Genomic DNA, 115,343 nt, shown 5'->3' on the forward strand with positions numbered 1-115,343 from the left:
TGCCGAGGAATTTTTAGAGAAATCTGATGAGAAAGCTTTCGATTTACCGCATCGTAAAACCATAAATTTTAATATTGGAAAGTATAATACGGCTGTTGAACGTGGCTTATCAAAGTTCGAAAACCTCGAAGCATCTAAGAAAAAAGCACATGTGGTCAAATGGCGGGTAATGGAAAATCTTGATAAGTTCTTGCCAGAATTTGAATCAAATTTTCAGCGTCGTGGCGGCAAGGTGATTTGGGCTAATGATGCAGAAGAAGCACAAAGAGAAATCTTAAACATCATAAAGAGAAATAATGGCAAAACGGTCATCAAATCCAAATCGATGACTACCGAAGAAATCCATTTAAATGACTTTTTGGAAAGCAACCAAATCGAATCTTTAGAAAGCGATTTAGGCGAATATATTGTTCAGTTGCTTGGTCAGGCACCCTACCACATTGTTACGCCTGCCATGCACTTAAGTGCCACAGATATTGCCCAACTATTTCACGATAAATTTGGCACGCCAATAGATGCCACGCCTCCTCAACTTGTGCAGAAAGCCCGAGAATTGCTCCGGGATAAATATCTGAATGCGGACATTGGCATTAGTGGAGGAAATTTCCTGATTGCTGATACGGGCAGTATTGCCATCACTGAAAATGAAGGAAATGCCCGGTTAAGCACCACTTTCCCTAAAATCCATATCGCCATCGTAGGCATTGAAAAAATCATTCCATCGATGGCAGATCTTGATTTGTTTTGGCCTTTATTGGCTTCTCATGGAACTGGCCAGAATTTAACGGTTTACAATACCATACTTAGCGGACCGCGCCAGCCAAATGAAACGGATGGTCCCGAAGAAATGTATGTAATCCTTTTAGATAACGGCCGAACCAATTTACTGGCACAGAAAGATCAGCGCCAGGGTTTATATTGCATCCGTTGCGGCGCATGTTTAAATGCATGCCCTGTTTACAAAAATATAGGTGGGCATACTTACAACACCACCTACAGCGGACCAATTGGCTCCGTAATTACCCCACATTTAAAAGGTATGGAAGAGTTTAAGCACTTAAGCTATGCCTCCAGTCTTTGTGGAAAATGTTCTGAAGTTTGCCCGGTTAAAATTGATATTCACAAAATGTTATTGCTCAATCGCAGGGATGCCGCAGCTACGCATGAAAATGGAAAAGTAGAAGAAATGGGCTGGGGAATGTTTAACCGAATGATGCAAAAACGTAAGTGGATGGATTTTTTTGGCGGGAAGTTTAAAAACTTTATGCTGAAAAAGTTCTTTAAGAAAAGCTGGGGGAAATACCGTGAAATGCCAAAAGTAGCCGATAAATCTTTCGCCAAACAGTGGGAAGAACTGAAAAAAGGTAAAGAGGGTTAGGTTTAGAATTTTAGCTTTAAATTGTCCGCAGACTGAAAAGCAGTTTTAATCAGCCTGTAAATTTTGTATATTTGATATACAGACTAAAATATAGAAATATGGATACGGTTTTGTTAGAGATCACAAATGAAAAAGCTTATAAACTTATACAAGATTTAGAAGCTTTAGATATTGTTAAAATTTTAGAGAAAAACACAAAGCCAAAAGAAAGCCTCTCGGAAAAATTCGCGGGTTCTTTACACCTCACAGATCAACAGTATCAAGAATTCCAGCAACACGTTGCTAATAGCAGGAACGAATGGGAAAGGGATATTTAATCGATACTAACGTTATTATCGGGTATTTAGATGGGAAAATTGAAAATAAGGGAATGTCCTTTTTGCACCCGATTATCGATAGAATACCTAATATCTCAGTAATAAACAAAATTGAAATTCTGAGATTTAACTCACCAGATAATGATTATAAAACTTTGGTTGAGTTTATTAATTCCAGTTATGTTTTTAGTTTAAACGAAAATATCATTGAGAAAACAATTTCAATATGTAGGGCAAATAAAATTAAACTACCTGACGCCATAATAGCCGCTACAGCATTAGTCAATAACTTTACACTAATCACAAGAAATACTTCTGATTTTAAAAAAATTGCTGATCTCGATTTTCTCAACCCATGGGAAATTTCTTAAGATATTATTCAAAAGTTTACTATGCAATTCAATCGCGGAGATAAAGACGACAAATTCTTATTGAATTTATACAAAAGATTGCTTTATCCACGAATGGTTGAAGATAAGATGCTTAAACTATTACGCCAGGGGAGAATTGGAAAATGGTTTTCCGGCATCGGGCAAGAAGCTATTGCAGTGGGTTCCACTATGGCTATGCAACCCGATGAATACATTTTACCCATGCATCGCAATTTGGGTGTTTTTACCTCCCGGGATATTTCCTTGAAAAAATTAATGGCGCAGTGGCAGGGCAAAGCTACAGGCTTTACAAAAGGCCGCGACCGCTCCTTCCATTTCGGCACACAAGATTATAAAATCATTGGGATGATCTCTCATCTCGGTCCGCAAATGGCTTTAGCAGATGGAATTGCCTTGGCTGATATACTGGCTCAAAAACAAAGAGCCACGCTGGTTTATACTGGTGAAGGTGCGACAAGCGAAGGGGATTTTCATGAAGCGGTTAATGTTGCAGCAGTCTGGAATTTACCTGTCATCTTTTTAATTGAAAATAATGGCTATGGTCTTTCTACTCCCAAATCTGAGCAATTCAGGTGTAAAAAACTGGTTGATAAGGCCATTGGTTATGGCATAGAAGGCATTCAGATAGATGGAAATAATGTACTCGAAGTTTATGACACGATCAATCAATTGGCCAAAGAGATCCGAAAAGATCCACGTCCGGTGCTCGTAGAATGTCTTACCTTCAGGATGCGAGGACATGAAGAAGCATCAGGAACAAAATACGTTCCACAAGAACTATTGACCGAATGGGAACAAAAAGATCCGATAAGCAATTACGAATGCTATTTAATTGAAGAAGGCATACTTACAACTGATTCTGTTATTGATATCAAAATTCGGTTCAAGAAAGAGATTGAACGGGATGTGGAAGAAGCGTTTGACGAGCCAGAACCGATAGTTAACGCAGCAATAGAGGAAAGTGAGATGTATTTCCCTCATGAACAAAAAGTAGCTGCACCTGGAAAGTCGACATCAGAAAAGCGATACCTGGATGCCATCACAGATGCTTTAGATTTAGCTATGCAAAAATACCCAAATCTCGTTTTAATGGGTCAGGATATTGCCGAATATGGTGGTGCTTTCAAAATTACCGATGGATTTACCGCAAAGTATGGCAAAGGCAGGGTTAGAAATACCCCCATTTGCGAATCTGCAATTGTAGGAGCCGGACTGGGGCTATCCATCAATGGATATAAGGCATTAGTTGAAATGCAGTTTGCCGATTTCGTAACAGTTGGGTTTAACCAAATAGTAAATAATCTGGCTAAAACACATTACCGATGGGGAGAAAAGGCTGATGTTGTCGTTCGGATGCCAACAGGTGCCGGAACGGGCGCAGGTCCTTTCCACTCCCAAAGCAATGAAGCCTGGTTCACTAAAACGCCCGGATTAAAAATTGTATATCCGGCTTTTCCGGAAGATGCAAAAGGCTTACTGCTGGCTGCGATAGAAGACCCAAACCCAGTATTGTATTTTGAGCACAAGTATTTGTATAGAAGTTTAAGCGCTCCCGTTCCTGACGGTTACTACACTACAGAAATTGGCAAAGCCACTACTTTAAAGAAGGGTAGTAAGTTCTCTATTATAACATATGGCTTAGGTGTTCACTGGGCTTTAGATTACCTGAAAAATAATCCTGAAAGCGATTCTACTTTAATTGATTTAAGAACACTGCAACCCTGGGATAAGGATGCCGTAGCACAAGCCGTAAAATCTACCGGAAGAGTTTTAGTTTTACATGAAGATACCTTAAGCAATGGTTTCGGTGCAGAAATCTCCGCATGGATTGGGGAGCATTGCTTTAAAGATTTAGATGCTCCGGTAATGCGATGTGCCAGTTTGGATACGGCAATTCCAATGAATAAAGATTTGGAAGATAATTTTCTGGCCAAAGCCAGATTAGCAGAAACGATAGATAAATTATTAAAATATTAAATAATTTTGCCCCCGGAGAGACAGCAATAACATAGAATATTAGTTCCGTTATTTTGTTTTTCCGTGGCTAATTTACAAACACCAATGAGCAATTTTAAAGTTGAAGGAAATATAGTTGATATCACCAAGCGGAACATTTTTTTTGGTGAAGTGGAAGTGGAGGCGGGAAAAATAAAGGCTGTTAGAAAAATTGCAGCGGCTAAAGATGAAACTTATTTTATCTTACCTGGATTTATAGATAGTCATGTTCATATTGAAAGCAGCATGCTTATCCCGAGCGAGTTTGCTCGCTTAGCTGTAACACATGGAACTGTTGCCACTATCAGCGACCCACATGAAATTGCTAATGTTTGCGGAATGGCAGGTGTAGAATTTATGATCGAGAACGGAAATACCGTTCCTTTTAAATTCAATTTTGGGGCACCAAGTTGCGTACCCGCCACAGTTTTTGAAACCGCCGGCGCTGAACTAAATCATGATGATGTTAGAACGCTATTGGAACGCCCGGAGATCAAATACCTGAGTGAAATGATGAATTTCCCAGGTGTGCTTCATCAGGATGAAGAGGTGCTAAAAAAAATTGCCTCTGCACATGAGTTGGGGAAAACAGTAGATGGACATGCCCCGGGATTACGTGGCGAGGCCGTTCAACAATACATCAATGCAGGGATTTCTACCGATCATGAATGTTTTACAGCGGATGAAGCACTGGATAAATTGCAAAGAGGAATGAAAATCCTGATCCGAGAAGGGAGTGCTGCTAAAAACTTCGAGGCCCTAATTGATTTATTGCAAGACTGGCCAGATATGATGATGTTTTGCAGTGATGATAAACATCCGGATAGTTTAGTAGAAAGCCACATCAATGCCTTATGCGCAAGAGCGATTGCCAAAGGAATTGACTTATTTAATGTACTGCAGGCCGCTTGTATCAATCCCATCACCCATTATAAATTGGATGTCGGCGCATTGAAAATCGGCGATTCGGCAGATTTTATTTTAGCGGAAGATTTAATAAATTTCAAGGTACATCAAACCTATATTGATGGCATTCTGATTGCAGAAGATGGAAAAGTTCAGGGAGATTGGGTAAGACATGTAGATGATCGGGAAGCTGTTAATCAGTTTGATTGTAGTGCTAAAACGGAAAGTGATTTTGTTTTTCCTTTTACAGGTCAAAAAGAGATTTTAGTTATCGAGGCATTAGATGGCCAGTTGATTACCAATAGGCTTTCCGCGAAACCTAAGGTTTTAAATAAAAATCTCATCAGTGATCTGGAAAATGATGTGTTGAAAATGGTGGTGGTTAACCGCTATCATGATGCACCGATTGCAGTATCGTTCGTTAAAAATTTCGGTCTAAAAGAAGGTGCTATTGCTTCAAGCGTAGCGCATGATAGCCATAACATTATTGCTGTTGGTACCGATGATCAAAGCATATGCGAAGCGGTGAACCTGATTATCAAAGAAAAAGGTGGCATAGTTGCTTTAGGAAATGGCACAGAAGAGGTTTTGCCCCTACCCGTTGCAGGCTTAATGAGTAACCGAAACGGCTACGAGGTGGCAAATTGTTATACGTCTATTGATCAGTTTGCAAAAGACTTAGGCTCTACGCTTCAGGCACCCTTTATGACGCTTTCTTTTATGGCTTTATTGGTTATTCCGAGGTTAAAGCTGAGTGATAAGGGTTTATTCGATGGTGATGAGTTTAGGTTGTTAGTTAGTTAGTTTGTAGTAGTTTAGTAATTCGGGCAGGCAGATTTTAATTTATAAGTCTCCGAACAAATAAAAACCAAACACCTAAATACTATAATACAAAAACCTCTGCTAAAGGATTAAATAGGTAAATGCGTTTATCATCTAAACAGACGCATCGGTACCGCTTCCTGATTCGTTCTCCTTTTGTAAATCTTCTGCCGTCTTTGATTTTGAATGGAGTGTTTACAGCCAGCTGTTCAAGATGTAAGGTGTCCATTTTATTGGTATCATATTTTTTTAAAGCGCGGGCAAGATGGAGATCCGAACAGCTGGACGCTGCGGGGTTTGACATATAGTTAGTGATCGCCTTGTGGATGTCTTCAGGAAAAACCTTCATTTCAAAGAAAGGCACCATCATCCGCTGAAAGTTTTTTTTCCATTCAGAACCATGCGGCTTTACTTTATTTTTAAAATCGTTCCAGGTGAGTAAATGTGCAAACTCGTGTACTGTGGTAACCAGAAAAGCATAATGGTTGAGATTGAAATTTACCGAAATGCGATGGCCTTTACTCTGATAAGGATGGCGGTAATCGCCGAGTTTCGTTGAACGGGTTTTGGCGATCTTAAATTCACATTGAAAATAATCTATCCATTTTGCAATTAGCGGTGCCGCTGGTTCGGGCATGTATTGCGCTAAAATGTTGACTTTCTCCATTTAACCGCAAAGTTCGCAAAGTTTTTCGCAAAGACGGAAAGAAATGTTAGATTACTTAACCTTTTTAATCATCCTTTCGTGTATCTTACTGCAAAGTTCGCAAAGACGGAAAAAAAGTTAGATTCCATAAATGTTGGTTACAGACCATTAACAACTCGTTTCAGTCCATCTTTTAAACGATTAACATTAAAATTCATTAATAAACCTAGCTTGTACTTACCAAGTTTCATATAAGTTAAAGTTTGAGCCAAATGAACGTCATTCAAAGCCTCAACACTCTTCAGTTCTAAAACTAATTTTTTCTCTACCAAAAGGTCAATTCTATAACCACAATCCAATTTAACTTCTTCAAAAAATAACGGCATTATTTTTTCCTTTTCTACGAATAATCCTGATTTATTAATTTTATAGAATAAGCATTCCTTGTAAGCACTTTCTAATAAGCCTGGGCCTAAAGCATTATGTACTTCGATTGCCAAACCGATTACAATTCTTGATATTTCATTCTCCCCCATATTTTTGATATTAGCTTAGCGTTCCTTGCGCCCTTTCTCTTCGCGTTTTTTGCGGTTAAACACATCTATTCCTCCGATGGAAAAAGCGAAGCCAGCACCATCTTAATCTCCCCGAAAGAATAATCCTTCCCTAAAAACTCGCGAATCGTTGCCATAGATTTCGTTTTCTGGCTTTCTACAGCATCTGCTATGTTTTTGATTTTATTAGATTTAACCAATTTAGAAACATCCAATTGTTGCGTAGAAACATAATAAGCCAGATGACCTTCAATTGTACCCACCGAAAAGCCACGCTCCTTTGCTATTTCTGCTAATGTTTTCCCTTGTTCATAAAGTTCAAAACTCACTAATTTCGTATCAATCTTTGGCTCTTTCTTTTTCTTTTCTACAGCAGATTTTACTTTTAGCGTTTCGCCTTTCAGTTGAATGGCCTTTTGCAATTGTTGGTTACGTGCAGAAACATTTAATAATGCATCCATATCTGCTTTGCTAAATTCTTTCCCATCAATGATAGCTTGTAAAAGAGCCTTACTTTTATGCATCTTCTTCAACTGCTCATAAACCAAAATCTCTAATTCCAGTAGTTCAGTTAAGTAAGTCTTAACTTGTTTTTCTTGCTTTATAGTCTCAATATGATTCAACAGACGATCTGAAACTCCTTTAATCAACGGGCTAAAGTACTTTAATGCAGCCCCCACCCTTTTTGATACATTAAATAGTGTATGTGTTGTTTGCTCACCAAACAAGCCCTTTAACTGATTAATAAATGTATCTCCCGTAGCGGCAATTTTCTGGAAATCTCGATAAAGTTCCATTGTCCAATCATCATAATGTTGCTTGGTTGATTTTTCCCCTTTATCAAAGGTCTGAACATGCTCTTTTATGTAATAGCGAACGAGATTTAAATCAAAGGCCCCTAATAAATAGGTCTTGATAAAATCGTAGCTCTCAAAACTGATTTGCTCGTTGAGTACCTCATTAGTTTGCTTGGTTTTAGAGAAATAATGGATATTCTGATCCTGTTGCAAACCTGTTTCCCTTAAATGAGAAGTTAAAACCAAACCGTTTAGCGAGCGCAAACGTGAAAGTGCAACATAAGCCTGCCCCGGTGCAAAAGCATCGCCAATATCAATAATAGCCTTATCAAATGTTAAACCCTGACTTTTGTGAACCGTAATAGCCCAGGCTAGTTTAATTGGATATTGTATAAATGAACCTGCAACCGTTTCAGCAATTTCGTTGGTTGCTTCATTCAGTTTATATTTAACATTTTCCCAGGTATACGGCGAAACAGTAATTACGGTTTTTTCCTCTGGAAGTTCAATCTCAATTACATCTTTTTCAATGTGATGTACTACACCAATTTTACCATTGTAATATCGTTTTTCGGCTGTCATGTCATTTTTGATAAACATAATTTGTGCGCCAACTTTCAGCTCCAGGCTTTTATCATTAGGATAAGCGTATTCGTTAAAGTCGCCGGTAACTTTAGCCTCAAAGAAATAAGATTTGGTTTTTAATTGCGTTAACCTTTCCCTGTTAATGGTATCAGCCTTATTATTATGGGTGGTTAGCGTAATGTAATTATCATCTGCCTGTGGTTTGAAATCCTGTTTATAATGTTGCCTTAACAAAGCCGTATCTTCAGCAGTAATCTGATTATTCCGAAGGTTATTCAGTAGGTTGATGAAAACCGAATCATCCTGGCGATAAATTTTATCTAACTCAATATACACTGGCGGATTCTCCCTTAAGGCTAATGCATCGAAAAAATAAATGCTTTTATAAAAACCAGCCATTACCCGCCATTCGTCGTTTTTAACCACTGGTGGCAACTGGTGTAAATCGCCAATAAAAAGTAGCTGAACACCTCCAAAAGGAACGTTCCGATTTCTACGGATGTATCTCAAGGTAAAATCAATGGCATCCAGCATATCTGCCCTAAGCATACTCACCTCATCAATCACCAGCAATTCCAATTCCTGAATCATGCGCCTTTTATTGCCTTGCATATTTAAATGCTTCACAATCGTTCTGGGTGTATTGAAATTAAAAGTGATATTCTGGTTTATGATATTGGCTGCCGCATCTGGAAAAAATGCACCGAAAGGCAACTGAAAAAGAGAGTGAATAGTAACCCCCGAAGCATTGATAGCAGCAATACCAGTAGGTGCACAAATCAACGCTTTCTTATGCGTAAGCTGAATTAACTTTCGCAAAAAAGTAGTTTTACCCGTACCTGCCTTTCCTGTTAAGAAAACATGTTTCGAGGTGTAATTCACAAATTTTGCAGCAATTTCTGCTGGCATAGAGGTTTCTTCTAGAGTGGGCATCGGCAGTAAAATTTTAGTTTAGCATAACGGAGGGATAAATAAAGCTAAACATTTTAGCACAAAATTAAACAATGATAAGCTAGAAATTTTAATTTTGAGTGGATAATTTTTTCAGTTAGCCACTGAACCAAGGCATAATTTAATCAATCAGATACAATCTAAAACTAAAATTTGTATCCCCTAAGCTCACACCACTGATGTTTAACTTAAAGATTGCAGTTAACATTTAAAACAGAAGTAAACAACCTAAGAACTGCCGATATGCATGATTTAAACCTCACAGAAACAGTAGCCTACGATTTTTCTATTGGCGCTAAGGTGTATGCCAGGACAATACAAACAAAAGAACTACTACGACTGGTTTACAAATTATAAAAACTATTCAATGTCAATTTAACCCGCTATAAAACAATACAACAACCTAACAATTAATCATAAAGCTTTTCTTATCTTTGCAGCCTGATGAAACAAAATTATTCAAATCTTATCGCAGTTAAATTCCTTTAACCTGGTTTCATCGCCTTTTTACCCAAAATTTTATTATGCTTCATCCTGAAATAGAAAAACGTAAAACCTTTGCCATTATTAGTCACCCCGATGCGGGCAAAACCACATTGACAGAAAAATTCCTGCTTTTTGGTGGAGCAATTAACACGGCTGGTGCGGTAAAACGTAACAAGGCAAATCAGAGCAATACTTCCGATTTTATGGAGATTGAAAAACAACGTGGTATCTCCGTTGCCACATCTGTAATGGGTTTCGAATACAGTGGTAAAAGAATCAATATTCTGGATACCCCTGGCCACAAGGATTTTGCGGAAGATACTTACAGAACTTTATCTGCCGTAGATAGCGTTATTCTTGTTGTAGATTGTGTGAAAGGTGTTGAGGAGCAAACGGAAAAATTAATGTCGGTTTGTAGAATGCGCAATACCCCGGTAATTATTTTCATCAATAAAATGGATAGAGAAGGTAAAGAAGCTTATGATTTACTGGATGAAATTGAGGAAAAGCTGAACATTAGTTTATGTCCGCTTTCATGGCCTATTGGGCAGGGGCATACTTTTAAAGGGGTTTACAGCATTTATAATAAACATTTAAATTTATTCAATTCGGATAAAACTAAAGTAACGGATTCAGTAGTAGCGGCAAATGATTTGAATGATCCATCGTTATTAAATTACCTTAAAGAAAACGAAATCAACAATCTAAAAGACGATGTTGAGTTGGTTGACGGTATTTATGGTAAAATTGATAAGGATTTATATACCGAAGGTTTGGTTGCACCTGTATTTTTTGGAAGTGCCATTAACAACTTCGGAATTAAAGAGCTTTTAGATACCTTCATTGATATTGCGCCTAGTCCGAGGCATCGTGAGGCTGAAGAGCGCGATGTATTAGTAGAAGAGAAAAATTTTAGTGGATTTGTATTTAAAATTCACGCCAATCTGGATCCAAAACACCGCGACAGGATTGCCTTTTTAAGGATTTGTTCTGGCAAGTTCGAGCGAAATAAATTTTATTACCATACCCGTCAGGATAAGAAATTAAAGTTTTCTAACCCGATGGATTTTATGGCCAATGAAAAAAGTATTGTAGAGGAAGCCTGGCCAGGTGATGTTGTAGGTTTATACGATAGCGGAAACTTTAAAATCGGAGATACGCTTACCGAAGGTGAAAAACTACAATTTAAAGGCATCCCAAGTTTCTCTCCATCTATCTTTAAAGAGGTAGAAAATATGGATCCTATGCGTACCAAACAACTTGAAAAAGGGATTGAGCAATTAACTGATGAAGGTGTTGCGCAATTATTTGTGATGCAGCCTGGAAACAGAAAAGTGATCGGTGCGGTTGGGGAACTTCAGTTTGAGGTAATCAATTTCCGTTTAGAGCATGAATACGGTGCGAAATGTCGCTTCAGAACATTAAGTTACACACGCTCGAGCTGGGTTACTTCATCCGACAGGAAAAAACTAGAGGAGTTTGTGAAACGTAAACAACAACATATCGGTTTCGATAAGGAAGCCAATCCGGTTTATTTAGCGGATAGTGAATACATGATCAACTTAACAAAACAAGATTACCCTGATATCGAATTCCACAAAACAAGTGAGTTTAAAAGTTAGGTCTGAATGAGAGCGTGATCAAATGATAGAATAATTGAATGAGAGAATGAGAGAATGAGAGAATTTAGAGCGTGCTAGCATAGCTGTCCATATTCTCTCATTCATTAAAACATTTATTCAATAGTTTTAATATCCTCTTGGGTTTCATATTGTTGATAAGTTTGCGCTAATCGTCGTTTTAATTTAGAAATCAATAACCGAGGCGAAAGCACCTTAACGCATTCGCCAAAACCCAAAATTTCGCGCTCCAGTTCATAATTTAACACCACATCTATTCTAAAGGTGGTTGTTTTTTCGTTTTGACTTAATACTATCTGAGATTGATGCAAAGGTTTTGTCATCACATAGGGGGCATGATCGTTGGTAAATTCAAGGACAACTTTCTGTGCCCTATCCCGTTCGCTTTTTGTTACACCAATTAAATCTGAATAATAACGATCAAAATCAATTCCATCATAGGCCAAGAAGACTTCATTTGGCAATTCCTGAAATTCAACGATCCTATCTAATGCCAAATTTAAGATCCCAGGCCGTTTTTTCGCTTTACAGATCAAAAACCATCTGTTCCGATATTCCTTTAATAGATAAGGGTAATAGATGCCTTGCTGCGCTTGATGCGCCTTAAAAGATTTATATTCAATCAGTATCGATTTCTTATTTAATACGGCCTGATATAAAGGTGGAATACACTCCAAGCCCTTTACCAATTTATTGCTTTCCAACTGAATGTGGTTGCCACTTTGTTTAGTTGACTTGTTAAGATTATTCTCCAAACGGGCAATCATATCACTCATTTCATCGAAATAATTGAAGGCATTAAACTGTTTTAATACACCAACAATCTCTTTCATCTTATCTACATCAGCGTTATTGATCGGCGCTTTGGTAATACTGAAACCAGCATCTTCGTATGCATAGAAGCGTTTATCCTTCACTACAATCGGTGCATTGTAGCCCAACTTATCACTTCGCATCAGTTGAATATCCGCCTGGATCGTACGCTTGCTTACTCCTGAGGTAATGCCTTCGAGTTCGTAGAGGGTTGTGGACACCTTTTCTATAAGGTCCTCCAATGTCCATTTACGAAAACGGTTTTTCAAACAATCGTCGATGGTTTTATACCGGATAAGCGCTAATTTATTTACAGCCATTTTAAATGAATTTCGTTTTTGGCTAAAAATGTGATGATTTAGCTTATCTAAATATAGAAAAGTCTTACGCAACTACGCAATACAATTGCGCAATTGAAGTGTAAAACGATAAATTTTAATATATTTATAATTTTATTCCCCTAACAATCAATTGATTAAATATTAATACAAGGATCATCTTTTATTGCGCAAATCCGTCGCGTAGTGCTGGTAGCATCTTTGTAATGTCGCCAGTCGATAAAGTTCTTTGAGAAATATTAATCATTATATATAAGATATCCCGAAAGGGATGGCAGCCTAAATAATCACTATCCATAGTTGCGGGTTTCGAAACGGCCCCAAAGTATTCACGCCGTTGCGCAGAATATTCTGATAGAAATTATGATAGATTGTCTAGTCACGTTGTGAGTCGTGGGTTCGAATCCCACTTCCGGGCAATCGGAATAGCTCAGGGGTTAGAGTAACAACCAAATCATGCAGGTTCGAATCCTGCTTCCAAATACCACTTGGAATAGCTAATTGGTAAGCGTTTAGGGCTCAAAATCCAAAACAAAAAGAAGGGCAACTTTTCAAATTACCCAAAAAACCAGCGTTGCGCAACCGCATTTGGCTTTAGGATTTTTCGAAATCCAAAAGCAAATCTGCATTTGCTCAGTAAGTATCAGCGCAGCAAGAAGAGATTTAAAAATCAAAAAGGTTAAATCTAAATGGCAAAATGTTCTCAGGAGCGCTAACCCGATTAGAGAAACTGGTTTCATTTTTAAACAAGCTTGATAAACTTTTACTTCCGCAGAAAACAGGTAAATGTTCTTCCGCAACGCTTTTAAAAGAATAAATTTTATAAAAATAAATTTTAACTCCAGAAAACATGAGAAGAGTAACCATTAACACCAATTATGTTGGATTGGTGTTTAAAAAAGGAAAATTAAAAAACGTTTTAACCGCAGGAACTTACTGGTTAGGCTTTGGCGAAAGCATGACATTGTATGATATGGCTAAAGAGTACTATTACTCGGTCGCTGAATTGGATATTTTGCTGGAAAATGCAGATTTTGTGAATTTGATTCACCTGGTGAGCGTCGCCGACAACGAATTAGCCTTGGTTTATCAAAATAAAAACTTCAAATCCGTTTTAACCGCTGGCAGACATGCCATTTGGAAAGGTTTATCAGAATACAATTTTGTTAAAGTAAACACCAGTAATATCAATATTGACGAAACCATTGATAAAAATTTATTGGAAAAAGCGCCATTATTAAATTGTATCAGGGCTTATAAAGTAGAATCTTTCGAAAAAGCTTTATTGTTTATTGATGGTAAATTTGAAAACGTATTGGAAGCCGGAAACTATGTTTACTGGAAAAACAGTACTACCATTCAAGTTTTAAAAACCGATATGAGACAATTAAACATGGAGATTATCGGACAAGAAATCTTAACAAAGGATAAAGCACAATTGAGGGTAAATTTCAGCATTCAATACAAAGTTGATGACATCATCAAAGCCTTATTGGAGAACAAAGAATTTGAAAAACAATTGTATATCACCATGCAATTGGCGCTAAGAGAATGTATTGGCTTAATGACTTTTGACGAATTGATGGAAAGCAAAGAAAAAATTGCCGAAATGGTAATGGCCATCACCTTGGATAACGTTGAAAACTTAGGTGTAAAATTAACGAACTGTGGTGTTAAAGATATTGTTTTACCTGGTGATGTTAAGGAGATTATGAACCAGGTTTTAGTTGCCGAAAAAAGGGCACAAGCCAATATCATTACCCGAAGAGAGGAAACGGCCTCGACCAGAAGTTTGTTAAACACCGCCAAATTAATGGAAGACAACAACATGTTATATAAGTTGAAAGAGATGGAATACGTGGAGAAAATCGCAGAGAAAATCAACAACATCAGCTTATCGGGCAGTGGACAAATTGTAGATCAATTGAAACAAATCTTCGTGAAATAAACTAAATTTAGAAACCCCTCGGTCAGGTGAATGTTGCCTGCCGGGGATTGATTAAGAAATAAGATGAACAACAACATAACAGGTAATAACCTGATCGAAATAGGTTATACCGAAGGAAAGATATTAGGCTTAGCTTTAGACATTCTGAAAGAAAATTTCACAGATATCGAAGAAGAAGAATTATTGGCCTTATTTAAAAAAGTAAAAGATTATCCGGAAAGTTTTTTGGATGATGAAGTATTAAACCCACTTGCAACTGCTGTGATTGAAGAAGCTAATGCACCAAAAGATGAAACTATCGAACTGGTAAACCATGTGAAACCCTACGCGGTATTTGGGCCTGATTACATTGAGGAAGGCGCAAGAAACCAAATGGATATCGCCATGAAATTACCGGTTACGGTAGCAGGTGCATTAATGCCCGATGCCCACCAAGGTTATGGTTTGCCGATTGGTGGTGTTTTGGCGACCAGAAATGCGATTATTCCGTATGGCGTAGGTGTAGATATCGGTTGCCGTATGGCTTTGAGCATTTTCGACATTCCAGAGAAGCATTATTTTGGTAAAGATGCCATGTACAAACGCGAATTAATTGCTTTTACCAAATTTGGTGCAGGACAAAATTTTAAAGGAGATGAAAGAGCAGATCATGAGGTCTTAGAAAGCAACGCTTTCAATTCCTCTCCTTTTCTTAAAAACTTACACGGAAAAGCCTGGGCACAACTAGGAACTTCGGGTGGTGGAAACCACTTTGTAGAATGGGGAATTATCGATTTTGCCGAACGTGATGAGGTTTTAAATATAGATAAAGGCCGTTACGTAGCATTGTTGACCCATTCAGGTTCCCGTGGATTTGGTGCGACTGTTGCAGGACACTATACCAAACTGGCAAAAGATATCTGTAAACTACCTAAAGAGGCTGCAAACCTGGCTTATTTGGATTTAAATTCTGCAGAAGGACAAGAGTATTGGATTGCCATGAACTTAGCTGGTGATTATGCTTCTGCCTGCCATGAGGTGATCCATAAGAGGTTGACTAAAGCCATTGGCGCAAAAGTTCTGGCCAAAGTAGAAAATCACCATAATTTTGCCTGGAAAGAAATGTTTGATGGCGAAGAAGTGATTGTTCACCGTAAAGGAGCTACACCAGCTGGTAAAGGCGTAATGGGAATTATCCCGGGAAGTATGACCGCTCCAGGATTTTTGGTTAGAGGTAAAGGCGAAGAAACTGCGATTAATTCTGCCTCTCACGGTGCAGGTAGACAAATGAGCCGAACAAAAGCGATTCAATCGATTACGAAATCGGATATGAAGGCCATTTTGAAAGACCACAACGTAACCTTGATCGGCGCTGGATTAGACGAAGCGCCAATGGCTTACAAGGATATTCACAAAGTGATGGCGGCACAAACCGAGCTGGTTGATGTAGTGGCCAAATTTGAACCTAAAATGGTGAGAATGGCTGATGATGGAAGCAGGGAGGATTAGTCTTTAGTCTTTAGTCTTTAGTCTTTAGTCAAAATTCTAAATTAACCTCGTTGGTTTTAAAACCTGCGGGGTTTTTATGTTATTTCAAATAAAAAAATTAGAAAAACATTGGTTCTTGCCTATTGTCCCAAAAGAAAAGAACTTCAATTCTATCGGGTTTAATCTCATAAAATACAGAGGAAAGCTTTAATTAATCCTTGTCGGATATTAGGATCAAATTCAGTCTCTTTATAGATGAATGGCGAATTGCCAATTAACTCCAATGTTTTAAGGGTATTCTTTTTAAAATCACTTAATACTTTTGCCCCTAGTCTTTCATTTATCTGAGCACAGATTGACTCAAAAGTTTTTAATGCTGTTTCTGATATGACTACAGGCAGAGGCGCCATTAGATTGTAGAGATTTTCTCTTTAAATTCTGCTAAAGAAAAGCTTTTTCCTGCTTTGATATCATCTTGTCCTTGCCTTATTCCCAACTTAACATGATCGGGCAAGGCATCGTTCTTTTTTATTTCATAAGGAACATCAAAAGCTTTAAGAAATGCCTTTAAAGCCTTTTCTTGTATTTTATCCGGGTGTACAAGGTAAGTTTCCATATCAACGTGATTTCAAACTAATATACAAATTTAAAGATTATTAAATAAATGTATCGAAATTAAATAGTGGCTGTCAGAGGATTCAAAATAAATTAGGCTGTCTCAAAGTCATTTTTGATAAAAAAGCCTGAAAATTTAATTCTGTTTGAGAATTATGGTTTTGACCTGAAATAGCTCGTTTAAATATTCGCATTCTGCAGCGGATAATATTTAACTACACTTTTCACTTTTTTATCTTTTGGTTTACCCGTTAGGTTGGTCACGTTTATGATATTGATATACTTTGTTGGATCTCCAGTTGATTCGAAAACAATTACCTCGGCATAATTCGTTTCATTATGCAAAGAAGGATGATCATTCAAGACCGTAAAATCTCTTTTAGCAAGCTCATTTAAAATCTCTTCTTTATTTACAACTACAGGAATACGATTATGGATTTTACGTCTTTTCATCCACTGGTCATTTATTTCCGAGTATGGCATGCTTGCCTGACCATTCAGAACGGTAAAAATGGCGCCCCCAAGAATAACGACAAACTCTCCCGCCCAAATAATCCATAACAATACGCCACTAATGGTACCTGTACTTTCGATGCGAAATGTACCTATTTTATTCAGATTAATAATTTCCTGGATCAAAATATTAGGGTGGGTAAAAAGGAAAAAGAAATCAGAAGCCAAAACCTTTAAATCTGCACTATCCAGGTTAAAGGTAAAACCCTTATTACTGTAAGCTAAAGTATCAAAGAATACCCATTGAATATAAAAGGCGAATAGCGCACAGAAGATTGCAATGATGGTAACGATCTTTTTATTCCTGAGTTTTCCGATTCTGACACCAATATCAATGCTAAAACCTAATCCAATTCCCAAAAGCAAAGCGATAATAGCGATGAACCAAATATTGGGAATCAGCCTGCCGAGAATAATGTAAAAAAGAGGCAGAATAAAAGATGCCAAAATACCGATGGCAAGTGAAGTAAGAATAGCTGGTGGAGAAGCGTATCCTTGAGGCGTGTATTTGGGTTCCATAAAGCGTAAAATGAGATTCTATTTGAACACCCATCTCCCATAATTGTTTGAATGGGTGTCCAATTTTATCTATTTTAACTTACTCAAAGCCGTTTTAATCCGCGGCAACATGTCTTTAATATCTTGTAAAGTACAAGCACCTACTGATGCCCTGAACCAAGGCATACTGTCTTCATTTCCGAAGGCAGAAAATGGCACCAATGCGGCTCCAGCTTCTTTAATCAGGTAGAAATTTACGTCAGCGCTATCCTTTAATAACTGACCATCTGCTGTAGTTTTTCCAATGTAATCGATTTTGATGGTTAAATAAATTGCGCCCATTGGCTCAACCGCTTCTACATTAAAACCTTCACTTTTTAATTCGTTAAAACCATGATAAAGTGCATTTAAGCTATCTTGAATCTGCCCTTTAAAACTGGTTAAGAAAGTATCAACTTGTGCTTTATCGTTAAAGTAATTAGACATGGCCACTTGCTCGGCTTTAGGTGCCCAGGCACCCATATGTCCAACCAAAGCCTTCATTCTGTTCAGAATATCTTCCGGACCAAAGCCCCATCCTACACGCACACCTGTTGCTGCCAAACATTTTGAGCTTCCATCTACAAAGATTGTAAATTCACGCATAGCAGGACGTAAAGAAACCGGATTAACATGTTCTTTCCCAAATGTCAGCAATGAATAAATCTGATCGTACATTAAATAAAGTGGTTTTTCATCCGCTCCGCGGGATGCATTCTCTGCTAAAACCACATCACAAATTTCTGCCAAAGAATCGGCATCAAACATTGTCCCTGTTGGGTTTAATGGAGAACAAAGTGCTAATAATGTTGCACCTTTTAAATGAGGTTTCAACTGTGCAGCGGTTGGCATAAAGTTATGCGCTGCATCTGTTTCTACGGCAATTGCTTTTGCCGAAGTAAGGTGGCAATAGTGATTGTTATTCCAAGACGGTGCAGGGAACACCACCGTATCTCCAGGATCAACTAGCGCTAGATAGGTTGCGTAAATTAACGGACGTGAGCCACCTGAAACCAAAATACTGTTTGTGTTATATGCTAATCCGAATCTATCTTTCAATAATTCAGAAACGGTTTCCCTTAGTGATAAAACACCATCAGCTGGTGGGTAATTTGTTTGATTGGCATTGTAGGCGTCTACAATTCCAGCCTTTAACTCCGTTGGGATCGGGTAGATATTTGCATCAAAATCGCCGATGGTTAGGTTAGCGATAGAGGCACCTTTCCGCTTCATCTCATTAACCTCGTTGCCAATTTTTATAATCTCTGAGCCAATTAATGCGCTGGCTAATACTGAAACTTTCATATTTGTAAATTCAATGCTGATGTCAGCAATTTTATAATGCGTTAATTATCTTCTGTCCTCAACCAGAGAAGAGCACTGCTTTTTATAGATTTTAGCTTTTTTAATAAAGACAGCAGAATAGACAATGCTATTTGCCATTAAATATCTATTAAGCCTAAGGGTTCGCGCTTGCCTTGTTGCATCTCTTTAATTTCTTTTAGTGCCTGTGCAATTTCTGATTTGATATGGCTCCTTGGTTCTACCTTAATTTTTGCGCCGATATTGCTCAGGAACTCTTTACAAATCCTGCATCCTTATCATTAATTTCTATAGTTAAAGTTGTCATAACTATAAAATTAGCAAAATTTATTTAACCAAATCTTCAATTGCTTTATTCACCTTTGCAAAGCCAAATTGAGACAAAACATCCTGCATTGCTGCAGTAATCTGCTCATTACAAAGGTTGCCGATGCTTCCTTCGTGGGTATGATGTATCTGGCCAGATGGAGCAAAAGTACCATTTTCGATTTGTTCACCAACAATTTTATAAGCCTCTCTAAATGGAACACCTTGCAAGGCCAGATCATTAACTACTTCAACACTAAACAGATAGTCATATTTTTTATCTTTCAAAATATCATCCTTGATGGTGATGTTCTGGAACATAAAAGTGGCAATTTCCAAACATTCATTTAAAGAAGTAATCGCGGGGAACAAATTTTCTTTTAACAATTGTAAATCGCGGTGATAACCAGATGGTAAATTGGTAATCATCATGGCTATTTCGTTTGGCAAAGCCTGAATTTTATTACAACGCGAACGAATCAGTTCGAAAACATCAGGATTTTTTTTGTGCGGCATAATGCTGGATCCGGTTGTTAATTCAGCCGGAAAGCTGATGAATCCGAAATTCTGATTGATAAATAAACAAACATCCATAGCCATTTTTGCCAATGTTGCAGCCACAGCACTCATGGCCTGCGCCAAAATCCTTTCGGTTTTACCACGGCCCATCTGCGCATAAACTACGTTATAATTTAAGCTTTCAAAACCTAATAATTCAGTTGTTAATGTTCTGTTTAAAGGGAATGAAGAACCATAGCCTGCGGCAGAACCTAAGGGGTTTTTATTAGTGATTTTCCAGGCGGCAAGCATCAACTCCAAATCATCGGCAAGGCTTTCGGCATAAGCACCAAACCATAAACCAAAAGATGAGGGCATCGCAATTTGCAAATGCGTGTAACCTGGTACTAATTTGTCTTTATGTGTATTGCTCAGTTCTATCAATTGATTGAACAAAGTTGATGTTTGGTTGACCATATCTTCAATACAAGCCCTGAAGAATAATTTTAAATCAACCAGAACCTGATCATTACGCGAGCGGCCACTGTGAATTTTTTTACCTGCCTCGCCAATGCGTTGAGTCAGCAGCCATTCTACCTGCGAGTGTACATCTTCTACACTATCTTCGATGGTAAAATTTCCGTCTTCAATTTCAGCGTAAATGTTTTTCAGCTCTTGTTGAACGGTTTTCAATTCCTCAACAGTTAGCAAATTTATGGTTTCTAGCATTTGGGTATGTGCCAAAGAGCCCAAAACATCAAATTTTGCCATTTGCAAATCCAGTTGACGGTCTTTTCCAACCGTAAAATGCTCTACAAACTGATTCACATCTATATTTTTCTGCCAGATTTTCATGCTAATACTGAGATTTTGATTGCGCTTCTACAAGCGATTTAAATAGCCGCAAAAATACAATAAATTGATTAGAAACAGGGGAATCCATTTGGTTTTCCGTAACAATTAAACTGATATCTAAATCAATTCCATTTGCGTATCCCATACTATAAACTTAAAACATTATTTTAGCCTACCTTAAACTATTACATGAAATCTTTCAAAATTCTCTCCTCTGTATTGCTGCTATTTACGCTACAAAATGCGCAGGCACAAGAAAAGCCAGCATTGAGCTGGAAAGACGTTTCCAAATGGAACTTCAACAGGCCCGCAACCCTGTCACCAAGTGGCGAATGGATCGCAATGGCCACTGGCCCGGTTGAAGGCGATTTGAAGATGATCATTCGCAGAACTAACGACACCCTAACGCGCAACTATCCAATTGGTGCAACTGCAAATGCCATCTCATTCTCGAACGATTCTAAATTCGCTGCCTTTAAAGTAGCTGCAACAGACGCAGAAGCAAAAGCCGCGAAGAAAACAAGTAAGCCAACTTATGATAAACTCTTGTTGGTTTCGCTCCCTGATCATAAACAAACCACTTTTGAAAAGGTGAAAAGCTTCAATTTTTCAGAAAAGTCATCAGCATGGATCGCTATTCAATTTGCTCCCGCAGAAAATGCGTCTAAAGAAAAAGATGCCCCGAAAGGCACTGATGTTTTACTTTATAACTTAAATACGAAGAAAAGCTATAATTTGGGTAACGTTTCTGAATTCTCCTTCAATAAGACAGGCACGCAATTCGCCTACATTATCGATGCAGCCGGACAAAATGGAAATGGTATATTTCTTCGTGATATGAAGACGGGAACCACAGCTGCGCTTGATAATGACAAGGCTGTTTATCAAAAGCTTAACTGGAATGATGATGGAACAGCCTTTGCCTTACTCAAAGGCAATAAAAATGAGAAATATAAGGATGATGTTTTTAGTCTTCTGGGATTTAACAAACTCAATGGCGACCTATCCAATAAAGTGATTTATAATGCAATTGATGATAAAACTTTCCCGGCAACACTGGGCATTAATACCAACGCAACGCCTTTCTGGTCTGATGATCAAAGCATTTTGTTTCTGGGCATCAACACTTTAACAAAGAAAGAAGATAAAAAAGACGATAAAAACGTTAAAAAGGACGACTCGAAGGACCTTAAGAAAACGGACTCACTGGCTAAAGCAAAGCCTGAAGTAAAAAAAGAAGATATTGAAAAGCCGGACATGATTATCTGGAACTGGCAGGATAAAAGACTCCAATCTGCACAGCAAACGCAGGAAACACGCGATAAAAATTTTAGTTATTTAAGTGCTTTCCGGGTGGCTGACAGAAAATTCGTTCAACTGGCAGACAGTAACATGCGCTCAGTTAATGTAAATCCAAAGAGCTTATACGCTATTGGGTATGATAACTCGAAATATGAATTAATGGGCAACCTGGATGGGCAAAGTTATTTAGACATTTATTCAGTCGACCTTAAAACGTTTAAAAAGAAATTGCTTTTCGAGAAAATGTATGCCACCAATGGAGGAAGATTGATTGTGGCACCAAATGGGAAGTTGGCCAGCTATTATGCTGATGGTATTTTCTACAGCATCAATTTAGAAACGGGCAAAACGTATAATTTAACAGGTAAAATTAAAAGTTCTTTTATTGATGAATTAGATGACCATAATGTAATCAAACCAGCCACGTCAAACATGGGCTGGTCGGCAGATTCTAAATATGCATTAATTAAAGATAATTACGATTTATGGAAAATAAGTGCAGATGGTGGTAATGTGACAGCACTTTCAGACAACTGGAAAAGTAGAAAAACCCGCGTTTCCATGCGCTTTAGAACAGATAGTAAGGAGAAAGGTGTAGATTTAAGCAAGGATCAATATTTCGGTGTTTTCAATTCCACAAACAAAAAAGGCGGCATAGGGATCCTGCCTGCCGGGCAATCGAAAATTAAGATTCTGTTCCTTGATGACAATGCTTATCAAACACTTGATAAGGCTGAAAACGCAAGGGTTTTTACCTACACTAAAAGCAATTCGCAGCAGTCGCCAGAATACTATGTAAGCACTGCCAACGATTTATCGGCTGCAACAAAAGTTACTTCCAATACGCCAGATCAAGCTAAATATGCCTGGACTTCTGGTGTAAAATTGATCGATTACATCAGTACAAATGGCGACAGTTTGCAAGCAGCAATTTATTTGCCAGCTAATTATGTTGCAGGAAAAGCCTATCCAACCATCACCTACATTTATGAAAGGCTTACAGATAACCTGAACACCTATCAAATGCCTAATTATCCTGGTGGTGGTTTCAACCCGGCGATGTACACCAGCAATGGCTACGCGGTAATTATGCCAGATATCAAATACAAACTGAATGATCCGGGCATGTCATCCGTTGCTTGTGTAGTTCCGGCTGTAAAAGCTGCAATTGCCACCGGAATTGTTGATGAGAAAAATGTTGCCATCCACGGACACTCATGGGGTGGCTATCAGACGTCATTTTTAATTACGCAAACCAATATTTTTAAAGCCGCAGCTGCTGGTGCGCCTTTAACAGATATGATTAGCATGTACAGCCTTATTTACTGGAATAGCGGCGGTACAAACCAAGCCATCTTTGAAGCAAGTCAAGGAAGATTAACGCCTGGTTATTGGGATAATTGGGATGCCTTTGCGCGCAACTCTCCAATTTACCATATTAAGAAGGTACAAACTCCACTACTACTTTTACACAACGATAAAGATGGTGCGGTTGATTTTACACAGGGCATCGAATATTATAATGGCCTGAGAAGACTAAACAAGCCTGTAGTAATGATCACTTACAAAGGAGAAAATCACGGGATTGCCAAGATGCCAAACCGTAAAGACTATGCCGTGCGGATGATGGAATATTTTGATTATCAACTGAAAGGAAAATCTGCTCCCGAATGGTGGAGTAAAGGTGTTAACCGACTAGATATGGAAAAACATTTAGAGACGAGGGCCTTCACTGAAACGGAAGAAAATTAAAAACAAAAAATGCGGACCTAAAATCCGCATTTTTTGTTTTAAAGCTGTTTAAGTTTTTATGGCAAAATTACCGGTTTTAACATATTTACATATCCTTCAACACCTTCTGCAACTTCCCTTACATATAAAAATTCATCAGCCATGTGCGAGCGGCCAGAAAACCCTGGTCCACATTTGACTGAAGGAATATCCAACAAAGCCTGATCTGATGTTGTCGGAGAGCCATAAGTAGTTTTACCCAATGCAACACCAGCTTGCACAACCGGATGGTTTTTATCAATAGATGATGGTTTTAAACGAATAGAACGCGGGGTAACATCGCAATCAACATTTGCCCGGATAACTTCGAGTACTTCTTCATTGGTGTAAGCATCAGTTACGCGAACATCAACCGTGAACGTACAGTTGGCAGGTACAACATTGTGTTGCGAACCTGCATTGATAATGGTAACCGTCATTTTAAGCGGACCAAAAACTTCCGATACTTTAGGAAACTGATAATTTCTAAACCATTCAATATCCTTTAAGGCTTTGTAAATGGCATTTTCTCCTTCTTCTCTTGCTGCATGGCCAGCCTTACCGTGCGAAACACAATCAATTACTAGTAATCCCCTTTCTGCAATGGCCAGGTTCATCTCCGTAGGCTCGCCAACGATTCCGAATTCTAATTCGCCTAAATCTGGCAGCACCAGTTCCAAGCCATTATTACCAGAAATTTCTTCTTCCGCAGTTGCGGCCAAACAAATGTTATATTTTAGATTTTCCTGTTCATAGTAATATAAAAAGGCACCGATTAAAGAAACCAGGCAGCCTCCGGCATCATTACTTCCAAGACCAAAAAGCTTATCGCCTTCAATGGCGGCATCGTATGGATCGCGGGTGTACCCAGAATTTGGTTTAACCGTATCATGATGTGAGTTTAATAACAAAGTTGGCTTACTGGCATCAAAATACTTGTTATATGCCCAAACATTGTTCATTTTACGCTGGGTATTTACGCCCCTTTCCTCTAAGAATTGGGCGATTAAGTTTGCCGTTCTATCTTCTTCCTTACTAAAAGACTGGATGCGAATTAACTGCCGCAATAAATCCAGACTTTCCTTTTGTATATTTTCTAATGACATAATAGTATCGAGTGATTAGTAGCAAATATCAGGAATAACCCCATCATTAAACTTTCTACCTTTTATTTTGCTTTCAATTTTATGTTTGCGATTAAGACCTTATGCCCTAAACCTTACACCTCTAACCTTCTTTAGTGTATAAATTTCCTGCTTTTAACGCCGATAGCTTGATGCCCTTGATTAAAGATGAACTAAAACCATTGTGTTCCATTTCATTTAAACCAGCAATGGTACAACCTTTCGGCGAAGTTACCTTATCTATTTCTGATTCCGGGTGTGTACCGTGCAATAAAAGTAAATCTGCCGCACCCTTTGCTGTTTGAACGGCCATTTTCAAAGCCTCATCTGCATGGAAACCGATTTCAACACCACCTTGAGAGGCTGCCCTGATTGCTCTTAAAAAGAAGGCGATACCGCAAGCACATAGTGCCGTAGCAGAAGTCATGAGGTCTTCGTTTATTTTTACTACAGAGCCAACAGTTTCAAACATTTTAGTCACGTCTGCAATGTTTTCAGCAGAGGCATTATCGCTGGCCATACAGGTCATTGATTGTCCAATCGCAATTGCCGTGTTCGGCATTACCCGAATAACCTCCACATTTTCTCCTAATTTCTCACGAACAGCAGCACAACTTACGCCCGAGATCACGGAAATTACCAGGTGCTTAGCCGGATCTATTGAAGAATGAATTTCATCTAACACTGTATTTAATTGCTGAGGCAACACCGCTAAAATTACCACATCAGCGTTAGCAACCGCTTGTTTATTGTTGTTGCCTACTACAAATCCATTATCAGCGAATGATTTTAAATGATCAATATTTCTACGGGTTAATGTGATATCAGCTGCCTGAGCAAAGTCGGCTTTTACTAGTCCTTTTGCTAAAGACAAGCCGATGTTTCCGCTACCAATTATGGCTATTTTTTTCATATGATTCGTTTAAATTTCCTTCGGTTTGATGACACAAATGATTTGATTACACAGATTTATTTTTACGGGAAAGCAATGTCAGTAGTTCTATTAAGGTTCAGTCCTGCTATTCGTTATAAGTCCCGATGAAAAATCGGGAGCTTTCCACTACTATCAGGTTTAATGGCAAAAGCAGGAATTCATCGGTTTCTTTTTCCTTTCTAATCCCAAAACCCTCCGCTTTCAGCCTTTCTGCCCTCTACCTTTACATCAGCATTTTCGTCCCAAAAATTCCACTTTCAAGTTCAGGCAATTCATCGGCTTTACCGATATAAACAGCAGAGACGCCTTTTTTAATCGCTTCAAAAGCATTGTGTAATTTTGGGATCATTCCGCCTTGAACTGTTCCATCAGCTTTTAAGCCTTCGAACTCATCTGCCCTGATCTCTCTAACCACCGTCGCATCATCTGCAACATCTCTTAAAACCCCTTTTTTCTCAAAGCAATATACCAAACGCGTTTCATATAAAGCAGACATCGCCACAGCAACCGACGATGCGATGGTATCGGCATTGGTATTAAGTAATTGTGTATCGCCGTCGTGTGTAATGGCGCATAATACAGGCACCAAACCTGCCTTTAACAAACTATCTAAAGTAGCAGATGAAACCGAATTTTCGTCTAAATCACCAACAAAGCCATAGTCGATTTCTTTTACCGGACGTTTTTTAGCTTTAATGATATTTCCGTCAGCACCAGTTAATCCGATCGCATTGTTTCCTTTCGCCTGTAACTGGGCAACCATATTTTTATTGATTAACCCCGCGTAAACCATGGTAACGATCCGAAGCGTTTCGATATCGGTGATTCTCCTACCTTCTACCATTTTGGCTTCAATGCCTAAGCTTTCGCCAAGTTCGGTTGCGATTTTACCACCCCCATGAACCAGGATTTTATCGCCGGGCAAAGCTGTAAAATCTAATAAAAATTGATGTAAATTTTCGGAGTTGTCAATTACGTTTCCGCCGATTTTTATAATAGTAAGTTGCTTCATTTTATTGAGCTTAAAGCTTAAAGCAAAATGCTGGAAGCTTTGGTCTTTCTGCTTTTTATAATTCTTCCAAAATCGCCTTAATTACTGCCTGTGCAGCCCATAAACGGTTCCCAGCTTCATGAATTACTAATGAATTTGGACCATCAAGGATTTCAGAAGATAATTCCAGATCTCTACGAACAGGTAAACAATGCATCACTTTGGCATCGTTAGTCAGGTTTAACTTTTCATTATCCATCATCCAGCCATCAGGGAAGGCTAAAACCTTTCCATATTCTTCATAGCTGCTCCAATTTTTCACATAAACATAATCTGCGCCAGCTAAAGCTTCGTCTATATTATATTGAATATCGGCACCATTAGTAAAATCTTTTGAAAGTTCATAGCCTTCAGGTTGGACAATAGTAAAATCGATCATTCCTTCAGCCTGTGCTTTACACATCCATTCGGCAAAAGAATTTGGAACTGCCTGAGGCAATGCTTTTACATGGGGTGCCCAGGCCAGCACAACTTTTGGTTTTGCGCCATCAGCTTTTTCTGTCCACGTTTCTTGAATGGTAATAATATCTGCAAAACTCTGCAACGGGTGGCGTGTAGCACTTTCTAAACTCACTACCGGAACCGCACAATATTTAACAAATTTGTTAAAGAAATCTTCGCTGTAATCTTCTTCACGATCAATCAATTTTGGAAAAGAGCGTAGTCCTAAAATATCGCAATACTGCCCCATTACTGCCGCAGCTTCACGGATATGTTCCACAGTGGTCCCATTCATGATCACGCCATCCTGTGTTTCCAAAGCCCAGCCTTCTTTATCCAGGTTCATCACCATCACATTCATACCCAGATTTAAAGCTGCCTTTTGGGTACTTAACCGGGTGCGTAAACTCGGATTCATAAAAACCAAACCCAGGGTTTTGTTCTTACCTAAATCTTGATGCGCATAAGGGTTTGCCTTTAATTCTAGCGCATCATTTACAAATTGTTTGATGCTTGGAACATCATGTACGGAAGTGAAAAGTTTCATTTTTACTACGGTATAAGGTTTGAGGTGTAGGGTTTAAGGTTTCCCTGCGCCTGCTCTTAAAAATTTCAAGAAGGAGATTAGCATTGCTCTAACCTCATTAATTGACTGGTTTACTTTTTTATAATCTTCTTCACTAATATACCTCAATTCTGAAGCACATAAGCAACAATAATCTATTTCATTTGTCGAACCTAAGGCTGTATCCAGGAAATGGGCGAAATCTTTATCAGTAAATCGACCACAACCTTCCACAATATTTAAAGGGATTGATAAAGAAGCTCGTGTTAATTGAGACGTTAGTTCAAATCTTTCTTCCTTCGGAAACTTTGTAGCAATGTTTTTCTTGACAAACATATTCAGTTCATGCGCCTTTTTCCAAACGTCGAGTTTTTTGTAGTCTCTCATCACCTTACGCCTTAATCCCTACACCTTTTACCTCCTTTGCAAAAGCCGCCAAAAACTCATCAGCATGTGCTTTAGTTAGATTTAACGCTGGCAACAAACGGATTACATTTGGTTTTGCTTCGCCTGTAAAAATATGGTGTGTAAACAATAGTTCTTTTTTAACATGAGCGAGTGCTGCAGGTAACTCAATGCCAATCATCAACCCGCGACCTCGAACTTCTACAACTTGTTCAAATTTCTTCAATTCAGTGATTAAATAGTTACCGATTTCTTCGGCATTTTTTAACAGATTTTCTTGTTCTATGATTTCTAAAACTGCGAGAGCCGCAGCACAGGCCAAATGGTTACCACCAAAAGTAGTACCCAACTCGCCATGCCAAGGTTTAAATTTTGGAGCAATGGAAATGCCTGCAATCGGGAAGCCGTTGCCCATTCCTTTTGCCATGGTATAAACATCTGCCTCTACACCAGCATAATCATGGGAGTAAAACAAACCTGTTCTGCCATAACCACACTGCACTGAATCTGCAATGTAAACAGCATTGTATTCATCGCAAAGGGAACGGATTTTTTGTAAGAAGCTTTTTGAGGCTTCCTTAATTCCGCCAACACCCTGAATACCCTCTATAATAACAGCCGAAATTTCATTTCCCTGTGCTTTAAAGGTCTCTTCTAAAGCCACTTCATTATTGAACGGCAGGAAAATTACATTGTCAGTCTGATTAACCGGAGCAACGATTTTTGGATTATCAGTTACCGCAACTGCTAAAGAGGTACGTCCGTGGAAAGCACCGGTAAAAGCAATAACTTTCTTTCTGCCATTATAAAATGACGCAAGTTTCAAAGCATTTTCATTGGCTTCGGCTCCAGAGTTAACTAAAAACAGTTGGTAATCTTTCTTACCAGAAACCTGACCCAATTTTTCTGCCAATTGCGTTTGCAAAGGAATTTTAACGGAGTTAGAGTAAAAACCAACTTTATTTAGCTGGTCTGTTAAGCGATTTACATAATGCGGATTGGTATGCCCAATGGAAATCACCGCATGGCCGCCATATAGGTCTAAATATTTTTGATCATTCGCATCCCAGACATTGCTGCCTGCTGCTTTAGTAATTTCTATATCGTTAAGTGGGTAAACGTCGAATAGGTTCATTTTTTTTGAGGTTAAAGACTAAAGACCAAAGACCAAAGCTCCTGTAGTATGGCATATAGCAGGAAGCAAAATCAGTAGCATTTAATCGATGAATATTATGGTCGCAAATGTTTAATTAAGCCAATTAACATCGCTTTGACTTCTCCAGCCATTTTCTGTATTTCCAAATATTTGCTTTCTTCTAAGTAATCTAAATCTTTAGCAAGAAAACATGCGTATTCCATTTCCTGAACTGACCCTAAAGCATTGTCAAGGAAGTGTGCAAAGTCTTTTTCAGTTCGCCGTCCTGCACCTTCAACAATATTAAGTGGAACGGAGTAAGCAGCTCGCTTTACCTGACTATGTAAATCGTATTTCTCATGAGCAGGAAATGAAGGTAAAACAACATTATAAATATGCAATACCATCAAATGTGATTTTTTCCAAACGTCTAATTTTTGATAATCTCTCATTCTTTTAAGCTTAAAGGTAAAATCAAAAAGACTAAAGCTCATTGCAATTTAAAACCTGTTATCAATCTTTTTATTAACGTCTCGCTCCCTTCGCTTTAGTCTTTGGTCTTTCAGCTTTAGACTAAAACCCCGATGCCTTCAGCTTCAACCCCGCCGTTTCCTCCAGCCCAAACATTAAATTCATATTTTGAACGGCTTGTCCGCTGGCACCTTTTAAGAGGTTATCAATATTGCTGATGATAAAAAGTTTATTACCATGCTTTTCAAGATGAACCAATGCTTTATTGGTATTTACAACCTGTTTCAGATCGATATTTTTCCGGCTCACATGGGTAAAAGGATGTGCGCTATAATATTCTTCGTAGATCGTTTGGGCTTCTGCTAAAGTCAAATCGCTTTCCAGGTACATCGAGGCTAAAATTCCGCGAGGGAACGCACCGCGTTGCGGGATAAAATTTAACGCGTGTAATAGCGATGGTTGCAACTGCAATAAACTTTCGCCAATTTCATTTAAGTGTTGGTGCTCGAAGGCTTTGTAAATTGAAAGATTATTGTTTCTCCAGCTAAAATGAGAAGTTGTAGATAAGCTTTGCCCAGCGCCAGTTGAACCAGTTGTAGCATTAATGTGTACTTCGTTTTTAATTAAATCTTTTGCAGCCAAAGGCAATAAACCCAGTTGAATACAGGTTGCAAAACAGCCTGGATTAGCAATATTTTTAGCAGATTTGATCTGATCGCGGTTAAGTTCCGGTAAACCGTAAATGAAATTACGATTTAAGATTTTGGAATTACGATTTTCATCAAGCCTAAAATCTTGAGATAAATCGATGATTTTAATGTTATCGTTGATGGGATTTGCGGCTAAAAACTTCTTAGCATCGCCATGCCCAACGCATAAAAACAATACATCAATATCTTGCGGAATATCGCTCACAAATTTCAACTCTGTTTCACCGATTAAATCAGTATGTACATCAGAAATTAAGTTTCCAGCGTTACTGGTACTGTTTACAAAGGCAATCTCCACATTTGGATGGTTCACCAGAATACGAAGCATTTCGCCACCTGTGTACCCTGCCCCACCTATTATTCCTGCTTTAATTTTCATATTTAAAAAGGTTTAAGGTTTGGGGTTTAAGGCTTAGGGTTTGGGCGCTTAAACCTTACGCCTTTAACCTTATACCTCAAACCTCCGAGGCTAGGCCTCGTTATTTACTTTATGCCAAATCATCACCTGGTTACCGAAGATTTTAGAGAAACCTTTCACATCATCTCCGCTCCATGCATTGTTCATTTCGCCATAGCTACCAAATTTGTTGCTCATTAAATCGTGGTTAGATTCAATTCCAATAATCTGGAAACGATAAGGCAATAGCTCAACAAACACTTTACCACTCACAAACTTCTGTGTATCGGTAAGGAAAGCCTCAATGTTCCGCATAATCGGATCGTGGAACTGACCTTCGTGTAGCCAGTTACCGTAAAAAGAAGACAATTGCTCTTTCCAGCTTAACTGCCATTTCGTTAAGGTATGTTTCTCTAAAGTATGGTGCGCTTTAATAATCAAGACAGGTGCAGCAGCTTCGAAACCCACCCGGCCTTTAATACCAATAATGGTATCTCCAACATGAATATCTCTGCCAATACCGAATGGTTGTGCAATGGCTTGTAATTTCTGAATCGCTCTTACGGGCTCCAATGTTTCGCCATCAATAGCTACTAATTCACCTTTTTCGAAGGTTAATTCGATTTTGCGGGCTTCTGTTTCTGAAACCTGGGTTGGCCATGCACTTTCAGGTAAAGTTTCATTAGAGGTTAACGTTTCCTTTCCACCTACAGAAGTTCCCCATAAACCTTTATTGATAGAATATCTTGCTTTTTCTGCACTGTATTCTACACCATGTTCGGCTAAATATTCTATTTCCGCTTCGCGGGATAATTTCAAATCTCTGATTGGAGTGATAATTTCTACTCCCGGAATCAGGATATTGAAAATCATATCGAAACGCACCTGGTCGTTCCCTGCACCTGTACTTCCGTGAGCCACATAATCAGCACCTACTTTTTTCACATAGTTGGCTATAGCCGTTGCCTGACTTACGCGTTCAGCACTTACTGAAAGCGGATAAGTTGCATTTTTTAATACATTACCAAAAATTAAATATTTGATACATTCATCATAATAACTTTCGGTTTCATCTACCACAGCGTGAGATGCAACACCTAAAGCATAAGCTCTTTTCTCAATCTCCTGCAATTCTTCGTCAGAAAAACCACCTGTATTTACAATTACAGAATGAACTTCCAATCCACGATCTTGTGCCAGGTAAATACAACAAAATGAGGTATCAAGACCTCCGCTAAAGGCTAAAACAACTTTCTTCTTCATTATTTATTAAATAATAGGGTAAATAAAAACATCAGTGCCTTAAAACCGGATCTTGGTTTAGGCTTCACAACTAAACGTTGCTTAATGCGCATAAAGCGCTCGTATAATTTAGGTTTCTTTTGTAATTCTTCAGCAAATTTCTTTGCAGCATCGTGCTTTTGCGTAGCCGGATCGTAAAGCATAGCCGTACACATGCAGTTTTTACGCTCCTTCATTTTTAAAATTTCGAAGTTCACGCAGCTTTGGCAACCTTTCCAAAATTCTTCATCCTGTGTTAATTCAGAATAGGTAACAGGTTCATACCCTAAATCAGAGTTGATCTTCATCACGGCTAAACCGGTAGTTAAACCAAAAATTTTTGCTTTAGGATACAGGCTTCTCGAAAGTTCGAATACACGCTCTTTAATGGCGTGTGCTAAACCTGCCTTTCTAAATTTGGGAGAAACAATTAATCCGGAGTTGGCCACAAACTGACCGTGGCTCCACGTTTCTATATAGCAAAAGCCAGCCCATGTGCCATCTTTATGGAAAGCGATAACCGCTTTGCCCTCGATCATTTTGCCAGCAACATAATCTGGAGAGCGCTTTGCAATACCTGTACCCCTTGCCTTCGCAGATTCGGCCATCTCGGTTACAATTTCTTCTGCAAATACACGATGTTCAGGAAGTGCAACCTGCACAATAAATTCGTTAATATCCATTCGTTTTCTAACGAAAAATTATAAGTATTCTTGTTAATTGGGTTTTTAGAGAGGATCAATTCCTCATTACGTTTAGTGGAGTACTAAATACGTGGAGTAAAATTTTGCCGGCTTGTGGGATAGTAAAATACGGGTTGGAAACGATTAATAAACAGACTTTTCCCAGGCACTAATTGTGCTGAAAAAACAGAAAGTTTATGTAAAATTTGCTTAATCATTTCTTGCGTATAAAAACGGCTTTAACTCTATTGAGGTGCAAAGGTTTAAATAATAATTGAGTTCCACAATAATAAACTGTTTTTTTTATTAAATGGTAACAATTTTTTAAACTATCCTGACTATTATTTTTCAAGTGATTATTTCCTAACGCCTTTTGCATATCCATTTAAGCGCTATTTAAAAAAATAAACCGCACCAGTAATTTAACATTGTTAAAAAACCAAATTAAACTTTAACATTGCTTAACACCATTTAACACTGCATCAGCATTGCAAATTCAATATTTGTAAGCTGTAGCGATTACCAACTAATAGTCGTTTACAGCAGTACCATATTGTATAATTAAAAACCAAAATTCATGATGATGTTTACCCTAAAAAAGTTTAAATGCTATTCCTTCCTCGCCCTGTCATTTTTAATCGGTCTTACTGCTTGTAAAAAGCAAGAAACTGTCGATTCTACCTTATCTAATTTTAGAGCGATCAACACGGCACCGACCCTCGGCACTTATCTTGCGTTTTTAAATGGATCTGCTCTTACCACCGCAGCATTGCCATTTACAGGTTCTACAGCTTATATAGCAAAAAACGCTGCCCCCTATACTTTGAAATTTACTGCAGAAAATTCTACCGAAAGCTTACTCGACAAAACAATTACGCTTAGCGCCAATGCCTACCAGTCATTCTACCTCATTAATAAGCCAGGCAGTTTAGACCTTTTGGCCATTACAGACGATTTAGGTGTACCTGCTACCGATAAAGCTTATATCAGATTAGTTAATGTTTCGCCAGATGCACCTGCATTCGACCTGGCCAAAACAGGTGCAACAACCAGCTTAATTACTAATAAAGCCTTTAAAACAGCAAGTGGATTTTTAGCAGTAGATCCGGGAACATTTACCCTCGATTTAAAAGAAACTACCAACGGAACAATCAAAGCGGTTTCAGAAAGTACTGCCTTTGTTGCTGGCTATCATTACGACATCATTGCCGGAGGTTTGGCCAACCCAGCTAATGATACGGAACAAACACTTACTTTAAGAATATTACAGATCAAATAATTTTCATAAAGCAGGTGCATTTACTTTCTAAACAGACATAAAAAGCACCTGCTTATACGATTTCCCTGCTTTTTACTAAAGCCATTTAGTTTCCAATCAATTTATAAATCATCAAAACCAAAATTATCATTAAGCGCTGATCATCAGCAGGTAAAGGACATCAGCGTGTTTTCAACAACGGACACTATTTAGAATTGTTACAAATTATTTGGATTATAGTTTTTTCTGCCGTTATTTTGCGGCTGTTTAGAATTAATCCAAATAAATTTAGCATGCTTAAAATCAGACTCCTTAGTTTTACATCCCTTCTATTGCTGTTCACTACAGTGGCCTTTGCCCAAAAGGTGGCAACCATTAAAGGTAAAGTGACCACATCAGATGGAAAACCAGCAGCTTACATCACCGTTGGATTAAAAGGAAAAAGCTTAGGCAACATTACCAATGAAAACGGCTACTATGAAATTCAGCGGGTAAAACCAGGATCCTTCACGCTCAGCGTCTCGGCAGTTGGTGTAGAAACCATCGAAAAAAACATTGTGATTATTGCAGGTGAAGACCAAACTGTTGACTTTGTAATTAACCAGAATTCAAACCAGTTGAATGAGGTGAACATTAAGCAAGGAAAGCCAAATAAATATGCGACCAAAAAAAGTGAGTACGTTTCCAAAATGCCGCTTAATAATTTGGAAAATCCGCAAGTTTACAATGCTGTAGATCGGGCATTATTGGCTGATCAAATGGTTTTTTCTGTTGATGATGCCACCAGAAATATCCCAGGTCTACAAAAGATGTGGGAACCAACCGGACGAGGTGGCGATGGCGGGAGCTTCTTTAGTTTACGTGGCTTTACCGTACAATCATCACTAAGAAATGGTGTTGCAGGTTTGGTAACTGGTGGCATAGATGCCATCAATTTAGAAAGGCTTGAAGTATTAAAAGGTCCATCGGGCACATTATTCGGCAGCGCATTAACTTCGTACGGTGGTGTAATTAACCGGGTAACGAAAAAGCCTTTCTTTAAAACAGCAGGTGAAGTTACCGTTGGATTGGGAAATTCTGACTTTAGCCGCGTGAGTGTGGATTTTAATAAACCATTGGATAGCAACATCGCATTCAGGTTAAATGCAGCGTATAATTATATTGATGATTTCCAGGGGGTAGGCTTCGACAGAAGTTTTGCAGTTGCACCCAGCTTATTGTTTAAGATTACTAAAAAGTTAACACTGTCTTTAGATGCTGAATTATTTAATACCGTTAGTTCTGGCAGACAGGCTTTTTTCTTCTATTATCCAACAGCAGCATTAGGCGCATCCTCTCCATCTGAAACTAAACTAGACTATAACCAGCCTTATCGGGGTGAAGGTTTATTAAATACCTCCAGAAGTACCAACTTTTTTGCACAGGCAGATTATAAATTCTCAGATCATTTTAGCTCCAGTACGGTATTTACCAGCAGCCATAGTTTCTCCAATGGCTACGGACCTTATTTTTACCTGCTTCCTAACAGTGTAGCAACCGGAAACCCTGCTGCTACCGGCCAAAGCAATTATTTGGTAAGAGCAGATCAATCTACTGAAAGTTCTACCAGCCAGTTATATGGCGTACAACAAAATTTTAATGCCGATTTTAACATTGGTCACCTTCGCAATAGAACGGTTATAGGATTTGACTTTTTTAGAAAAAGCCCAACTATCAATTTCAATGGAATCAGCCAGTTTGATGTTGTGCCACTTAATGTTCCAGGGTTTGATTACAGCCAGTTTAACGGATTAACTGTAGCCCAACGTTACCGCGAGCAAAACATGGCTCCACCTTATATCGTAAATGTTAAAACCAATATTTATGGTGCTTACGTTTCTGATGTTTTAAACCTTACGGATAATCTAATTGCCTTAGCTGCCTTAAGATTTGATTATTTTGATAATAAAGGTGGTTTGGAGTATAGCCCTGTAGCGCCTTACTCACAAAAAGCACTTTCTCCAAAATTTGGTTTGGTTTACCAACCAGTTAAAGGTCAGGTTTCCTTATTCGCCAATTACCAGAATAGTTTCACAAACAAAGGTGCTTACCGGGCATCCGTAAATGGTGTATTGGCTACCGAAATAGCTAAACTAGAACGTGCAAACCAGATCGAAGGTGGTGTTAAATTAGATGCCTTTGATGGAAAACTGTCTTCGACAATTAGCTACTATAACATCAAGGTTGAAAATGTGCTGCGGTCAGACCCACGAGATCCGGCTAATGCCCAGGTTCAGGATGGCACGCAGGTAAGTAAAGGAATAGAAGTGGATTTAATTGCCAACCCTTTTACGGGATTAAATATCAACGCAGGTTTTGCATATAACGATGCGAAATTTACGGAAGCCGATGCTGACGTGTTGAACAGAAGACCAGGCACATCGATGTCGCCTTATGTTGCAAATCTATTTATCAGCTACCGTTTTAGCAACCAGTTCTTAAATGGGTTAGGGTTTGGGATTGGTGGTAATTATGCCAGCGACAACAAGGTTATCAATAGCGTAAGCATGGGCGTTTATACCTTGCCAGCTTATACTGTTCTTAATGCTTCCGCTTTTTACGACCTTAAAAAAGTAAGGTTTTCGGCAAAGGTTGACAATTTAACCGACGAAAAATACTGGATTGGTTTCACCACACAAAACCCACAACGTTTAAGAACTTATGCAGCTTCAATTACATACAAATTCTAAGAAAATGAAAATTTTTACTTTAACAGCAGGGATGCTGCTCATTAGCATTATTTCTTTCGGCCAACAACTTGGATCAATTAAAGGAAAGGTCACTACGTCTAACGGCAAACCTGCAGCCTACATTACTGTTGGCCTGAAAGGTAAAGGCCAGGGTGCTACTACTGACAATGAAGGAAAATATGGAATCAACCGTGTAAAACCAGGCACTTATTTAATTAAAGCATCGGCTGTTGGCATTACGCCTGAAGAAAAAAGCTTAACCATAGCGGCTGGTGAAAATGTTGTTGTCGATTTTGTTCTGCAAGAAAATGATCAGGCGCTGGAAGATGTAACCATTGCCGGTATTAACGAAAAATACAAGGTAAGCTTGCCATCTGCAACCCTGAGGCTCAATGAGCCGCTTTTAGAGGCACCGCAAAACATTCAGATTGTGAGTAACCAAGCCATCAAAGATCAGCAAATCATCAGCATGAGCGATGGTTTGATCAGAAACGTGAGTGGCGCGGTTCGCCTGGAACACTGGGGCGATATGTATACCAATATTCTAATGAGAGGATCTCAAATTCAGGCGATGCGAAACGGATTTAATGTGGTTTCATCTTACTGGGGGCCACTAACAGAAGATTTAAGTTTTGTAGATCACATTGAATTTGTAAAAGGCCCGGCTGGTTTTATGCTGGGCAACGGCGACCCAAGTGGAATGTATAATGTAGTGACCAAAAAACCTACTGGCTTAAACCAGGGTGAAGTTTCATTCACTGCTGGCAGCTTTGATTTATACAGAACAACGATAGATCTTGATCATAAATTAACTGCCGATGGAAAGTTCCTCTTCCGCTTAAATGCAGCAGCACAAAATAAAGCATCCTTCAGACCTTTTGAACATAACGATCGCTATAGCTTTGCACCTGTATTAAGTTATCAAATTACACCCAGCACAAAATTAACGGCAGAATACACTTTGCAAAATGCTAAAATGACTGAAGTGGGTTCTTACTACCTGTTTAGCACAAAAGGCTATGCAAGCTTACCAAGAGATTTCACGTTAACGCAGCCAGGCGTGCAACCTACCCGCATTAATGACCACAGCATCACTTTAAACCTGCAACAACAGTTAGGTTCAAACTGGAAATTGACTGCACAGGCGGCTTATTACAAGTATTTACAAACCGGTTCCAGTTCATGGCCATCTGCAGTCTACAATAACGGAACGATTATCAGAAATGTAGGTATCTGGGATGCAGAAAGTTCTATGAAATTAGCACAGTTATTTGTTAATGGCACCGTAAAAACTGGTGGAATTGTACACAGAATTCTTGCTGGTTTTGATGGCGGCGAGAAAAATTATATGGCCGATTGGGGTCAATCGCATGATTTAGATCTACCCTCTGCCCCATTCGATTTAGCTAATCCAAATTATGGTTTCCCGGCGAATGGCTATCCAAATTTTGACCGCAATACCAGTCTTACCCAAAGAGCAATTAATGCAGGTGGATTAATTAGTTCAAAATACCTGAGCGGTTACCTTCAGGATGAGTTAGGTTTCTGGGAAAACAGGATTCGCTTAACGCTTGCCGGCCGATACACTTATGTAAGTCAATCTGCGTATGGCGGCGCCGCAGATAAAGCAAAACACGTAACACCAAGGGTTGGCTTAAGTGTATCTGTAGATAAAAACACATCAGTTTATGCCTTATATGATGAGGCTTTTACCCCTCAATCTGGTTTCTTACGTGATGGTTCTACAGCCGAACCGATCACTGGAAATAACAAAGAAATAGGCCTTAAAAAAGACTGGTTTGATGGCCGTTGGAATACCACCTTATCAGTTTACAGAATCATGAAACAAAATGAATTGGCTTCCGATCCTTTCAATGCTGCCGGAGAAAATTTCAGTATTGTGGTGGGCGAGAAAAGGGCACAGGGAATTGAATTTGATTTACGCGGTGAAATTGTAAAGGGCTTAAACTTAATCGCCAATTATGCTTACACCGATGGTAAAGTAACCAAAGTTGCAGATGGCGTACAACAATCTACGCTTTTTGTGGGGCAGGTAATTCCGGGCTTTGCTAAACATACCTCAAACGCCTGGTTAACCTATACCCTACAAAATGGTGCACTAAAAGGCTTCGGTATTTCCGGAGGTTTCACTTATTTGGTTGATCGTGCAACGGCAAACTTCAGTCCTTCTAACCCAGAGCAAAACTTGCCGGATTATTTTAAGCTGGATGGTGGTTTATTCTGGGCAAATAAGAAATTAAGAATCAGTGCAAATGCATTTAACCTTTTGGATAAATACCTCTACAGCGGATCATATTACACCAGCTATTGGAATGCGCCTGATTATAATCAACCTGCATATTCGTGGCAAGCTGAGGCACCAAGAAACTATAGGGTAACTGTAGCTTATAAATTTTAATATCATGTCGGTAAAAATTGGTCAGATAGTTTTTACCGGCTTCATCCTTTAATCAAAATAACATGAAAACTAAATTATCATTACTATTTTTCTTTTTAGCGTTTAGCGTAACCAGTGCTTTTTCACATGCCATGTGGATTGAAACTTCATCAATAGGAAAAAAAGGACAGGCACAGGAAGTGAAAATTTTCTTCGGAGAATATGAAGCCAATGAACCGGATTCTGCAGCAAAATGGTTCAGCAACTTAAAATCTTTCAAGTTAATCTTAACTGCTCCAAACGGAAAAACCACTGTGCTATCGGCTGCGCCGGAGGTAAGATTCTACAAAGCCAACTTTACTCCTGATCAAAATGGCACTTATAAATTATCGGTTGTACATGAAGTAGCCGATATTTACGAAAAAGGCAAATTGATGTATTATGCCTTCGCCGATGTAGCCGTTGGCGGATCAAAAATAAACGCAACTTTCCCTTCTGAAGCTGCACTAACCATCAGACCAGAAAAGCAGGTTTTAAAAGTTGGCGAATCATCGGCTCACCAGGTTATTTACAATAAAGCGCCTTTCGCAAAGCAAAAGCTAACGCTCGTAAATCCTGAAAGAAAAGCGATTCCGACAGAGACGGATGCAGATGGAAAATTCACCTTCAAGCCAGCAGCAAAAGGCAATTATTTTGTAGAAGCTTTTATAGAAGATAAAACTGCCGGAAAGTTGAATGGTAAGGATTATGAAAAAGTTTGGCACCTGGTTACCTATACTACTCAGGTTAATTAAGAAAACCCGAATTTATTGATAACCAATTGGCAGCTAAAACTGGCAATTGGTTATTGTTATTAAATGAGATTGATGGCACAAAAGCAACCTGTACAAAAGAAACCCAATAAGTCGAAGATCAGAAGAATTAGCGACTGGCTTCACCTGTGGCTTGGCATCGCCTCTGGCCTGGTGGTTTTCCACCTGGGTATTACCGGCTGTATTTTTGCTTTTCAAAAGGAGATTACTGAATTTATTCACAAGAAAGAAATCTTCGTCGAGGTACCTATTAACAGACAAACGTTTCCGCTCAGAGTGTTAAAAAAAACAGCAGAAAAAGCACTGGGGGGCAAGAAAGAAATCAGCTTTATTTCAGCCTACAAAGAAGCAGACCGGGCCTGGGAATTTGGCACCTATAAAGCCGGAGATCCAAAAGCTTTCTGGTATTTCGACTCCATAGATTACTATGATTTAGTATTGATTAATCCTTACACCGGAAAAGTAACGCTGGTTGCAGATCATAAATATGAATTCTTTGCCGTCATCAAAATGCTTCATTGGAGCTTTCTCATTAACCACCCCATTGGGCAACAAATTATAGGCTGGTCCACCTTTATTTTTGTCTTCCTACTGATTTCCGGAATGGTCATGTGGTGGCCGAAAAACCTTAAAAAATCTAACTTCGATAAAAGCTTCAAAGTGAAATGGCGGGCAAAATTTAAGCGGGTTAATTACGATTTGCATAATGTGCTCGGTTTTTATGTAATGGTCATTTGCCTCGTGTTGGCACTCACCGGAATGGTTTGGACCTTCCAATGGTTCCAAACAACTGTTTATGTAGTTGCATCTCGAAGTATCACCCCTCCAGTTCAAGCTGATGTTAAATCAGACACTACAAAAAATATTACCGCAAACCCATTCGATGTCGCCTTTAATACCGCCCAATTGAAGTTTAAAGATTTTGATAGAATTGGTATGTCTCCGGCAGCAGGTAGCGCAGGCACCATCTACGCAACAGGCTACCACGGCAATGAAACTTACTGGAATTTCGATGTTTTACAATTTGATCAATACACAGGAAAATTACTCCATCGTAAAAATCAATCGGATAAAAATGCTGGAGAAGCATTAATTGGGATGAATTACGATATCCACGTTGGCGCCATCCTCGGCTTGCCTGGAAAAATTCTGGCTTTTTTCGGGAGTTTAATTGCCGCCAGCTTACCCATAACTGGTTTCATTATCTGGTGGGGAAAAAAGAAAAAAAAGAAAAATCCCGCAGCCGTTGAAAAGTAAATAACACCTTAAACCTAAATATATAAAATGAAAACCTTGAACCTTTTCTTTGTGCTCATAGCATTATTAACCGTCAACGTACATGCCCAGGATAATTTGGAGCAAGATCGCAAAGCGATTAAATCTTTAGCTGGCTTTTATAAAGTGACCTTTAATTATGGCGAGGTAACGTCACCAAATCCAACTTATCAGTTCAGTAAGCCTTACCGTAGCCATGGAAATGAGTGGGCGGAAATTATTGTTGATGAACCTAAACGAATCGTAATCCAACACATGTTAGCCATCAATGATTCTACTGTAATTAAACACTGGCGCCAGGATTGGACTTATGAAGATCCCGACATTATGCTTTACACGCAAGACAATGCCTGGAAGAAAAAAACCTTAACTCCTGCCGAAGTAAAAGGAAAATGGACACAAAAAGTTTACCAGGTAGATGATAGTCCACGGTATCAGGGTTACGGAACCTGGAGCCATGTTGGTGGTCATGATGCCTGGTCGAGTGAAACCGATTCCCCACTCCCAAGAAGGGAATCTACCGTTCGCAAAGATTATAATGTTTTAAACCGGGGTAGCAGAATTACCATTACAAAAGATGGTTGGATGTTTGAGCAAGACAACAAAAAAATACTTCGTACGCCACAAGGCGATCAGTTATTGGCTGTAGAAAAGGGCTATGAAGAATTTACAAAAATAGATCCGAAGAAATTTGAATACGCGCAGAAATGGTGGGATACACAGAAAAATTACTGGGCAGATGTACGTGAGGTTTGGGCTGACTTAGCTAAAGCTACACCAGCTGATTTTAAAGTACAAACGAAAGTAAAAGATAAATTACTTTACGAAACGCTGTTCGCTTTAGGTGATCAATCCATTAAAGATAAATGGACTTCTGCCCAAAATAAAGAAAAAGTTAAAGCGGCACTGCAGCCTTATCTGGCAAAATAGTTTTTTAAGGATCGGATGAATTTAGCTAATTTGCTAGGTATTCATCCGATCATTAAAGCTTTGCAGCAGATACTTAATATGAAAAAAATCGCTATCCTGTTATTATTACTTTTATCGGCAACTTGTTTTGCCCAGGATTCTTTATATGTACGCAAAACAGTAAATACGCTGAGTTCATCTGCCATGTGGGGACGAGGCTACACTAAAGATGGAATGAAAAAAGCGGCTGATTTTTTATCTGCTGAATATAAAAAAATTGGATTATCGCCTATGGGTAATGATTTTAAACAGAGTTTTTCTTTTCCTGTTAATACGTTTCCAGGTAAAATGCTGGTTGAAATAAACGGAAAATCGCTTCGACCGGGAAAAGATTTTATCATCGGCAATGCCAGTCCATCCACTATGAAAACTGGAAGTTTACAGAAAATAGATAGTACACATTTTGTAGTCAACCCAAATCTAAAAGTGGAGTTGAAAGATAAGCTTACCTGGTCTGTTGCAACAGAAGTTTCAAGTGAAACAACGATTGAAATTAACCGTAAAAATTTTACAAGTATCCCGAAGCAAATAAAAGTCGATTTAGAAAATAAGTTTATCGAAAATTTCCAGGCCTCAAATGTTTGCGGTTTTGTAAAAGGCACCAAATATCCAGATTCATTATTGGTGATTACTGCCCATTATGATCATCTGGGTGGGATGGGGACAGCTACCTATTTCCCAGGCGCCAATGATAATGCTGCAGGCGTAGCTACTTTGTTAAGCCTGGCGAAATACTACAAATCCAATCCACAACCCTATTCCATTGGCTTCATTTGTTTCGCTGGTGAAGAGGCCGGATTAATCGGCTCCAGGTATTTCGTTGAAAACCCTTTGATCCCTTTAAGTAAAATTAAATTCCTCATTAACCTAGACTTGGTGGGAACGGGGGAAAGCGGAATGACTGTTGTAAATGCAAGTCTTTACCCAAAAGCATTTTCACTATTAAATAAAATTAATGACCAACAAAGGTTAATTTCAAAAATCAATCCACGCGGTAAAGCAGCAAATAGCGATCATTACTTTTTTACAGAGAAAGGTGTTCCGGCTTTTTTTATTTACACTCAGGGAGGTCCTACAGCCTATCATGATGTATTCGACAGACCAGAAACCCTACCCCTCGCCGAGTATAAAGATTTGTTTAAACTGATCGTCACTTTCAATAAAGAAATGATGCAGTAAATATCATTCCATAGAATAAATACCTCAAAATCTGAGCTTCATTTATAATTTATAACTATCAAATTTCTGGTGATGTCTTAAGCCGTTGGAATAATTAATTCTTCCTTTCCCAGGCTTTTTTTCATCTTCGAATCAACGAAACCAAAAGCTGATTCGTAATAAAAGCAATATTTCACGAAGTTTCTTGCAAATTTCAATTTTCAACACTACCTTAACTAAATATTTAGTTGTTTTGTTAGTGCAACGTTTTCTGTGTTTTGCGTCTCTAAGTTTAAACCATACTCAGATCATACATCACATAAAATGCAGCATTCATCACATTTTCAAAAACTGAATAACCGATACAAATAACTTAGTTGGTATATGAAGAAACTCTTACTCTCTGTTACGCTTTGCTTTGCATTTCTTAACCTCCTTGCTCAAAAAAATGGAAGCATTACTGGAATTTTGGCCGATAGCGCGAACCACAAAACCACGCTAAATTATGCTACCGTTTCGGTCTACAAAGCTGGTGACAGCGTGCTCAGCACTTACAAACTTTCTGATGATAAGGGAGCTTTTAAAATCAACAACCTGGCAATCGGCCTTAAATATCGCCTGATCATTACCGCCTGGCAATACGGTACGTTTAGGAAGGATGTAACATTAACTCAGGAAAAACCAACAATAGATTTGGGAACGCTTTATCTATCTACAAAATCTAACGATTTGAATGAAATCGTAATCACGGCAGAGCGACCGCCTGTGATCGTCCGCAAGGATACCATCGAATTTAATGCTGAATCTTTTAAAACCTTACCCTCAGCAGTAGTAGAAGATCTGTTAAAAAAGTTACCAGGTGTTCAAATTGCGGCAGATGGTTCCATCCTGGTAAATGGCAAAACGGTAAGTAAAATTCTGGTTGATGGAAAAGAGTTTTTCGGTGGCGATCAGCAAATTGCTACTAAAAATCTGCCTGCAAATATTATAGATAAGGTTCAGGTAGTTGATGATAAACAGGCCAAAAGGCGGGACCCCGATCTGGCAGCAGCAGACATCCCACAAATTATTAACTTAAAATTGAAAAAGGCAATTAAGAAGGGAGCCTTTGGGAAATTGTATGCCGGCACTGGTATTAAAAATCTCTATCAGGCTGGCGGATTGATGAACTTTTTTAGGGATACCACACAAGTGAGTATACTGGCCTATGGCAACAATATTAACCAACCTGGTTTTAATCCGAACGACGTACAACGGATTGGTGGCTTTAACCGCAGTGGCGTAAATTCGATGATGATGACTTCTGGTGGTTATTTCGAGTTTAACGGCATTAGTTTCGGAGGGAGTTATAGTGGTGTGCAAACTTCTTCTGGCGGTGGTTTTAACTTTAATACCATGACTAAAAAAGGCCTTAAATTAAACGCTCAATATTTCTTCGGAAAATCTGACAACCTATTGGAGCGCCTCACCAATACCAACCAAATTTTAGGTTCCGACCGTTTAATTACGAATGCAAACGAAAACACAAGTGCCGTAACATTAAAACATAACATCAGAGGAAAAATCGATTGGCAGATTGATTCGTTAACGCAATTGACCATTGAGCCCGCGATAATTTTAAGCTCGAATAATGCAGTAAGTACCCTATCATCAACAAATAATAATGCAAACGGACAGCTAATCAATACCCTGCAAAACCTGAACGATAGAAATTCTTCAAACAATACCTATCAGTTAATTGCAGATTATACAAAAGATTTCGAAAAAGCAGGCAGATCATTTAATCTCGGCATTGATGCATCTTATAATCCAAATCCAATTGTAACCTATAACCGCAGCAACAGCAGATTCTTTTTAACACCATCGAGCAATGAAATAGATCAGTTAAGGAACAATTCCATTGAAAATCTGAAGACTTATATTTACACCAATTTCACTGAACCAATAACAAAGGATCTCAGTTTTAAGATCGATTTAAGTGGTAACCTGATCAACAATGAAAATGCGCTGGGAACTTTTTACAGAAACCCTGCCAACCAGTTGTATGATATCGCTATACCAAATCTTACACAAACTGTAAAGCAAACCGGGTTTAAAACCAACGCAAACGTTAGTCTGCGCTATAAAATTAATAAAGATTTATACGTGCAACCCGGCTTCGTGCAGAACTACATTTCGCTAAACAATCGTTTCACCATAGGCAATAATATTGATCAGCGATTCAATTTCGTGTGGCCAACATTAACAATTAAATACAAAATTCTTACTATAAATTATTCAGCACAATTTACAGAACCTAATGTAAATTACCTGCAGCCAGTTGCCGATAACACCAACGCCTTATACATTAGAAATGGAAATCCTAATCTCGTTCCTGCCAGAATGCAAAGCCTGAGGTTGAACATGTATAAGTACGACCCTAAAAGCCTGATCAATTACAATTTATATGGCTATGGAAACTTTACCAAAAACGGCATCATCAATACTACGACAATAAACAATGGTGTTCAGGTAGTTACGCCAATCAATGCAAGTGGCATTTATAATTTTTACGGTGGGGCGAACGGATCTAAAGATTTCAAAATCAATAAAACAACCTTGAAGGCTGGGCTGGGCTTCTGGGTAAATTTTGATCATTTTCCAGTGATTGTTAATAATATCCGAAGCAACGCTGATGTTTATTATATCGGACCAAATGGAAACTTGAAGGTTAACTTTAATGATGTTGTAGAAATTAACCAGACCTATTCGGTAAATTTAAACCGCAGCCATTATGATGATAGCTTTTATACCAACCTAAGGTACAACACACATAATAGTTCTTCAGAACTGATTATCAGGTATCCTAAAAAAGTTGTTTTTGAAACCACCTATGCCCTTACCATCAATAGCCAGCAAATTGCAGGTTATAACAATAATATTAAATTTTGGAATGCAGCTGTTACCTATTTATTTTTGAAGAACGACAGGGCACAATTGAAATTCTCTGTAAATGATATTTTGCAAAGCAATGTGCGCCGCAATATTCAAATTACCGGAAACAGTATTGTAGATTCGCAAAGTAATAATTTAGGTAGATATGGAATGTTAACACTGACTTATAACATCCAAAACTTCGGACAAAAAGTTGGCGGAAGGCAAACCATGTTTAATTTCTAAATTTACCAGATCGTTGCGAGGCACGAAGCAATCTTTTTGGCAAATGAGATTGCTTCGTGCTCCACAATGGCGAATTTATGCTAAAGTTAGCTTAACCAGATACTGGTCTTCGCCATCATCAAAAATCATTTCACAATCCCAGCCTGTCTCCACTGCGATTGCTTTAATGGTTTCTTCGTCAACATACACCCAATTGAACCAATTGCCTTTTTCGCCTTTATATTCATATTGATAAGAAACCTCACCATAGTATTGATTTAATGGTTTCGGCATGTCTTCATATAAGTAAGCGATATCAGAAGAATCGAAAATTACCTGTCCACCAGGAAGAAGTAATTCTTTTATTTTAATCAGGAAGTCTTTAAATCCGGATAATGTCCCTGTCAATCCAATGCCATTCATCAACATCAAAATGGTATCAAACTTCTCGTTGAAAGTAAAAACATCCTGCAGCAGGGCTTTTTTTACGCCCCGGTCTTTCATAATTTTAACCCCGGCTTCTGAAATATCAATAGCGGTAACATCAATATTAAACGCTTGCAAAAGTAAAGCATGACTCCCAACGCCCGCGCCGATATCCAAGACCTTTCCTTCACACATATGCAACGCCTGAAGTTCTAAAACCGGCATGTCTTCATCATCACGAAAGAAAAATTCTAAAGGCATTTCTTCTGGTTCGCCATAAGAATTGTGAAGCCAAAGTGTATCGGCTTCGCCGGTTTCGTAAAGATCAGTAAGGGCTTTGCCAAAAACATCCATGTTGCAAAGATAGAAAGAAAGCAGAAAGAGCAAAGAGCAAGGAATAAGGAGCAAGGAATAAAGAGCAAAGAATAAAGACTAAAGCGGAAAGATTAGGGAGCAAAGAATAAGGAGCAAGGAATAAAGAGTAAAGAATAAGGAGCAAGGAGTAAAGACTAAAGCGGAAAGATTAAAGAGCAAAGAATAAGGAGCAAGGAGTAAAGACCACAGCGGAAAGATTAAAGGCCTAAACTAAAACGAATAGCAAGTAATCCTCCAAATCTGTGTAATCAATCCCATCGGTGTAATCAACCCGAAGGTAATGGAAGACCAACTAAAAACCTCCAAATCTGTGTAACCCATTCATCGGTGTAATCAACCCGTAGGTACTAGAAGACCAACTAAAAACCTTCAAATCGGTGTAATCAATCCATCGGTGCAATCAACCCGAAGGCACTAGACGGACGACAAACAAACGAACTTCTAAATCTGTGTAATCCATCCATCAGTGTAATCAACCCGAAGGCAATAGACGACTAACTAAAAACCGCCAAATCTGTGTAACCCATCCATCGATGTAATCAACCCGAAAGTACTAGACGACCAACAAACCTCCAAATCTGTGTAATCAATCCATCGATGTAATCAACCCGAAAGTACTAGACGACCAATAGAAAAACCTTCAAATCTGTGTAATCAATCCATCGGTGTAATCAACCCGAAGGCACTAGACGACCAACATACAAACCTAATCTGTGTAATCAATCCCATCAGTGTAATCAACCCGAAGGCACTAGACGATCAACAAACAAACCGCCAAATCTGTGTAATCAATCCATCGGTGTAATCAACCCGAAGGCACTAGACGACCAACATACAAACCTCCAAATCTGTGTAATCAATCCATCAGTGTAATCAACCCGAAGGCACTAGACGACAAACAAACGAACTTCTAAATCTGTGTGATCAATCCATCGGTGTAATCAAGCCGAAGGCAATACACGACTAACAAACCTTCAAATCTGTGTAATCAATCCATCAGTGTAATTAACCCGAAGGTACTAGACGACCATCAAACAAACCTCCAAATCTGTGTAATCCATCCATCCGTGTAATCAACCCGAAGGTAATCAAGCCGAAGGTCAACCCGAAGGTACTAGACGATTTAAATCTCAAACTCCTGATGGTACGCTGGTATAGCCACATGTTTAAAACCGTGATTCTTTAATCGCGTAGCGAAACTCTGCTGAACTTCATATTCTCCATGTACCAGAAACAACTGTTTAACTTGTGCGGGATCCTGACAGGAAAGGAACTTCAACAAATCATCATAATCGCCATGGGCACTCATTGATTTAATCGACTGAATTTCCGCTTTCACATTATATTCATCCCTAAAGATTTCGACAACCTTTTTACCCGCAATTAATTGTCCGCCGAGTGAGTTAGGTTCACAATAACCCACCATTAAAACGGTATTTTTTATGTTGCCGATATTGTTGCGAATATGGTGCTTCACCCTTCCGGCATCGGCCATGCCTGATGCAGAAATAATTACACAAGGGCGAGGATCTTGATTTAGTGCTTTAGATTCTTCAACACTTTCGATAAACCGGAGCCCTTTAAAGCCGAAAACATCATGATCTACCTTCAAAATCTCTTTTACGCCATTATTGTAAACTTCCGGATGGCTCCTTAAAATTTCAGTCGCTTTAGAAGACAGCGGACTATCCACATAATATGGAACATCGGGCAACTTTCCTTTTAGTTCCAAGCCATTCAAAGCATAAAGTAACTCTTGCGTTCTGCCAACGGCAAAAGCAGGAATAATTACCTTCCCTTTTTTAACTTCGCAAGTATTTTTGATAATTTCCAGCAGCATATCTTCTATCGGATCCAGGTCTTTGTGCAACGAATCGCCATAGGTAGATTCCATTAAAATATAGTCGGCCTGATCAAATTGCTGCGGACTCTTCAACAGCAAATCACCATATCGTCCTACGTCGCCAGAGAAAGTGATACGTGAAGTTTTCCCCTCTTCATTAATTGTTAGGTGAACGGCAGCGCTTCCTAAAATATGGCCTGCATCTGTAAACTTTAAACTGATATTTTCATCGATTTTGAAATCCTCTTCATACGCCACAATCTTCATCAAACTCAAAGTTTTCGTCACATCCTCATCAGTATAGAGCGCTTCCTCCATTTCTTCGCCTTCGCGCAAATGTCGGTTAGAAAAGTCAGCATCCTGCATCTGAATTTTTGCAGAATCCATCATCAAAATTCTTCCTAAATCCATGGTGGCAGCTGTACAGAAAATCTTCCCATTAAAGCCATCAGCAACTAATTTTGGAAGTAATCCACAATGATCTATATGTGCGTGAGAAAGGATGAGGTAGGTTACTTTTTTGGCATCGAAACCAAAATAGTCGTTGAGTTTATCAGTTACATGCCCCATTCCCTGGAAGAGGCCACAATCTAATAATATCTGGGTATTATTTTTTAGCGTAATCAGGTGCTTGCTACCTGTAACGGTACGGGCTGCACCGTGAAAAGCAATCTTCATTTAGATATGGTTAGGAAATACAAAGAAATAAAAATGCCGGAAATATCCGGCATTTTTATTTCTTTTAACCTTTCACTTCTGAAATTTTATCTTTTACCTTATCGGCTACGCCAGATGCTTTATCTGCCAATCCAGCAAATTTATCTTTTGAGGCATCTAATAGATCTGCAAAGAAATCTGATAATTTACCTTTAATATCGTTAGAAGAATCTGAAGATAATGCTAATGCGATAGTTGCACCTAATGCTGCTCCGGCTAATACGCCTACTATAAGTTTTGTCTCTTTTTTCATGGTCTTAGTTATTTATCTAGTTAAACATATTTCACCATAAGGTGTTTTATTTTTTTTATCTTACAAAAACCAATCCACAATGAAGCAAATATTTTTTATTGATTTAGATAATACCATATACTTTACAAAACCCAACGAAGAACAACTAATGAGTGGGTTATACCAGTTTTTAGATGAGCAGGATTTGGGAATTTCCACAAATCAGCTTCAGGCCGCGAAAAACGAAATGTTGCGTACCCCTTTCCAAAAGGTTGCTGAAAAGTATGGCTTCAGAAAAGAGGCAATGGAAAATATTATCAAATACCTGAATACGCGTGAAGTTACCAAACCGCTGAAGCCCTCGGATGATTATCATCTAATAAAAGCACTAAAAGGACGAAAATTTATCGTTACGGCAGGGTTTTACAAACAACAAACTTCGAAAGTTAAAATGCTTGGTATTGCTGATGACTTCGAAGAAGTTTATGTAGTTGATGTAACTATTTCTAATAAAAAAGACGCCTTTCAGAAACTAATTGATCAATACCAGTTAAATAAAGATGAAATCTTAATTATCGGCGATGATGCGGAATCAGAAATCAAATATGGCCAGGAATTGGGCTTAGAGACTTTTTTATTAGATCCTGAGAACCGGTATCCAAATGCCGAAACCACTTTTAAAGGAACAGACTTAAGTAACCTGCATCAGGCAGCCGGGCAGTAAATACAAAAAAGTCCCGGCTTTCACTGGGACTTTCCAATTTATCCTCTTCCACCCCTTGATGGTCTTCCCCCGCCTTCGCCACCACTACTTCCTCTCTGCTGTGGCGGGGCAGATTCAGTTCGTCTCTGCTCTTGTCTTTGTTGCATTTGCTCGTTGCGCTGCGACCTTTGTTGTTCCATTTGTTGAGAACGTTGTTGTTGCGCTTGTGCATCGCGTTGAGCTCTTTCCTGTTGTTGAGCCTGTGCTTGCTGCGAACGTTGTTGCTGCATTTGCTCATTACGCTGTGCTCTTTGCTGCTCCATTTGTTGAGAACGCTGCTGTTGTACTTGTGCATCTCGTTGTGCTCTTTCCTGTTGCTGAGCTTGTGACTGTTGCGAACGCTGTTGCTGCATTTGCTCATTACGTTGTGCCCTTTGCTGCTCCATCTGTTGCGCACGTTGTTGATCAACCTGCCCTCTTTGCTGTTGCATCTGAACATCTCGTTGCGCCCGTTGCTGATCCTGACTCATCCGGTCTTGTTGACTTCTCTGTTGACGAATCTGCTCCGATCGCTGCTGATCCTGACCCCTGTTTATATTTTCCTGTGCATTTCTTTGATCAATACCATTGGTACTCCCGCGACTAATTCTACCATTTGAATTCCTGTCATAAGCCTCACCCCTGCTATTAGGCAGATTATTATCTCTGCCTGCACCAGCATCAGTCCCACGGTTTGGCTGACCATTGCGGTTATCATTTCTTGATCCAAAACGGTTATCATTATTGCTCCGTTGCTCGTTGTTGTTTCCGCGCTGATCACGGCTCACGTTATTATCATTTCTTCCACCACGACTAATTCCTACATTACCTTGTTCAAATTTTCTTGGTGCCGCACTGCGATTGCTTACTGCTGCATTACGCTCTGGCCTTGGTCTGTAAATAGATACCTCTCTACCGCCAATTCTGCTGGCTCCTGGTCTACTGCTCTGATCAAAACGATATACCGTTACATTACGGTTGGTTGCACGTCTAATGTCTTCCACTCTTGGACCACCATAATAATTTCTTCTGTTATAAACATAAGTATTGTTTATGATTGTCGTATTACGGATGTAAACATTGTTTCTTCCGTAATCATATATTGGAAAAGTATTGATATAGATATTACGTTGTGGAATAAAGTTCCAGCAAAATTCAGGTACCGAATAGCGGCGACCGAAACTTAAGTTAATATTAATGCTCGGTGCCATTGGTGCCCAGCCATAATAACCATCACCGCTTCTCCAATCTACCCAGGCAGGGCCCCAGTTGGTATCTGGCAACCATATCCATTGGCGGTAGCTGTTAATTACCCAACGGCCATAGTGGAAAGGTGCCCAGCCCCAATCATAATTAGAAACCCAGGTATTACCATATTCTGTCATGGCCCATCGTCCATTGGTATAATAAGGCCGAAATTCATTTTGATCTACATCCGGACGCCAAACATAACCATATTGTGGATCCTGAATCCAGGTGCCATAAGGTGTTAGTTCATCATAAAATGTTTGCAAGGAAACGTTGCCAGTGCTGTAACCATCATCCTGGTAATCGTTTTGATAGTCTTGTGCCCTGACTAAGGTGGTGGTTCCGGCGAGGAGCGTGAAAAGCCCCAGCACAATCGCCGATTTTTTCAGTGTTTTCATTTGTGTGTTTATTTAATAACCTAATTTGTGTGTATCAATTAGAGAACCAAAAAACTTTAAGGTTTAATATGCTTGCATAGTTTTTTAGTTTTCCTTAAAATATAGCTTCCCAGGCCATATTTAACTCTTATTTAACGTTTAAGCAATTATTAATTGTGCTAAAAAAAAGGCATTTTGAAATAAAATTTGCTACACCAATCCCTGTAAAAAAGATTATACCGTTAACGCAGTGAATTTTAAAACTTAAATCCTATTTATTGTAACTATTTTTGCACTATGCAAAACGGCACCTTATATCTTATTCCTGTTCCTCTGGCAGAAGAAGCAGCACATAAAACTTATACTCCCTACCTGGTTGATACCATCAACCAAATTGATACCTATATTGTAGAAAATAGCAAAACAGCTCGTCGGTTTTTAAAAGAAGCGGGTTTGAAAACTGCTCAAAAAGATTTGATCGTTCACGATTATGGAAAACATAACCGCACCGATTTAGGTCAGTTTTTTGTGGAACTTGCTGCGGGGAAAGATGTAGGCTTAATGAGTGAAGCAGGTTGTCCGGGTATTGCAGATCCAGGTGCAGATATTGTTGCAGAAGCCCACAAACGTGGGATTAAAGTGGTACCATTGGTTGGGCCGAGCTCAATTTTACTGGCTTTAATGGCGTCTGGCTTTAATGGACAAAGTTTTGCTTTCTGGGGTTATTTACCTATTGATAAAGAGCAACGCACTAAACGGATTAAGGATTTAGATTTATCGGCAAGTCGCTATAAACAAACACAAATCTTCATCGAAACGCCTTTTCGCAATAATCAGCTTTTTGAAGAAGTGTTGAAAAGCTGTAAGCCAAACACGCAGATTTGTGTGGCCAGTAATTTAACAGGCGAAGATGAATACATCAAAACCCAAAGTGTTTACAACTGGCGAAAAGAAGAAATTGATCTTCATAAAAAACCAACAATATTTTTGTTGTATTAATAGAAATGTATCAGGATATCCGAGCCCGTGTTATTTTTAACATGGGCTTTTGTTTTTAAAGCTTTGGCCACTGTCTATAGCGCATTAGAAAAATTTATCAAAGCTACTTTAACTATTATTTCCTAAAAATTTTCCCCACATTTTTTGGTGGAAAACTTGATTTCAAAAAGGCTTTAATCCCACAAATCCTGATTAGCTTTGCTCCCTCGAAATTTTAAAAAAGAATATGTTAGCTCATCATAAAATCATTGCTGCAGAATTAAAAATTGCAGAAAAACAGGTTACGGCCACCGTAAGCTTATTAGATGAAGGTGCAACAGTGCCCTTCATTTCCCGTTACCGGAAAGAATTAACCGGTAGTTTGGATGAGGTTGAAGTAGCTGCTATCCGCGATAGAGTTTTACAATTACGCGATTTAGATAAACGCCGCGAAGCGATCTTAAAATCGATGACTGACTTAGGCAAATTAACGCCTGAGCTGGAAAAGCAAATTAACGATGCGGCAACTATTTCACATTTAGAAGACATCTATCTTCCTTATAAACCAAAACGCAAAACCCGGGCATCTGTAGCCAGAGAAAAAGGTTTAGAGCCTCTGGCCTTACAAATTTTTGATCAGAAAAATTTTAATCTGAATGCTGAAGCAGCGAAACTGATAGATGCCGAAAAAGGTGTAAATACCCTGGAAGAAGCTTTGGCTGGCGCAAGAGATATCATTGCAGAAATGATATCTGAAAACGCAGAAGTAAGAACAAAGATGCGTACTTACTTCCAAGAGAAAGCCGTATTCAAAACAGAAGTAATTAAAGGAAAAGAAGAGGAAGGCATAAAGTATAAAGATTATTTCGAGTGGAACGAACCTGTTAAAACAGCGGCATCACACCGTGTTCTGGCTATGCGTAGAGGCGAGAAGGAGTTAATATTAAGGTTAGATGCCTTACCACCTGCTGAAGATGCGGTTGCCATTTTAGAAAACCAATTTATTATTGCAAAAAATGCTGCTGCAAAACAAGTTCAGCAAGCTTTAGAAGATGGTTATAAAAGATTATTGGAGCCAGCAATGGAAACTGAACTTCGGGTATTAACCAAGCAAAAAGCTGATGAAGAAGCTATTAAGGTTTTTGCAGAAAATGCCCGTCAATTGTTATTGGCAGCACCAATGGGACAAAAAAATGTATTGGCCATTGATCCTGGTTTCCGTACAGGCTGCAAGGTAGTTTGTCTGGATAAACAAGGTCAGCTGTTGGAGAATACAGCCATCTATCCACATACCGGACAAGGCAATGTAAAAAATGCCGCAGCGACCATTCAGCAACTTTGCGAAAAACATCAGGTAGAGGCGATTGCCATTGGCAACGGAACCGCAGGTAGAGAAACGGAATCTTTTGTTCGTGGCTTAAATTTACCAGACGTTACCATTGTAATGGTAAATGAAAGTGGTGCATCCATTTATTCGGCTTCTGATGTAGCCAGGGCGGAGTTCCCCACACAGGATATTACCGTTCGTGGTGCAGTTTCGATTGGTCGCCGTTTAATGGATCCATTGGCCGAATTGGTAAAAATTGATCCGAAATCCATCGGTGTTGGACAATATCAACACGATGTGGATCAAAATAAATTACAAGCCAGCCTGGATGATACTGTAATTAGTGCGGTAAATGCTGTGGGCGTAGAATTAAATACGGCTTCCAAAGAAATTCTAGCTTATGTTTCTGGTTTAGGACCAACACTTGCGCAAAATATTGTAGATTATAGAAACACGAATGGTGCTTTCAAAAACCGGGCGAGCCTGAAAAAGGTTCCGCGTTTAGGCGATAAAGCTTTTGAACAGGCTGCTGGTTTCCTGCGCATTCGCAATGCCGAAAACGTATTGGATACGAGTGGTGTACACCCTGAACGTTATGCCGTTGTTGATCGCATGGCGAAAGATTTAGGCACAACCGTTTCAGCTTTAATGAAGGATTCTGAGTTACAAAAGCAAATTAAGCCCCAGCAATATGTAACGGATGAAATCGGACTGCCTACTTTAAACGATATTTTGAAAGAACTGGCCAAACCTGGTCGCGATCCGCGTGAGCAATTTGAGGCTTTTAGTTTTACAGATGGGGTAAACGAAATTTCAGACCTTAGAATTGGCATGAAACTTCCTGGAATTGTAACCAACATTACCAACTTTGGTGCCTTTGTAGATATCGGTGTTCATCAGGATGGTTTGGTTCACACCAGTCAGCTGGCAAACCGTTTTGTAGCCAATGCGAATGATGTGGTTAAAGTTCATCAGAAAGTAGAAGTTACTGTAATGGAAGTAGATGCTGCGCGTAAACGGATCTCGCTGTCTATGAAAACAGAAAATAGTTCAAAGCCGGAAAGAGCAAGGAGTAAAGAGCAAGGAGCAAAGATTAAGGAGCAAGGAGCAAGGAATAAAGAGCAGGGAGCAAGGAGTAAAGAACAAGGAGCAAGGAATAAGGAGCAAGGAGCAAGGAGTAAAGAGCAGGGAGCTAAAAATTATTCAGCAAAACCGCAACAACAAACTAAAAAAGATGCTGATGGGGATTTGCAGGAGAAGTTAGCGAAACTGAAAGGGATGTTTAAATAGTTTTATGTACCACCTAAGACACCTTAGAACAACTAAGGTGTCTTAGGTGGTACATAATTATTAATTTATAAGGTAGCTCGCCAATCAGTAACCAATATTAAATATTTCTGTTGGTTAGACACCGTGCAAAGCTTTTTCCGCTGAATACGCAGATCTCGCTGATTTTGCTACTTGCTTCTGTGGGAATCTCCGAAATCTGCGGGAAAAACATTATTTATCGGTTGGTGAGACACCACACCGATAGATTAAATGATTTAAACAAAAAACGGCCAATAAATTAATATTGGCCGTTTCTGTAAAATTATGTCTAGTTACTTCTTTTCAGTAGCATACTTATCACTAAACTTCTTGTCCAGTTGCTTATGCAAATTATCCAGGTTGATATCTCTTCCTTGAATAAAAGCTTGTTCTACTTTATTGGTTCTCATATCCAAAGCATCGCCAGCAGAAATAAAGAATGTGGCGTCTTTGCCTGTTTCAATGCTTCCGGTGGTTTTATCAACCCCCATTACTTTTGCTGCGTTTAAGGTAATGGTAGATAATGCTTTTTCTTTATCTAAACCCCAGGCAGTAACCGTTCCGGCCATAAAAGGCAGGTTTCGCTGTTGCCAGTAGCCATCAATACTTAATGCCACGGTTAAGCCAGCGTTGGCTAAAACTGCTGCATTTTTATATGGCATGTTCACATCATCATCGTTGTTATTAGGTAAAGCATGCGGCTGTTTTACCACTAAACTAACGTTATTTTCTTTTAAGAAATCAATAATCAGGTAAGCTTCATCAGCGCCTGTTATTACTGGAGTGATGCCAAATTTCTTTGCGAAGTTCACGGCTGCTAAAATATCTTTCTGGCTATCGGCCGCAATAAATAGCTTTTCATCACCTGAGAAAACCCTTTTCATAGCCTCGAAACGCGTATTAATGACCTCGGGTTTACCCATTTCTGAATAAGCCTTTGCTTCTGCGAAAAAAGAAGTTAACTGATTGATGGAACTAGCCGTTCTTTCTGCCAATACTTCTGGCGAAAGCTGCGGCCTGCCGAAACCACCAAAACCGCCTCTAAAGCGTGGTGTAACGGGCCAGCTCATGTGCATGGCATCATCAGTTTTTACTGCTGCATCTTCCCAGTTCCAGGCATCCAGTTGTACCACTGATGAACTGCCGGAAACTACTCCGCCTTGTGGTGTTGGCTGCGCCATTAAAACCCCATTGCTTCTTAAAGTGGCCGGTACTTTAGAGTCGGTATTGTATGCCACAATAGAGCGGATATGTGAATTATAATCACCAATTTCCTGAAAATCCAAAGTTGCTTTGATAGATTCTGTCTCTGCCAAGCCTAAATTGGTCGTAGCCGCAATAAAACCCGGATAGATATGCTTACCAGTTGCAGAAATTTTCAGCACATCATCTTGTGGTACCTGACCATTAGCCGTAACTGACATAATTTTTCCATTGCTAAAAACAATGGTTCCGTTTTCGATAATGGTGCCATTGCCAACATGCACGGTTGCACCCGTAATGGCAATGGTTTTATTTTGTTTTTTAGCTGGCGAAATGTTTGCTTGCGCAACACACATCAGGCTTGTTGCCGAAAAAGCCAGACTCATTAAATAGGTTTTCATATTAGTGTGCATGTTCTTTTTCGGTTAACTCTGCTGAATAATTTTCTAAAGTTTCGCAATTGTACAAGCGTGGAGCATCTCCCATCGGGCGTTGCATTTTACCACCTTTGCTTTTGCTTTCCAGCATCTTCTGGATTAAACGTGCTTTCTCCGTTTGTTGAGACTTCATAATCTGCGCGTCTTTATCAATGTCCCAATACGCAATTCCGTCTACAAATGTTTTCTCTGCCTTGGCATAAATAGAAAGTGGATTTGCTGTCCAGATCACCACATCTGCATCTTTGCCCGCTTTTAAACTGCCTACTTTATCATCAATGTGAAGCATTTTTGCCGGGTTAAGCGTAACAAACTTTAAAGCATCTTCTTCCGGAACGTTGCCATATAACACTGATTTTCCGGCTTCCTGATTTAAGTGACGGGCCATTTCTGCGTCATCAGAGTTGAAAGCCGTGGTTACACCAACATTATGCATAATTTTTCCATTGTAAGGAATCGCTTCTGCCACCTCGTTTTTATAAGCCCACCAATCGGAAAAGGTAGAGCCTGCAATGCCATGTGCTTTCATTTTATCAGCCACTTTATAGCCTTCTAAAATGTGGGTAAAGGTGTTGATTTTAAATCCTAAGCTATCTGCAACATGAATTAACATATTGATTTCACTTTGTACATAAGAGTGACAGGTAATGAAACGTTTGTTGTTTAAGATCTCTACAATGGCATCCAATTCCAGATCTCTGCGCACATTATTTCCTTTAACAGAAATGGCTTTTGCATATTCTTTAGCGCGGGTAAACTCATCCACAAAAGTTTGCTCTACACCCATCCGCGTTACCGGGAAACGTGCACCCGTACCGAAGTTACTTTGCTTTACGTTTTCGCCCAAAGCGAATTTGATGAAACCATCCGCACCAGCAAATTTCAATTCTTCAGGCGATTTACCCCAACGTAATTTAATCAGTTGCGATTGCCCACCAACCGGATTTGCCGAGCCGTGTAAAATATGCGAAGTAGTAACACCACCAGCCAACTGGCGGTAAATATTTACATCTTCAGAATTAATAATATCTGCAATGCGAACTTCTGCAGAAACTGATTGTGCACCTTCGTTGATACCGCCACTACCAGCAATGTGCGAGTGCTCATCAATGATACCGGCGGTGATGTGTTTGCCAGTCGCGTCGATTACTCTTGCGCCTCCGGCAGAAAGGTTTTTACCTACGGCTTTGATTTTTCCGTTCTCTAAAAGAACATCAGCATTTTGCAAAACACCATCTTTCTCATTGGTCCAAACGGTGCCATTTTTAATTAAAACAGTTTCTTGTTTTGGTAGTTCTGCTGCACCGAAAGCGGTAAAAGGAAAAATTACCGAACCATTTGCCAGGCTTGGTTTAGGCTCATCTTTTTTAGGCGTTTCCTTATTAGCTTCTTTGTAAGCAGCGGTGAATCTTCCTGTTGTACCATCAGCCAAAGCTGCTTCACCTTTAATGGTAATTGGATTAGCAGAAGTGATGTAGCCACTTAAACGAACATCGCCTTTAGGATTTTTCTTTAAATTGAAATTGATGCTCACCCAATCCCCATTTCTAGTGAAAGTTGCCGTTGTTTTAACACTGTCAACTCCGGTTCTTTCAATCGCAGCAGTAGTGCCACCACCTGTTCCGGTTATTTTTAAGGTTAATGCGCCAGCACCATCAACATTTAAATTATAAGTTCCGCGAACATCGCTCACATCCATTTTATTAACAATGAAGCGCTTGCCTTGTACCCAGTTTTCGAAAATAATGTTACCGTTCTTAAATAAATTATCAGAAGAAATTAAGAAGTTAGCCACTTTGCCTTTTTCAAGCGAACCTACCTTATCACTAATGCCAAGCAGTTCTGCCGGAACAGAAGTTACAGACAGGAGCGCTTGCTTTTCTGTTAAACCATTGTCTATCGCAGTGCGGATGTTTGTCCAGAAATCGCGGCTGTTTTCCAGCCCAAAAGCCGTTAATGCAAATTTAACCCCTGCTTTTTCTAACACAGCCGGGTTTGTTGGTGCCAGCTCCCAGCCCTTCATTTGTGTTAGGGTTACATTTCTTGCCTCCGCCGGGTCTTCCACATCGTAAGCTTTAGGGAAAGCCAAAGGGATAATTAAACTTGCGCCGGTTGCTTTTACTTCATTAATGCGTTGATATTCATCACCACCAGATTTAATGATAAACTTTTTGCCAAATTCCTTACCAATTTTATCCGCGCGAAGCACGTTTGCCCAACCATCAACTTCAAATAATTGTGGCATGGTCTGTTGCTTTGCAAATTCATCTAAAGAGATATTGTACTCTTCTTTTTGTTTGCTGTACCATTGCGAATCAAAATAAGTTTGGCGTAATAAAGCAATAGAACCCATCAAAGAGGTTGGATAATCGTTAGAAGACGAACCTTTGCTAAAAGAATAGTTCGCTGCGGTCTGATCTTTTAAAATTAAACTGTTATCAGCATCTTCGTTTAGGGTAACTGCAGCAGATACGCCACGGGCAATTCCATCGCGGTTAATTACATTCACACTTCCGAAACCCACTTTACGTAACTCATCTGCTTTTTTGCTGTCTGCAGTGAATATGTTTTTTACGTAAGTTTCTGGTCTGATGGCTTCATTCCAACCATAAGCACCTTTTTTAGTAGAAACGAAGATGGATTGTCTTTGTCCGCCGAAGCCGCGTGCCTGTGCAGGCGCCTCTGTAATACCATAACTTGAAAAGGCATCAACTAAAGATGGATAAATAAATTTGCCTTTTAAATCTATGATCACGTAACCTTTCGGTACAGATAAGCCGGCTCCAACAGCCTGTATGGTTTGGCCTTTTACTAAAAGTGTTGCATTTGTAAGGGTTTGGTTGGCACTTACTACAATGGTGGCGTTGGTAAAAGCAAACATTCCGGGTCTGGTATCGTATGAACCATTAACAGGAAAGGTGGTTTGCTGTGCAAACATCAATGTAGTAGAAAATACCAGCCCAATGGCGAGTAAAATTTTCTTCATAATAAGTTTAGGGGTTTATTTTGTTTAAAACTAATATAAATTAGCGATCGTTCTGCTGGATATCCTATTTTTTACAATTAATGCCTACTTTTGAGGAAACATATTTTATAAAAATGTATAGTATTTTAAAATCTGCGCACTCCGGATGGCGCTACATCGTATTAATTTTATTGGTTGCAGCTGTAATCAATGCTTTATCTGGCTGGTTAGGCAAAAAAACTTATACAGAAGGCAACCGTAAATTAAATGTGTTTACTTTAATTAGTGCGCACATCCAATTTTTACTGGGTTTGGTGCTTTTCTTTTTGAGTCCTTTAACCAAATTACCGATGAGTGAAACCATTGGCAGGTACTTTAAAGCAGAGCATACCTCCATGATGTTAATTGCAATTATCCTAATCACCATTGGCAATTCCAAATCTAAAAAAATAGTAGAAGCTGCTGCAAAGCACCGCACTATAGCTATCTTCTTCGGATTAGCTTTACTCATCATTATTGTTTCGATTTTTATGATGACCAAGGCGGTACCGGGAAGAACATTTTTCGGGGTTTCTTAATCGATATATAACCGCAAAGGGCGCAAAGTTTTTCGCAGAGAACATGAAGGTGTAGCCACATCACATAAAGCTTTTACATATAATAGGAGCGAAAAGAAAAACCGAATTGGATTTTCTTTTCGCTCTTTGTGGTTAAATACCATTTTTCATACTTATAAAATTGTCTATTCCGAACTCCGGCTTGGCGTGCTTTGCGCTTTTTCCTTTGTATTCTTTGTAGTTAAATACCATTTTTCATACTTATAAAACTTTCTATTCCGAACCCCGGCTTGGCGTGCTTTGCGCTTTTTTCTTTGCATTCTTTGCGGTTAAAATTGAAAGTTTAGGCTTCATTTCTTTGGTCTGCTGATCTTTGTGGTTACCCCCCCTTCCAACTTATTTCTATAAAAATTTCCTTTTTTCAAATTTATTTATATTTTTGCTGCTCATGATCAGCAATATACATACATGGCTTTGGCAAAGTAATTCGAAAACGGATTGCGCTGGCTGCGTATGAGAAAAATATAGTTTATCAACCTAAACCTTAAAAGAACCATTAAAGCCCGGCGTAGAACCACACGCCGGGCTTTTTTATTTTTAGAAAAAAACAAGAATACAAACCATACGCCTTAAATCTTATACCATTTACCTTTATCATGTATAAAATAAATACCACTTACAAAAAAATGCTTGCAGATACCACAACGCCGGTGAGCATTTATTTGCGCTTACGCGATGTCTATCCAAATAGTATTTTACTGGAAAGTTCAGATTACCATAGTCGCGAGAATTCAATGAGTTTTGTGTGTGCTGATCCGGTTGCCGGCATTATTTTGAAAGGCTCCAGGCTGGAAACTTATTTCCCTGATGGAACGGTTGAAATTAAAGAAAGTAAAAACCTAATTGAGGAAATAGCAGATTTTAAAGGCAAATTCAAAGAGACTGAAATTCCTGAAATTAAGTTTATTTCGAGTGGTTTATTCGGTTATTTCACCTGGAATGCCGTTCAGCATTTTGAAGATATTAAATTCGTTTCGGAAACACCGGAAGGTGAAGAGATCCCCGAAATGCAATATCATTTGTATCGCTATTTAATTGCCATCGACCATTTCAAAAATGAAATTACGCTCTTCAAAAATACATTTGAAGGCGAAGACGAAGGTGGCTTAGAGAAGATGGAATACCTGATTCAGAATAAGAATTATCCTGAATATAAATTTCAGCTTCGCGGAGAAGAAAGTTCAAACTTAACCGATCAGGGTTTTATGGATCTGGTGGAGAAACTGCAAAAACATATTTATCGTGGCGATGTATTTCAGATTGTTCCGTCGAGAGCATTTAAACAGTCTTTTTCTGGTGATGAATTTAATGTTTACCGCTGTTTGCGTTCCATAAATCCATCCCCTTATTTATTCTATTTTGATTATGGTGATTTCAAATTATTTGGGTCATCGCCGGAGGCACAAATCACTATCGAAAATAACTCTGCCAATATCTTCCCGATTGCCGGTACTTTTAAGCGAACAGGAAACGATATTGAAGATGCGGCACAAGCCAAGAAACTGGAGCAAGATCCAAAAGAAAGTGCAGAGCATGTAATGTTGGTAGATTTAGCGCGGAATGATTTAAGCAGGCATTGCAACCGGGTGGAGGTTAAATCGTTCAAGGAAGTTCAATATTATTCTCACCTCATACACCTGGTGAGTAAGGTTACCGGCCATTTACAAGAAAATGTAAGTGCATTTAAAGTGGTTGCAGATACTTATCCGGCAGGAACATTAAGTGGAGCACCGAAGTATAAAGCCATGCAACTGATCGATGAAAATGAAAAACTAGGTCGGAATTTTTATGCTGGTGCAATAGGCTTTATGGGCTTTAATGAAGATTTTAATCATGCCATTATGATCAGAACCTTTATGAGCAAAAACAATGAATTGCATTACCGTGCGGGTGCAGGTATTGTGGCAGATTCAGTCCCAGAAATGGAGATGCAGGAAGTGAATAATAAAATTGCGGCCTTGCGTAAAGCAATTGCAATGGCAGAGGGTATCTAGTTTAGAGTAAGGAGTATAAACTTTGGAGGCAGAGAAAAATTAAATGGAAAATAAAGATAAAAAAACGGTTTTAGTAATTGATAACTACGATAGTTTCACTTACAATTTAGTTCACTTAATTAATGAGGTGGGTTACGAAGCTGTGGTTTGGAGAAACGATAAATTCGACCTGGCTGATGTGGCGCAATACGATAAAATCTTACTTTCTCCGGGTCCGGGAATTCCGGAAGAGGCTGGCTTGTTGCTCGATGTAATTAAAACTTATGCGCCAACAAAAAGTATTTTTGGCGTATGCTTAGGTCAGCAAGCCATTGCAGAGGCTTTTGGTGGCACATTGTTAAATTTAGGCCGACCAATGCACGGCATTGCAACGCCGGTTACTGTAGTAGATGGAGACGAACCTTTATTTTGGGAATGTCCGCAAACCATCAAAGTTGGTCGGTACCACAGTTGGGTGGTGAGTAAAGAAAATTTCCCTTCTTGTTTAAAGATTACTGCCAGAGATCATAAAAGTGAGATTATGGCGTTAAGGCATGAAACGCTTGATGTTCGTGGCGTACAGTTTCACCCGGAAAGTGTATTAACCGAGCATGGCAAACAAATGATGGAAAACTGGTTGACAGCCTAACCCCCAGCCCCTAATTGGGGGCGACAGGCAGGTTGGAAATAGCAAATAATAAAATATTATGCATAGTGATATGAACGATAGAAATTTAAGTTCGCCTTTAGGGGTTGGATCTGTATTAGATAAAATTGTACTAAGAAAAAAAGAAGAAATTGCTGATGCAAAACGTTTGATCTCGGTTCATGATCTCGAGCAATCAGTTTATTTTAACCGTACGCCATATTCTTTTAAAGAGTTTTTACTGGCGGAAAACCGTACGGGAATCATTGCAGAGTTTAAGCGCCGTTCACCTTCGAAAGGTTTAATTAATGGCGTTGCTGATGTGGCCGAGGTTACACAGGCCTATAATCAGGCAGGTGCCTCAGCACTTTCTGTTTTAACTGATGTGGATTTCTTTGGTGGTAAAAAGGATGATTTATTAGCAGCAAGAGCCGCCAATGAAATTCCGATTTTACGAAAGGATTTCATGATTGATGAATACCAGATTTTGGAGGCAAAAGCCTGGGGCGCAGATATTATTTTGCTTATTGCAGCAATTTTAACACCACAACAAATTATTGATTTTGGAAAATTCGCCCATAATTTAGGTTTAAATGTGCTTTTGGAAGTTCATAATCTGGAAGAATTGGAACGGAGCATTTGTCCGAATGTAGATGCGATAGGTGTAAATAACCGAAATCTAGCCGATTTTACTGTCGACATTCAAACCTCCTTCAATTTGGTAAACAAAATACCGGATGAGTTTTTGAAAATTTCTGAAAGTGCGATTAGCGATCCGAAAATAATTAAAGAATTAAAAAACGCTGGCTTCAATGGTTTTTTAATTGGTGAAAACTTTATGAAAACTGAAAACCCTGGAGCGGCAATAAAGGATTTTGTAGCACAGATTTAGAAAAGCGTCGTCGGATGAATATCATTAACGTGCCCTATATTCACCCGATGACAATTGATGCGATAACTATCACTGACTGATTCCCGCATTTGATGACGATGACTGATTTGTCAAACAATCAATAAATTTTGTTGTTAGGTAAAAGAGTAACTTCAAGCTTTTAACCAACAAATTTCTTATGCAGTATCTCGACCATGTTTTTGGTTATCCAATTCCGTTATTTTTAAAAAACATCGTTATAGCTTGTATCGCCATTTTATTGGGGATCATCATCAAATTTATTTTAAGCAAAACTTTCATTCTGCTTTCCCGATGGTGGGATTCTATCTTGATTAAATCTACTATCAAGCACCTCAAAAGGCCGGTTGCTGTATTCATACCTTTATTGTTACTGAACTTCTCTTTGGACCTCATGGCAATGCCGCTTAAAGTGAGGATTCCGATAGAAAAGGCTCTTGAAATTGCTTTAACCATAACCTTTTCTTTAATCTTAATTCGGTTGATCAATGTATTAGAGGATTTTTTCTACCTCAAATATGACCTTAATAAAGAAAACAATTTAAAGGAAAGGAAGATCCGGACGCAACTTCAGTTTGTACGGAAGTTTATTGTTTCATTAATTATTATCGTTACTGCAGCAATTATTTTATTAAGCTTCGAAAGCATGCGTAAAATTGGTGCAGGTTTATTAACCGGTGTGGGAATTGGCGGGATTATCATCGGTTTTGCTGCTCAAAAATCTCTCGGAAATCTATTGGCTGGTTTTCAAATTGCCTTTACGCAACCTATCAGAATTGACGACGTGTTAATTGTGGAAGGCGAATGGGGAAGGGTGGAAGAGATTACCTTAACATACGTGGTGGTGAGCATCTGGGATCAGCGGAGACTTATTTTGCCTATTACCTATTTTATTGAAAAACCCTTCCAAAATTGGACAAGGGTTTCTGCAGATTTGTTAGGTACGGTTTTCCTTTATATGGATTATACCATTCCGATTGAGCCACTTCGCCAGGAACTAACCAAGCTCTTAACTAGTAATCCCCTCTGGGATAAAAGGGTAAATGTGGTTCAGGTGACGGATACCAATAAAGATGGTTCTATTGAGATTAGATTTTTAATGAGTGCCTCTAATTCTTCCAGAGCCTTTGATTTGCGTTGCAATGTGCGGGAAGCGATGATTACTTTCATTCAGAATAACTACCCTGAAAGTTTGCCAAAAACAAGGTTAGAACACAAGGATAAATTTGCAGGATTGTAGTTTTATTACCACCTAAGACACCTTAGAACAACTAAGATGTGTTAGGTGGTTGAGAAACTATTCAGCACCCGACAAAATCTACTTTACTACTGCCTGCTTATTGCAAAGCTTATGTTGCCTACCACAGAGCTTATGCTGCTTCCGGTTCGTGTCTCACCAACCGAAATATCCAACTACTCATTCGGCAGACACCAAACGAAATATCCAAATACCCGCTCGTAAACATCAACTAAAATTTTAATAAAACAGAAACCTTTAATTTAACATCAACCCTAATTCCGAACCATTTGTAAACCATTTCATAACATAAAATCCAAATCAACTTAACACAACAATAACACCTTTGCGGTCAGATAACAAATCAAAAACTGATCATGATTAAAAATTTACTTATTGCAGTTGTGCTGTTGTTTTGCATTGCAAAAAATACTGCTACTGCCCAAACTACTCAGGCATCCATATCCGGAATTGTAACGGATGATCAAAAGAAACCCATTCCAGGCGTTTCCATTCAAATTAAAAACAACTCTACTGGCTTTACCACCAGAACATCAACCAATGCTCAAGGAGAATACACTTTTAAAGAACTTCCTTTAGGAGGCCCGTATACTGTTAAGGCAGTTTACATTGGTTATTCAGAGCAAAACAGAACAGGCTTTATGTTAAACCAGGGCGATGCAGTATCGGTAGTCATTAACATGCAGGAGACTTCTCAAAACCTTGGTGGTGTAGAAATTAATGGATCTTCATTAAGAAATAAAGTTCAGCAATTTGGTGCCTCTACAGAAATCTCATCAAAAACAATGAACATTTTACCCGTAAATGGCCGTAACTTCTCCAGCTTAACAGACTTATCTCCACTGGCCGGACCAAGTGGAATTGCTGGTCAATTGGGTTCTTCTACCAACTTTACTATTGATGGTATGACGGCAAAAAATCCTACATCAGCAGGTAGTACAACCAGCCGAAGTGGTGCACCGTATTCCATCTCGATAGAAAGTGTAAGAGAGTTTAAAGTAGTAACGAACCAGTACGATGTAAGTTTAGGTCGTTCGGGTGGTGGTACCATCAGTGCGGTTACCAAATCAGGAACAAATGAAGTTACAGGTAGTGCATTTGCATATAACAGGGCTGACTTTTTAGCCAGCAAATATGATATCAGAGGAAACAAAAGAGTTAATGATTTCTCTACTTACCAGTATGGTTTTAGCTTAGGTGGACCAATCATAAAAGACAAATTACACTACTTTGCCGTTTGGGATCATCAAAGAGACTCTCGTCCATTGATTATTGCAGATATCAATTCACCAGCAGATGAAGCCCGTTTCAATGTTACCAATGCCACACTTAATAACTTTTTAAATGTTGCCAGAAACAAATATGGTGTAGCGAATACGCCTCAATATGGTTCTTTCGACAAAAAAAGAGGAACGGATGCTGGTTTCTTACGTTTAGATTGGCAAATTAATGATAAGAACTTATTAACAGTTAGAGATAATTACACCAATGATAGAAACCCATTGGGTTTAGCAGATAATACAGCGATAAACTTTTACGAAAGCTACGGAAATGATAAAAATGTTGACAATAGCTTGTTAGCCACTTTACGTTCAACCATTAGCAGTAAAGTAACCAACGAGTTAAAAGTACAGCATTTGTACACCTACCAGGCCAGTACTCAAAACGATGAATTAGGTTTTGCCATCCCAAGAGCTGTTGTTTCTAACTTAGAATCTATTACTCCTGCTGGCAATAAATACACTGCGGTTCAAATTGGCGGGCACCGTTTCGGGCAGGAAGGTTTCACCAATAACGTTTTGCAATTTGTAGACAATCTTTACTATAACACGGATAAAATTAAATACACTTTTGGTGTGGACATTATGTACACCCATGCAAAATCATTGTATGGCAGTGAAGTAAATGGACGATTTACCTTTAACAGATCGGGTGATACTCAAACTGCTTTACAAAATTTCGAAAATTTAATACCTATCAGCTATTACAGAGAAGTACCTTTAGTGGCAGACCCAACTGTTGTAGGTAAATTATGGAATACTGCAATTTATGGCCAAATGCAAACTAAGCTTGGTAAAGGTTTAGATTTTACAGGTGGTTTACGTTTGGACTATAGCAAATACCCAACATCGCCACTTAATCAACAACTGTTTGATGCAATTGGTGTAAGAACAGATAATGAATTAAAGCAATTTTTGATTCAACCTCGTATCCAGTTAAATTGGGATGTAAACGAAAACCATACCGATTACGTTAGATTAGGAGCCGGGATTTTTGGCTCAGATGTGAACAATTATGTTACCATTAACAACTTAACATTTGATGGTAAGCATTTTGCAACAGTTGATGTTACAGGTACGGGCGTGCCTACTCCAAATTTTATTGGTTACAGAAATGGAAGTGCTTCAGCACCGTCACTACCGGCTCAACAAATTCCTACCATCAATACTTATGCGGAGGATGCCAAAATACCAGTAGTATATAAAGCAAACTTATCATATAACAAATTAATAAATGATAAAATAAGAATAGGCGTTACGGGTTATGCAACTTTGGCACGTAATAACTATATGTATGTGGATAGAAATATGGTTGCCAATCCTTTTTTCAGATTATCAAATGAAGGAAACAGGGGAGTTTATGTACCTGCAAATAGTATTATTGCTGTTAATGGAACTACCGATTGGAAAAGAGGTCGTTTAACTGATAAATTTGGTAGGGTATTGGAAATGAACAGCAAAGGCAAAGTAAATCAATTTGCTATTGTTGTAGACGGTACGTGGAAATACTTTAAAGATGGGGAAATTACGGCCAGCTTTACCTGGAATGATACAAAAGATAACACTTCATATAATGGTAACGTAGCCAATTCAGCAACACTATCTTTACCTGTTATTGATGACCCTCGCAATTTGAATAAAATGACTTATTCAAATGGTCAGTTCCGCAATAAAGTGGTAGTTTATGGTACTTTACCATCGTTTCATGGAATTAAAGCAGGTATTCGTTATTCTGGAATTGGTGGTACCAGATATAGTTTATTATCTGGTGGCAATACCAATGGTGATTTTGTAGCCACAAACGATTTGGCATACATATTTAATACATCAAATACAAATGTACCGGCAACACTTAGAACAGACTTACAAAAGTTATTGGCAAATGGCGAGGTAAGCCAAAGTTTAAAAGATTATATTACAAAATACGAAGGTACTTTTGCGGAACGCAATGGTGGCATAAATGGCTTTTATGGTACAGTTGATTTAAGATTAGCATATCAGTTTAAATTTGGCCCAAATAAAAAACAAAGCTTAGAAATTTCTGGAGATTTGTTTAACGTAGCCAACTTGTTTAAGAAAACCTGGGGTACATCAGAAACTTTAAGTACGCAAGCGCTATACGCAGTTACGGGCTTCGATGCTACAAGTTCTAATTACAACTATCGGTTAAATAACACCGGTATTGTAATACCAACGGGTAACCCTTGGCAGGCGCAAATCGGTTTGAGATACGGATTTTAGTCACCGAAAGATACCCTGTATCTTTTCAAAAAGTCATAAAAAAAGGGAATGGATTTTTATCCATTCCCTTTTTTTATGTTTGTAAGAATAAACAACAAAACTTTAATGGGATTATTATTAGACTACCTGAAAAACCACAAATGGATTGTGGCTCTGGCGCTATTGCTGGCAGGTTTCAATATCGGTTTTTCACTCTTAGATCCATATATTACCGGAAGAATTTTAGATCGCTTCATCAATCAAAAAGATAAATTAACGTATAGCCAGTACCTTTGGGGCTCGTTAGGTTTAATTGGCCTGGCCATTGGTGCCGCCATGGTTTCGCGTATTGCGAAAAACTTCCAGGATTACTTTACCAGTGTAATTGTGCAAAAAGTTGGCGCAAAAATGTATGCCGATGGTTTACAACACTCTTTAAAATTACCTTATCAGGTTTTTGAAGATCAACGCAGTGGTGAAACATTGGGGATTTTACAGAAAGTACGCCTGGATTCTGAAAAGTTTATCACCTCATTTATCAGTATTTTATTTGTGAGCTTAATCGGGATGATTTTCGTAATCGTTTATTCCGTTTCCATCAGTTATAAAGTTACGCTGGTTTACTTTACAGCCATCCCTATTATTAGTTTTGTAAGCTGGTATTTAAGTCGTAAAATCAAAACCATTCAACGTTCTATTGTTGGCGAAACCACGGCGCTGGCAGGTTCTACAACAGAATCTTTAAGAAATATAGAACTGGTAAAAAGTTTAGGCTTGGCCGATCAGGAAATTGAAAGATTAAACAAAACCACTTATAAAATTTTAGGTCTGGAGCTTAAAAAGGTAAAATATGTGCGGAGCATGAGCTTTGTTCAGGGCACAACAGTTAACCTGGTACGAAGCACCATGATTTTGGTTTTGTTATTACTGATCTTCGATAACGCCATTACTGCCGGCCAATATTTAACGTTCCTTTTTTATTCATTTTTCCTTTTTGGTCCTTTGCAGGAATTGGGAAATGTGATTTTAGCCTGGCGTGAGGCGGAGGTTTCTTTAGGCAATTTTAAAAAGATTTTAAGTACCCCAATTGATAAAAAACCAGAAAACCCTATTGCTATCCAAAAAATAAAAGACTTAACGTTTAGCAATGTTGGCTTCAAACACCAAACGGCAAACCGGAACGCTTTAGAAAACATTTCGTTTAAAACCTTTAATGGTCAAACCATTGCCTTTGTTGGCCCATCGGGTTCTGGAAAAACAACTTTAGTTAAATTATTGGTAGGCTTATATCAGCCAAAAGATGGCGAGATTTTATATAATGGCACACCAAGCAATAACATTGATTTGGATGCCCTGCGGGAAAAAATTGGTTTCGTAACGCAAGACACCCAACTCTTTTCTGGCACGATCAGAGAGAATTTGCTGTTCGTTAATCCAACGGCAACTGATGAAGAATGCTTTAAGGTTTTAAATCAGGCAGCTTGTCAAACTTTATTGGCCAGGGCAGATAAAGGCCTGGATTCGTTAATTGGTGAAGGTGGCGTGAAGGTTTCTGGTGGCGAAAAACAGCGGTTATCAATTGCCAGGGCATTATTACGTCAGCCGGATATTTTGGTATTTGATGAGGCCACTTCATCACTCGATTCGATTACAGAAGAGGAAATTACTAAAACGATTCGTTCGGTTTCTGATTTAACAGATCACATCACCATTTTGATTGCCCACCGTTTATCAACCATTAAACATGCTGATGTGATTTACGTGTTGGAAAAAGGTCATATCATTGAGCAAGGTAAACATGAAGAACTAATTGCACAAAATGGTTTATATCAAGCCATGTGGCGCCAACAAATTGGCGAAAGAATTGTTGAAGTTTAATAAATCTTCATCACATGTTATTAGCACAAGTAGAAAGCAATCAAATAGCGATCATTATCATAATTGCCGCCATACTCTGGCTGGCATTTATATTGGTTACTTTATATCACCTATCAAGGAATAGCAATATGCTTTTTCCGGTGAAGGCACTGTGGTTTATTATTATCCTCTTCGCTCCTTTTATAGGATCAATCGCTTACCTGGTTTGGGGCAAGAACAGGAAGTTTTAAAACTAATCTGGTAATCTAATCATCGGTCTTGCGTCTTCACCAACCAAAACGCACCATTTTAGTCATTTATTCCTTGATCATCATTTTGGTCAGCGGCAAACACGACCGATAGCTTGTTACAAGTCGTGTTCCGACAAACCCAACATGACAACCCTCATGTAAATAGATAATTATGATTCTGCCACTAACTAAACGTTATTTGCAGTTTGTTCGTTAATATCTTGCAGGCTCAGCTTCGTTAACGATTTAGTTTTTAACCAGGTTACAAAGGCAATTCCCACCGTCATACTACCACCGAATACTACGGCAGGTACCAAAGTTAATAGCTTCGCTGATAAGCCTGATTCAAATTCACCAATTTCGTTAGAAGATCCGATGAACATACTGTTTACTGCCGAAACACGCCCACGCATATTGTCTGGCGTAAGCAATTGCATAATCGTTTGACGGATAATTACGCTTACACTATCAAAAGAACCTTCTAAAAACAAAAAGAATAAGGTAAGGTAAAAATTCCTGGACAATCCATAACAAATAATACTCAATCCAAAACCAGTTACCGCAATAAGTAAATTTCGCCATGGTTTGCCCATCGGCGAAAAGCGAGTCATTAACAGCATGGTAATTACCGCGCCGGATGAAGCTGCGCCACGCATCATGCCTAAACCAAATGAGCCTAAGTGAAACACATCCTTCGCAAAAATCGGCAGCAAAGCAACCGCACCACCAAAAAACACGGAGAAAAGATCCAGACTCATTGCCCAAACCATCATTTTCGTTTTAAAAACAAAATTGATTCCTTCTTTTAGTGAGTGAAAGATATTTTCTTTAGGTACGTAATTAGATGGATGTTTCTTTAACGTGAAAATGCAAACGAGGGAAATGGTAACCAATGCTACAATTACGCTATAGGCAGCGGTGATTCCCCAAAGCCAATTTACTAAACCACCTGTTAACGGACCGATAATGGTAGCCAACTGCCAGCTGCTACTGCTCCACGTACTGGAGTTTGGATATAATTCTTTCGGAATAATTTCTGCCATTAGCGAAAAGGTTGCCGGACCAAAAAAGCCACGTGCCAACCCGATACAAAAAACCAAACCATACATAATCAGCACGATTAAATCTTCCTTTAGATGGAGGAACTTACTGGTCACAATTAACATTAAAACAGATGCCAGCCATACACCCGAAAATATTTTAAGAAGTAAACCCCGTTTTTCACTTTTATCGGCAATGTAACCTCCATACAGTGCAATGCCAATAGCAGGAATTGCTTCGCATAAACCCACTAAGCCTAGCTTTAACGGATCGTGTGTTAAATCATAAATGTGGTAACCAATTACCACAGCCTGCATTTGGTAAGCAAGTGTAAAAAAGAAACGCATGCCTAAAAAAGAACGAAATTCTTTATAACGCAAAGCTGCGAATGGATCTTGTTTTACAATAACGGAATTTGAATCTGACACTAGAGAATATTTATGTACAAAAGTAAGATTAGAATTAAATACTATTATCAGTTAAACGTTTTATTTTTCTATCAGACAGTAAAATAGTAGTATATGAATAATCAATAAAACAAGAAAACCCGATGAATAAACCATTGGTTTAACATCGGGTTTAATAAGCGTGAATCAAATATTAATATCCTGGGTTCTGCTCCAGTAAATTATTTTTATTCACTTCATCCCGGCTAAATGGCCTGAAATAAAGTTTATTGTCCCAACTGCGGTTTTCCTGAGCATTTTCAACTACCGGAGTATAGGTATAATCATAAACAGTAGCGTCATAATGATAAGGGGCCGACATCGTTTTACCAGGCTTAAATTTACCCGTTACTTTAATGTAAGTTACCTTTCTTCCTAAAGTTTCTTCAGCAATTAACCACCTGCGGGTATCATGATAGCGCTGCTCTTCATAAGCCATTTCAATTCGGCGCTCATGGCGATAAATTGTTCTCAAATCTGACTGACTGGTTGCTGTTATCGCTGGCATACCAGCCCTGTAACGAATTCTGTTTAACCAGGTCCTGGCATTATCTAACTCACCCAATTCGATACTGGCCTCAATGTAGTTGAATACTGCTTCAGTATACCTAAAAAATGGCCAAGGAATGGTTTGAGGTGCAGATGCCTCTACAAGATTTGGATCTGGATCGATGAATTTATGATAATAATAGCCTGTCCAGCTGCCATTCCAGTTTTCAATTGAACTGGCCCGGGTATCTAAACCTCTAAATTCAGTTACCGTTCCACCACTGGCTAAATCGTAAACACCAGTTTGAATCTGGTTCGCTGGATCTACATTTCCGGATGCTTTATCACGTGGTTTCCAGGTTGCACCATCATACAGAATTGTAGCATAGAAGCGTGGATCTCTGTTTTGGTATGGATTGGCCTTTTGCAGGGGATTAGTCCAGCTAAACTTACTACCATCATTCATTTCGAAATCGTCAACCAGTAAACCAATTGGTGTATTGCCAGCCCAGTTGTGGTAACCATTGGGGCCGTTTTGTTGCCCATGCCTGTTGTTGCTTAGGGTGATAAAATATCTTCCAAAAATTAACTCTGTTGCTGCTGCTGCATCAATACCAGGTGCTTTACTGCCACCGCCCATAGCAATGCTTTTAAAGTTAAGTTGACCATCGGTAGCTGGTGCGGAAAGATTTAATTTATAACCTGTACCAGCATCTAAAACAGCTTTTGCCGCTGCTTGTGCCAACCGGTACCGTTCAGTTTGGTTACCCGATGCATAAGAAAGGAAATCTAATTTTTGCGCTGCTATTCCACTGATTTTAGCGGTAAGTTTTGTCCGGTCGTGAAGATCACTTGCGGCATAAATTAATACTCTGGATTTCAGCGCCAATGCAGCTAATGCATTTGTACGTCCTTTATCTAAAGTTTTTCCGGCTAGTAATTTTGCTGCCTCATCACAATCTTTTACAATAAAATTGACGCATTCTTCGTAAGTATTGCGTTTCACATTAAAATCATCGTTCAATGCATAAGTTTTAGTGATAATGGCCACCGAACCGTAAAAACGGAGAAGTTGCTGATAATAGTAGGCACGCAGAAAATAAGCCTCACCCAGTAACTGATCTTTGATAGACTGACTGTTTAAGCCATTAGTTCCTCCGGCAATTCTTTCGATAACAGTATTACATGCCCTAATTCTGTTGTACATTTGTTTATAACCCCAGGTATCATCTACCCAGCCCAATGTAGAAGGATTTATCGTTCCGTTGTTAACCAAATCTATCCCGCGGGTAGGGTGCGTAAATAGTGCTTCATCAGAAACTGATGCTAACATTTGCTCTGAAAAACCGCCACTACTTAAACCATTATAAATATCATTTACAAAGGCCTGGGCCAGTGCCGGATCATTCCAGACCAAATCTGCAGAGATCTTATCAGGCGGTGCCACATCCATAAATTCCTTTTTACAAGCCGTTGCAAACAAGGTGATTAAAACTAATATATATAGCGTTCTATGTTGAATTATTGCTTTCATATTTTTCTTTATTATTGATAAACAGCCGAACATCTTTAGAAAGAGGCTTTAATTCCCATGTTGATTACCCTTGCCTGAGGATAGTACTGTCCGCTGGAATTGGTTGATTCAGGATCCCATACTTTTACTTTATCCAGCGTAGCCAGGTTAAGACCGTTCACATAAACCCGAACAGCATTTAGCCCAACCTTTTCTACCACTTTATTGGGCAGCGTATAACCTACTTCTACGTTTTTTAGCCTGATGTAATTATTGCTACGTAACCAATAAGTATTGTTTAAGGCATTATTGGTATCTGTGTAATAAGTTGCTCCCCGATTTGATAAACGTGGATCTACTGAACTAGGATTATCGATGCTCCAGCGGTTTTGATAAGACCAATCTAAAAAGTTACCAATATCACCCGATTCGGTAACACCTACAATCTGCATCCCGCCTGTAGCACCTTGAATTAACATCGATAAATCAAACCCTTTGTATTGAAGATTTAAATTAAAACCACCTGTAAATGTTGGTGTTCCATTTTGATCTAAACGGATTTTATCATCAGCATTGATTTTGCCATCACCATTAATGTCTTTAAACTTCATATCGCCAGGGCGAAGATTATTGGTTAAGGCACTATAATTTACAGTATTGGCGCTAATCTCGGCCTGATCTTTAAATACGCCGTCATAATCGTATACTAGCCAGGAGTTGGTTACCTTTCCGGTAGAACGCTGCCATTCTGGGGCGCCAGGTGTTTCATCCCAAAAAACGATTTTATTTTTAGCATAACCACCATTCACACTTACGCCGAAATTTAAATCGCCTACCTGGTCGTTATAACTTAATTTGAACTCGAAACCTTTATTATTTACCTTCCCCAGATTAACAGGTGGTAATTGATCCGTTATCCCAGAACTTTCCGGAACAGAACTGCCGCGACTGATTAAAATATTTGTTCTTTTATTGTAGAAATAATCAAATTCTAAGGCCAGTTTGTTATTTAAAAATGATGCATCTAAACCAACATTCATATTATTAGCCACTTCCCATCCAAAATCCAGGTTAGGGACTTTACCTTCAGACAAAGATTTCGTGATTACATCATTAAAAATATAACTGCCAAAGTTCATTAAACTCAGGTATTGATACTCTTGTAAAGCATCTCCAAAATAAGCTTCAGCACCCATCTGACCATAAGAAGCCCTTAATTTTAAGTTATTAACAAAGCTGACATTGTTTTTGAAGAAATCTTCTTCTGATAATCGCCAGCCGACTGATACACCTGGGAAAAAGCCAAAACGCCTGTTAGTTGGAAAGATATAGGAACCATCTACACGCCAAAGAAATTCGGCCAGGTATTTCTCTTTATAGTTGTAACCCGCCCGACCGAAATAACTAAGTCGTGCACGATTAAATAAGTTATTCGGATCACCTGGATTATTCCCAAGGCTCTGTTCGCGTTCATCTCCGCCCACCAACTGTTCTATTGCTGATGAGAGAAAGTATCTTCTAAATGCTGTAAAACCATCATTCGCAACTTCCTCTCTTGTTACACCAGCCATTAAACCAATCGTATGATCTCCTATTTTTTTATCGTAGTTGATCATTCCGGTTAAATTCGTGGCCAGCTGCCCACCCGCAGTTTCCCTAAGCCTTGGGTCGGTGTACTGTGAACGGATCGTACCTGTTAAAACAGGTGTTACACCATCTGCTTCAAAAGTCTTTTTATCCCAATCGTAAAGCGTCCAGGGCAATTGCCAGTTTTTCTGCCTGCCAGAATATTTATCAATAGCTGCCGTACCCGTTACTTTTAATCCATCAACACCCGGAATCCTAACTTCTACCTTACCTGTTGATTGGAAATAATCTCTAATATCTTTATTATATCCTGTTATATCAGTTGTTGATACCACGGGATTATAACCATATTCAATATCCCTGCCTGGCAATCCGTTTGGCCATTTAGCAATCTCTGTAGGCCTTCCACGCATTAAAAAGCGAAATATATCACCAGCAGCTACCGTTGAGAAATTCCGGCTCTCTTCTCTTGCCGTAACCCCAAGCGTTGCCGTGATGTATTTACTCAGTTTCGCCTCAAGGTTAAAACGCATATCGTATTGTTTATAACCCGTAGCAGAATTTTTATAGTAACCATCCTGATTTAAATAACCCAGCGAAACCAAATATTTTACATTTTCAGAACCGCCATTTATCTGTACGTTATGCCTTTGTTGTGGAGACCATTTTTGGAAAACGGTATCAAACCAATCCGTGTTTGGATAACGTAATGGATCAGATCCATCACCTAGTTTCCGAATTTCATCTGGCTTGTATGCCGCATTAATTGTCTTGCCGGCGGTTGATTGATAGGTGCCCGTAGATTTAAAGCTATTCCATGCAGCCGACCATTCGTTAGGATTTAGATCTGAACCAAAAATATTAAGTTCATTCAGAATTTCGGCATACTGAGTGGAATTAGCCATTTTAGGAATTCGCGTAGGCTGTTGTAAGCCATAGCTAAAATCGTAAGAAAACTGAGGTTTACCGGATTTACCCAACCTGGTGGTAACAAGAATTACCCCATTGGCAGCCTGCGAACCATAAATTGCTGCAGAGGCATCTTTCAACACCGAAACACTTTCAATATCGTTTGGATTGATTCGGTCTAGTCCTCCCGCACGGTTAGGAATTCCATCAATTACAATCAGGGCATTATTATTACCTAAGGAGTTTATACCGCGAATGCGGATAGTTGATCCATCATAACCTGGCTCTCCACTCCCTTGCAGTGCTGTAACCCCAGGTAAACGACCCGCCAGTGAATTTGATAAGTTTACAGAAGAAGACTTAGCCAGTTCGGTACCTTTAACCGCGGCTACTGCTCCAGAAACCACTGCTTTCTTTTGTGTTCCGTAACCCACTACAATCACTTCGGATAAGTTTTGGTTGTTTTCTAATAAACGAACCGTAAGATTAGTTTGATTCTTTACCGCCACTTCCTGATCGGTATAGCCTACGTAGCTAAATACCAGGGTGGCATCTTCGGGTACTTTAATACTAAATTTACCTGCACCATCTGTCACGGTAGCGGCGGTTCCACCTTTCAGCTTCACACTTACCCCCGGAACTGGGCCTTTTGCATCAGTAACAGCACCCCTTACTATGATATCAGCAAAAAGGTAACGACTAAGACCAAATGATAAATTCTTGTTTAAAGGCGCTTTAGCAGCGATACTGCTAACTGGAGAAAAAATGAGACAACTGCCACAAGCGAAAAAAATGCTTGATCTGGCAAAATCCCTCAACAGATTTTTTTTCATAGTTCTACAATTTATTTGGTTAGATATTGATTGTAATACACTTTAATACTTGTGGAAAATCCACAAATTTTGATCAGCTGCACTCCTATAAAGAAGACACCTGAATTAACCAACTAAAAGATCGCTATCTTAAGATAATCTATCGAATTTCAGTATTGCAAGCTTTTATATACTCGTTGTTATATGAGCTGTAGCACAAAAACTTAAATTTTCGAGATAAAATAATTGCTTAAATAGTTTGCGTAATCAGCGTTAGTGATTGCACTTTTATATTTGGTTACACGCAATATAAGAATACTTCAGTTTAAATTAAAGGGGCAAAATGATAATTTGGAGGGGGGTTACTCGTACAAAACCGAGCTTTGCAGAATTAATAATACGAAGTAAATTATTCTTGTAACGTTTAGAAAATACGTTTGTAGTAAGATTAATAATTTTACGAACTAACCAAGAGATTGGTTTTATGAAATTTTATCGAAAGAAATTCCGCGTTCCAACTTTTGCAGGTGTGCCTTTAACATTGCATTTTCAGGCTGCAATAATTGAGGATCTTTTTCAAATAGTTCAATTACCGTATTTCTGGCTTCTGATAAAATTGCCTGGTCAGTTGCTAAATCAGCAAGTTTCAATTCGAGCACACCGCTTTGTTGAGTACCCGTAATATCACCGGGGCCACGAAGCTGCAAATCAATCTCCGAAATTTCGAATCCATTGTTAGTACGCACCATAGTTTCCAATCGCACCTTCCCTTCCCTGCTAAGTTTATTACCACTCATCAAAATGCAAAAAGATTGCTCAGCCCCTCTTCCAACACGGCCGCGTAACTGGTGTAACTGAGAAAGTCCGAAACGTTCCGCATTTTCGATCACCATTACCGACGCATTTGGAACATTTACACCTACTTCAATTACTGTGGTAGCCACCATGATCTGGCTTTTACCATCAATAAACTGCTGCATTTCAAATTGCTTATCGGCATTTGGCATTTGCCCGTGCACAATACTAATCTGATAATCGGGCCGCGGAAACTGATAACTTAATTGTTCTACTCCTGCTTCCAGATGCAACAAATCTAATTTCTCGCTTTCTTTAATTAATGGATAAACAATGTAAACCTGGCGACCTTTTGCAATCTCTTGTTTCATAAAGCCAAACATTCTGAGACGCTGTCCTTCAAAAAGATGTTTAGTTTCTATAGGCTTTCTTCCGGCAGGGAGTTCATCAATCACAGAGACATCTAAATCGCCATATAAAGTCATGGCTAGCGTACGTGGTATTGGCGTAGCCGTCATCACTAAAATATGAGGAGGAATAATATTTTTACGCCAGAGTTTGGCGCGTTGCTCCACACCGAAACGGTGTTGTTCATCAATTACGACCAGACCAAGGTTTTTAAACTTCACTTTGTCTTCAATCAGTGCATGGGTTCCAATCAGAATATCAATCTCACCACTTTCCAGCTGCTCATGTAAAATGGTCCGGTCTTTCTTTTTCGTGCTTCCGGTGAGGATGGCTACTTTAACCAAGTCATCCGTTACCAATTCGGTGATAGATGCATAGTGTTGCCTGGCCAGAATTTCCGTTGGCGCCATCATACAAGCCTGATAGCCATTATCGTTGGCCAATAACATACTCATCAAGGCTACAGCAGTTTTACCGCTTCCCACATCACCTTGCACAAGCCGGTTCATCTGCACCGCCCGCTGCGTATCTATCCGGATTTCTTTCACTACTCTTTTCTGGGCGTTAGTCAATTCGAAGGGTAGAAACTCCTTGTAAAACCGATTGACCTTCTCACCAACTTTTTCAAAACTGGCGCCTTTAAATTTCAGCTGGCGTAGTTGCTTATTGTGCAATAACTGTAATTGAATAAAAAAAAGTTCTTCAAATTTTAAGCGCCTTTCTGCTGCATTTAAATCTTGCTGGTTTTTGGGGAAATGGATATTTAATAATGCTGTTTTCTTATCCGGCAACTGGTACTTATCAATAATATACTGCGGCAAGCTCTCTGGCACCTGTTGAATTACCTGATCAAGCAAGCCGGCTATTAGCCTTTGAATACCTTTAGAATCCAAGGTAAACTTCTTTAATTTTTCTGTAGAATTGTAAACGGGCTGTAGCGTTAAATTGCCCCTGCCTTGTGGCTTGTTCTGGTACAACTCCATTTCAGGATGCGAAATACTAAATGTACCATTAAAGAGTACAGGCTTACCAAAAGCTACGTAAGCCGTTCCAACAACAATATTTTCATCTACCCATTTTAAACTTTGAAACCAAACCAACTCCATGATTCCGGTTTCATCTTTAAAAACAGCTACGATGCGTTTTGCCCGTTTGTCGCCAATTACTTTTTTATTAATTACCCGTCCAACAATCTGAATGTATTGCGAATCGGGATTGATCTGATTAATCTTAAAGTACTTTGTACGGTCGATGTAGCGAAAAGGATAGTGCGCCAGCATATCTTGAAAAGTAAACAGACCTAAGTCTTTCTTCAAAACATCTGCACGACTTGGTCCTACGCCTTTAATAAACGCTATAGGTGTATCTAAAATCGAATTGAACAAGGCAACTATTGTTTTTTATAAACTAGATTTTTTAGCAATTGTGCGTTAAAAATAACGATAGAGAAGAGCAAAAGCAAATAAGCAAAGAGCTGATGAATATCTATTTTCTCTTTAAAATAGAAAAAGGCTACTGCAAATGCTACAATTGGATTCAGATAAATCAGAATACCAAGTGCCGAAGATGGCATCCCCAGGAGCGCATAAGAATTCAAAAATAGCGGTATAATGGTAAAAACAATTGCAATTAGAAAAATATGCGACCAGAAGAAGGGATCTACAGGGAAGGCATTAGCATGCGAAACGTAAAGCGGCAAAATCATTAATCCTGAAAGGATAAGTTGAACACCCAAAAAATTAAACTTATCTACTCCCTGAATCACCTTTAATACGATAACATAAATTGCATAAAATGATGCAATCAGAACGGCCCACAACACCTCATGTAGAGAACCAGTAGCCAATAGCAGAATACTAATAAAAGCTATTAAAAGAGCCACTATCTTAGTTTTAGTTAATTGTTCTTTTAAAATGAGAAAACCACACAACGCAGTAAGCAAAGGGCAAACCATATAAGCGAAAGCAGCAGCCTTTAAACTAACGCTATTTACGGCATAAATATAGGTAAACCAATTACCGGTTATTAAAAATGCTGACAGCAGGGTTAAGAGTGATATTTGTATTTTTTTGCTCTTGGATAATGAGGCTAAAAAAGTAAAATCGTTTCTCAGTGCGGTCCGCCTGAATAGAAGAATGGTCGTCCAAACCATTACAATGGAAACAAATATTCTATAGTAAAGGATTTCTTGTGGTAGAAAGCCTTTAATGTTACGCAAGGGAATAGACATTGTTCCCCAAATGATATAAGGAACAATGCCTGCGAGAAAGTATTTGGTCTTGCTGCTTGCCAATTTATGCTATAATGGCAATTACAGAAATTTCTACGTTTACATTTTTTGGCAATACAGATACCTGAACAGTTTCACGCGCAGGAAAATCTGCTGTAAAATACTGACCATAAATTTCATTCACCTGCGCAAAAGTACCCATATCACTTAAGAAAATTGTTGACTTCACTACGTGATCGAAAGTTAAGCCAGCTTCCAATAAAACAGCTTTCAGATTGCGCATTACCTGATGCGTCTCGTCTTCAATGTTGCTGATGTTTAATTCGCCATTTTCAGGGTTGATAGCTACCTGGCCCGATACGAATAAAAAGTTACCCGCTTTTACCGCCTGGCTATAGGGTCCGATTGGCGAAGGAGCACTTGTTGTATTAATAATTTCTTTCATAAGATTTTAAGTTTTATTTAGCAAGCCACTGAATGAGCTTATAGATAATACCAGCCAGAAAAATGGTAATCGCCAGTGCATTAATAAAATGCATAATTTTTATATTGATGTTATTTGGGCGATTTGGATCTTTTTTTCTAAAGAAGTACATGCTACAAACTTAGCTAAAAAAGCATAATGCAGAAATTAAAAGGCATAAAAAAAGTCCCGATTTGCATCGGGACTTTTTTTAAACTTTATATTGAAATACTAGTTTCTAGCAGTTTCAACACGACGGTTTTGGATACGACCTTCTTCAGTATCGTTAGAAGCAATTGGATTAGCTTCACCTAAACCTTTAGTAGCAACTTGACTAGCAGTTACGCCAGAGTTTACTAAGTAAGTTTTAACAGAATTTGCTCTGTCTTTAGATAATTTCATGTTATATGCAGCAGTACCTTCGCTTGAAGCGTAACCGTTTACAGTTACTTTACCACCGTTTTCACGTAACACTGAAGATAATTTATCTAAAGTAGGATATGATTCAGTTTTTAATACAGATGAGTTGAAATCAAAAGAGATTTTTTCGAAACCTGTTACGTTAGTGTTAGTAGAATCAGCTGTGAATTTTGGAAGTGGACATCCTGATCCATCAACAGCAGTACCTGCAGGAGTTCCTGGGCATTTGTCGAATTGATCAGCAACACCATCACCATCAGTATCTTTTTTCAAATCTTCAACAGATTTTTCAACGTTAGATACACGGTTTTTCAAAGCTTCAACTTCTTGACGTAAAGTTGGATCTTTTAACTCATCGTACATAGTAGCTAATGGGTTAGACCATTCTAAACTTGGTTTTGCAGAAGAACCTAAAGAGAATTCTAAACCAGCATAACCGTAAGAGAATTTATCTTTAGTAGTACCATTTGCATAAACTCCATCCAAGTTATCAGCATCAACAAAGTTCATAGTGTAACCTAAGTTGAAGTTAACACGCTCAGAAACTTTGAATTTAACACCAGCACCAACTGGAATATAGAATCCTTTTACGTAGTCTTTAGCTTCGTGTTTGTCACCAGCAGGGCCAGTAGCATTACCTTTCCAGTCAATAACTGTACCGTTTGCTTGAGTTACTTTTGGAGCATAAGCTAAATAACCAGCACCAGCAGTTAAGAAGAAACCTACAGAATTCTCACGACGTAAGAAATCGATAGAACCTAAGTTAACAACACCACGTAAATCTACAGCATATTGTAATTGAGTTTCGAAATCACGAGCAGTTGATGTTACTGGACCAGAAGTTGCATCATTTGAACCAGAAAGTTTACCACGTACACCAGCTAACTCTAATGAGAAAGAGTGACCTAATTGTTTACGGATGTTTAAACCGTAACCTAAGTTAACATCCCATTTGTTAAAATCATTGGTACCACCAATAGCAACAACTGGTGCTAATACACCACCGTTAACACCGATTGACCAAGTTCTGTACTGTCCTCTTCCACCAAATACCTTGGTTGAAGAAGTTGTTGCAGGAGCATCCTGAGCGACAGCAAGAGAAGCAACTCCTGTTAATGCCACTAAAGAAAGCGCAACACTTTTCTTTAAAGTAGAATAATTCATAATCTTTTTTCTTTTTTAAGGGTTAAACAATTTAATTGTATAATTTTTTGTAATCGCAAAATTAAACAAATTTTTAAATTTTCAAACATTTACACAAACTCCGTTCCAAACTTCGTCCGAAAAAGGGATTTTATTACATTTGATCCTCATATAATTATTAATGCATAAGTTATGAAATATCCTCAAATTGATCAATTACTTTTCACCTTAAATAGAAAAAACTTCACCAAGCAACTAAAAGACAACTCGTTAGCTATATTTAATGCTAGTGATGAATTTCCAAGAAGTGGTGATCAGAACTTTATCTTTAAGCAAAATCCAGATTTATTTTATTTATCAGGAATCGATCAGGAACAGACAATATTACTTTTATATCCGGATTGTCCTAACCCTTTGTATAGAGAAGTCCTGTTTTTAAGACAGACAAACGACTACATTAAGGTTTGGGAAGGTTATAAATATACAAAAGAGCAAGCAAAATCTGCATCAGGCATTACCAGTATCTATTGGTTAGAAGATTTCGATAATATTCTACACAGCATTGTTCATTATGCAGATCACATTTACCTGAATACAAATGAAAATGACCGGTATGCTCATTCCGTTCCTCATCGCGATTTAAGATTTATCGAACAGATGCGATCAAAGTATCCCTTGCATCAATATGAACGCGCTGCGCCTATCATGCGTAATTTAAGAGCTGTAAAATCAGAAGTCGAAATTTCCCTCACTAAAAAAGCGTGTGCCATTACCCGCGATGCTTTTATAAGGGTGTTGAAATTTACTAAACCAGGAATAAAAGAATATGAGATTGAGGCCGAAATTATTCACGAATTTATCCGCCAGGGCGGAACCGGCCATGCTTATACACCTATTATTGCTTCCGGCCACAATGCTAATATCCTTCATTATAACGATAACAACCAAACTTGTAACGCAGGAGATGTGATTCTTTTTGATTTTGGAGCAGAATATGCCAATTATAATGCAGACATGAGCCGGTCTATTCCTGTAAGCGGAAGATTTACTTCCAGACAAAAAGACGTTTATAATGCCGTTTTACAGGTAATGAAAGAAGCGACAAAACTTTTAGTTGCGGGTACAGTATGGAATACCTACCATGAAATTGTTGGCGAAATCATGACAGAACAATTAATCAACCTAAAGTTAATATCTGCAACTGATGTTAAAAACCAACATTCGGCCTACCCTGCCTATAAAAAGTACTTCATGCATGGTACTTCTCATCACTTAGGTATTGATGTACACGATTTTGCAGGCAGGTACACGCCTTTCGCTGAAGGAAACATTTTAACCGTTGAGCCTGGAATTTATATCCCTGACGAAGGTTTGGGCATTCGCCTGGAGAACAACATCCTGATTACGGCTAATGGAAATATCGATTTAATGGCAGATATTCCACTAGAGGCAGAAGAGATTGAAGATATTATGAATAGCTAGTTCTTAATAATACTTTACAGATTCATTTGTTAGAAATAATGGCTTTACTCCTTAAACAGGATAAAGCCATTTTCGTTTCGCGAATAATCAGGTTATTAAAACTGTTTGGTTAAGGATGGGTTATTTAAAGTAATAAACTTTTTTTAACGAAATAATTTAAGATATGGAAACCAGGAATAACCACGACCTAATCCAGGCGTTATTAGAATGTGCACTCGCTTGCGAACATTGTGCCTCATCATGTTTAAAAGAAGAAGATTTACAAATGATGATTGATTGCATTAGATTAGACAGGGATTGTGCAGACATTTGCACGCAGGCAGCCCGACTTCTACAAAGAGATTCAGTAATTAGTCGCCAGTATCTATTGCTTTGCGAAGAAATCTGCAGGCTTTGTGCAAAAGAATGCGGCCAACATGATCATGAGCATTGCAGACAATGTGCAATAGCTTGCGAAAAATGTGCAGATGCATGCCATGCGAACCACGAGCCAATTAAGCAAGACTAAAAAGCATAAAAAAAGATCCTGACGCTTATCAGGATCTTTTTTTATGCTTTTTAAATGTTAATTATTGTGCTGGAAAACTAAAGTTAAAAGCACCTTGTTCCGTTACACCCGACATATAAACCATGCCGTTTCTGGTTTGAGGTAAAGCTTTTTGAACATCAGCTACGCTATTTACTGGCTGTCCATTTACTTTAGTAACAATTAATCCTTTTTCTACCCCAATATTATCGAAAGCTTTTCCGGTAGTAACCGAGGTAACTACCACACCACTATTAATTCTTAATTTCGATTTTTGGGCAGGGGTTGCCGGGGTAAAAGTTGCACCAAGTTTAGAAACTTCTGCAGATTTAGTAGCAGCAGTATTAGCTTCCGGATTTATACTCGCTTCACCTTTTAAGGTTACCGTATAATCTTTTAGTGCACCATCTCTTAATACTGTTAATTTAACTTTATCGCCTGGGTTTAAACGACCAACCTTTTCCTGTAAATCAGGTGAATCGTTAATCACTACTCCATCCACTTTCTTAATTACATCACCAGATTTTAAACCTGCCGCTTCTGCCCCACCTTTGGCTACTACATCATTCACATATAACCCACTGATTTCGTTAGTTTTAATTCCTTCAGGTTTTTCGTCTCCACTTAAAGGCACAAAGCTAACGCCAATATAACCACGCTTTACTGAACCGTATTTCATAAAATCATCTACAATTTTACGGGCTAAGTTTACCGGGATAGCGAAGCCATAACCTTGGTTGTAGCCACTTTGAGATGCGATTGCAGAATTTATTCCAACCAATTCTCCATTTGCATTTACCAATGCACCACCACTGTTGCCAGGATTAATTGCCGCATCGGTTTGAATGAATGATTCGATACTGGTATTTGCCGGACGCTCTGGTCTTTTACCTGTTCGTTGATATTCTCTATATTCTTCTTCGGTAATCTCGTTTCCTTGTTGTTCACGACCGATAATTCCGATACTACGGTTTTTTGCACTTACGATTCCAGCGGTTACGGTAGTTTGCAAGTCTAGTGGAAAACCAACAGCTAACACCCATTCTCCCACTTGTACATTATCTGAGTTACCCATTTTAACTACTGGTAAGCCAGTAGCATTTACTTTAATTAAAGCTAAATCGGTATTTGGATCGCGACCAATTACTTTGGCTTCTACTTTACGTCGATCTGTTAATACTACTTCTACTTTTTCTGCATTTTCAACTACGTGATTATTGGTTACGATATAGCCATCCTGACTGATAATTACTCCAGATCCTGATGCTGCTCTTGGCTGACGTTGCATTTGGCGGCCGCCACCACCAAAGAAATCTTCCATCATATCGAAAGGAGAAGAACTTCCCTGGCTTCTACCTGATGCCGAATAGGTTGTTTTAATGTGAACCACGCCTGGTGCAACTGCCGCTGCTGCCTGCGTAAAATCTGTTGCGCCAGCCGATGTAACTTTAAGTGGATTATTTGCGAAATACAAATTCTGTTTTTCAGAAATTGTGGTTCCAGTTTGGTTACGCTCAAATAGTTTATAACCTCCAATTGCTGCTGCCCCACCTATAAAAGCAGCTAACACGGTAATTCCTAGTATTTTTTTCATGTGTTTATATATTGTTTTTTAATGGTCATGAAGCTATTAAAAGCCATTTTCTATTTTTCTAGTACAGCAGGCTTTTAATGGTTTCATGTGTTTATATATTGTTTTTTAATGGTCATGAAGCTATTAAATGCGACTATCGAATTTATTAAACGCCTTTAACGGTTTCAAATTTTTGTGTATTGTTTTTAATCCCCCTCAATTAATTACAAGTTCTTTTGCCGGCAAATTGTTTGATTCACTTGTAATGCGTCAGGTTCTTAAATTTGTAAAATTCGGCAGGAGCTTTTTATTTACTTTGTTTAAGCAGATTGCTCCAGCAGTTTCTTATCTGCTTAAATTTTCTTTCGTAAGTTTATTCAAATTTAATACCATATCAACGATATTTGCATAACTAAAGCATCTACGTCCGTGTTAAAAAATGTTAAATGAAGGAACACTAAAATGCTTAACATCTATTGTGATTTAAAGATTGCATAAAAAAATGAAGATTCAATGAAAACCAAATTCTATAAATACCAGGGCGCAGGAAATGATTTTATCTTAATAGACCACACTCATTCCATACTAGAAAATACTGATAAACAACATATTGAGCATCTTTGTCATAGGAGATTTGGCGTTGGTGCTGATGGATTAATGTTCGTGACCAAACATAAAGATTATGATTTCGAAATGCATTATTTTAATGCAGATGGCAAACTAGGCAGCATGTGCGGTAACGGTGGCAGATGTATCGTTGCATTTGCCAAACAACTTGGTATTATCGATAGAGAAACGAACTTTTTGGCAGTTGACGGACCGCATTATGCCAGAATTTCTGAAAATGGCGAATGGGTTGACCTTCAAATGATTGATGTAAGCAGTATTGATCGTGATGAGGAAGCCTACGTTTTAAATACAGGTTCGCCACATTACGTTGCCATACAAAATAACCTAAAAGATTTTGACGTATTTAATGAAGGCAAAAACATTCGCTATAATCAGACTTACAGTGCAAAAGGTATTAATGTAAATTTTGTAGAAGACAGAGGCGACCACCTTTTTGTACGCACGTATGAACGTGGTGTTGAAGATGAAACTTATGCCTGCGGCACGGGAGTAACTGCTGTGGCCATGGCAATGGCTAAACACAAAAACCAAAACGGACACATCAAAACAGATATTAAAGTTTTGGGCGGCGATATTAAAATTGAATTTGATTATGATGGATTAAATTTCACGAATGTATTTTTGTGCGGCCCCGCTAAATTAGTTTTCGAAGGTGAGGTAGATTAATCACAATTCATACTTTAATTCAAAGCTACTTCTAACCCTAAACATGAAGTGTGTAAATCATACACTAACGAAATAACTATTCGACCGAATTCGGCTACAATTCTTTGATCAAAATTTAATATTTGCTACATTTTAACACCAATTAACAATCTGTCTCAAGATCATTACACATAAAAAATACAATTATTTATTTCCCAAACCCCTCACAAATAAGCCGTTAATATCATTCCAATTCATTTTTAATATGAAAATAAATCAATCGATTGATTAAATGACAGAATTTGGACAGATTTATTTTTTTTTAGGCCCTATTTTTGGGCAGAAATCGAGAACTCAAAATCCTTTTGTGAAGACGATTTCAACCCGGAATTAATTTAAAACACACACGAATACTCCATGAGAAAAGTAACAACTCTCTTTGTTAGCATGAGCATTGGAATGCTTCTGGCATCCTGCGGAAATAACGACGATGCAAAAAAAGCGGCAGCAGCAGCGGCAGCTGGCCCACAAGCTTACCCGGTTTTTACCGTTAAATCGCAAACAACAGAATTAAATTCAGATTATCCTGCCACTATGGAGGGAATTCAAAATATTGATATCCGCCCTAAGGTTGATGGTTTTATTGAACGGATATTGGTTGATGAAGGTGCTTTGGTAAAGAAAGGTCAGTTACTTTTCACCATTATGGCACCCCAATATGAGCAGGAGGTTAGAACAGCTAAAGCCGCAATAAGTAGTGCAGAGGCTGATGTTAACTCAGCTCAACTTCAAGTCAACAAAACTAAACCCTTGGTTGAAAAAGACATTATTAGTAAATATGATTTAGATGCTGCCCAACTTACCTTACAAAGCAGGAAAGCAGCTTTAGCACAGGCAAGAGCAACACTGGCAAACGCTCAGGTAAATTTAGGTTACACTTCTATCACTAGTCCGGTAAATGGCGTGGTGGGTTCTATCCCCTTCAGACATGGAAGTTTGGTAAGCAGTTCTAGCACAGAGCCCTTAACAACTATAGCTAATACTTCTAAAGTTTATGCTTACTTTTCTCTAAATGAAAAACAGCTTTTAGATTTCTCTAAAACTTATAAAGGCAATACTTTGGCAAAGCAAATGGCTAACATTCCTGCTGTTAGTTTGGTATTGGCCGACGGAACTGTTTATGCCCAGAATGGAAAAATTGAATCAATTAACAGTCAGATTAACACCAATACCGGATCTGCAAGCCTAAGAGCAACTTTCCCCAATCCTATTTCTTTGTTAAAATCCGGCGGAAGTGCATCCGTAAGAATTCCACAAAAAGTTGAAAATGCCATTCTAGTTCCGCAAAAATCTACTATTGATTTGCAGGGTAAGAAATTTGTTTATGTTTTGGGTGATTCAGCTAAAATTGTAAGCACTGAAATTCAGGTAATGGATTTAGCAAAGGATAAATTTTATGTGGTAACTAAAGGATTAAAAGCAGGCGATAAAATTGTTCTGGAAGGTTTCCAATCTTTAAAAGATGGTGTTAAAATTAAACCAGAAGAGCAAAGTGCTGATTCAGTTTATGCAGAGATCAAACAATAATAATATAATCAGTGCAATCACACTTATTTCCAGTGTAATCAATATTAATTATGTTTAAAAAATTTATAGAAAGACCGGTTTTATCAACGGTAATATCCATTATCATCGTTATTCTCGGTGTTTTAGGTTTAGCCACTTTGCCGGTTTCACAATACCCAGAAATTGCGCCACCAACAGTGCAGGTTTCCACTTCATACCAGGGTGCAAATGCTGATGTGGTAATGAATAGCGTAGTTGTTCCGCTAGAAGAACAAATAAATGGTGTAGAAGATATGACTTACATGACTTCGACTGCTAGTAATGATGGAACAGCAACCATAACAATCAACTTTAAATTAGGAACCAATCCAGATTTAGCTGCGGTAAACGTTCAAAACAGGGTTGCCCGTGCAACCAGTTTATTGCCTGCAGAGGTAACCAGATCAGGAGTAATCACTGCTAAAAGACAAGCCAGTAACGTATTAATCTTTGGTCTTTATAGTGATGATCCATCTTATGATCAGAAGTTTTTACAGAATTATGCCAATATTAACATCATTCCACAAATTAAACGTATTAATGGTGTAGGTGATGCAAGTGCTTTCGGAACATTGGATTATACCATGCGTATATGGTTGAAACCAGATGTAATGGCAACTTATGGTCTTGTTCCAAGTGATGTAAATACAGCACTAGCAGATCAGAATGTGGAGGCTGCTCCAGGCCAATTTGGAGAGCAAGGTGATCAGGCCTTTCAATATACCTTGAAATATACCGGAAGATTAAAAGACGAAGCACAATTTTCCAATATCATTATCAAAACTGCTGATAACGGACAGATACTTCGGTTAAAAGATATCGCAAGAATTGAATTAGGTGCACAGAGTTACGCAAGTGCGGTAAGTTTTAATGGTAAACCAGCATTGGGTATCGCCATTAACCAAACTGCAGGATCTAATGCGAAGGAAGTTATTGAAAACTCTATTAAAACACTGGATGAAGCGCAAAAAACTTTTCCAAAAGGGATTCATTATTCCACTTTGGTAAACGTTAATGACTTCCTTGATGCATCGATAGAAAAGGTAATTCATACTTTGATCGAAGCTTTTATTCTGGTATTCTTGGTAGTATTCATTTTCTTACAAGATTTCCGTTCTACGCTGATTCCTGCAATTAGTGTTCCGGTGGCAATTATCGGTACCTTCTTTTTCTTAAGTCTGTTTGGTTTTACCATCAACTTGTTAACCTTATTTGCACTTGTACTTGCTATTGGTATTGTGGTGGATGATGCAATCGTAGTGGTAGAGGCTGTACATGCGAAACTGGACGAAGGTTATACCGATGCCAAAAAAGCTACAGTAGATGCAATGGACGATATTAGCGGCGCGATTATCTCGATCACACTGGTAATGGCTGCTGTATTTATCCCGGTAAGTTTTATCCAGGGATCTTCGGGTGTATTTTACAAACAGTTTGGTTTAACACTTGCGATCTCGATTATCTTATCAGCGATTAACGCATTAACATTAAGTCCGGCTTTGTGTGCTATATTTTTAAAACCACATGCTGATGATCATGGAAAAAAGAAAAATTTCTTAGAGCGTTTTTATGCTGCATTTAATACTTCTTTTGATGCGGTAACGAATAAATATAAAAAATCAGTTAGTTTCCTATCTCATAAAAAATGGATCGTTGGTTTAGGAATTTTGTTTTTCACAGGTCTTCTTGTTTGGACGATGAATACCACACCAAAAGGTTTCGTACCGAATGAGGATTTAGGAACCATCATGTCTGATATTTCTCTTCCTGCAGGTACATCACAAGAAGAAACAAATGTTATCATTGCCAAAATAGACAGTGTTGCTCACGGCATTCCAGAGATAAAAAATACCTTAAGAGTTGTTGGCCGAAGTTTAATTAGTGGTTCGGGGAGTTCTTACGGGATGGTAATTTCCAGATTAACACCATGGGATGAACGTAAAGGCCGCGATGTAAAAGTTATCATTGGCGAACTATTTGCCAAAACAGCAAATATTAAAGGCGCTAAAATTATTTTCTTTGCTCCGCCAACCATTCAGGGTTTCGGAACAAGTGGTGGTTTTGAATTCCAGTTACAAGATAAAACTGGTGGCGACATTAAAAAATTCAATGATATTGGCACTGGCTTTCTAGCAGCATTGAGTAAGAGACCAGAAATTCAATATGCTTCAACATCCTTCAACCCTAATTTCCCGCAATATCAAATTGATGTAAATGTGGCAAAGGTAAAACAGGCTGGCTTAACCGTTGCTGATGTTTTAGGTGTAATGCAAGGTTATTACGGTGGTGTTTATGCTTCCAACTTTAACAAGTTTGGTAAACAATTCAGGGTAATGTATCAGGCTGATGCCCAATATCGCGCAAATGAACAAACTTTAACCCAAATTTTCGTCCGTAACGGGAGCGGACAAATGGCGCCAGTTTCTGAGTTTATCACTTTAACTAAGGTATATGGTCCACAAGCCATTTCACGTTTTAACCTGTTTACTTCAATTTCAGTAACAGGTAATCCGAATCCTGGTTTTAGTTCTGGTGATGCCTTAAAAGCCGTACAAGAGGTTGCAGCAGAAACTTTACCAGCTGGTTATGGTTACGAATTCTCTGGTTTATCAAGAGAAGAAATAAGTGGAGGAAGTCAAACAGTGTTTATCTTCTTACTTTGTATCATCTTTGTTTATTTCTTGTTAGCTGCTCAATACGAAAGTTATATTTTACCATTGGCAGTGTTAATATCATTACCTATCGGTTTAGCTGGCGTATTTGTTTTCGATAAAATATTTGGTGTAGATAATAACATTTATACGCAAATTACACTTATCATGCTCGTTGGTCTCTTAGCCAAGAACGCTATTCTGATTGTTGAGTATGCAGTTGATAGAAGGCGAAAAGGAATGAGTATTGTTAATGCTGCAATTGACGGGGCTACAGCTCGTTTGCGTCCGATTTTAATGACATCTTTTGCGTTTATTTTAGGTTTATTGCCTTTAATGTTATCATCTGGTGTTGGAGCTGCAGGTAATACCTCAATTGGTACCGGTGCAGTAGGTGGTATGTTAATCGGAACATTGTTTGGTGTTTTTGTAATCCCTGCCTTGTTCATCGTTTTTCAAAGTTTACAGGAGAGAATCAGTGGTAAATCTCCTTTCGAAGAGGGAATTGAAAAAGAGCAAACACCAGAAGAATATGAATTGGCAATCAGTCAGAAGAAACATTAATTTTTTAAGAAAATATGAAACTCAGATATAAGTATTCCATTTTAATCGGCTTTACCATATTAACCTTAAGCGCTTGTGTGACTAAAAAATACGAACGCCCGCAGGTTAAAAGTGAAGGGTTATACCGGGATAAAAACACAACAGATACAACTACCATGGCAGATTTGCCATGGAAAACTTTATTCTCTGATACCACTTTGCAGTCGTTAATTCAGCAAGGAATAAATCAAAATTTAGATTTAAAACAAGCGATTGAACGGATTAAAATTTCTGAGGCGACTTTAAGACAAAGCCGTGCAGCGTTTTTACCAAGCTTACAGGCAGACGTTTCGGTTACAGATGCCAAACAAGCTGCGGCTGCATTAAACTTTCCGGCGGGAATTAACATTAACTTAGAAACCCAAACTTATAGGGCGCAATTAAGTACGGCATGGGAAGCAGATATTTGGGGAAAATTAAGCAGCGCAAAGCGATCTGCATTTGCCACTTTATTACAAAGCGATGCCGCTAAACGTGCAGTTCAAACCCAATTAATTGCCACCATTGCTAATAGTTACTACACCTTACTGGCTTTGGATAAACAGCTTGCTATTACCGAACAGACGATCAAAATCAGAAGGCAGGATGTAGAAACCATGAAAGCGCTGAAGGAAGGAGCTGTGGTTAATGGAGCTGCTGTAGTTCAGAGTGAGGCAAATTTATACGCCGCTGAAGTAACACTTCCTGATTTGAAAAGAAGTATTAAAGAAGCAGAAAATGCATTAAACATTGCATTGGCACAAGCACCGGGAACAGTTAACCGTACTACTTTAGATCAGCAAGTGGCATTTTCAAATTTACAAACAGGCGTTTCTGCTCAGTTATTACAAAACCGTCCGGATGTTATTGCAGCTGAATTTGGTTTCCGTGCAGCATTTGAAAACACCAATGTGGCTAAAACATATTTCTATCCTGCTTTAACTTTAACTGCCGCTGGCGGTTTAACCAGTTTGCAACTCAATAACTTTTTCGACAATTCAATTTTTTATAATTTAGTTGGTGGATTAACACAACCAATTTTTGCTAAAGGAGCGAACAAAGCTCGCTTAACTACGGCTCAGGCTAATCAACAAATTGCATTTTATACTTTCCAGCAAACGCTTTTAACGGGCGGACAAGAAGTATCGAACGCTTTATATGCCTACCAAACTGCAGAAGAAAAGGAAGCAACCAGAGCAAAACAAATCGCATCGTTAACCAAAGCTGTAGATTTTACTAAAGAATTATTACGCTATAGCTCAGCAACAAATTATACTGATGTGTTAACTTCAGAACAAAGTTTATTAACTGCTCAATTGAATGGGATTAATGATAGATTACAAAAGCTACAATCGGTTGTTAATTTATACCGTGCTTTAGGCGGTGGCTGGAAATAATCCATTTCCTTGACTAAACAAAAAAAGCATCATGAAAATCCATGATGCTTTTTTTGTTTAATGCACATTTTATTACTTGTACATGCCCTTGTTATCAATAAAGCTGATCACTTTATCTGGAAGGAAAAACTGTACATTTTTATTTTCTTTTATAGATTTACGAATAAAGGTGGATGAAATCTCCATTAGCGGGGTGTCGGTAAAAATGATAGATGGATGATCCTTCCATTCACTTACCTCAGCGCCTGGCCGCGGATAAACATAAATCTGATAGTCTTTCAACAGCACTTCATAATTTTTCCACTTTTTAAAAGAAACAAGGTTATCAGCCCCCATTATCAATACAAATTGCTTAGAGGGAAATTTTTCGTGCAGATGAGTTAAAGTATCTATAGTGTAAGACGGTTTGGGTAAAGTAAATTCAATATCACTAACACGTATGTGCTCTGTATTTTCGGTAGCCAGGTTAGCCATTTCCAATCGATCATACATATTGGCTAGTCCACTTTTCTCCTTTAAAGGATTATGAGGAGAAACCACCAGCCACACCTCATCAAGTTCGGTATGATTGGCCATATAATTGGCTATCACTAAATGTCCGGTATGGATTGGGTTGTAAGAACCGAAGAAAAGACCAGTTTTCATAGATTTACCAGAAAATATTGACTCCATATAGTTTGAAGTTTTGATCTTTCGTTAATATTGTTAGTTCCTCAGAAATGCCCTGAGCAATTATAATTCTATCGAATGGATCCCGATGATGAAATTCTAACTTGTTCAACGTTAAAATATTTTCAAATGTTATTGGTAAAATCTCAATTTGATTTTCTTCTAAAAATTCTACTATTTTATCAAAGCTTGAAACAATTGAAAGTTTGTTAAGCTTGGCTTTAATGGCTATTTCCCAAATACTTGCAATGCTTATAAAGCATTGGTTATCTAGGTTTCTGATTTTGTCAATTACTTTATCCGGCAAAGACGTATCGCCATTGATAAACCAAATGAAAGTATGAGTATCTAAAAGAAATGGCATTCTACATGTATTCTTTGAAATCCTCTAAAGGCTCATCAAAATCATCGGCCATTTTAAAAAAACCTTTAGCGTAGCCAAATTGTCTTTCTTTATTTTTTTTTTCTACAGTAGACTTTTTCTTTAAAGAGGCAATAAATTCAGAAACCTGCTTCTTCATTTCTAAAGGCAAGGATGATATCTGACTATATAATTGGAAATCACTCATCATATAAAGATAACGATTTTGTCCATTCTAAAAAACTTACTTTTCCAAAAATTCTTGAACCAATCGCTCTGCTTCTGCACAGGCCGTGGCTAAATCAAAGTTTTTTAAGATTACATCAAATTTATCAGCATAAAGCAACTCTTTCTCGGCTTTGATAAAACGTTCCTGAAGTTTTTCCTGACTATCTGTTCCTCTACCACTTAAGCGTTCCTTTAAAACCTCTAAAGATGGTGGCTGAACAAAAATAGCCAAAGCATCTTCTTCATATTTCCTTTTTAAACGAATTCCGCCCTCTACATCAATATCAAAAATAACGTGCTGGTTATTTTCCCAAATGCGTTCAATTTCCGAACGCAAAGTGCCATAAAAAGTTCCGTTATATACTTCTTCAAATTCTACGAATTCCTGATGTGCAACTTTATGTAAAAATTCTTCTTTGGTAATGAAATAATAATCATTTTCATGGGTTTCATCGCCCCTTGATTCCCTCGTTGTAGCTGAAATTGAAAAACTCAATTGCGGAAATTTCTTCAACAGATGATGTACAATTGTTGTTTTACCTGCTCCCGATGGCGCTGAAAATATGATTAATTTACCTTGTTTCATTTTGTTAAGCTTAAAGACTAAAACAAAAAGCCCAAAGCTCTAATCTTTGGAACTTTTTGCTTTGAGCTTTTTATAGTACGTTCAGTAATTGTTCTTTAATTTTTTCTAATTCTTCTTTCATGCCTACTACAAACTGCTGCATTTGCGCATCGTTTGCCTTAGCACCCATAGTATTGATCTCCCGACCAATTTCCTGAGAAATGAAACCTAATTTCTTGCCATTAGCTTCTTTGCTGGCCAGGGTTTGGAGAAAATAATCACAGTGACTTTTCAATCTCGTTTTTTCCTCTGTGATGTCTATTTTATCAATATAATAGATCAGTTCCTGTTCAAAACGGTTTTGATCGATATTTACCTTGCCTACAGCATCGTCTAAAAACTGTGCAAATTTATCTCTAATGGCAGTAATTCTTCTAGGCTCTAATTCTTCAACAGATTTAAAATAACCTAAAATATTAGTAATTCTGAGCTCTAGATCTGCTTTCAAAACAGCACCTTCATCAGCCCTGAAATTATTGAAATTGCCTAAAGCCGAAGTGAATAGTTGATATAAATGGTTCCATTCATCTTCACTTACACTCTCTTCTTTGTAAGAAATTACATCAGGAAAAGTTAAAGCGGTTTGCAAAAGGTTAGTACTGTTTGCGCCTAATTCCGTGTTAACAGCAATTAATTGATTGTAGTAATGACTTAATAAAGCTGCATTTATAGTGGCACCTGTAACCTCGCCATTGGCGCGTTCTATATTAATGCTTAAACTTACTTTTCCGCGTTCGATGTCTTTACTACATACATTACGCAGAATCAATTCTTTATCAGAAAAAGCTTTTGGATATTTTAAGTTTAGCTCAAGGAATTTGCTATTGAGCGATTTGATTTCGACACTATATTTTGCATTAGCATAATCGGCTGTTGCTAAGCCGTATCCTGTCATGGATTTTATCATGCGCAAAGATAGAAAAATTACTTTAGAGTTTGCAGATGCACTTTTAGGTTTAAGATTTATTAAAAATAGTCTCCAATAAAAAATACACCTACACCTTAACGTTATTTAACAACTGGAAAGATGAACAATTATTAATTTTACCTAAAATGCCTTCAAAAGATGAAAACACAGTTAGCGGTCTTATCTATCTTGTTTTTTCTGCTTACGATTGGAAAAAGCAGCGCACAGAATATTGCCGCAAAGGGTGTTATTTTAGAAAAAGGAACATCGATCCGCATCGCACTGGCCTTGGTAACCGATACCAATAATCATGTTACCGTTGGCAGCAATGATATGGGGTTTTTCCAGATAAAGGCGAAAGTTGGTGATACTTTATGGTTTTTTAAACGGCATTTTCAAGATCAATTTGCTGTTGTCTCCAGCGAAAGAGATATGGTGATTAACCTGATCAGAGCCGACATGATTTTAGAAGACGTAATAATTAAGGCCGAAAACAAACAAGAAAACTTATTAGCTGTTAGACTAGAACACCGTAAGAAAACTTACTTTTACGGCAAGAAGAGAAATCCACTTCATTATTTCCGTTATCCAATTGCAGGAATAATGGAGCTTTTTGGATCAGAAAGAAGAAATGCAAAACGTTTTGATCGGCATTTAGATGAAGAAGAGCAGGAGGTGGAGGTAGACAGGCTCTTTAATCTAAGTCTGGTTAAGGCACATACCAACCTAACGGGAAAAGCGTTAGAGAAATTTATGGTGGACTTTAGGCCAAAACATGAGCAAATAAAAAATTGGAATACCTATGATGCAGCTGGTTATATTAGAAAATCGGCTACTTTTTACCTTGATACCTTAAAACGTGAATAATATAAATTTAATAAAGTCTTTGAAATTACCACTACTACTCCTTTTGTTCTTATTTACCGGGAACCTGGTTAAAGCGCAAGAGTTGATTATAAAAGGAGTAGTTTTTGAAAAAGGGACTAATTTAAGAGTAGCACTTGCCGAAATTACTAACCAGCGAACACAACTCGGTGTTGGCAGCAATGATCTGGGCTTCTTTCAAATAAGAGCCAATGTGGGTGATACCCTTCTAATTACGAAGAGAAATCTTAATGATCAGCAAATTGTAGTAAAAGGAAGCCAGGACATTCTGATTTACTTAGTCAGAAATAGCACCATGCTTGATGAAGTAACCATTGTTGGTAGTACAAAAAAACAAGATTTAGAAGATCTTAAACGAGATTTTAAAAATAAAGGTGTTTATAATGGCGGTAAATCTTCCGTTTTATCTTCGATTTTTAACCCACTGAATGGATTGTATAATTTAGTAGGAAAGGATCCGAAAAATGCCCGTCGATTTAACCGTTATGCAGATAATGAATTAAAGCAGACACAAATTGATCAATACTTTAATGGCACCATTATTCAGAAGAATACTGATTTAAGGGGAAAAGATCTGGAAACCTTCATGCTAAATTACCGCCCTGATTTTGAAAAAGCACAACACTGGAATGTTTATGATTACATCAAATACATTAAAGAATCTGCAAAAAAGTTCGAAGAGACACCTATAAAGGCAAATGATTTAAATCCAATTAAATAGATAAAGCTTCACAGGCTTTCTCGGCGGCTAGCTTCTCAGCGTTTTTCTTATTATAATCTCTGCCTGTACCGAACTTCTCCCCTTCAACCAATGCGCTAATGGTAAAAAGCTTAGCACTTTCACCTTCGCCATTCTGAACCAGTTCGAACATCACATCCTTGCCATGGCGCTGACACCATTCGATGAGTTTACTTTTAAAATTGGTTTCGGTAAGCTCTAAAGTATGAATATCAATATGCGGCTTAACAATCCTCCGTAGTAAGAATTCTTTCGTAAAGTTATAACCCTTATCAATATAAATGGCTCCGATAATGGCTTCAAAAGCATCACCTAACATAGAGTTATGTTTAGTTTGAATACTTACAGACCTTTGATCGAATTGAATCATCTTATCAAAACCAATCTTTTTAGCCAACTGGTTAAGATTTGCACGATTTACAATTTTGGAGCGCATTTCGGTTAGAAAACCTTCTTCCTTGTAAGGATAATGTTTAAAAAGCAATTCTGCAATTACTGAACCCAATACCGCATCACCGAGAAATTCCAGACGTTCGTTGCTGCTTCTGCTTCCATTTTTAAGAACTTTTGCTACAGAACGATGCCTGAACGCCATTTTATAAAGCGTTACATTGCCCGGCACAAAGCCTAAAATATTTCTCAGCTTTTTAACAAACTCCTTTTCGGGAGAAAGATAAAGTTTATATAATTTAAATATCGGCATTAAACAAATAACACAATTAACGGCAAATGAGCATATTGAACTAAGTTATCTATTTTTAGTTAGCATACAAAATTATATAGCAACGCTGCTTTAATTAATCTTCGTATTTTTTGAAAATAACGGAAGCATTGTGACCACCAAAACCAAAAGTATTACTTAATGCCGCTCTAACTTCACGTTTTTGAGCTTTATTGAAAGTAAAATTTAATTTCGGATCAAAAGCAGGATCATCTGTAAAGTGATTAATTGTTGGAGGAACAATATCATTTTTCACAGCAAGAATTGCAGCAATAGCTTCTATAGCACCCGCAGCACCTAAAAGATGGCCTGTCATTGATTTGGTGGAACTAATATTTAAGCGATAAGCATCTTCACCAAATAAGGTTCCGATGGCTTTGGTTTCACTAATATCACCAAGTGGTGTAGAAGTACCATGAACATTGATATAATCTATATCCGCGGTTGTCATTCCTGCATCTTTCAGTGCATTGGTCATTACCATCCTGGCACCTAAACCTTCGGGATGTGGCGCCGTGATGTGATTAGCATCAGCACTCATTCCTCCACCTACAAGTTCTGCATAAATTTTTGCACCTCTTGCTTTGGCATGTTCCAGTTCTTCCAAAATAATTGTACCTGCACCCTCTCCTGCAACAAATCCATCACGGTCTTTATCGAACGGACGGGAAGCTGTAGCCGGATCATCATTACGTGTAGATAATGCATGCATGGCATTAAAACCACCCATTCCTGCTTCATTGATAATGGCTTCAGAACCACCACTGATAATTACATCAGCCATACCCAAACGGATATAGTTAAATGCATCAATCATTGCATTGGTTGAAGAAGCACATGCTGAAACAGTTGCAAAATTTGGCCCACGTAAGCCATATTTGATAGAGATATGCCCTGGAGCAATATCAATAATCATCTTAGGAATAAAAAATGGATTGTATCTTGGCGTACCATCTCCCTTGGCGAAATTTGATATTTCATCAAGAAAAGTTTTCAATCCACCTATGCCAGCACCCCAGATTACGCCGATTCTGTTGGTATCTAATTTTTCAAAATCAAAACCACCGTCCTTCACTGCCTCATCTGTAGCTACTAAAGCATATTGTACAAACGGATCAAGTTTGCGGGCTTCCTTTTTCTCCAAAAAATCTTCAGGATTAAAGTTTTTCACCTCACATGCGAATTTAGTTTTGAACTTTTCAGTATCAAAACCTTTAATAGGAGCAGCGCCACTCACCCCGTTAGTCAATCCTTCCCAAAACTCGGGAACATTATTGCCTATAGGAGTGAGCGCACCCAACCCTGTTACTACTACTCTTTTTAATTCCATTTATACTGAAAAAGCGTAATTCTATTTAACGTTTTTTTCCAAATAAGCAATTGCTTGACCAACTGTACCGATGGTTTCAGCCTGATCATCAGGAATAGCTACATTAAATTCTTTTTCAAATTCCATAATCAATTCTACGGTATCTAAAGAATCTGCACCCAAATCGTTGGTGAATGAAGCCTCTGGCGTAACTTCGCTTTCGTCAACACCTAGTTTTTCTACGATAATAGCCTTAACTCTTGAAGCAATATCAGACATAATTTTATAATTTAATGGTTAAATAATTCTGTGCAAAGAAAAATAAATTCTTACAATTTTCAAATGTTTTTATTTCACTGCCGTAATTTGGCTCTGAAATAACAAGCGAATATAGAATTAGTTTTTTAATTTCGTTCTGTAAATAATTTATTTCGATTTGAACAGAACTTACCTGAAATTAACCTTAGACCTTGATTTTATACTCATTGCGATTACAGCACCCCTGAAAGACTACGTACTATGCCACAAAATTAATACGCGTTTGAATACTCAATTTGAAAAAATTGAGGACCATGAAATATTTTTTAACGTCGATGAACCAGCCTGGTCTTTCTCTAAATATTACTTTTTTGTTGAGCAAGGCGAGATAGAATACTATCTAATCAGCAACAGAAGCAGCGACGGACTGCTCGTTCCGGAGATGGGAAATGTTGATTTTTTTATCATCATAAAAGAATTTATTGATCAGGAAGATTTGAATTATTTAATAAACGGACTTAACAAACTGCCTGATATTCAGGTGGCTGCAAAAATAGACCCAACCAAACTCAAGAGTAAAGAGAATTTGGTAATATAAAAATTATATACTTGGTGTATTAAATACACTATATTTGATGGTTATAAACGACGAAACAAAAAACAAAATATATAAAACTTAATGCAGTTTAATTATTTTTGATAATAATTAGCGCTACAATTAACTGCATTGTTAAAATCAATTAATTAAATGAAACCTTTTCATTCGAGAACTAAAATTGTTGCCACCCTTGGGCCTGCATCAGCAAAACCAGATGTATTATATAGTATGTTTAACGCTGGTTTGGATGTTTGCCGTCTAAATTTTTCACATGGATCGCAAGCAGATCACCAGGCGGTACTAGATACTATCAAAGATCTAAACAAAAAATATGACTATAATGTTGGTATCCTTGCCGATTTACAAGGTCCAAAAATTCGTATTGGTTTAGTAAAAGAAGGTGGTATTAATCTTATTAACGGTAAAACTACTGTTATTACTACTAACGAATGTATTGGCAATGAGGAGCGTATTTACATTACTTACCAAAGTTTTCCTCAGGATGTACAGGCTGGCGAAATTATCCTTTTGGATGATGGCAAGCTGCAAATGAAAGTTATTTCTACCAATTTAAAAGATGAAGTAGTTTGCGAAATTGTTCATGGAGGTATTTTAACTTCAAGAAAAGGCGTAAACCTTCCTAATACAAAAGTTTCCATTCCATCATTAACTCCAGAAGATCGGGAGAATTTAGAATTTGTTCTGGAAAACGATGTGGAGTGGATTGGTTTATCATTTGTTCGTAAAGCAGATGATATTATCGAGCTTAAAAAAATCATTGCTGAACGTGGTAAAACAGCCCGTGTAATTGCTAAAATTGAGAAACCAGAAGCGATTGCCAATATCGACGAAATTATTGCTGTTTCTGATGGTATTATGGTTGCACGTGGTGATTTAGGTGTGGAATGTCCGATGGAAGAAGTTCCATTATTACAGAAAATGATTGTTGCTAAATGTAGAGCGGCTTCTAAACCTGTAATTGTGGCTACACAGATGTTAGAAAGCATGATCACTACTCCTCGCCCTACGCGTGCGGAAGTAAATGATGTGGCTAACTCGGTTTTGGATGGTGCTGATGCGGTGATGTTAAGTGGGGAAACTTCGGTTGGAGAATTTCCATTAATCGTAATCGAAACGATGCAGAAAATTATTCAAAACATCGAACAAAACAATTATCCTTTTAATCCGGATAAGTTTTTAAAACCAAAATCTCCATCTTTCTTAAGTGACGCGATTTGCGATTCAGCTTGTTTCTTAGCTAAACAAACTAATGCTGTTGGAATTGTATCAATGACTTTAAGCGGTTACACTGCATTTGAAATTTCAAGCCACAGACCAGAAGCATTAACATTCATTTTTACTAGTAACAGATCTTTGTTAAACGCAGTAAGCTTACTTTGGGGTGTTAGGGGTTTCTACTACGATAAGTGGGAAAGTACAGACAATACCATCATTGAGGTTAATGAATTCTTAAAAAGCAAGAAACTGGTTAAACAAGGTGATATTATTATTAATACTGCCGCAATTCCAATTGATGCAAAGGGCAAAACGAACATGTTAAAAATCACTGTGATTGATTAATTGATCACCAATAAATATAGATTAAACGCCTTGTTTTGCAAGGCGTTTTTTTTGCCTCTGATTTTAAGGTTTATTTTAGCTTATAAAGTTTAAGGCCCATGCAGATGAGCTTTTCATTTAATAAGCTAAAATAATAGTGATTTTGATTCTTAAAATATTGATGTAAATGTCAATAAAAACTATATTTTTGCAATCCACTACAGGAGAGGTGTCAGAGTGGTCGATCGAGCACGCTTGGAAAGCGTGTGTACTGCAAGGTACCGCGGGTTCGAATCCCGCCCTCTCCGCATTACACAGTCAGTTTTTTATCTGGCAAATCGTTGTTTAGAAATTATATACAATAGCAATCAATGAGTTATGAAAATATGACTAAAAAAATGGTTTGTTATGCGAATAAACGAGATTTAGTTTCTATGTTTGCATCCTCGAAAGAGAATAAATTCTAAATAAAACAGCAAAAACGGAGTGGTAGTTCAGCTGGTTAGAATGCCTGCCTGTCACGCAGGAGGTCGCGGGTTCGAGTCCCGTCCATTCCGCAGAAACACAAAAAGTAACCATCTAAATGCTTGATATTTAGATGGTTACTTTTTTTTTTAAAATCCTGTACTTTTCAATTTCTATTCAAAGGATTATTTTGTAATTTTTTTAAAATCAACTACTTACATATTGATCGGGTTTCGAGTCCCGTTCATTATTCTAATTTACTTTGATAAGTCTTTTTTATTTTGTTCCTCAACCTGCCTAAAGGTTATATCCACTATGATCTGGGCGATCAACTCGATTAGTTTCTCTTCTGTGCCAGTGAGGGAAGATTTGTGATTTTCGGACTTATTCTTCCTTTTAGCTCTGCATTTTTTCATTGGCGCTATTCAATACTCAATATCGATCTTGAATATTTAAAACGCATGAGCAAAGCCTTCCGCTACATCTGGATAATCTTCGGATATTGTAATTACCATACTGTAGACATTACTAAAACGGTATCAAGTGAGGCGATGACGAAGTCGAATACAAAATAGAGCTCGTATCTGCCGCATAAAATTAATTACCTCTGCCCTGCCAAACTTGATCTTCATAGAACGTCTTGGTATTTTGCATTCACCCGTTTAATGCGCTATAATTTTATTTGCAGTTAACAAATATGATTGCTAACTTCGATTTATTAACATTTATGTTAACTGAAATCTTGTTATGAACTTTGGTGATAGTAAAGTGAAAATTTTCATATATGCAAATGACCATCCACCTCCACACTGTCATGTAATAATAAATAAGGTGGAAACGAGAGTTATTCTGCCAACTCTAGAGATTTTGAGCGGGCCTAAATTAACTAAAGAGGCACTTGATCTACTTCTAGAAAAACTGGATGATTTATGTGACACTTTTGATCATTATAATCCGAAAAAACATTTAGAATAAAATGGAGAACTGGAATACTTTAGAGTATCAGAAAATAATTAACGCTCAACTTAACGAGAAAACCGTTGACGTTACTTTTTACAATGGTGACCGAATTAGTCTACTTCATTCAAATTTATTTCCTTCAAGAGAAGAAGAAGCTATTAGTCAATTGACTTTCGACGATTATACAATTACATTAATCGGTAAAAATCGGCATGTGATCCCTTGGGATAAAATTCGGATAGTTACTGATTCGAATTTTGCAAATGCAATGGCTAGAAAAGCAGAGGAATCAGCGAAATCCATTGGAATTAAAATCAAGTCATTACGCGAAAACAAAAATATAAAGTCGTCAGATTTAGCGTCAAGAGCAGGTTTAACTGCGCAAACTATAAGTAGAATCGAAAACGGTCATACCGACCTTAGTTTTGCCACATTAAGAAAAATTCTAGCTGCGATGGGCTATGGGTTGAAAGACTTAGCAACGCTTGAAGTCTCACCCCAGTCGGAATTAAGTTTAATGGATTTAAGTTCCCGAATGTCGAAAATTGGCGTGGGTTTCCCTATACTAAAGAAAATAATTCCTAAGGATATTATTGAAAGAATATCCGATACTAAGTCGCCTTTGCCGATTCTCCTCTTAAAGGAAATAATTACTTATTTAAGCCGGGTCTTCAAGCTTGAAAATAGTGGAGGCTTTTACGCGGAGGATTTATTTTTATCTCCTGCACCAGCAGATTTAGCCTATTTCAAAACGCCTAAACGAGGCAACCTAAGTCAATTGAGGGCATATTCGCATTATGCGTATTACTTAGCCGAAGTTGTTAGTAGCAGTAATAATAGTCAACCAAAATTTGAATATCCAGGAGATGTAAATGAATTTAAAGAAGTTTTCTTCAATAATTATTCTGAGTTAAATTTAGAGTATTTGCTTGATTATGTTTGGGACCTCGGAATCGCAGTTGTCCCATTGAATGATCCCGGAATATTTCATGGTGCCTCCTGGAACATCCGAGACAAACACGTCATTGTTTTGAAACAGAAATCACAATCACATGCCAGGTGGATATTCGATCTGCTACACGAAGTTTATCATGTTTTTGTTCATCTAGAAGAGGCAGGTACCAGCATACTTGAACTTTCTGAGATGGATCCATATGACAACAATGAGTCACAGGAAGAAAGAGAAGCTAACAGTTTTGCGAATCAGGTAGTTTTTGGACAAAACTCAGAGCGCGTGGTTAGAGAAGTGTTAGAGACTGCTAATTACCAAATTGAATTTTTTAAAAAAGCTGTTTTAACAGTAAGTGAGAAACACTCAATAAACCCTGAATTTTTAGCTAATAATCTAGCGTTTAGATTACAAAACAATCACACTAACTGGTGGGCAACTGCTAAGAGCTTTGAACGTCACGAGGATGCTCCCTTTGTAGTAGCGGCTAGAAAATTGAAGGAGAAAATATCTCTAACCGCTATGAATATCACAGACAGAAATATATTAACTTCAGCACTCCAATAAAACACAGAAGATGAATAAACGAAAAAAATTTTTGAGAGTTGTTCCCGAAGATATAAATGTCGATGATCTTAAAATTGAAGACATTGTTTGTGGTACAACAAAATGTGAAGACGGTTTTCATTGCTACAGCCAAAAGAAGTCAACAATTAGAAAACATGGAAAAGAAAGGGTATGCAGAGAATGTGGTGTTGATTTGATTGACTGGGAACGTGTACATAAAAATGATATTAATGATTCCAATTTTACCTTTCAGCAGTTAGAAACAGAAATAATTCGACATGTCTTTTGGCACACGCCCATGGAAAACGAAGCTATTTTAGACGCACTCAAAAAAGGTAAGGCAGGCGTTCGAACTCATGCGCACAAGCTCATCACTCAAAGAATCGGTAAGTATAACTCCTTTATGGATGGTCGACAAACTCCAATGGGGGAAGAGATCATAGTCAACTATGCGCAACACGCTACTGCGACGTGCTGCAGAAAGTGTCTTGAAGCATGGCATAACATACCTATGGAAGAAAATTTAACCGACGCTCAAAAAGAATTTTGTGTTTCTCTGGTAATGAAATATGTTGAGGAACGTGTTCCTCAAATCTCTGACGAATCTTTAAGCGAAGATGAGGCTGTAAAAATTCTTGAAAATGAATATAATTGATACTGATGACATTTCAGAAAAGCTTAGATTAAAAGGAATTGACACCTCTAATCAAAAAATATCAATTACCAATTTTTCCGGGTCGGATCAAGAAAAAGATCTAACTGAACCCGCTAACTGCGATGGCTTTGGGAGAATTAGACATTTCAAAATGAAAAATTCAAGCGATTGGCCTGCGAACCCATTGCCAATTGTTCCGGCTTTACACAAGTTAGGTAAAGATAAAGCCAATGAAATTAGTGCTCAAGTTTTTCAGAACTCAATATGCAACTGGAGGTGCTGGTATTGCTTCGTTGATTTTAAGCTGTTAAGCGGGTCGAAAAAATATTCATCATTTCTACACTGCGATGAATTGGTCGATATGTATCTATCCAATGAAGACCGGCCTTCAATGATAGACTTATCTGGTGGACAGCCAGATTTGACTCCTGAGTGGATTCCATGGATGATGGCAGCTTTACAAAAAAAAGGCTTGGAGAAGGAGGTGTTCCTTTGGTCAGATGATAACCTTAGTAATGACTTCTTTTGGAAGTATTTAAGTGATGAACAGATATCAGACATTGAATCCTACGAAATGTACTCTAAAGTATGTTGTTTCAAAGGTGTTGATGAAATTTCATTCGAAGTAAATACTCAAGCTGATGGAAGCTTGTTTCATCGCCAATTAGAGTTGTTTCAACGCTTTGCAGCAACAAATATAGATATGTATGCTTATATAACTCTGACTGCGGACAAGCGAACTCAACCTGAGACCTCAATTCCAAAGTTCCTTGATCGAATACAAAAAATAAAAAATGAGTTTCCTCTTCGAATTGTCCCTCTAAAAATATTTACATTCACTCCGATGAAAGATAGAACATCTGTTGACCAGACTGAGTTACTATTAGGACAAGAAAAGGCAATAGAAATCTGGCAAAAAGAAATTGATCGTAGGTTTACACATGAACAAAAACAAACTCCGATTTATATGATCTAAATTCCCTCCTATGCACCATGAATACGTTAAATCCATAGTACTTAAGCTTTGTCGGCAGCCAAGGACATTTGAATATATCAGCAATAATTTATCTGGTTTGGAGCCCACTGAAACGATAAAATTTCTGGAATCGCTGGAGGCAGAAAACGTAATTCAGCATATCGATGACTTTTGGGTGATAAAAAAAATACCCATATCCACAACTTTGAGTTTGTACCAAGAAGAGGCAAAGCACTATCTTCAACAGTACATGGGCTATTTCGATTTTCTTAAAACACCTCATCCATTAGATTTCGAGTGGAGAAACACTACCAAAAGCTTAAATAACTTAATAACCAAGGCAATTCAGTTGACCGGGCCAAACGACAATATCTTATTCCTTGGCATGCCTACACTATTTGCAACTGCCATAGAAAGAGATATACCCAATATGGTTACTCTGATTGAAAGAAACGAACCAATAGTTGCAGGTCTAAAGAGGTTGGTGATCGAAAAAAAGCGATTCAAGATTCTTCAAGAGGATATCTTCACCATAGAACCTAACAAAATAGGTATTCAATCCCTGGTTGTTATGGATCCGCCATGGTATACACCTCATTTTAAACAATTTATGTGGTTGGCGGCAAAGAGTATTAAAATCGGAGGAACTGTCGCTATCAGTATTCCACCAATTAATACAAGACCCTCAATAATGGAGGAAAGGATAGAGTGGTTTTCATATTGCCTAAAGCTGGGGTTATGCATTGAAACTTTACAGCCCAACCAGCTTCAATATTCTATGCCTTTCTTTGAGTTTAATGCGTTCAGAGCAGCAGGAGTAACGGACATTCTTCCTTTTTGGAGAAAAGGGGATTTTGTGATTTTTAAAAAGCTGATTGATACCAACGAGGAAAGGCCAGCTTTATTGTTAAATCAAGAAAATTGGACAGAAATAAATATAGAAGGGGTCAGATTGCGAGTAAAAAAAGATCCTAAATCCGTTGATACAACCGAAAATCTTAAAATTGAATCTATCGTACACGGTGATATATTGCCCACCATTAGTTCAAGAGATGAAAGGCGAAGAGAAGCAAATATATGGACATCAGGAAATAGAATTTTTTGGACGAACGACACTTATAAATTTCTAAGTATTTACGACGCTGCTCAAGCTGGAAAAGAGTCATTATTTGAAGCGAGTGAATTGGAAACAGTTAATGGGTTTCTTCAAATGATTACCAACTTAGAGAAAAAGGAATTTAACGACTTTATTGATTGGCTCTATTATGAAATGGAAAGAGAAACTACTCATTGATCTTATTTCTTCTGCATCAGCACTAGAAATCCCCCAATCTATTCTTGATGATATTGCGAACGCGTCCGTGAATGTACACCTGGCCATCTTCTCCGAACCTTTTGTATCATTGCTTTTTTCTGGTGACAAAACAATTGAGTCGCGCTTTTCAGTCAACAAAATCACCCCTTATGGAAAGGTGCTACCAAATGACATAGTTCTTATAAAAAATTCAGGTGGAGATATCTGTGGTTTATTCAGAGTTTCATTGGTAAATTATTATTCAAATCTGAAGATCGAAAAAATCAGTGAACTAAACGCCAATTGGGGAAAACAAATTCAATGGGATAAAGACCCAGATTTTTTAAACCAAAAAAAAAGTGCTAAATTTCTCACCTTACTATGGATTTCAGAACTCGTGGCTTTTTCTGGAATTAAATCTGAAAAGAAAGATAGAACATCATGGGTTGTAATCAGATCAACTTTAAATGGAACTCTATTCAGTTAACATGATAATATGAAAAACGTCATCTGTATTATAGGGCAAATTAGTTCGGGGAAATCTTATCTTGCAAGCGAAATAAGTAAAAAATTAGATATTCCTATTGTCTCGTTTGGCAAGTACCTTGTAAATTACTCTAGAGAAAATAATCTCTCTACTGAGAGGGCAGATTTGCAGGATCTGGGTGAAAAATTCATAAAACAAGATGCTGAAAAATTCCTTCAAAATGTCATTCAATATTCTGCTCCAGTTGAAGACAAAATTATTATTGAAGGTGTCCGTCATCTTTCCATTCAAAATGCAATAGTAAATTCTTTCAATAGCCATTACTTCATTTTCTGTGATACACCAGATGCAATCCGTTATGAGAGATTCATCTTTAGAAATAAAGAAAGTGATTCTATTAAAACTATGGAATCTTTCGACAATGCGAATGCCCACAAGGTTGAACAGGAGATTCCATTATTGAAAGATAGATGCAATTTTCATCTAACGGTGACGGACGAAAGCAGAAGCCAGCTTTATAAAGAATTATCACATTTATAGCAGGGATGTGACTCAATCATTGATTGACTTAAAAAATCTTGCATTACGGATTTGTTCGATAATTACCCGTTCACTATTTTTTTAGAACACAAATTTAGATTTTGGGTCCTCGCTTTTTTAATTTCTTAACAGATTTTGATGACCCATGCTCTCTGGCTGAAGGATAGAGTAAATCGCCATTTAATTCATTATCAGTTAATTGAATTTTTCCAAGGTCGTTTAAAAGCAATAAAAGAGGAGCTAAGGGTTCGATTGTAGCCCCGTCCATTCCGCAACAAAAGCCTTAACTTTAAAAAGTTGAGGCTTTTTTGGTTTTACAGCCTTATGTAAGATTGCACCCAATTAAAATATGCTAAAAAATCTTTAAACAAATACAATTCACCCCCCGTTACAACCTGTTGCAGGTACTCCTTTTACAAATGCAACCATATGCGCAGAATAACTGGATTGAAGATTTTCATAATAATTAATTTAAGATAAAGCTTATTTTAGATTTACATCAAAAACTAAAACAAGCTTATTTGGATCGCTACTTCTACCACGGTTTGAAGCACAAACAAACTTGTTAATCAATATTTGCTGATGTATCTAAACCCCTCGTCACTCATTATTAGTTAAATAATGGCATATTAGTTGCGAACCCAATTCATCATCAACATTGTTTACATGCGCATCCCTCGTTTGATAATTAGCCTATTCCTATTTTTCATGATCAATACATTAACAGCAGCAGGGCAGGAACTGCCTCAAGAAACCTATTATCCTTGGAAAAGTAAATCGGGCCTCTTTGGGTATAGCAATCCGGATGGGAAACTGAAAATTGATCCGCAATTTGATGAGGCCAACTGTTTTATTAACCAATTTGCTATTGTTGAGAAAAACAACAAAAAAGGCGTAATAGACCATACTGGAGTATTAAAATTAGGTTTTGAATACGAAAAACTAGAACTCTCAGCCTGGGGGAATGAAACCATTGCCATTACCTGTAAAAGCTATAATGCATGGTGGAAATTTCATAAATGGAGCTTTTTCCCAGGTTTTTCAGTGATGGGCGGCACAAAAGATAAAAGAATAGTCGACACCAAAGTAACTAAAATTAACTGGAAGGTCATTCTCCTAAATACCAATCAAACCATAATCGATTCAGACCATAACCCTAATCAATATCCTTTTCAAGCATCTGAAATCTACAAATTTCAGGATAAAATATTAATTAACGATCGGTTGTTTAGCAACACTAATGGACAAATAAAGCAAATTACCTCAGGAATAATCACTATCCTCACTGATAGCACCTTGTTGCAAAAAAGAGGTGATAATTATCGAATCTTAGATAAAAATCTAAAGCCAACCAACAATGTCAGCTTTAGAGTTCCTGCTCAAGTTACCGTTGAAATAAATGGAAAGAAAGAGGAATTAAAAACAGAAACCGTAGACGCAGGTACCAAGGTAAAACTCAATTTCATGGAGGATCAGCAGCAGCATATTTTTGCCTATCGTGATCTAAGCAAGACCTTTCCAAAAAAAATAGATGAATACTTTAATCAGGAAACCGATGCAGAAACCATCATCAGCCAGGCGCAACTAATTTATTCAGTACCCAACACAGCCTATTTTATTATCAGAAGTTTTCTCAATAATAAAACAGGATTTTATATCCTCCACCAAAATGGCACCTGGGAAAGCGACAGAAGGAAAACGAAAGATTTTTTGATCAGAGCTAACAGTGGCAGGGTATTGTATCCCGATGCGAATGTAATGGGAATTGAGGGCGCATTACCTAAAGGCTTCCATGTAAATTGGATTGAACCAACCCAGATCAATAAGTCATGGTTTAAGGTTACCGCAACTCATAAAACTGATTCCGTTTCCCTATCGGGTATTTTTGATATTGCCTCCCGGAAGTGGATTTTACCCTTAAAATACACCAGCCTCGAAAAACTCTACTCCTACCCTAACTTGTGGCGTTTCGAACTTGGGAGCGAAACCGATTATAGAATGAAAAAATACGGATTAATTGATCTCATCACCACTAAGATTACTGTTAACCCGCAATACAACAGCTTAAATGAAAATGCTAAGGCAGGTACTTTTAATGGTGAGAAATGGGATTACTTTTACATCAATCCGTTTAACGGAAAAGAATATAGGGCGGATGCTTTAAGTGAGTAACTATTTTCATTCCAGATCCTCGCAAACAAATACCTGCTAATGGTTAATTAACGCTCACCTGACAAACATTTAGTTTTTCGCTACGTTGATATTTAAGAAATTAAATACACTATATGATGTCAATATTAAAAGATAAAGTGGCCATTGTTTCAGGAGCAGGTTCAGGAATTGGTCGTGCGATTGCAATAACTTATGCGAATGAAGGTGCTAAAGTTATTGTTGCTGATATTAATGAAGCTCATGCTGATGAAACAGTCAAATTGATTCAGGAAAATGGTGGAGATGCTTTTGCCGTAAAAGCAGATTCATCAATAGCTACAGAAAACAAAAAACTGGTCGAAATTAGCGTTGAAAAATATGGCAAACTTGATATTGCCTGCAATAACGCAGGAATTGGCGGTCCGGCCAAACCTACAGGCGAATATGAGCCAGAAGAATGGGATAAAGTAATTGCACTTAATTTAAATGGTGTGTTTTACGCCTGCCGTTATCAGCTTGAACAAATGGAAAAAAATGGTGGAGGTTCGATCATCAATATTGCTTCTGTGCATGGGCAGGTAGCGGCGCCAAATAGCCCCGCATATACGGCCTCAAAACATGCTGTTGTTGGTTTAACTAAAAATATAGCTGCTGAATATGCTACGAAAAACATCAGGTGTAATGCTGTTGGCCCTGGCTATATAGAAACGCCACTTCTTTCGGCAAACCTGGATCAAAAAACGCAGGATGCCATCGCTGCCAAAAGCCCGATCAACAGACTTGGTACACCTCAGGAAATAGCAGATTTGGTGGCCTTTTTAAGTTCAGATAAATCGTCTTTTACTACTGGAAGTTATATCATTGCTGATGGTGGTTATACTGCGATTTAAACTTATGATGCATCAGAAAGAGTGTGTATTATTTAGGTGAAAGTTACCCATCGATGTAATACAGACTCTTTTTTTCTTAACCAAGTCTATCTTTTTGTATCAGCATTAATACTTAGCGATTAACAAAACAGTGCTAATTTTATCAGCGGAGACTAACTAAGATGATGGACAAATATTGGCTTACCATAACTGCTTGTGCAATGGTATTTACAGCCAGCGCGCAGCAAAAGGCACTTACCGCTCAAGACTATCAAAAAGCTGAAAGTTTTATGGGCTACAATACCGCAAAATTTATTGACAATACAATTTCACCTCCCAATTGGCTGGATGGTGATCAATTCTGGTACACCAAAAAAACGGCTAAAGGATTAGAAACCTATTTGGTAGATCCTGCAAAAAAAACCAAAACGTTAACCAAAGCCTATGGCGATGTTGATGCTCCACCAGCTGGCCGAAGAAGGAGCGGTGGCAATGAAGTCATTTCTCCAGATGGTAAAAAAGCAATCCTGATTAAAGAATATAACCTTTATGTAAAAGATGTTGCCAGTGGAAAACTTACACAACTCACCACAGATGGAATTAAAGATTACGGATACGCCACTGATAACGCAGGTTGGAAACATAGCAATGCACCAATTCTCAGATGGTCGCCAGATTCTAAAAAGATAGCTACCTTTCAACAAGATCAGCGAAACTCAAGGGATATGTATCTGGTTACCACCAATGTTGGTGCCCCAAAGCTGGAAGCATGGAAATACCCATTACCTGGCGACAAACAAATTCCCACCATCAGGCGGGTGGTAATTGATGTGGAAACCCCAAAGGTTGTTTCTTTAAATATCCCGGCAGATCCACACCGTGCAACCTTAAGTGATGACATTTCCAGCAGTGGAACTTTTGATGATATCGACTGGAAAGCTGATGGTACAGAAGTGGCATTCGTTTCTACGTCACGAGATCATAAAAACGAGAAATTTCGCATTGCAAATACCAAAACAGGTGCGGTTAGAGAGGTTTTTGAAGAGACTGTAAAAACCCAATTCGAATCTGGGCGTGGCGCCATTAACTGGAGATATTTACCAGAATCTAAAGAAATTATCTGGTACTCTGAACGCGATAACTGGGGACATTTATACCTTTATGATGCTACAACAGGTAAAGTAAAAAACCAAATAACCAAAGGTGAATGGGTAGTGAGCCGCATTATTAACGTTGATGCAAAAAACCGTACCATCTATTTCATGGCAAACGGATTAGATAAGATTAATCCTTATTTCGGCCATTTCTATAAGATTGATTTTGATGGAAAAAACCTAACAGATTT

The 115,343-nt window shown here is 38.2% G+C and carries 91 protein-coding genes and 3 tRNA genes (2 of these 94 only partly in view); 52 read left to right on the plus strand and 42 right to left on the minus strand.

Annotation, left to right across the window (positions count from 1 at the left end; all coding sequences use genetic code 11):
* The 5 genes from SOM16_RS02190 to ade all read left to right on the plus strand — a co-directional run.
* Positions 1 to 1,378 carry the 3' portion of a LutB/LldF family L-lactate oxidation iron-sulfur protein gene (locus tag SOM16_RS02190; RefSeq protein ID WP_320462347.1) on the plus strand. It extends 11 nt beyond the left edge of the window, so 1,378 of the gene's 1,389 nt are visible here — the last part of the coding sequence; the start codon falls outside the window, past its left edge; it ends in the stop codon at positions 1,376 to 1,378.
* A gap of 98 nt (positions 1,379 to 1,476) precedes the next feature.
* Positions 1,477 to 1,695: a hypothetical protein gene (locus tag SOM16_RS02195; protein ID WP_320462348.1), complete on the plus strand. Its 219-nt coding sequence runs from the start codon at positions 1,477 to 1,479 to the stop codon at positions 1,693 to 1,695.
* Positions 1,677 to 2,066, plus strand: a complete 390-nt coding sequence (locus tag SOM16_RS02200) for a type II toxin-antitoxin system VapC family toxin (protein WP_320462349.1) — start codon at positions 1,677 to 1,679, stop codon at positions 2,064 to 2,066. The genes SOM16_RS02195 and SOM16_RS02200 overlap by 19 nt, the downstream gene beginning before the upstream one ends.
* Positions 2,067 to 2,087: 21 nt before the next feature.
* Positions 2,088 to 4,064, plus strand: coding sequence for an alpha-ketoacid dehydrogenase subunit alpha/beta (locus SOM16_RS02205; protein WP_320462350.1), 1,977 nt, complete (start codon positions 2,088 to 2,090; stop codon positions 4,062 to 4,064).
* An 84-nt stretch (positions 4,065 to 4,148) separates the two neighbouring features.
* Complete coding sequence (gene ade, locus SOM16_RS02210) at positions 4,149 to 5,792, plus strand: adenine deaminase (RefSeq protein WP_320462351.1); 1,644 nt, start codon at positions 4,149 to 4,151, stop codon at positions 5,790 to 5,792.
* 79 nt (positions 5,793 to 5,871) lie between these two features.
* Here ade and SOM16_RS02215 read toward each other — a convergent pair whose 3' ends face one another.
* The 3 genes from SOM16_RS02215 to SOM16_RS02225 all read right to left on the minus strand — a co-directional run bounded on the left by SOM16_RS02215 (position 5,872) and on the right by SOM16_RS02225 (position 9,325).
* On the minus strand, positions 5,872 to 6,477 hold the full coding sequence (locus SOM16_RS02215) for a SprT-like domain-containing protein (protein WP_320462352.1): 606 nt from the start codon (positions 6,475 to 6,477) through the stop codon (positions 5,872 to 5,874).
* A gap of 137 nt (positions 6,478 to 6,614) precedes the next feature.
* Positions 6,615 to 6,992: a GxxExxY protein gene (locus SOM16_RS02220; RefSeq protein WP_320462353.1), complete on the minus strand. Its 378-nt coding sequence runs from the start codon at positions 6,990 to 6,992 to the stop codon at positions 6,615 to 6,617.
* Between the two features lie 65 nt (positions 6,993 to 7,057).
* A complete protein-coding gene (locus SOM16_RS02225) occupies positions 7,058 to 9,325 on the minus strand; it encodes a helix-turn-helix domain-containing protein (protein ID WP_320462354.1) in 2,268 nt (755 codons plus the stop codon).
* Positions 9,326 to 9,538: 213 nt separating this feature from the next.
* Between SOM16_RS02225 and SOM16_RS02230 the strand changes: the two genes are divergently transcribed.
* Both SOM16_RS02230 and SOM16_RS02235 read left to right on the plus strand, forming a co-directional pair.
* Complete coding sequence (locus SOM16_RS02230) at positions 9,539 to 9,700, plus strand: hypothetical protein (protein ID WP_320462355.1); 162 nt, start codon at positions 9,539 to 9,541, stop codon at positions 9,698 to 9,700.
* A 167-nt stretch (positions 9,701 to 9,867) separates the two neighbouring features.
* Entirely contained in the window at positions 9,868 to 11,451 is a 1,584-nt protein-coding gene (locus SOM16_RS02235) for a peptide chain release factor 3 (protein WP_320462356.1), read from the plus strand.
* Between the two features lie 113 nt (positions 11,452 to 11,564).
* Here SOM16_RS02235 and SOM16_RS02240 read toward each other — a convergent pair whose 3' ends face one another.
* The gene (locus SOM16_RS02240; RefSeq protein ID WP_320462357.1) at positions 11,565 to 12,602 is read right to left on the minus strand and encodes a WYL domain-containing protein; all 1,038 of its coding nucleotides are present in this window, start codon (positions 12,600 to 12,602) and stop codon (positions 11,565 to 11,567) included.
* Positions 12,603 to 13,038: 436 nt separating this feature from the next.
* Here SOM16_RS02240 and SOM16_RS02245 point away from each other — a divergent pair.
* The 3 genes from SOM16_RS02245 (at position 13,039) to SOM16_RS02255 (ending at position 16,056) form a co-directional block, all read left to right on the plus strand.
* Positions 13,039 to 13,107 (plus strand) — tRNA-OTHER (locus tag SOM16_RS02245).
* Positions 13,108 to 13,470: 363 nt separating this feature from the next.
* A complete protein-coding gene (locus SOM16_RS02250) occupies positions 13,471 to 14,568 on the plus strand; it encodes a slipin family protein (RefSeq protein WP_320462358.1) in 1,098 nt (365 codons plus the stop codon).
* Positions 14,569 to 14,631: 63 nt separating this feature from the next.
* Positions 14,632 to 16,056, plus strand: coding sequence for an RtcB family protein (locus tag SOM16_RS02255; protein WP_320462359.1), 1,425 nt, complete (start codon positions 14,632 to 14,634; stop codon positions 16,054 to 16,056).
* 388 nt (positions 16,057 to 16,444) lie between these two features.
* Here SOM16_RS02255 and SOM16_RS02260 read toward each other — a convergent pair whose 3' ends face one another.
* The 4 genes from SOM16_RS02260 to argH all read right to left on the minus strand — a co-directional run bounded on the left by SOM16_RS02260 (position 16,445) and on the right by argH (position 20,682).
* A complete protein-coding gene (locus SOM16_RS02260; RefSeq protein ID WP_320462360.1) occupies positions 16,445 to 16,651 on the minus strand; it encodes a DUF2683 family protein in 207 nt (68 codons plus the stop codon).
* Positions 16,652 to 16,830: 179 nt separating this feature from the next.
* Positions 16,831 to 17,682: a hypothetical protein gene (locus SOM16_RS02265; RefSeq protein WP_320462361.1), complete on the minus strand. Its 852-nt coding sequence runs from the start codon at positions 17,680 to 17,682 to the stop codon at positions 16,831 to 16,833.
* 69 nt (positions 17,683 to 17,751) lie between these two features.
* Complete coding sequence (locus SOM16_RS02270) at positions 17,752 to 19,005, minus strand: pyridoxal phosphate-dependent aminotransferase (RefSeq protein ID WP_320462362.1); 1,254 nt, start codon at positions 19,003 to 19,005, stop codon at positions 17,752 to 17,754.
* A 345-nt stretch (positions 19,006 to 19,350) separates the two neighbouring features.
* Positions 19,351 to 20,682 (minus strand): argininosuccinate lyase, encoded by a 1,332-nt coding sequence (gene argH / locus SOM16_RS02275; RefSeq protein WP_320462363.1) that lies wholly within the window; start codon positions 20,680 to 20,682, stop codon positions 19,351 to 19,353.
* Between the two features lie 189 nt (positions 20,683 to 20,871).
* Between argH and SOM16_RS02280 the strand changes: the two genes are divergently transcribed.
* On the plus strand, positions 20,872 to 23,736 hold the full coding sequence (locus SOM16_RS02280) for an alpha/beta hydrolase family protein (protein ID WP_320462364.1): 2,865 nt from the start codon (positions 20,872 to 20,874) through the stop codon (positions 23,734 to 23,736).
* Between the two features lie 56 nt (positions 23,737 to 23,792).
* Here the strand turns inward: SOM16_RS02280 and SOM16_RS02285 are convergent, their stop codons facing one another.
* The 10 genes from SOM16_RS02285 to SOM16_RS02330 form a co-directional block, all read right to left on the minus strand.
* A complete protein-coding gene (locus SOM16_RS02285; protein WP_320462365.1) occupies positions 23,793 to 24,860 on the minus strand; it encodes a M20 family metallo-hydrolase in 1,068 nt (355 codons plus the stop codon).
* A gap of 121 nt (positions 24,861 to 24,981) precedes the next feature.
* Positions 24,982 to 25,791: a pyrroline-5-carboxylate reductase gene (gene proC, locus SOM16_RS02290; protein WP_320462366.1), complete on the minus strand. Its 810-nt coding sequence runs from the start codon at positions 25,789 to 25,791 to the stop codon at positions 24,982 to 24,984.
* A 244-nt stretch (positions 25,792 to 26,035) separates the two neighbouring features.
* Entirely contained in the window at positions 26,036 to 26,824 is a 789-nt protein-coding gene (gene argB / locus SOM16_RS02295; RefSeq protein ID WP_320462367.1) for an acetylglutamate kinase, read from the minus strand.
* A 55-nt stretch (positions 26,825 to 26,879) separates the two neighbouring features.
* The gene (locus SOM16_RS02300; RefSeq protein ID WP_320462368.1) at positions 26,880 to 27,851 is read right to left on the minus strand and encodes an acetylornithine carbamoyltransferase; all 972 of its coding nucleotides are present in this window, start codon (positions 27,849 to 27,851) and stop codon (positions 26,880 to 26,882) included.
* A 33-nt stretch (positions 27,852 to 27,884) separates the two neighbouring features.
* Positions 27,885 to 28,256, minus strand: coding sequence for a four helix bundle protein (locus SOM16_RS02305; protein ID WP_320462369.1), 372 nt, complete (start codon positions 28,254 to 28,256; stop codon positions 27,885 to 27,887).
* 4 nt (positions 28,257 to 28,260) lie between these two features.
* Entirely contained in the window at positions 28,261 to 29,409 is a 1,149-nt protein-coding gene (locus SOM16_RS02310) for an aspartate aminotransferase family protein (RefSeq protein WP_320462370.1), read from the minus strand.
* Positions 29,410 to 29,504: 95 nt separating this feature from the next.
* Positions 29,505 to 29,903, minus strand: a complete 399-nt coding sequence (locus SOM16_RS02315; RefSeq protein WP_320462371.1) for a four helix bundle protein — start codon at positions 29,901 to 29,903, stop codon at positions 29,505 to 29,507.
* A gap of 79 nt (positions 29,904 to 29,982) precedes the next feature.
* A complete protein-coding gene (gene argC, locus SOM16_RS02320; protein WP_320462372.1) occupies positions 29,983 to 30,969 on the minus strand; it encodes an N-acetyl-gamma-glutamyl-phosphate reductase in 987 nt (328 codons plus the stop codon).
* A 90-nt stretch (positions 30,970 to 31,059) separates the two neighbouring features.
* On the minus strand, positions 31,060 to 32,250 hold the full coding sequence (gene argG / locus SOM16_RS02325; RefSeq protein WP_320462373.1) for an argininosuccinate synthase: 1,191 nt from the start codon (positions 32,248 to 32,250) through the stop codon (positions 31,060 to 31,062).
* Positions 32,250 to 32,951 (minus strand): GNAT family N-acetyltransferase, encoded by a 702-nt coding sequence (locus SOM16_RS02330; protein WP_320462374.1) that lies wholly within the window; start codon positions 32,949 to 32,951, stop codon positions 32,250 to 32,252. The genes argG and SOM16_RS02330 overlap by 1 nt, the downstream gene beginning before the upstream one ends.
* A gap of 577 nt (positions 32,952 to 33,528) precedes the next feature.
* On the opposite strand from SOM16_RS02330, the gene SOM16_RS02335 reads away from it, so the two are divergent.
* The 8 genes from SOM16_RS02335 (at position 33,529) to SOM16_RS02370 (ending at position 46,709) form a co-directional block, all read left to right on the plus strand.
* Complete coding sequence (locus tag SOM16_RS02335; RefSeq protein ID WP_320462375.1) at positions 33,529 to 34,230, plus strand: DUF4397 domain-containing protein; 702 nt, start codon at positions 33,529 to 33,531, stop codon at positions 34,228 to 34,230.
* Between the two features lie 272 nt (positions 34,231 to 34,502).
* A complete protein-coding gene (locus SOM16_RS02340; RefSeq protein ID WP_320462376.1) occupies positions 34,503 to 36,938 on the plus strand; it encodes a TonB-dependent receptor in 2,436 nt (811 codons plus the stop codon).
* Between the two features lie 4 nt (positions 36,939 to 36,942).
* Entirely contained in the window at positions 36,943 to 39,357 is a 2,415-nt protein-coding gene (locus SOM16_RS02345; protein WP_320462377.1) for a TonB-dependent receptor, read from the plus strand.
* 62 nt (positions 39,358 to 39,419) lie between these two features.
* Positions 39,420 to 40,130, plus strand: a complete 711-nt coding sequence (locus SOM16_RS02350) for a DUF4198 domain-containing protein (protein WP_320462378.1) — start codon at positions 39,420 to 39,422, stop codon at positions 40,128 to 40,130.
* Between the two features lie 72 nt (positions 40,131 to 40,202).
* Positions 40,203 to 41,405, plus strand: coding sequence for a PepSY-associated TM helix domain-containing protein (locus tag SOM16_RS02355; protein WP_320462379.1), 1,203 nt, complete (start codon positions 40,203 to 40,205; stop codon positions 41,403 to 41,405).
* 27 nt (positions 41,406 to 41,432) lie between these two features.
* On the plus strand, positions 41,433 to 42,353 hold the full coding sequence (locus SOM16_RS02360; protein WP_320462380.1) for a DUF6607 family protein: 921 nt from the start codon (positions 41,433 to 41,435) through the stop codon (positions 42,351 to 42,353).
* Between the two features lie 78 nt (positions 42,354 to 42,431).
* Positions 42,432 to 43,571 carry a M28 family metallopeptidase gene (locus SOM16_RS02365; RefSeq protein ID WP_320462381.1) on the plus strand — a complete coding sequence of 380 codons (1,140 nt, stop codon included), beginning with the start codon at positions 42,432 to 42,434 and terminating at the stop codon, positions 43,569 to 43,571.
* 363 nt (positions 43,572 to 43,934) lie between these two features.
* A complete protein-coding gene (locus SOM16_RS02370) occupies positions 43,935 to 46,709 on the plus strand; it encodes an outer membrane beta-barrel protein (protein WP_320462382.1) in 2,775 nt (924 codons plus the stop codon).
* Positions 46,710 to 46,784: 75 nt separating this feature from the next.
* Here the strand turns inward: SOM16_RS02370 and SOM16_RS02375 are convergent, their stop codons facing one another.
* The 3 genes from SOM16_RS02375 to SOM16_RS02385 all read right to left on the minus strand — a co-directional run bounded on the left by SOM16_RS02375 (position 46,785) and on the right by SOM16_RS02385 (position 50,302).
* Positions 46,785 to 47,468, minus strand: a complete 684-nt coding sequence (locus SOM16_RS02375) for a class I SAM-dependent methyltransferase (protein ID WP_320462383.1) — start codon at positions 47,466 to 47,468, stop codon at positions 46,785 to 46,787.
* Between the two features lie 1,144 nt (positions 47,469 to 48,612).
* Complete coding sequence (locus SOM16_RS02380) at positions 48,613 to 50,010, minus strand: MBL fold metallo-hydrolase (protein WP_320462384.1); 1,398 nt, start codon at positions 50,008 to 50,010, stop codon at positions 48,613 to 48,615.
* Between the two features lie 64 nt (positions 50,011 to 50,074).
* Positions 50,075 to 50,302 carry a YtxH domain-containing protein gene (locus SOM16_RS02385; protein WP_154281418.1) on the minus strand — a complete coding sequence of 76 codons (228 nt, stop codon included), beginning with the start codon at positions 50,300 to 50,302 and terminating at the stop codon, positions 50,075 to 50,077.
* A 79-nt stretch (positions 50,303 to 50,381) separates the two neighbouring features.
* Here SOM16_RS02385 and SOM16_RS02390 point away from each other — a divergent pair, with 79 nt between their 5' ends.
* Positions 50,382 to 51,005: an HAD family hydrolase gene (locus SOM16_RS02390; protein WP_320462385.1), complete on the plus strand. Its 624-nt coding sequence runs from the start codon at positions 50,382 to 50,384 to the stop codon at positions 51,003 to 51,005.
* Positions 51,006 to 51,043: 38 nt separating this feature from the next.
* On the opposite strand, the gene SOM16_RS02395 is transcribed toward SOM16_RS02390, so the two are convergent.
* Positions 51,044 to 52,669, minus strand: coding sequence for a DUF6600 domain-containing protein (locus SOM16_RS02395; RefSeq protein WP_320462386.1), 1,626 nt, complete (start codon positions 52,667 to 52,669; stop codon positions 51,044 to 51,046).
* Between the two features lie 276 nt (positions 52,670 to 52,945).
* On the opposite strand from SOM16_RS02395, the gene SOM16_RS02400 reads away from it, so the two are divergent.
* Both SOM16_RS02400 and SOM16_RS02405 read left to right on the plus strand, forming a co-directional pair.
* On the plus strand, positions 52,946 to 53,647 hold the full coding sequence (locus SOM16_RS02400; protein ID WP_320462387.1) for an SAM-dependent methyltransferase: 702 nt from the start codon (positions 52,946 to 52,948) through the stop codon (positions 53,645 to 53,647).
* Positions 53,648 to 53,873: 226 nt separating this feature from the next.
* Positions 53,874 to 56,243, plus strand: coding sequence for a Tex family protein (locus SOM16_RS02405; protein WP_320462388.1), 2,370 nt, complete (start codon positions 53,874 to 53,876; stop codon positions 56,241 to 56,243).
* Positions 56,244 to 56,554: 311 nt separating this feature from the next.
* Here the strand turns inward: SOM16_RS02405 and SOM16_RS02410 are convergent, their stop codons facing one another.
* Positions 56,555 to 57,865 (minus strand): amidohydrolase family protein, encoded by a 1,311-nt coding sequence (locus tag SOM16_RS02410; RefSeq protein WP_320462389.1) that lies wholly within the window; start codon positions 57,863 to 57,865, stop codon positions 56,555 to 56,557.
* A 1-nt stretch (position 57,866) separates the two neighbouring features.
* On the minus strand, positions 57,867 to 60,887 hold the full coding sequence (locus SOM16_RS02415; protein WP_320462390.1) for an amidohydrolase family protein: 3,021 nt from the start codon (positions 60,885 to 60,887) through the stop codon (positions 57,867 to 57,869).
* Positions 60,888 to 61,000: 113 nt separating this feature from the next.
* Between SOM16_RS02415 and SOM16_RS02420 the strand changes: the two genes are divergently transcribed.
* Complete coding sequence (locus SOM16_RS02420; RefSeq protein WP_320462391.1) at positions 61,001 to 61,444, plus strand: cytochrome B; 444 nt, start codon at positions 61,001 to 61,003, stop codon at positions 61,442 to 61,444.
* A gap of 164 nt (positions 61,445 to 61,608) precedes the next feature.
* Here SOM16_RS02420 and SOM16_RS02425 read toward each other — a convergent pair whose 3' ends face one another.
* Positions 61,609 to 61,743 carry a hypothetical protein gene (locus SOM16_RS02425; RefSeq protein ID WP_320462392.1) on the minus strand — a complete coding sequence of 45 codons (135 nt, stop codon included), beginning with the start codon at positions 61,741 to 61,743 and terminating at the stop codon, positions 61,609 to 61,611.
* Between the two features lie 336 nt (positions 61,744 to 62,079).
* On the opposite strand from SOM16_RS02425, the gene SOM16_RS02430 reads away from it, so the two are divergent.
* From SOM16_RS02430 to SOM16_RS02460, 7 genes are all read left to right on the plus strand, one after another.
* The gene (locus SOM16_RS02430) at positions 62,080 to 63,477 is read left to right on the plus strand and encodes an anthranilate synthase component I family protein (RefSeq protein WP_320462393.1); all 1,398 of its coding nucleotides are present in this window, start codon (positions 62,080 to 62,082) and stop codon (positions 63,475 to 63,477) included.
* Between the two features lie 43 nt (positions 63,478 to 63,520).
* Complete coding sequence (locus SOM16_RS02435) at positions 63,521 to 64,105, plus strand: aminodeoxychorismate/anthranilate synthase component II (RefSeq protein ID WP_320462394.1); 585 nt, start codon at positions 63,521 to 63,523, stop codon at positions 64,103 to 64,105.
* Positions 64,106 to 64,175: 70 nt separating this feature from the next.
* The gene (gene trpC, locus SOM16_RS02440; protein ID WP_320462395.1) at positions 64,176 to 64,994 is read left to right on the plus strand and encodes an indole-3-glycerol phosphate synthase TrpC; all 819 of its coding nucleotides are present in this window, start codon (positions 64,176 to 64,178) and stop codon (positions 64,992 to 64,994) included.
* A gap of 178 nt (positions 64,995 to 65,172) precedes the next feature.
* Entirely contained in the window at positions 65,173 to 66,252 is a 1,080-nt protein-coding gene (locus tag SOM16_RS02445; protein ID WP_320462396.1) for a mechanosensitive ion channel family protein, read from the plus strand.
* Positions 66,253 to 66,626: 374 nt separating this feature from the next.
* Positions 66,627 to 69,791 carry a TonB-dependent receptor gene (locus SOM16_RS02450; RefSeq protein ID WP_320462397.1) on the plus strand — a complete coding sequence of 1,055 codons (3,165 nt, stop codon included), beginning with the start codon at positions 66,627 to 66,629 and terminating at the stop codon, positions 69,789 to 69,791.
* A 105-nt stretch (positions 69,792 to 69,896) separates the two neighbouring features.
* Positions 69,897 to 71,648, plus strand: a complete 1,752-nt coding sequence (locus tag SOM16_RS02455; RefSeq protein ID WP_320462398.1) for an ABC transporter ATP-binding protein — start codon at positions 69,897 to 69,899, stop codon at positions 71,646 to 71,648.
* Positions 71,649 to 71,662: 14 nt separating this feature from the next.
* Positions 71,663 to 71,878 (plus strand): PLDc N-terminal domain-containing protein, encoded by a 216-nt coding sequence (locus SOM16_RS02460; protein WP_320462399.1) that lies wholly within the window; start codon positions 71,663 to 71,665, stop codon positions 71,876 to 71,878.
* 188 nt (positions 71,879 to 72,066) lie between these two features.
* Here the strand turns inward: SOM16_RS02460 and SOM16_RS02465 are convergent, their stop codons facing one another.
* The 8 genes from SOM16_RS02465 to SOM16_RS02500 all read right to left on the minus strand — a co-directional run bounded on the left by SOM16_RS02465 (position 72,067) and on the right by SOM16_RS02500 (position 84,155).
* A complete protein-coding gene (locus tag SOM16_RS02465) occupies positions 72,067 to 73,347 on the minus strand; it encodes an MFS transporter (RefSeq protein ID WP_320462400.1) in 1,281 nt (426 codons plus the stop codon).
* Positions 73,348 to 73,519: 172 nt separating this feature from the next.
* A complete protein-coding gene (locus SOM16_RS02470; protein ID WP_320462401.1) occupies positions 73,520 to 75,388 on the minus strand; it encodes a RagB/SusD family nutrient uptake outer membrane protein in 1,869 nt (622 codons plus the stop codon).
* Between the two features lie 35 nt (positions 75,389 to 75,423).
* Positions 75,424 to 78,696: a TonB-dependent receptor gene (locus SOM16_RS02475; RefSeq protein WP_320462402.1), complete on the minus strand. Its 3,273-nt coding sequence runs from the start codon at positions 78,694 to 78,696 to the stop codon at positions 75,424 to 75,426.
* Between the two features lie 461 nt (positions 78,697 to 79,157).
* Positions 79,158 to 81,263: an ATP-dependent DNA helicase RecG gene (gene recG, locus SOM16_RS02480; protein ID WP_320462403.1), complete on the minus strand. Its 2,106-nt coding sequence runs from the start codon at positions 81,261 to 81,263 to the stop codon at positions 79,158 to 79,160.
* Positions 81,264 to 81,268: 5 nt separating this feature from the next.
* The gene (locus tag SOM16_RS02485) at positions 81,269 to 82,171 is read right to left on the minus strand and encodes an EamA family transporter (RefSeq protein ID WP_320462404.1); all 903 of its coding nucleotides are present in this window, start codon (positions 82,169 to 82,171) and stop codon (positions 81,269 to 81,271) included.
* A 1-nt stretch (position 82,172) separates the two neighbouring features.
* On the minus strand, positions 82,173 to 82,553 hold the full coding sequence (locus SOM16_RS02490; protein ID WP_320462405.1) for a RidA family protein: 381 nt from the start codon (positions 82,551 to 82,553) through the stop codon (positions 82,173 to 82,175).
* Between the two features lie 13 nt (positions 82,554 to 82,566).
* Complete coding sequence (locus SOM16_RS02495; RefSeq protein ID WP_320462406.1) at positions 82,567 to 82,704, minus strand: DUF6728 family protein; 138 nt, start codon at positions 82,702 to 82,704, stop codon at positions 82,567 to 82,569.
* Positions 82,705 to 82,802: 98 nt separating this feature from the next.
* Positions 82,803 to 84,155, minus strand: a complete 1,353-nt coding sequence (locus SOM16_RS02500; protein WP_320462407.1) for an OmpA family protein — start codon at positions 84,153 to 84,155, stop codon at positions 82,803 to 82,805.
* Positions 84,156 to 84,326: 171 nt separating this feature from the next.
* On the opposite strand from SOM16_RS02500, the gene SOM16_RS02505 reads away from it, so the two are divergent.
* Both SOM16_RS02505 and SOM16_RS02510 read left to right on the plus strand, forming a co-directional pair.
* Positions 84,327 to 85,616, plus strand: a complete 1,290-nt coding sequence (locus SOM16_RS02505; RefSeq protein ID WP_320462408.1) for an aminopeptidase P family protein — start codon at positions 84,327 to 84,329, stop codon at positions 85,614 to 85,616.
* Between the two features lie 163 nt (positions 85,617 to 85,779).
* On the plus strand, positions 85,780 to 86,124 hold the full coding sequence (locus SOM16_RS02510; RefSeq protein ID WP_320462409.1) for a four-helix bundle copper-binding protein: 345 nt from the start codon (positions 85,780 to 85,782) through the stop codon (positions 86,122 to 86,124).
* Between the two features lie 61 nt (positions 86,125 to 86,185).
* Here the strand turns inward: SOM16_RS02510 and SOM16_RS02515 are convergent, their stop codons facing one another.
* Entirely contained in the window at positions 86,186 to 87,736 is a 1,551-nt protein-coding gene (locus tag SOM16_RS02515; RefSeq protein ID WP_320462410.1) for a trypsin-like peptidase domain-containing protein, read from the minus strand.
* 492 nt (positions 87,737 to 88,228) lie between these two features.
* On the opposite strand from SOM16_RS02515, the gene dapF reads away from it, so the two are divergent.
* From dapF to SOM16_RS02535, 4 genes are all read left to right on the plus strand, one after another.
* Positions 88,229 to 89,011 (plus strand): diaminopimelate epimerase, encoded by a 783-nt coding sequence (gene dapF / locus SOM16_RS02520; protein ID WP_320462411.1) that lies wholly within the window; start codon positions 88,229 to 88,231, stop codon positions 89,009 to 89,011.
* Between the two features lie 396 nt (positions 89,012 to 89,407).
* Entirely contained in the window at positions 89,408 to 90,577 is a 1,170-nt protein-coding gene (locus tag SOM16_RS02525) for an efflux RND transporter periplasmic adaptor subunit (RefSeq protein WP_320462412.1), read from the plus strand.
* 50 nt (positions 90,578 to 90,627) lie between these two features.
* Positions 90,628 to 93,810 (plus strand): efflux RND transporter permease subunit, encoded by a 3,183-nt coding sequence (locus tag SOM16_RS02530; protein WP_320462413.1) that lies wholly within the window; start codon positions 90,628 to 90,630, stop codon positions 93,808 to 93,810.
* A 14-nt stretch (positions 93,811 to 93,824) separates the two neighbouring features.
* Positions 93,825 to 95,225: an efflux transporter outer membrane subunit gene (locus SOM16_RS02535; RefSeq protein WP_320462414.1), complete on the plus strand. Its 1,401-nt coding sequence runs from the start codon at positions 93,825 to 93,827 to the stop codon at positions 95,223 to 95,225.
* Between the two features lie 72 nt (positions 95,226 to 95,297).
* Here SOM16_RS02535 and nadD read toward each other — a convergent pair whose 3' ends face one another.
* The 5 genes from nadD to SOM16_RS02560 all read right to left on the minus strand — a co-directional run bounded on the left by nadD (position 95,298) and on the right by SOM16_RS02560 (position 98,003).
* Complete coding sequence (nadD, locus tag SOM16_RS02540; RefSeq protein WP_320462671.1) at positions 95,298 to 95,870, minus strand: nicotinate (nicotinamide) nucleotide adenylyltransferase; 573 nt, start codon at positions 95,868 to 95,870, stop codon at positions 95,298 to 95,300.
* Positions 95,871 to 95,874: 4 nt separating this feature from the next.
* Positions 95,875 to 96,258, minus strand: coding sequence for a type II toxin-antitoxin system VapC family toxin (locus SOM16_RS02545; protein WP_320462415.1), 384 nt, complete (start codon positions 96,256 to 96,258; stop codon positions 95,875 to 95,877).
* 1 nt (position 96,259) lies between these two features.
* Entirely contained in the window at positions 96,260 to 96,466 is a 207-nt protein-coding gene (locus SOM16_RS02550) for a type II toxin-antitoxin system VapB family antitoxin (protein ID WP_320462416.1), read from the minus strand.
* A 33-nt stretch (positions 96,467 to 96,499) separates the two neighbouring features.
* A complete protein-coding gene (gene gmk, locus SOM16_RS02555) occupies positions 96,500 to 97,069 on the minus strand; it encodes a guanylate kinase (RefSeq protein ID WP_320462417.1) in 570 nt (189 codons plus the stop codon).
* 70 nt (positions 97,070 to 97,139) lie between these two features.
* A complete protein-coding gene (locus SOM16_RS02560) occupies positions 97,140 to 98,003 on the minus strand; it encodes a YicC/YloC family endoribonuclease (RefSeq protein ID WP_320462418.1) in 864 nt (287 codons plus the stop codon).
* A gap of 171 nt (positions 98,004 to 98,174) precedes the next feature.
* Here SOM16_RS02560 and SOM16_RS02565 point away from each other — a divergent pair, with 171 nt between their 5' ends.
* Positions 98,175 to 98,882: a hypothetical protein gene (locus SOM16_RS02565; protein WP_320462419.1), complete on the plus strand. Its 708-nt coding sequence runs from the start codon at positions 98,175 to 98,177 to the stop codon at positions 98,880 to 98,882.
* Positions 98,883 to 98,901: 19 nt separating this feature from the next.
* Positions 98,902 to 99,621, plus strand: coding sequence for a hypothetical protein (locus SOM16_RS02570; RefSeq protein ID WP_320462420.1), 720 nt, complete (start codon positions 98,902 to 98,904; stop codon positions 99,619 to 99,621).
* Here the strand turns inward: SOM16_RS02570 and rnc are convergent.
* The 3 genes from rnc to SOM16_RS02585 all read right to left on the minus strand — a co-directional run bounded on the left by rnc (position 99,614) and on the right by SOM16_RS02585 (position 101,948).
* Positions 99,614 to 100,342 carry a ribonuclease III gene (gene rnc, locus SOM16_RS02575; RefSeq protein ID WP_320462421.1) on the minus strand — a complete coding sequence of 243 codons (729 nt, stop codon included), beginning with the start codon at positions 100,340 to 100,342 and terminating at the stop codon, positions 99,614 to 99,616. The genes SOM16_RS02570 and rnc overlap by 8 nt on opposite strands.
* Positions 100,343 to 100,436: 94 nt before the next feature.
* Positions 100,437 to 101,690 (minus strand): beta-ketoacyl-ACP synthase II, encoded by a 1,254-nt coding sequence (gene fabF / locus SOM16_RS02580; protein ID WP_320462422.1) that lies wholly within the window; start codon positions 101,688 to 101,690, stop codon positions 100,437 to 100,439.
* Positions 101,691 to 101,711: 21 nt separating this feature from the next.
* The gene (locus SOM16_RS02585; RefSeq protein ID WP_008508386.1) at positions 101,712 to 101,948 is read right to left on the minus strand and encodes an acyl carrier protein; all 237 of its coding nucleotides are present in this window, start codon (positions 101,946 to 101,948) and stop codon (positions 101,712 to 101,714) included.
* Positions 101,949 to 102,105: 157 nt separating this feature from the next.
* Between SOM16_RS02585 and SOM16_RS02590 the strand changes: the two genes are divergently transcribed.
* From SOM16_RS02590 to SOM16_RS02650, 14 genes are all read left to right on the plus strand, one after another.
* On the plus strand, positions 102,106 to 102,525 hold the full coding sequence (locus SOM16_RS02590) for an IPExxxVDY family protein (protein ID WP_320462423.1): 420 nt from the start codon (positions 102,106 to 102,108) through the stop codon (positions 102,523 to 102,525).
* A gap of 150 nt (positions 102,526 to 102,675) precedes the next feature.
* Positions 102,676 to 104,106 carry a pyruvate kinase gene (gene pyk / locus SOM16_RS02595; protein ID WP_320462424.1) on the plus strand — a complete coding sequence of 477 codons (1,431 nt, stop codon included), beginning with the start codon at positions 102,676 to 102,678 and terminating at the stop codon, positions 104,104 to 104,106.
* Positions 104,107 to 104,308: 202 nt separating this feature from the next.
* Positions 104,309 to 104,393, plus strand: a tRNA-Ser gene (locus SOM16_RS02600).
* Positions 104,394 to 104,568: 175 nt separating this feature from the next.
* Positions 104,569 to 104,642 (plus strand) — tRNA-Asp (locus tag SOM16_RS02605).
* Between the two features lie 655 nt (positions 104,643 to 105,297).
* Positions 105,298 to 105,525 (plus strand): DUF4160 domain-containing protein, encoded by a 228-nt coding sequence (locus SOM16_RS23205; RefSeq protein WP_414692241.1) that lies wholly within the window; start codon positions 105,298 to 105,300, stop codon positions 105,523 to 105,525.
* A 1-nt stretch (position 105,526) separates the two neighbouring features.
* Positions 105,527 to 107,026 (plus strand): helix-turn-helix transcriptional regulator, encoded by a 1,500-nt coding sequence (locus SOM16_RS02610; RefSeq protein WP_320462425.1) that lies wholly within the window; start codon positions 105,527 to 105,529, stop codon positions 107,024 to 107,026.
* 10 nt (positions 107,027 to 107,036) lie between these two features.
* Positions 107,037 to 107,681 (plus strand): DUF4186 family protein, encoded by a 645-nt coding sequence (locus tag SOM16_RS02615; protein WP_320462426.1) that lies wholly within the window; start codon positions 107,037 to 107,039, stop codon positions 107,679 to 107,681.
* Complete coding sequence (locus tag SOM16_RS02620) at positions 107,668 to 108,657, plus strand: radical SAM protein (protein WP_320462427.1); 990 nt, start codon at positions 107,668 to 107,670, stop codon at positions 108,655 to 108,657. The genes SOM16_RS02615 and SOM16_RS02620 overlap by 14 nt, the downstream gene beginning before the upstream one ends.
* 10 nt (positions 108,658 to 108,667) lie before the next feature.
* Positions 108,668 to 109,951 (plus strand): hypothetical protein, encoded by a 1,284-nt coding sequence (locus SOM16_RS02625; protein WP_320462428.1) that lies wholly within the window; start codon positions 108,668 to 108,670, stop codon positions 109,949 to 109,951.
* Positions 109,923 to 110,438 carry a hypothetical protein gene (locus SOM16_RS02630; protein WP_320462429.1) on the plus strand — a complete coding sequence of 172 codons (516 nt, stop codon included), beginning with the start codon at positions 109,923 to 109,925 and terminating at the stop codon, positions 110,436 to 110,438. The genes SOM16_RS02625 and SOM16_RS02630 overlap by 29 nt, the downstream gene beginning before the upstream one ends.
* 9 nt (positions 110,439 to 110,447) lie before the next feature.
* Positions 110,448 to 110,978 carry an AAA family ATPase gene (locus tag SOM16_RS02635; RefSeq protein WP_320462430.1) on the plus strand — a complete coding sequence of 177 codons (531 nt, stop codon included), beginning with the start codon at positions 110,448 to 110,450 and terminating at the stop codon, positions 110,976 to 110,978.
* 708 nt (positions 110,979 to 111,686) lie between these two features.
* Positions 111,687 to 113,150 carry a WG repeat-containing protein gene (locus SOM16_RS02640; RefSeq protein ID WP_320462431.1) on the plus strand — a complete coding sequence of 488 codons (1,464 nt, stop codon included), beginning with the start codon at positions 111,687 to 111,689 and terminating at the stop codon, positions 113,148 to 113,150.
* A 113-nt stretch (positions 113,151 to 113,263) separates the two neighbouring features.
* On the plus strand, positions 113,264 to 114,019 hold the full coding sequence (locus tag SOM16_RS02645) for a glucose 1-dehydrogenase (RefSeq protein WP_320462432.1): 756 nt from the start codon (positions 113,264 to 113,266) through the stop codon (positions 114,017 to 114,019).
* A gap of 161 nt (positions 114,020 to 114,180) precedes the next feature.
* Positions 114,181 to 115,343, plus strand: partial view of a S9 family peptidase gene (locus SOM16_RS02650; protein WP_320462433.1) — the 5' portion only. Its footprint extends 979 nt past the window's final position; only the first 1,163 of its 2,142 coding nucleotides appear in the window; the start codon lies at positions 114,181 to 114,183; the stop codon falls past the right edge of the window.

The sequence above is a fragment of the Pedobacter sp. CFBP9032 genome (assembly GCF_034045265.1).
GTDB lineage: Bacteria > Bacteroidota > Bacteroidia > Sphingobacteriales > Sphingobacteriaceae > Pedobacter.

Excerpts from the sequence above, each read along its gene's own strand:
- SOM16_RS02195 (WP_320462348.1), top strand. The coding sequence starts at position 1,477 with ATGGATACGGTTTTGTTAGAGATCACAAATGAAAAAGCTTATAAACTT.
- SOM16_RS02200 (WP_320462349.1), top strand. The coding sequence starts at position 1,677 with ATGGGAAAGGGATATTTAATCGATACTAACGTTATTATCGGGTATTTA.
- SOM16_RS02205 (WP_320462350.1), top strand. The coding sequence starts at position 2,088 with ATGCAATTCAATCGCGGAGATAAAGACGACAAATTCTTATTGAATTTA.
- ade (WP_320462351.1), top strand. The coding sequence starts at position 4,149 with ATGAGCAATTTTAAAGTTGAAGGAAATATAGTTGATATCACCAAGCGG.
- SOM16_RS02215 (WP_320462352.1), bottom strand. The coding sequence starts at position 6,477 with ATGGAGAAAGTCAACATTTTAGCGCAATACATGCCCGAACCAGCGGCA.
- SOM16_RS02220 (WP_320462353.1), bottom strand. The coding sequence starts at position 6,992 with ATGGGGGAGAATGAAATATCAAGAATTGTAATCGGTTTGGCAATCGAA.
- SOM16_RS02225 (WP_320462354.1), bottom strand. The coding sequence starts at position 9,325 with ATGCCCACTCTAGAAGAAACCTCTATGCCAGCAGAAATTGCTGCAAAA.
- SOM16_RS02235 (WP_320462356.1), top strand. The coding sequence starts at position 9,868 with ATGCTTCATCCTGAAATAGAAAAACGTAAAACCTTTGCCATTATTAGT.
- SOM16_RS02240 (WP_320462357.1), bottom strand. The coding sequence starts at position 12,602 with ATGGCTGTAAATAAATTAGCGCTTATCCGGTATAAAACCATCGACGAT.
- SOM16_RS02250 (WP_320462358.1), top strand. The coding sequence starts at position 13,471 with ATGAGAAGAGTAACCATTAACACCAATTATGTTGGATTGGTGTTTAAA.
- SOM16_RS02255 (WP_320462359.1), top strand. The coding sequence starts at position 14,632 with ATGAACAACAACATAACAGGTAATAACCTGATCGAAATAGGTTATACC.
- SOM16_RS02260 (WP_320462360.1), bottom strand. The coding sequence starts at position 16,651 with ATGGAAACTTACCTTGTACACCCGGATAAAATACAAGAAAAGGCTTTA.
- SOM16_RS02265 (WP_320462361.1), bottom strand. The coding sequence starts at position 17,682 with ATGGAACCCAAATACACGCCTCAAGGATACGCTTCTCCACCAGCTATT.
- SOM16_RS02270 (WP_320462362.1), bottom strand. The coding sequence starts at position 19,005 with ATGAAAGTTTCAGTATTAGCCAGCGCATTAATTGGCTCAGAGATTATA.
- argH (WP_320462363.1), bottom strand. The coding sequence starts at position 20,682 with ATGAAAATCTGGCAGAAAAATATAGATGTGAATCAGTTTGTAGAGCAT.
- SOM16_RS02280 (WP_320462364.1), top strand. The coding sequence starts at position 20,872 with ATGAAATCTTTCAAAATTCTCTCCTCTGTATTGCTGCTATTTACGCTA.
- SOM16_RS02285 (WP_320462365.1), bottom strand. The coding sequence starts at position 24,860 with ATGTCATTAGAAAATATACAAAAGGAAAGTCTGGATTTATTGCGGCAG.
- proC (WP_320462366.1), bottom strand. The coding sequence starts at position 25,791 with ATGAAAAAAATAGCCATAATTGGTAGCGGAAACATCGGCTTGTCTTTA.
- argB (WP_320462367.1), bottom strand. The coding sequence starts at position 26,824 with ATGAAGCAACTTACTATTATAAAAATCGGCGGAAACGTAATTGACAAC.
- SOM16_RS02300 (WP_320462368.1), bottom strand. The coding sequence starts at position 27,851 with ATGAAACTTTTCACTTCCGTACATGATGTTCCAAGCATCAAACAATTT.
- SOM16_RS02305 (WP_320462369.1), bottom strand. The coding sequence starts at position 28,256 with ATGAGAGACTACAAAAAACTCGACGTTTGGAAAAAGGCGCATGAACTG.
- SOM16_RS02310 (WP_320462370.1), bottom strand. The coding sequence starts at position 29,409 with ATGAACCTATTCGACGTTTACCCACTTAACGATATAGAAATTACTAAA.
- SOM16_RS02315 (WP_320462371.1), bottom strand. The coding sequence starts at position 29,903 with ATGAGCTTTAGTCTTTTTGATTTTACCTTTAAGCTTAAAAGAATGAGA.
- argC (WP_320462372.1), bottom strand. The coding sequence starts at position 30,969 with ATGAAAATTAAAGCAGGAATAATAGGTGGGGCAGGGTACACAGGTGGC.
- argG (WP_320462373.1), bottom strand. The coding sequence starts at position 32,250 with ATGAAGAAGAAAGTTGTTTTAGCCTTTAGCGGAGGTCTTGATACCTCA.
- SOM16_RS02330 (WP_320462374.1), bottom strand. The coding sequence starts at position 32,951 with ATGGATATTAACGAATTTATTGTGCAGGTTGCACTTCCTGAACATCGT.
- SOM16_RS02335 (WP_320462375.1), top strand. The coding sequence starts at position 33,529 with ATGATGATGTTTACCCTAAAAAAGTTTAAATGCTATTCCTTCCTCGCC.
- SOM16_RS02340 (WP_320462376.1), top strand. The coding sequence starts at position 34,503 with ATGCTTAAAATCAGACTCCTTAGTTTTACATCCCTTCTATTGCTGTTC.
- SOM16_RS02345 (WP_320462377.1), top strand. The coding sequence starts at position 36,943 with ATGAAAATTTTTACTTTAACAGCAGGGATGCTGCTCATTAGCATTATT.
- SOM16_RS02350 (WP_320462378.1), top strand. The coding sequence starts at position 39,420 with ATGAAAACTAAATTATCATTACTATTTTTCTTTTTAGCGTTTAGCGTA.
- SOM16_RS02355 (WP_320462379.1), top strand. The coding sequence starts at position 40,203 with ATGGCACAAAAGCAACCTGTACAAAAGAAACCCAATAAGTCGAAGATC.
- SOM16_RS02360 (WP_320462380.1), top strand. The coding sequence starts at position 41,433 with ATGAAAACCTTGAACCTTTTCTTTGTGCTCATAGCATTATTAACCGTC.
- SOM16_RS02365 (WP_320462381.1), top strand. The coding sequence starts at position 42,432 with ATGAAAAAAATCGCTATCCTGTTATTATTACTTTTATCGGCAACTTGT.
- SOM16_RS02370 (WP_320462382.1), top strand. The coding sequence starts at position 43,935 with ATGAAGAAACTCTTACTCTCTGTTACGCTTTGCTTTGCATTTCTTAAC.
- SOM16_RS02375 (WP_320462383.1), bottom strand. The coding sequence starts at position 47,468 with ATGGATGTTTTTGGCAAAGCCCTTACTGATCTTTACGAAACCGGCGAA.
- SOM16_RS02380 (WP_320462384.1), bottom strand. The coding sequence starts at position 50,010 with ATGAAGATTGCTTTTCACGGTGCAGCCCGTACCGTTACAGGTAGCAAG.
- SOM16_RS02385 (WP_154281418.1), bottom strand. The coding sequence starts at position 50,302 with ATGAAAAAAGAGACAAAACTTATAGTAGGCGTATTAGCCGGAGCAGCA.
- SOM16_RS02390 (WP_320462385.1), top strand. The coding sequence starts at position 50,382 with ATGAAGCAAATATTTTTTATTGATTTAGATAATACCATATACTTTACA.
- SOM16_RS02395 (WP_320462386.1), bottom strand. The coding sequence starts at position 52,669 with ATGAAAACACTGAAAAAATCGGCGATTGTGCTGGGGCTTTTCACGCTC.
- SOM16_RS02400 (WP_320462387.1), top strand. The coding sequence starts at position 52,946 with ATGCAAAACGGCACCTTATATCTTATTCCTGTTCCTCTGGCAGAAGAA.
- SOM16_RS02405 (WP_320462388.1), top strand. The coding sequence starts at position 53,874 with ATGTTAGCTCATCATAAAATCATTGCTGCAGAATTAAAAATTGCAGAA.
- SOM16_RS02410 (WP_320462389.1), bottom strand. The coding sequence starts at position 57,865 with ATGAAAACCTATTTAATGAGTCTGGCTTTTTCGGCAACAAGCCTGATG.
- SOM16_RS02415 (WP_320462390.1), bottom strand. The coding sequence starts at position 60,887 with ATGAAGAAAATTTTACTCGCCATTGGGCTGGTATTTTCTACTACATTG.
- SOM16_RS02420 (WP_320462391.1), top strand. The coding sequence starts at position 61,001 with ATGTATAGTATTTTAAAATCTGCGCACTCCGGATGGCGCTACATCGTA.
- SOM16_RS02425 (WP_320462392.1), bottom strand. The coding sequence starts at position 61,743 with ATGCAAAGAAAAAAGCGCAAAGCACGCCAAGCCGGGGTTCGGAATAGA.
- SOM16_RS02430 (WP_320462393.1), top strand. The coding sequence starts at position 62,080 with ATGTATAAAATAAATACCACTTACAAAAAAATGCTTGCAGATACCACA.
- SOM16_RS02435 (WP_320462394.1), top strand. The coding sequence starts at position 63,521 with ATGGAAAATAAAGATAAAAAAACGGTTTTAGTAATTGATAACTACGAT.
- trpC (WP_320462395.1), top strand. The coding sequence starts at position 64,176 with ATGAACGATAGAAATTTAAGTTCGCCTTTAGGGGTTGGATCTGTATTA.
- SOM16_RS02445 (WP_320462396.1), top strand. The coding sequence starts at position 65,173 with ATGCAGTATCTCGACCATGTTTTTGGTTATCCAATTCCGTTATTTTTA.
- SOM16_RS02450 (WP_320462397.1), top strand. The coding sequence starts at position 66,627 with ATGATTAAAAATTTACTTATTGCAGTTGTGCTGTTGTTTTGCATTGCA.
- SOM16_RS02455 (WP_320462398.1), top strand. The coding sequence starts at position 69,897 with ATGGGATTATTATTAGACTACCTGAAAAACCACAAATGGATTGTGGCT.
- SOM16_RS02460 (WP_320462399.1), top strand. The coding sequence starts at position 71,663 with ATGTTATTAGCACAAGTAGAAAGCAATCAAATAGCGATCATTATCATA.
- SOM16_RS02470 (WP_320462401.1), bottom strand. The coding sequence starts at position 75,388 with ATGAAAGCAATAATTCAACATAGAACGCTATATATATTAGTTTTAATC.
- SOM16_RS02475 (WP_320462402.1), bottom strand. The coding sequence starts at position 78,696 with ATGAAAAAAAATCTGTTGAGGGATTTTGCCAGATCAAGCATTTTTTTC.
- SOM16_RS02490 (WP_320462405.1), bottom strand. The coding sequence starts at position 82,553 with ATGAAAGAAATTATTAATACAACAAGTGCTCCTTCGCCAATCGGACCC.
- SOM16_RS02495 (WP_320462406.1), bottom strand. The coding sequence starts at position 82,704 with ATGTACTTCTTTAGAAAAAAAGATCCAAATCGCCCAAATAACATCAAT.
- SOM16_RS02500 (WP_320462407.1), bottom strand. The coding sequence starts at position 84,155 with ATGAATTATTCTACTTTAAAGAAAAGTGTTGCGCTTTCTTTAGTGGCA.
- SOM16_RS02505 (WP_320462408.1), top strand. The coding sequence starts at position 84,327 with ATGAAATATCCTCAAATTGATCAATTACTTTTCACCTTAAATAGAAAA.
- SOM16_RS02510 (WP_320462409.1), top strand. The coding sequence starts at position 85,780 with ATGGAAACCAGGAATAACCACGACCTAATCCAGGCGTTATTAGAATGT.
- SOM16_RS02515 (WP_320462410.1), bottom strand. The coding sequence starts at position 87,736 with ATGAAAAAAATACTAGGAATTACCGTGTTAGCTGCTTTTATAGGTGGG.
- dapF (WP_320462411.1), top strand. The coding sequence starts at position 88,229 with ATGAAAACCAAATTCTATAAATACCAGGGCGCAGGAAATGATTTTATC.
- SOM16_RS02525 (WP_320462412.1), top strand. The coding sequence starts at position 89,408 with ATGAGAAAAGTAACAACTCTCTTTGTTAGCATGAGCATTGGAATGCTT.
- SOM16_RS02530 (WP_320462413.1), top strand. The coding sequence starts at position 90,628 with ATGTTTAAAAAATTTATAGAAAGACCGGTTTTATCAACGGTAATATCC.
- SOM16_RS02535 (WP_320462414.1), top strand. The coding sequence starts at position 93,825 with ATGAAACTCAGATATAAGTATTCCATTTTAATCGGCTTTACCATATTA.
- nadD (WP_320462671.1), bottom strand. The coding sequence starts at position 95,870 with ATGAAAACTGGTCTTTTCTTCGGTTCTTACAACCCAATCCATACCGGA.
- SOM16_RS02545 (WP_320462415.1), bottom strand. The coding sequence starts at position 96,258 with ATGCCATTTCTTTTAGATACTCATACTTTCATTTGGTTTATCAATGGC.
- SOM16_RS02550 (WP_320462416.1), bottom strand. The coding sequence starts at position 96,466 with ATGATGAGTGATTTCCAATTATATAGTCAGATATCATCCTTGCCTTTA.
- gmk (WP_320462417.1), bottom strand. The coding sequence starts at position 97,069 with ATGAAACAAGGTAAATTAATCATATTTTCAGCGCCATCGGGAGCAGGT.
- SOM16_RS02560 (WP_320462418.1), bottom strand. The coding sequence starts at position 98,003 with ATGACAGGATACGGCTTAGCAACAGCCGATTATGCTAATGCAAAATAT.
- SOM16_RS02565 (WP_320462419.1), top strand. The coding sequence starts at position 98,175 with ATGAAAACACAGTTAGCGGTCTTATCTATCTTGTTTTTTCTGCTTACG.
- rnc (WP_320462421.1), bottom strand. The coding sequence starts at position 100,342 with ATGCCGATATTTAAATTATATAAACTTTATCTTTCTCCCGAAAAGGAG.
- fabF (WP_320462422.1), bottom strand. The coding sequence starts at position 101,690 with ATGGAATTAAAAAGAGTAGTAGTAACAGGGTTGGGTGCGCTCACTCCT.
- SOM16_RS02585 (WP_008508386.1), bottom strand. The coding sequence starts at position 101,948 with ATGTCTGATATTGCTTCAAGAGTTAAGGCTATTATCGTAGAAAAACTA.
- pyk (WP_320462424.1), top strand. The coding sequence starts at position 102,676 with ATGAAACCTTTTCATTCGAGAACTAAAATTGTTGCCACCCTTGGGCCT.
- SOM16_RS23205 (WP_414692241.1), top strand. The coding sequence starts at position 105,298 with ATGAACTTTGGTGATAGTAAAGTGAAAATTTTCATATATGCAAATGAC.
- SOM16_RS02610 (WP_320462425.1), top strand. The coding sequence starts at position 105,527 with ATGGAGAACTGGAATACTTTAGAGTATCAGAAAATAATTAACGCTCAA.
- SOM16_RS02615 (WP_320462426.1), top strand. The coding sequence starts at position 107,037 with ATGAATAAACGAAAAAAATTTTTGAGAGTTGTTCCCGAAGATATAAAT.
- SOM16_RS02620 (WP_320462427.1), top strand. The coding sequence starts at position 107,668 with ATGAATATAATTGATACTGATGACATTTCAGAAAAGCTTAGATTAAAA.
- SOM16_RS02625 (WP_320462428.1), top strand. The coding sequence starts at position 108,668 with ATGCACCATGAATACGTTAAATCCATAGTACTTAAGCTTTGTCGGCAG.
- SOM16_RS02630 (WP_320462429.1), top strand. The coding sequence starts at position 109,923 with ATGAAATGGAAAGAGAAACTACTCATTGATCTTATTTCTTCTGCATCA.
- SOM16_RS02635 (WP_320462430.1), top strand. The coding sequence starts at position 110,448 with ATGAAAAACGTCATCTGTATTATAGGGCAAATTAGTTCGGGGAAATCT.
- SOM16_RS02640 (WP_320462431.1), top strand. The coding sequence starts at position 111,687 with ATGATCAATACATTAACAGCAGCAGGGCAGGAACTGCCTCAAGAAACC.
- SOM16_RS02645 (WP_320462432.1), top strand. The coding sequence starts at position 113,264 with ATGATGTCAATATTAAAAGATAAAGTGGCCATTGTTTCAGGAGCAGGT.